Source organism: Kribbella sp. NPDC006257, from assembly GCF_040613535.1.
Taxonomy (GTDB): domain Bacteria; phylum Actinomycetota; class Actinomycetes; order Propionibacteriales; family Kribbellaceae; genus Kribbella.
Map to the genome: position 1 here is coordinate 1 of NZ_JBEXSJ010000001.1, position 112,168 is coordinate 112,168.

Consider the following 112,168-nt stretch of genomic DNA (forward strand, 5'->3'; position numbering starts at 1 on the left):
GTCCAGGGTCACCTCGCGCTGGCGGGGTATGTGCTCAAAGATGTCGTGAAGTGGCTGGCGGATGGAACTCGCGGACCGAGCTCCATCGATGCCGACGCGCCCGAGGCCGAGGACGAGCAGCCGGGCGGGACCCCGTCCAGCCGCCGTCGCCGGAGCCGGCGCAGCCGGGACGCCGAGGAGGTCGCGGCCGACCGCGCCGAGCCGGTGCTCGAAGAAGCCCGCCAGATCGAGGCCGACGACGACACGCTCGAGTCCGACGCCGAGGCGGACGACGAGTCCGAGGACGGTGCCGAGGGCAGCCGCCGCCGTCGCCGCCGCCGCGGTGGCCGTCGTCGCCGCAAGGCCGGCGAGGGTGCCGAGGACAGCGCGGACGAGAACGACGACGAGTCCGAGGACGACGCCGAGGGCCAGTCCGACGTGGACGATACCGACGAGCAGACCGATGCCGAGGACGACGCGGAGGGCGCGGGCAGTTCCTCGCGCCGCCGTCGCCGTCGTCGCCGCCGCAAGGGTGAGGACAGCGGTTCGGCACCGGACGACCCGGAGGAGATCGTCGTACGGGTCCGTGAGCCGCGCAGTACCAAGACCGTCTCGAACGAGATCACCGCGGTCGAGGGCTCGACCCGGCTGGAGGCGAAGAAGCAGCGCCGCCGTGAGGGCCGCGCCGCCGGTCGCCGCCGGGCGCCGATCGTGACCGAGGCCGAGTTCCTGGCCCGCCGCGAGTCGGTCGAGCGGACGATGGTGATCCGGGCCCGCGACGACCTGACCCAGATCGCGGTCTCCGAGGACAACGTGCTCGTCGAGCACTACGTGACGACCGCCGAGCAGAGTTCGCTGATCGGCAACGTGTACCTCGGTCGCGTGCAGAACGTGCTGCCGAGCATGGAAGCCGCGTTCATCGACATCGGCAAGGGCCGCAACGCGGTCCTGTACGCCGGTGAGGTGGACTGGGCGACGCTCGGCGCCGGTAACGGCCCGCGCAAGATCGAGTCGGTGCTCAAGTCCGGTCAGGCGGTCCTGGTCCAGGTGACCAAGGACCCGATCGGCCACAAGGGCGCCCGGCTCACCAACCAGATCAGCCTGCCCGGCCGGTACGTCGTGTACGTCCCGCGCGGCGGCAACGGCGGGATCAGCCGCAAGCTGCCGGACACCGAGCGGAACCGGCTGAAGGGCATCCTCAAGGACATCGTCCCGGACGAGGCGGGCGTGATCGTCCGGACCGCGGCCGAGGGCGCCACCGAGGAGGAGCTGACCTCGGATGTCAGCCGCCTGCAGGCGTTCTGGGAGGAAATCGACAAGAAGTCGAAGTCCGGCCAGGCGCCCGCGCTGCTGCACGGCGAGCCGGATCTGCTGATCCGGGTGGTCCGTGACCTGTTCACCGAGGACTTCACCAAGCTGGTCATCTCCGGCGACGACGCCTTCGACCAGGTCAAGGAGTACGTCGCGTCCGTTGCGCCGCACCTCGCCGAGCGGGTCGAGAAGTGGGCCGGCGACGGCGATGTCTTCTCGAACTTCCGGATCGACGAGCAGATCAAGAAGGCGCTCGACCGCAAGGTCTGGCTGCCCTCGGGCGGTTCGCTGATCATCGACCGCACCGAGGCGATGACGGTGGTCGACGTCAACACCGGCAAGTTCACCGGCTCCGGGGGCAACCTCGAGGAGACGGTCACCAAGAACAACCTGGAAGCGGCCGAGGAGATCGTCCGCCAGCTCCGGCTGCGCGACATCGGCGGCATCATCGTGATCGACTTCATCGACATGGTGCTGGAGCTCAACCGCGATCTCGTACTGCGGCGGTTGGTGGAGTGCCTGGGTCGCGACCGGACCAAGCACCAGGTCGCCGAGGTGACCTCGCTCGGGCTGGTCCAGATGACCCGGAAGCGGATCGGCACCGGTCTGCTCGAGGCATTCAGCGAGAACTGCGACCACTGTGGTGGGCGCGGGCTGATCCTGCACGACGAGCCGAAGGAGTCGCGCCGTCGCGCCGACGACGGCCGCAGCCGCGGCGGTCAGCAGAACGGCCAGCACAACCACGGCCAGCAGAGCCAGCCCGCCCAGAGCGGCGGCCAGAGCAGCACCGGCGGTCAGGGTGGCAACGGCAACGGCGGCGAGCAGAAGAGTGGCGACGGCGAAGCCGCCGCCAAGAAGACCTCCCGCAGCCGGGGACGCGGTCGCGGCCGTGGCCGTGGCGAGGGCACTGAGGAGCACGCCGAGTCGACGGACACCCCGTCGAACCACGACGCCGCTCAGAAGCTCGCCCAGATCGCCGCCGCCACCCTCGCCAGCGGCGAAAAGGCCCACGAAACGTCCGAAGCCCCGGCAGCCGCCGAGGCTCGGGAAACGAACGACGCTCCTGAGCAGTCTGCAGAGGCCGCCCAGGAGACTCCGGAGCAGAGCAGCTCCGGGCGGAACGGCAGTACCCGGAGGCGGCGGAGTAGCCGTAGCCGGAGCAATGCGAGCAGTAATGATGGTGACGCAGGCAACAGTGGAAACGACCAGCAGGTCGGCTCCCAGGAGTTGGCGTCCACCCCAGTTTGACCCGCTCGTGACGCGCGCCGTAAACTCAAGCTTCGGCGCGCGTCTCGCGTGCCTCCTTTGTGTGGGCTGTGTGAATGTGTGAGCAGCTCCGTAAGTCTTCCGAACAATAGAGAGTGAGATCCACGGTGTACGCGATCGTGCGCAGTGGCGGCACCCAGCAGAAGGTCGCCGTCGGCGATGTCATCGAGATCGACAGCCTGACTGATCAGGTCGGCGACACGGTGTCGTTGCCCGCAGTCCTCGTCGTCGATGGCGACACCGTGACGGCCGACGCCGCCGCTTTGTCCAAGGTGGCCGTTTCGGCCGAGGTCCTCGGCCGCACCAAGGGCCCGAAGATCAACATCCTCAAGTACAAGAACAAGACCGGTTACCGCAAGCGCCAGGGGCACCGCCAGCACTACACCCAGGTCAAGGTCACCGCGATCGACGCCAAGAAGAAGTGAGCTGATACAGACATGGCACACAAAAAGGGAGCAGCGTCGACCCGTAACGGTCGCGACTCCAACGCACAGCGTCTCGGCGTGAAGCGCTTCGGCGGCCAGCTGGTCAACGCCGGCGAGATCATCGTCCGCCAGCGTGGCACCCACTTCCACCCGGGCAACCTGGTCGGCCGTGGTGGCGACGACACGCTGTTCGCGCTGGCCGAGGGCCACGTCGAGTTCGGTACCCGTCGTGGGCGCCGCGTCGTCAACATCGTCCCGGCCCCGGCGGAGTAATTTCGCCACCCGGACGAGTAACAAGCCTGAGAAGGGCGGGTCGCGGAATAGCGCGACCCGCCCTTCGGCTATGTAAGAAGGTGCCCCGCCCCGGCGGGGCGTAGTACGGCAGCACGAAGGCGTTCCGCCCCGGCGGGGCGTAGTACGGCAGCAGGAAGGGCGTTTCGCTTCGGCGGGCGCGGTACAGCATTCACCCAGCAGGAAGTTGAACACCGATGGCGATCCCCAGCTTTGTCGACCGTGTCACGGTGCACGTCACCGGTGGCAACGGCGGAAACGGCTGCGCCTCGGTGCACAGCGAGAAGTTCAAGCCGCTCGGTGGCCCGGACGGTGGTAACGGTGGTGACGGCGGCAGTGTCATCCTGCGCGTCGATCTCGACCAGACCACGCTGGTCGACTACCACCGCTCCTCGCACCGGCACGCGACGAACGGGGCGCAGGGCAAGGGCGATCACCAGGCCGGCAGCAAGGGCGGCGACATCATCCTGCCCGTCCCGGACGGCACCGTGGTCAGTACGCCGGAAGGCGAGGTGCTCGCCGACCTGGTCGGCCACGGCTCGGAGTACGTCGCGGCCGCCGGCGGCAAGGGTGGCCTCGGGAACGCGGCGCTGGCCAGCTCCAGCCGCAAGGCTCCCGGCTTCGCCCTGCTCGGTGAGGACGGCGAAGAGCGCACCATCGTGCTCGAGCTCAAGGTCGTCGCCGACATCGGTCTGGTCGGCTTCCCGAGCGCGGGCAAGTCGTCGCTGATCGCCTCGATCAGCCGGGCCCGCCCGAAGATCGCCGACTACCCCTTCACGACGCTGATCCCGAACCTGGGGGTCGTGGTCGCCGGTGAGCACATCTTCACCGTGGCCGACGTACCAGGTCTGATCGAGGGCGCGAGTGAGGGCCGGGGCCTCGGCCACGACTTCCTCCGGCACGTCGAGCGCTGTGCCGCACTGGTGCACGTGATCGACTGCGCGACGTACGAGCCCGGTCGGGACCCGCTGAGCGACCTCGATGTGATCGAGGCCGAGCTCGCGGCGCACGGCGGGCTGGAGGACCGGCCGCGGCTGGTCGCGCTGAACAAGGTGGACGTGCCGGACGCCAAGGAGATCGCCGAGATGGTGCGGGCCGAGCTCGAGGAGCGTGGCCTGCAGGTGTTCCCGATCTCGACCGCGAGCCACGAAGGCCTGGACGCGCTGAAGTTCGCGATGGCGGAGATCGTCGTCAAGCGCCGGTCCGAGGAGGAGAAGCCGGACAACACCCGGATCATCCTCCGTCCGCGGGCGACCGGTGGCCAGGAGTTCAAGGTCAAGCAGACCCCGAGCGGTGCCTGGCTGATCCAGGGCGACAAGCCCGAGCGCTGGGTCCGGCAGACCGACTTCACCAACGCCGAGGCGACCGGATACCTGGCCGACCGGCTGAACCGGCTCGGGGTCGAGCGCCAGCTGCTCGAGCTGGGCGCGGTGGCCGGCGACGAGGTGACGATCGGCGACGGCCCGAACGCGGTCGTCTTCGACTTCGCCCCCGAGGTGCAGGCCGGTGCGGAGCTGCTGGCGCGCCGCGGCGAGGACCAGCGGCTGGACGAGGACCGTCCGGCGGCGCAGCGCCGCAAGGAGAAGGACTACGAGTACCACCTGCGGCGGGAGGGCGAGATCGAGCGCCCGAAGGACCTGTCGGAGTACGGCAAGGGCTGGGTCGAGGACGAGGTCGACCTGACCCCGGCGGAGGCGAAGGCGGCCCAGAAGGCTGCCGAGCGGCTGGCGCGCAAACAGGCGCGCGAGCTGGCCGCCGCCGAGGAGCTGGAGGCCGAGCGCCGGTTCGCCGCCGGTGAGATCATCGATATCGATGCCGAAAGCAACAACCAGAACGCATGACCGGAGGCCGTCGACGACGCCGGTCCCGCTGATGCCGCACTGAGTCAGGACAACTGATGCGGGACGTGGTGCAACGCCCAGAGGTCGTCAAGGCGGCCCGGATCGTGGTGAAGGTCGGCTCGTCGTCGCTGACCCAGCGCGGCCGGATCGACCTGGAGCGGCTCCGATTGCTCGTCGACGCGCTCGCCGCGCGCCGGGTCGAGGGGACCGAGGTCGTGCTGGTCTCGTCCGGTGCGATCGCGGCCGGACTCGCGCCGATGGGACTGCGGTCGCGACCGAAGGATCTGGCCACCCAGCAGGCGGCCGCGTCGGTCGGCCAGGGACTGCTGATGGCTCGCTACAGCGACGCTTTCGCCGCCCACGGGCTGCGCGTCGGTCAGGTTCTGCTGACGGTCGACGACGTCACCCGGCGAAGCCACTATCGCAACGCCTACCGGACGTTCGCGCGGTTGCTGGAGCTCGGCGTCGTCCCGATCGTGAACGAGAACGACACCGTCGCGACCACTGAGATCCGGTTCGGCGACAATGACCGGCTGGCCGCTCTGACGAGCCACCTGGTGCACACGGATCTGCTGGTGCTGCTGTCCGACGTGGACGGCCTGTACGACGGGGATCCGCGCAAACCCGGTACGACGATGATCACCGATGTCCGCGGACCGGCCGACCTCACGCGCTTGAAGATCGGCCGCACCGGGTCGTCCGGCGTCGGTACGGGTGGCATGCAGACCAAGGTCGAAGCGGCCGCAATCGCCACTGAGGCAGGGATTCCGGTGGTCCTCACCTCAGCGGGGCGCGTCGGTGAGGCACTGCGCGGCGAGCAGGTCGGCACGCTCTTCCACCCGACCGGCCGGCGCCAGAAGACCCGGTTGCTGTGGCTTGCCCACGCGACCTCCGGACTCGGGCGGCTGGTGCTCGACGAAGGCGCTGTTCGAGCGGTGACAGAGCGCCGTACGTCGTTGCTTCCGGCGGGCATCAGCGCGGTCGAGGGCTCCTTCTCCGCCGGCGATCCGGTCGATCTCGTGTCACCTGCCGGCCTGGTGATCGCTCGCGGCCTGGTGAACTACGACGCGGCCGAGCTGCCCGGTCTGCTGGGTCGCTCGACCCGGGATCTGGCGCGCGAGCTCGGCGCGGCGTACGAGCGTGAGGTCGTCCACCGCGACGACCTCGTGCTGCTCTGACCGACCGCTTGCGTCCGAAGAAGCGGAGGGACGTCCCGTCCACTTCTTCGGACGCAAGCGTTGGCGAGACGGGTGGGGGCGGGGAGAGGAGCGGGCCTACGATGGGCGGGTGAGCGAGATCATCGAAATCTGCCGGCAGGCCCGCGAGGCGTCGTACGCGCTGGCGGCGGCCTCCCGCGCGACCAAGGACGCCGCGCTGCACGCGATGGCGGCGGCGCTGCGGGAGAACACCGAGGCCATCGTCGCGGCGAACGCGAAGGACGTCGCCGCCGCGGGCGAATCCGGTACGCCGGAGTCGACGGTGGACCGGCTGGCGCTCGACCCGGCGCGGGTGGACGCGATGGCGGCAGGTCTCGAGCAGCTGGCCGGGCTGGTCGATCCGGTCGGCGAGGTCGTCCGCGGCTACACACTGCCGAACGGGCTGGAGCTCCGCCAGGTGCGGGTGCCGTTCGGCGTCGTCGGCATCATCTACGAGGCCCGCCCGAACGTGACCGCCGACGCGGCCGGCATCTGCCTCAAGTCCGGCAACGCGGTGCTCCTGCGCGGCTCGTCCTCGGCGGCGTCGTCGAACGTCGCGATCATCGACGTACTGCGGTCCGCCGCCGCGTCGGCCGGGCTGCCTGCCGACGTGATCCAGGGCGTGCCCGGCGATCGCGCCGCCGTCAAGGAACTGATGCAGGCGCGCGGGCTGGTCGATGTACTGATTCCGCGTGGTGGCGCCGGGTTGATCCAGACGGTGGTGTCGGAGTCGACGGTGCCGGTGATCGAGACCGGGGTCGGCAACTGCCATGTCTATGTGGATGCCGAGGCCGATCTCGACCTCGCGCTGACGATCCTGCTGAACTCGAAGACCCAGCGGCCGAGCGTGTGCAACGCGGCGGAATCCCTGCTGGTGCACGCGGATGTGGCTGACGCGTTCCTGGCTTCGGCCTTGCCGGCATTGGCTGCCGCTGGTGTGACGGTGCACGGTGATCCGACGGTTGTTGCCGCTGGCAAGGATGTGGTGGCGGCAACCGAGGAGGATTACGGCACGGAGTACAGCTCGCTGGATCTGTCAGCTGCCGTGGTGCCGTCGCTGGAGGCTGCGGTCGAGCACATCCGGAAGTACAGCTCGAGTCACACCGACGCGATCATCACCCGGTCGCAGGCGGCCGCGCGGCGGTTCGTCCAGGCGGTGGATTCGGCGGCGGTGGTGGTGAACGCGAGCACGCGGTTCACCGACGGCGGCGAGTACGGCTTCGGGGCGGAGATCGGGATCTCGACCCAGAAGCTGCACGCGCGTGGGCCGATGGGGCTGCCGGAGATGACGTCCACGAAGTACGTGGTGATCGGTGAAGGCCAGGTCCGCGGCTAGCCGGTCTGCTTTCGGCTAGCCGGCTCTGCTTTCGGCTAGCCGGTCTGCTTGAGGAGTGGAGCGGCGTCGATGGAGTTGACGGTGACCGGATCGGGGCTGAGGATCGCGAGCGAGGCGGCGTAGTCCGAACCGATCTCGAGATCGTCGAGTTGCACGCGCCCGTCGTACCCGGGCCATTCCAGTAGCGCGGCGGGTTGGTCCGGCGGGCTGACGACGAGGCGGCGCAGGTCGGTCCGCATTCCGTCACCGGTCGCCTTGACGACGGCCTCCTTGCGCGTCCAGTACGTCGTGAAGGCGCGCGCCCGATCGGCCGGCTCGTACTTCGTCAGCTCCTTGGTCTCCGACTCGGCCAGGCTCACCACAGCCAGCGAGTTCGCGTCGATGCCGAGATCGACCTTCTCCACGTCGAGGCCGACCGGTGCGGTGGGGTGGAAGGCGACCCCGATCAGGTCGCCGGAGTGCGAGACGGACAGCTGCATGCCCTCGACCTTGACCTTCCCGTGCGGCCGGCCGCAATCCTCGCACTTCCGGTCGAGCCGTACGTCGGACGGCGGGATCATCAGGTGGATCCCGAGCACCCGGCGGGTCACCGCACAGCCGAGGAGGAACCGGTCCTTGTCCTCTTGCCGCGCGTACGCGGCCAAGCGACCGCGTTCGGCCTCGTCGAGCTCGGCGATCAATTCCCAGCGGACGTCACCGATCTTCGCCCACCACACTTCCACCGCCGTCACGCGTTCACCTTTGCAGCACCCGGCACTTTGGCAGCCCCCGGCGCCTTGGCAGCATCTGGCGCCTTGGCAGCCTCGGACGCCTTGGCGGCATCCGGGGCGACCCAGGTCAGCGCCCCGCTGCGGAGGTCGTCGAGGACGGCGGTGAGCCAGCGCGACTCGGCCTCGACGACCGCCCGCGCGTACTCGGTCTCCAGCAGCACGACCCGGGGAACCGGCGCACCTTCGTACTGCGAGGTCAGCTCGGCCTCGAGCTCGGCGATCCGCTGGGTGAGGTGGTCGCGACGCTCCTCGAAGAGGCTGATCGCGGTCTGCGGATCCAGCAGCATCAGGAACGAAAGGGCTGCGGGGAACTCTGGGAACTCATTGCGCGGGGTGGCGACGATCTCGGTCAGCCACTGCCGCGAAACTGCCCGGCCGGCGTCGGTCAGGTGGTACGTGGTGCGTTCGGGATAGCGCTCGTCCCGCTCGGTGCCGCCGGCGGTGATCAGGCCGTCCTCCTCCAACCGGGCGATCATCCGGTACAGGCTGGTGCGCTGCCCGACGTTGACCACCTGGTCCTTGCCCCACTGCTTGATCAGGCGCTGGATCCCGTACGGGTGCATCGGACCGTTCTCCAACAGCCCAAGGATCGCGAGCGCCAGGGGTGAACGGCGGAGGGTCTGCTTCACCGGGTCAGCATACGATGCTTGCGAAACTAGTTGCAATGTAACTAGATGCCATGTAACTATCTCTCCATGACAAACCTCGCAGAACTGGTCGCGGGCTCGGTTGAGTCCCGGGACGGAACCTCCATCGGCTACTGGAAGACCGGTCAGGGACCGGCCGTCGTCGTACTGCACGGCAGCATGGAGTCGGCGCGCAGCCACACGCTGCTCGCCCAGGCGCTGGCCGACGACTTCACCGTCTATCTGCCGGATCGCCGCGGCCGAGGCCTGTCCGGTCCGCATCGTCACGACCACTGCGCCCGGACCGAGGTGGAGGACCTTGAGGCCGTCCTGCGCGAAGCCGGGGCGACGTTGGCGTTCGGAGTCAGCGCGAGCGGAGCGATCGTCCTGGAGGCCGCGCGGACGCTGCCGACGTTGCGCAGAGTCGCTGTCTACGAACCGGCGCTGGTCGCGGACGGCACGCCGCACGCCGCCTGGCTGTCCCGCTTCGACCAGGAGATTGCCCAAGGCAACGTTGCGGCCGCGATGATCACCAGCATGTACGGCCTCGAACTGGCGCCGGCGATCTTCAAGGTGCTGCCCCGCCGGCTGCTGGCTGCCATCACCGAGAAGGCGATGCAGAAGGAGGACCGCAAGGCCGGTCCCGACGACATCACGCTGCGAAAGCTCGGGCCGACCGTGCACCACGAAGGCGCGCTCATCGTCGAGCTGGCCGGCCGGGTCGACGAGTTTCGTACCGTGCAGGCCGACGTACTGCTCCTCGGCGGCAGTAAGGGCCTGTCGTTCCTCAAGCCCGGCCGGGACGCCCTGGCCAAGGTCCTCCCACGCAGTCGGGTGATCGAGTTCGACGGTCTCGACCACGGTTCCTCCAGCGATCCCAGCCCGATCAATTCCACCGGCAGCGCCGATGCGGTCAACAGGATCGCCGTCGAGGTTCGCTCGTTCTTCGGCGCAAACCGATGAGCATCCGTACGACGATCGTCGCGGCGGCCCTGATCTCCGGCCTCGCAGCCACCTTTCCCGCCCTGGCGAGCGCCTCTCCGCGCCCCGCGCCATCGTCGTCGTGGTCAGCCAGCTGGATTTCTGCGATGCAACCGCCGGGTAGTGACTCGCCAGGTTTCTACCACCAGACGATCCGGCAGGTAGTGCGCGTCAGCACCGGCGCCAGCCGGCTGCGGATCCGCCTGTCCAACCAGTACGGCGTATCGCCGCTCCGCGTCACTCGCGCCACAGTCGGCCGAACCCGCGACGGCGCCTCGATCCAACCAGGAAGCCTGCGCGAACTGACATTCCGCGGAGTGCGATCGACCATCATCCGGGCCGGCGGACTGGGTGCTTCGGACCCCATCGGGTTGTTCGCCGGCCCCTTGGAGCACCTGACGATCACGCTCTATCTCGCCGGATCGACGGGACCCGCCACCTTGCATGGGGACGGTCTGACCACCACCTATCTCGCCGACGGCGATCACAGCTCCGACGTCGGAGGAACAGCATTCACCGGCGCGACCAGCCATTCCTTCTTCTACTTGGCAGGGGTGGACGTGATCGGCCGCCGAGGAACGGTCGTCGCCTTCGGCGATTCGCTGACCAACGGGCACAACTCCACGGTCGGAGCCGATCGCCGTTACTCCGACGCCCTGGCGGAGCGCCTGGTCAGGACCGGACGCCCGGTGGTGAACGCCGGAATCTCCGGGAACCTGCTGCTGAGTGAGCTGCCGTGCTTCGGCGAGAAAGGGCTCACGCGGTTCCGGCGGGACGCCCTCGACCAGCCCGGAGCAGGAACCGTCATCGTGGCGGAGGGCGTGAACGATATCTGGGACAGCGAGGGTGACTTCGGCTGTGGGACCACTGAACGCATCACGGCGGCGGACCTCATTCGTGGACATCGGAGCCTTATTTGCGCCGGACATGCCCGTGGCGTGCGGCTAGTCGGTGGGACGATGACGCCGTTCAAGGCGGACTACATCCCTGCCGCCGACTTCGAGCGCGCGGAGGCGATCCGCGTACAGGTGAACAACTGGATCCTCACCTCGGGCGAGTACGACGCGGTGGTCGACTTCGCCAAGGCGGTCGCCGATCCGGCCGATCCGCAGGCCTTGAATCCCCTCTACAACTCGGGCGACAGCCTGCACCCCAATGACGCCGGCTACCGCGCGATGGCAGCCGCCGTCGACCTGGCGAGCCTCTGACTGCACCCAGCTCTGTCAGGTCAGCTGGCGGGCGATGTCGAAGGCCCAGTTGACGGCTTCGGGGATGTCGGTGACGGGATAACGGACGGCGGCGATCGTGCGGTCTGGTTTGACGATGAGGACGATGCGCTTGAGGCGCTCGTAACCGCCCGCTCGGAAGGTCGGGAGCCGGAGCGCCGCGGCCAAGGTCAAGTCGGTGTCGGAGAGCAGGGTATGCGGGATGTTCTCCAACTCGGCAAAGGCTCTCTGCTCGTCCGGACGCTGCGTGCTCACACCGTGTACGGCGATCCCGGCTTCAGCGAATTCACCCGCGCGCTCCGCGAACAACTTGTTCTCCAACGTGCACCCCGCAGTACCGGCGATTTCCTCCCACCCAACCGGCAAGGGAGAGGGCCGCCCCGTCGCGGGATACCCAAAGATCACGGTCCCCCTGGCGGCGACATCGACGACGTCGCGAAGCACCCCTCCCGTGCCGACCTCTCCCGCTCCCGCGCCGACCTCTCGGGCTCCCGCGTTGGTTGCTGAAAGCAACAGATCGTGCGGGATCTTGCGGCCGGCCAGTTCGTGGACGCGGTGGGCGGGTGCTTCGTCGGCGGTGTTGGTGCCGGTGAGTTCGCCGTCGCCGAGGAGCCAGCGGTCGCCCCAGTCCTGCAGCGCAACGAGCACCGGAAGGAGCGCTTTCCCGCGCGGCGTCAGCTGGTACGCATACCGAGTGGGCCGTTCCTGGTACGCCGTACGCTCGATGACCCCGCCGTCCAGCAACCCGTTCAAGCGTTCGGTCAGCACCTTCCGGGAGATCTGCAGGGACTCCGCCAGCAGGTCGAACCGATCGACCCCGCGCGCCAGATCCCGGACGATCAACAGCTCCCAGCCGTCGCCGATCACCCCGAGCGACTGCGCAATCGCACAGTCCGGCTCAGGCGAGTAGCTGCTGCGCCGCACAGCCCCACCCCTTCCAAGTTGCCACCACGCTATCCACCCAACTAAGTTCCTAACAGAAACTCACTCTACTACTGGGGGTCCGGAATGCGGGGGTATTGGCGGCGGGTGGGGGAGTTGCCAGGTTGGTTGAAGGCGGTGATGGTGGGGCAGTTGGTGAGTTCGGCGGGATCGTTGGCGTGGATCTACCTGACGCTCTACCTCGTCCAGGATCGCGGGATGTCCGCGCAGCACGCCGGGCTGGCGGCTTCGGCGTACGGCGTGGGGCTGTTGCTGGGGAACCTCAGCGGTGGCTGGTTCGGCGACCGCTTCGGCCTGCGCACTGCCTCGGTAGGTAGTCAGCTCGCCTGGGCGGCAGCGTGCTGTGCAATGCCTGCAGTGCCGACCAGCGGTCTTCCCGTGTTGGCGGCTGTCGCAGGGCTCTGCGGTGGTGCGAGTAGGCCCAACATGAGCGGGCTAGTCGCTACCGCGCTTCCGCCTGAGCGCCGTCGCGAGGGGATCGCCCTGTCGCGGTCCGCCAGCAACGCCGGGTTCACGATCGGCCCACCGCTGGGCGGCCTACTAGCGGCGTACGACTTCTCTCTTGTCTTCGTGATCGACGCAGTCAGCAGCCTGGTGCTAGCGGCGGTCGTCTGGCGGTACGTGCCAGCAGCCGTCCGCACTGCCTCAGCAGCCGCCACTGGGGTTTGGCGAGCGCTCCTGCGCGACCGCTCTGTCCTCGTACTGCTAGGAGCAATCGTCGTAGTCGACACGGTCTACCGGCAGCTCTACGCGACCGTCCCGCTGCTCCTGCACGACACCGGCTCGCCTGCCATCGCGTACGGCGTACTGATCGGCCTCAGCTCAGTAGTCATCGTCGCCCTAGAAGCGCCCCTAGCCGTGAAGCTCCGGCGTCACCACGCGCTCAGAGTGATCGCTGCCGGGATCCTGCTAGTCGGACTCGGGTACGGCGTACTAGGCGCCTGGCCAATGCTCGGAGGCGCTGTAGTAGCTGCCGCCTTCATCACTGCCGGCGAGATGCTCTACAAGCCGACAGCAACCGCCCACGTAGCCGAAGCTGCACCAGAAGGCATGGTCGGCCGCTTCTCCAGCCTGTACGCCGCTGCTTCCATCAGCGGCATGTTCCTCGCTCCCGCGATCGGCGGCACCGTCTACGAGCACACCCCACACCTGCTCTATCCAGCAGCCGCAGTACTCGCCCTAGCCGCCGCTGCAGCTCTACTACTACGTCAGCCGGCAACCGCGACCCAGCAGCCGGAGCTCTCCCGTGGCGACCAGCCCGGAACCCAGGAGGCGTAGCTCTCCCAAGGCGACCAGCCCGGCACCTCGTAGTACCGGGTCTGTCAGTCGGGCAGGGGAGCGGGACGAGCCTCCCAGCGAGTGGAGAGGACAACGGTGGTGCGTGTGCGGACGACGCCGTTGACGCGGCGCAGACTGCCGACTACTGCTTCCAGTTGCGTCACATCCGGCACCCGGACCTTCACCACCAGCTCCTGGTCGCCGGCCACGAACCAGCAGTCCTCGACTGCCGCGATCTCGCGTACTCCGTCGACGATGTCGTCGGTCTCCACGTCGTCGCGCTGGAACAGCCCGATCAGCGCGCTGGTCCCCAGCCCGACCTGCTCCGGCGCGACCACGGCCCGGTAGCCGAGCAGGACGCCGCGGTCCTCGAGCCGTTTCACCCGCTCCTGGACGCTCGGCCCGGACAGCCCGACGACCCGCCCGAGCTCCGCCCAGCTGGACCGCCCGTTGCTCCGCAACGCCTCGACCAGCTGCCGATCGATCGCATCCATCCCGGGCTACTCCTTCGTTTACCGCAGATTCGTAGGGAGATCGGCTGATCTGCCTTTAATTCGTTTGTGTAGAGACTCTTCTTATCGTACAATTTCAAGTGTCGGAGCCAGCCGCTCCGATCACCACCTCAAGCCTTGCGAAGGAATCATGATCACCCCTGAAGTTGCCCGTGCCCACATCGACGAGATGCACCGTGTCGCCGCCATGCACCAGCGTGCGGCCGCCGTGCCGTCCACGTGGCGCCGGCTGCTGACCCGCTACATCCGGCACAGCTGACCCACGTCCCGCGCGACCGGCAGGCCCTACGGCCACCGGTCGCGCTCTTGTCTCCGGGCAGGAGATAGGCTTCGCCTCATGCTTACGTTGCTCCTGCCGCAGCTCGCGGCTGCCGAAGACGCCGCCGGCGAGGCGTCGCACATCTCGCCCTGGTGGTACGGCGGGTTCGCCCTGTTCGTGCTGGTCGCACTGCTGGCCGTCACCGTGATCATGGGCAAGGGCCGGCCGCACAGCTGAGCGGCTGAACACGATGGTGGACTCCGCGGTACGGCCGGGCCGGAGAATCGGCGTGATGGGCGGTACCTTCGACCCCATCCACCACGGCCACCTGGTGGCAGCGAGCGAAGTACAGGCGTACTTCGACCTCGACGAGGTGATCTTCGTCCCGACCGGGCAACCCTGGCAGAAGCTGGACCGTGAGGTCTCGCCCGCCGAGGACCGGTACCTGATGACGGTGATCGCCACCGCCTCCAATCCGCGCTTCTCGGTCAGCCGGGTCGACATCGACCGGCCCGGGCCGACGTACACGATCGACACCCTGCGGGACCTGGCCGGACTCTTCCCCGACGCCGAGCTGTTCTTCATCACCGGTGCCGACGCGCTGGCCCAGATCCTCACCTGGCGCGACGTCGACGAGATGTTCAAGCTCGCCCAGTTCGTCGGCTGCACCCGGCCCGGGACGGAATCGCTCGAGCTCCCGCTCGACCAGTTGCCGCCCGACCGGGTGACCCTGCTCGAAGTACCGGCCCTGGCCATCTCGTCCACCGAGTGCCGCCGGCGGGTCGCGAAAGGCAACCCGACCTGGTACCTGGTGCCGGACGGGATCGTCCAGTACATCGCCAAGCGCGACCTCTACACCAACCATTAGTAAGTAAGGAACACATGCCTGCCACCGAACGCGTCGTCGAGCTGCTCACCGCAGCAGCCGAGGCGGCCCACGACAAGAAGGCCGAGAACGTTCTCGCGTTCGACGTCTCCGAGCAGCTCGCGATCACCGACGCGTTCCTGGTCGCCTCCGCGTCCAACGACCGCCAGGTCCGCGCGATCGTCGACGCGATCGAGGAGAAGCTCCGGGTCGACTTCGACGCCAAGCCGGTACGCCGCGAAGGCGCGCGCGAGGGTCGCTGGGTGCTGCTGGACTACCTGGAGGTCGTGATCCACGTCCAGCACGACGAGGAGCGCAACTTCTACTCCCTCGAGCGGCTCTGGCGCGACTGCCCGCTGATCCCGATCCCGGGCCCCGACGGCAAGATCCCCGAGCCCACCCCGGTCCCGGTCCGCTCCGGCGAGGAGGACCTGCCCTCGCTCGGTTCCGACGAGGCAGCGGTCGCCGAGGACGCTGCGGACGCGGAAGCCACCTCGCGCGAAGCCCAGGTTGCTGCCCCCACGGCTCCGGCCGAATGACCGCGGGCCGGCTGATCGTCTGGCGGCACGGCCGGACCGAGTGGAACCTGCAGGACAAGATCCAGGGCCAGGCCGACATCCCACTGGATGACGTCGGCCTGGCCCAGGCTCGCGCTGCCGCTCTGCGGCTCGCCTCGCTGGCGCCGACCCGGCTCTTCTCCAGCGACCTCAAGCGCGCTGCCGCCACCGCCGGCGAACTCGCCGCGCTGACCGGCCTCAAAGTCGAGTACGACGAAGCTCTCCGCGAGATCAACGTCGACGACTGGGCCGGCATGACGATGGAAGAGCTCGCCGCCATCGAACCCGAAGCGGCCGCCCGCATCCGTTCCGGCGAACCCCAACGCCGCGGCACAGCAGGCGAAACCGTCGAAGAGGTCGCCGCCCGCTTCGCCCCCGCCCTCCAGCGCGCGGTCGAACACGCCGAACCCTCCGACACCGTCGTCGTAGCCACCCACGGCCTGGCCGCCCGGGTAGGCATCTGCCTCTTCCTAGGCATCCCCCAAGCCCACTGGCCCGCCTTCGGAGGCCTCTCCAACTGCAACTGGGTCTCGTTGCTCCCCGGCCGCCTCGGCTGGCGCATCGAAGAATGGAACGCCGGCTCCCTCCCAGAACCAGTAATGAGCGACGACCCCCAACGCTGACCCTTCCTGGCATGGAAGAGGTCAGCTCAGCAGCAACAGATGAGGCCGCCGGATTCCTTTCCCGGCGGCCTTTTCGCACGCCCGACCGCCTCCACCCCAACTGCCCGACGTCCTCCGCCTCCGCCCCTGAACCCGTCCACTGACGTACCACCCCAACCTCGCGCCGACCCTCTCCAACCCGCCGCCTCAACGCATGCTCTTCCTCACTCGGCACCCACCCCCACCCGATTTTTCTTTGCAGCCCCCGATCCGCTAAACTTCCCGAGTCCGCAAGACACCGCGGGGCTTTGGCGCAGTTGGTAGCGCGCTTCCATGGCATGGAAGAGGTCAGGGGTTCGAATCCCCTAAGCTCCACCCGGCAAAGCAGGCCGGTCTTCCTCTCGGAAGACCGGCCTTCTGCTTGTACTGCAGCGCTATGCGCCCGCCGCCGCCCGCTCTTTCGTCGCTCTGGCCGGAGCAGTCCCGACGAACAGATACAACCCGTGAGCCGACGATCGTGGCCAGGTGGTTGTTGTGTTGTATTTCTTCGACGCCAAGCTCAACAACTTCCTGTAAGTGGCGCCCCACCAACATGTCCGCTGGAGCAGGTCCCGGACTTGCCCGTTCGTGGTGCAATGCGGTCCCTGTAGGTCCACCAGAACTGACTTGTTCATACTCGGACTGCACCTTCACCGTCGCTGAACTCTCAGGGCTCGAGGTCGACCACACCTTTGCCGTTGGAGATGTCCAGGGGCACCGAGACCTGGTCGTGGGCGATCAACCAGGCGCCGTCGATCTTTCGCATGCCATAGGTGACCCGGACCCACATGCCGTCCGTAGTCGCGCCGTTGGGCAGAGTGCCGCGCAGGCGAGCGAAGGCATGCCCGAAGGCCACCCCTTCGCCCACGGTGAACGTCAGGTCGCGAATCTCGTAGGTCACGGTCTCGAAGAACAGGAACACCGGCGCCCAGTTCTCGAGTTTCGCCGCGATCCCGGCATGCTGGAGCGGCGGCTCGATATCGAAGGACACGACGTCTGTGGTGTACAGCGCCCGGAGGGCCTCAAGGTCCTTGGCCTGCACTGCTTCGACCACCTTGCCGATCTGCTCGCGAATCTCGATTTCATCGCGGTCGGCCTGTGCTCGAAAGTCGTTGACTGTAGTCATGATGCGTCTCCTTAAGGAATGGGTGAGGTTTCGGCGGTGGTGCGCAGACCGCCTTGTTGGGCCATTCGGCGAACAGATGGCCGAGGCGTTCTTCAGCACTCCGGGCAGGCCGGCTCGTCCAGGTGCGGTACCGGGTGGTCGCGCAGATCGATCAGTTCGAACTCGGCGTCGTCGCGCTGTGAGGCCGTATTCAGGACCACCGGGCGATTGCGCGCCTTTGCGATGGGGCCGGGTGCTGCCGAGGATGACGCCGATTCTGGTCATCCCCGGAGCTCCTGTCTTGTTCTACCGCGTTGCCGGATGGGTGATTTCGGCCCGCATCCGCTCTTCCGGCGTCCCGATGTCCCACACCCGGACGGTGCCCTGCGCATCGCGGTAGGCGCCGGTGCCGCCGGTGATGGCCATGTCGAGCGGGCTCTCGCCGCTGACCCAGAGTGATTGCATGGTCAGCGACCCTTGCTCGAGCTTCGCCGTGAGCAGGCACTGTGTGGTGATCTTGGCGTTGTCGACCTGAATGATCTGGCACGACCCCCCGCCTTGCCCAACCCTGCGGCCGTCCTTCAGCAGCCAGCCGGAATACACGTAGAGATCACCCACGCTGGTGCCGGTCGGCGGCAGGTCGGGGGCCGCGTACTGGTCGTTCTCGACCGCGAGTTCCAGGATCTCGGGATGCGCCGGCGGGTTCGCCGAGCTGGTCTCCGCCCCGTAGGCGCTGGGCCCGCCGACCAGCAGCGCTCCGGCAGCAGCCACGACGACGGTTTTCCTCAGCGTTTTCATCGGATACATGGTTTCTTCCTCATCTTCGGGTTTCGATCGACACCGAAGAAGTTATGACACCAAGAGCATTTTAACTAAGACCAATATCGCTATGGTGTTATAGCGGTGGAGGCATGTGGTCCGCCGGACGTCCAGTCCCAGTCGGTGATCGTGCCGCGCAACTCCCGGGCGGCTGCTGATAGGTGGCTGCCGGCGCCCCAGTACAGGGTCAGTGTTCGGCGGCAGCCCGGGTGGTCGACGGCGATCCAGGCGGCCGAAGCGCTGGGAGCCGAGCGTCTGGCGAGGTCGGGGACGAGACCGATACCGAGGCCCGCCTTGATGAGTTCCGCGATGGCGCTCACCTCCTCGCCCTCGTAGGCGATTCTCGGGGTGAGGCCCCGGGCCGCGAAGAGCCGATCGAGAAGCCGGCGGTGCCAGTGCCCCTCGCTGGCGGCGATGAAGGGTTCGTCGGCGAGTTCGTCGATGGTCACCGAGGTCCGGCCCGCCAGGGGGTGATCGAGCGGAGCGGCCAGCCACACCGCCTCGTCCAGTAGTTCGACGGCTTCCAGGCCGTCGCTGTGGATCGGCTGGGATGCGACGCAAAGGTCGACGTCCTGGGCCAGCAGGCGGCGGGCCATCTCCGCGGCGGGTATCTGGTGAAGTTCGACCTCCACGCCGGGGTGAGCCTGCTTGAACGCCGCGAGTGGCCCGATGAAGGTGAGGAAGGTTTCCGAGGCCAAGCGCACGGTGCCGAAGCCCCCGCTGATGGCATCGGCAACGGCCCGCCGGCCTGCCTCGAGTTCGCCGAGCGCGCGTTCGACGTAGTCGCGGAAGAGCTTTCCGGTGTCGTTCAGCCGGAGCCGCCCGGCCCGGTCGAACAGCGGTGTGCGGAGTTCACTCTCCAGTCGGGCGATGGTGCGGCTCAGTGACGGCTGGGCGACACGAAGTTCGTCGGCCGCGTGGCTGAGGTGTTCGAGTCGCGCCACCACGAGGAACTGTCTGAGCGTATTCAGGTCCATAGCACTCCACACTTTCCCAGCTATAACCAGATAGCAATACTGACGCTAGATCTAATAGCTCCTTTGGCATAACTTTGGCCCGGGAGTAAGTACGGCGGTCGACAGTTAGCCGATGCACGGCGGAGCAGCGCCACCGGTCATTCGGCGACAGCCAACCGGAACCCGCCATCCCTCCAGTCCCGGCGGTCATCGACGCGAGCCTATTCATCAGGGTCCTACGTCGATACGGGTTTCAGGCCGCGGTGTGGATGTGATCAATGAGTAGTTTGCTGATCTGGTTGGTTAGGCCTGGGGGTAGGTGGTGGCCCATGCCGGGGATGACGAGGTGGTCGGCGTGGGGGATGGCGGTGGCTGTGGCTTGGCCGCCGGTGGGGGCGACTATGCGGTCTTGGTCGCCGTTGATGATGAGGGTGGGGGCGGTGATTCGGCGTACGGCGTCGGTTCGGTCGGCTGAGGCGAAGATGGCTTGGACCTGGCGGGCCCAGCCGGTGGCTCCGTTGCCGCCTAGGCGGTCCCAGTGGCGTTCTGCTGCGGTTCTCTCGTCGGTGGGGTCGAAGGGGTAGGCGGTTCCGGCGAGGTGGGCGGTCAGGGCGAGGTGGCGGCGTACGTATTGCTCTCGGGTTTTCGACGGGCGCAGGGTGCGGCCTGCGAGTTTGAGCTTCGTCGAGACAGCTGGTTGGCCTACTGAGGGGTGGCCGGTGGTGGAGTAGATGGACGTCAGGGTGGCTGTGCGGGTGGGGTGGTGGGCGGCGATTGTCTGGGCGATCATTCCGCCCATCGACTGGCCGACGAGGTGGGCGCGGTCGATGCCGAGGTGGTCTAGGAGGCCGACGGCGTCATCGGCCATGTCTTCCAGGCGGTAGGCGTCGCGGCGCGGCTTGGACAGGAGCAGGCGTATGGGTCCCGGCGGTGTCAGGTGGTCGAGGTAGCTGGATCGGCCGATGTCGCGGTTGTCGTAGTGGATGACGTGCAGACCGGAGGCGACGAGGCTGTCGATCAGCGGGTCCGTCCAGGCGGTGAGATCCTGGCCGAGGCCGGCGGTCAGCAGGACGGGTGGCGCGCTGGGTTCACCACGGGTCCGGTAGGCGAGGCTGATACCGGTCGGCAGTTCTGCGACCTGATCGGTGGTCACGTCTGATCCCTCCTCGTACGCCGCGACGGCGGCGGGTCGAATGGTGCCGGTGGCAACGGATCCGAAAGGCGTGCCGGTAGGGAGGATATGACTCGTCGTAGGTCATCAACCACGCTGCATCAGGCGCTCGCCAGTTTCCAAGAAGTGATTGACGGCTGTCCGGATGTCTTCTATCGGTACTACGGAATCTCGCGGGTACTCGACCTCGTTGCCCATGTAGAAGTACACGACCGAGTCGCCAGTGGTGGATGTTCCCTTGGTGAAGTAGGTGCCGTCGTGGGCTGTGTAGCGGAGAGCGCCGGTGGTTTTGTCGGCGTAGTCGACTGCGATCTGGAGTTCGTGGTCTGGTACGCCGGTGTGGGTGGTGCGGCCGTCGATGTAGATGGCGGCGACCGAGTTCTGCCATGACTCGGCTGCCAGGGCGGTGAGTAGATGGTCGATGTCGTCGGGGGTGGTCAGAAGGATGGGATGGGCGCGATGTTCGGGCTTGAAGTAGGCCTTTGCTGTATGCCGCATCGGAGACTTCCCATCGATCGAGCTGTTGGGTTGCCTGTCTAGCAATCGGTTATAGGCGAGGCAGATGGGGGGAGGACGATGACGGTTGACTGGGAAAGGCTGATTGTTCGGGCTGGGGACAAGGTGCAGGCGACGGGGAAGTTCGTCGTACGGGACGATTCGGCGACGATGTGTGCCGAGGTCGCCGTGCCGCTAGCTGGGGATCTGACAGCATGCTCGGCAAACCTGCTGGTTCCTGTCGTGGGGATTGATGCGGAGGGCCTTGTTTACGGGGGTGTTTATCAAGGCAAGCAGTACGGTTGGGCCAAGGTCATCGGGACTTGGGCTGACGGACGGATCCTGGTGGAGCAGCAGTTCGCGCCGGATCCTGGCGAAGACTGGCCCGATCCGCCTGGGCCTGGGCCGGCTCCTGTGGGTGGGTGGCAACCGGGTGCGTTGCCGAGTCTCGATCCGTTGCAGGACTACCTGGTGAGTCACGCAGAGCGGTTCGGGCAGCTCCGGGTCGGGACGGTCGGGGTTGCTACTGGCGAGATCTCGCCGATGGATCTCACGCAGGTAGCGGTGGTGCCCGTCGTGGGGGATCTGGAGTCTGCGCGGGCCGAGCTGGCCGGAGTGTTCAGTGGCAACATCGCTGTGGTGCCGGCCAATCGCAGCATTCTTGAGTGGGCGATGACTCTGAATGCCTTGAAGGATTTGATGCACGACAAGGCCAACGGGATCTCTTCGATCGGTGGGGGAGCTGATCGGCCGATCGAGGTGTCGATGCTGCTGCTGTCCGAGGAGTTGTATCGGAAGCTGGAGGTGATCGGTCTTGAACTCGTCCATCTCCGACCGAGCATCATCCCAGTCCTGGTCGACTAGGGTTTGGCGGGAATGGATGCTGCTGAGTTATATACGGGGATCGTTGTCGACGCGTATGCCAGGTCGAAGTCGGCGAGTTTAATCCGGCGCCGTACGCCGAATTTGTTCGTGCAGCGGGGGAGCCGGGGCTCGAGATCACGCTGCACCATCAGCGGATGGAGGAGATGAAGCTGGAGCGGCGGTATCGCTCGATTTACCTGGCTGGTCCTACCTTCAATCTGCTGGCGGATGACGAGACGGCTCGTCGAGCACTTCATCGCATCAGAGAGCATTTGGCGCCGGATGGTCAGGCGTTGATTCCGCTGTGGGTTCCTGGGCCGACTTCGGGCGAAGAGTTCGGCGTACGGCGGGAAGCAGTCGACGGGGAAGGGGCGACGCTCGTCTACACGCCGTTGTCGGAGACGTACGACGAGGCTCTCAGAACCCGTACTACGTCAGCTCGGTACGAGCGTCTGGGCCCAGATGGAACTTTGGAGCAGGCGGATCGGGACTGGGTTTTGCACTGGCACAGCCAGGCATCGGCTCGCGAAATGTGCGAGCAGGCCGGCCTACGCGTCGTACGGACAGAAGACGACAACGGCAACGAAGCGACCGCCGATGCCGACTACTTCATCCTGATCGTCCAGCCGAGCTGACCCACTGGCACCCTTTGGGTATGGCGAAACACCGGATCTACGGGACCAGCTTTGCGAGTGTTTATCCGCTGTATGTGGCCAAGGCGGAGAAGAAGGGCCGGACGAAGGATGAGGTCGATCAGGTCATTCGCTGGTTGATGGGCTACAGCCAGGAAGGGCTGGAGGCCCAGCTGGCGAAGGGGGTGGATCTGGAGACGTTCATCGCTGAAGCTCCGGCGCCGAATCCCGCGCGCGAGCTTGTGACGGGCGTCGTGTGCGGGGTGCGGGTCGAGGACATCGAGGAGCCGACGATGCGGGAGATCCGGTATCTCGACAAGCTGGTGGATGAATTGGCGCGGGGAAAGGCGATGGCGAAGATCCTGCGGGGCTGACGGCGGGTAGCGCGCCGGGCGGCGTCAGCGAGGCCCGACTCGGCGTTCGGTCGGGGACGGCTTGAGCACCTCTTCAAGGCGCGAGATCGCGGCTCAGAGATGGGTGGTTGGGGTGCCTACCTCGTGGAGGAGCGTCTCTATGAGTTGGGTGGCTAGGGCGTCGGTGTCGGGGTTGTCGTCTGCCGCGGCGTCTTGGCAGACCTCGCTCATCGGGGCGTAGTAGACGCGGCGGGCCCAGATCGGGTCGACGTCGGGGCGGAGTACGCCGGTCTGTTTGAGGTGGCGGAAGAGTTCGTCGCAGCGTTCGACGATGCCGGCGTAGATGCGTTCGCTCTCGGGGTCGGTGAAGGCGCTGTTCATCGCGAAGCCCCAGGAGATCTTCACCCGGAGGACGTTCGCGGTCGCCTGGTAGAGGGCTACGAACGGCGGTGAGGATTCCGGCCGGGCCGCGTCGACCGCGTCCGCGAGCTGCTGCCGCAATGTGCTCCATCGTGGCGGCCGTCGAACTGGAAGACGGCACCCACCTCGGCGAACTGCTGCAGGACGGACGCGGGGTGCTACTCGACTTCCACCGGACTCTCGTTGATGCACCAAGCCAGATCTGGTACGCCGGGGGCCCGGCAACCGACGACCTCGGCCTCGCAGCCGTCCTGGTCCGCCCCGACGGCATCGTCGCCTGGGCAGCCGACCAGGTACCCGGCGAGGCATCCGATCGCGAAGCCTTCGACCAGGCCGTCACAGCTGGTTCTGCTAAGGAGTAGTGACACCCCGCCACGGTCCCAGGACCGTGGCGGGGTCGTGTCAGGGGCGTGTCAAGGGTGGTCGCGAAGCTGAGCGCATGACCAGTACAGAACTGCCGGCGATTCGGCTGCAGAACATCGAGAAGTCCTATCAGGACTTGCACGTACTACGGGGCGTCGACTTCGAGGTGGCACCGGGCTCCATCTTCGCCCTGCTCGGCTCCAACGGCGCCGGGAAGACGACGATCGTGCGGATCCTGTCCACCCTGCTGAAGCCGGATGCCGGGACGGCGACCGTGCACGGCTTCGACGTCGCGACGGATCCGGTCAAGGTCCGCGAGTCGATCAGCCTGACCGGCCAGTTCGCCGCGGTCGACGAGATCCTCACCGGCCGGGAGAACCTGGCGCTGGTGGCCAAGCTGCGGCACCTGAAGAACCACGGCCAGATCGCCGACCAGCTGCTCGAGCGGTTCAGCCTCACCGAAGCGGGCGCGCGGAAGGTCGCGACGTACTCCGGCGGTATGCGTCGCCGGCTCGACATCGCGATGAGCCTGATCGGCGACCCGAAGGTGGTCTTCCTCGACGAACCGACCACCGGGCTCGACCCGGAGGCGCGGCTGGAGGTGTGGCAGGTCGTCAAGGATCTCGCCCACCAAGGCACCACGGTGCTGCTCACCACGCAGTACCTGGACGAGGCCGAGCAGCTCGCCGACGCCATCGCAATCCTGCACCAGGGCCGGATCATCGCCAACGGAACGCTGGCCGATCTGAAGAAACTCCTCCCGCCGGCGAAGGTCGAGTACGTGGAGAAGCAACCGTCCCTGGAAGACATCTTCCTCGCCCTGGTGGGGAACAAGGAGGTCCGAGCATGAGCACCTATTTCTTCGCCGACACCGCCAACCTGACCGGCCGCTCGATGCGGCACATCTTCCGCAGCGTCGACACCATCATCACCACCGCGATCACCCCGATCGCCATGCTGCTGCTGTTCGTCTACGTCTTCGGTGGCGCCATCGACACCGGCGGCGTGAAGTACGTCAACTACCTGCTGCCGGGCATCATGCTGATGGCGATCGCCTCTGGTATCGCCTACACCGCGGTCCGGTTGTTCACCGACCTGAAGAGCGGCATCTTCGAGCGGTTCCACTCGATGCCGATCACCCGCTCGGCCGTGCTGTGGGCGCACGTGCTGACCTCGCTGGTCGCCAACGTCCTCACCGTCGTGATCATCGTGTTGGTCGGTCTGCTGATGGGATTCCGTACGTCGGCAAGCCCGCTGGCCTGGTTGGCGGTGGCCGGCATCCTGGTGCTGTTCACGCTCGCGCTGACCTGGATGGCGGTGCTGGCCGGTCTGTCGGCCAAGTCCATCGACGGCGCCGCCGGATTCTCCTACCCGCTGATCTTCCTGCCGTTCGTCAGCTCCGCCTTCGTCCCGACGAGCACCATGCCGGGTCCGGTGCGCTGGTTCGCCGAGCACCAGCCGGTCACCTCGATCGTCAACACGATCCAGGACCTGTTCGCCCAGCGGCCGGTCAACAGCGACATCTGGGTCGCGCTGGCCTGGTGCGTCGGCATCCTGGTGGTCTTCTACGTGCTGGCGATGAGGGCCTACCGGCGCAAGATCAGCTGACCGCGAGCGTGGTCCCGACCAGCTCGGACCAGTCCGTCTCGCTACCCTCCCGCGTCAGCTCGGCGAAGCGTTCTTCGCCGAGCTGATGCCGCGCTTCCCGTTCGATCCGGACAGCGTCCGGGTGCGAGTGATCCGGCACTCCCCGTACGACGATGCTTGCCGCGAGCAACCGTGTTGCCTGGTCGTAGTCGCCACGCCGAACCGCCAGGTCTGCAACCCCGACGATGATCCGGGCCGTCACGGACGCAGCAGTCAGCTGCTCTGCCGCCTCCACAGCAGCCGCGCGATGACGCCGGGATTCCTCGAGATCGTCGGTCAGGTAGCCACGCAGGTTGTGGAACGACGCCCGCAGGTTCGGCTGCTCGGCGACGTCACCCAGCAAGGTGGTCGCCAGGTCGAGCTGGCGGCGAGCCTCCTCGGCGTCGCCGCCGAAGCGGGCCAGCTCGGCCTTGGCCAGCGCCAGGCTGACCAGGGCGTACGGCCAGGTGACTCCCTCGGCAACCCGCTCGGCCGCGGCGATGGCCGCCGCGCTGGCGTCGCGATCACCGTCGAGCCAGTACAGGACGGCTTGCTGGGTCCGTACTTCGATGACGTCCTCGACCGCTCCGAGTTCGCCGAGGACCGTGGCCGCCTGCTCGAGGTACTCGCACGCGCCGGCGAGATCACCGCGCTGGGCAATGAAGCTGGCCAGTTCGGGCAGCACCACATAGATCCCGAAACGTTCCCCGATGGCCCGGAACTGCGCGAGCGCCTGCTCCAGCTCGGCCCGCAGATCGTCGGCCCGGTCGGCCCGGCCGAAAATGATCCGCATCTTGGCGGTCTGCCACCGGGCGATCGCACGGACCCAGGGGTCGGAGCTGTTGTGCAGCGGCGCGAACGCGGACACCGCCTGGTCCGGTCCCTGCAGCAGGCGTTCCAGTGCGATCGCGAACTCCAGCAGCGGATTGTCGCTTCCACCTGACTCGGCGAGCTGATAGGCCTTGTGGATCCATTCGGCGCCCAGGTTCTCGTCGCCGTGACCGGACGTCACATAGAGCACCACCAGCCCGTACGTCATCGCCCGGACGTGGTCGCTCACCTCGCCGGGGAGTTCGGCGGCCGCGATCAGCAGTTCGAGCCCCTCGGTCCGCCGGCCACCGAGGAACCAGTACCAGCCGGCGGCGGCCGCGAGCCGCATCGCCGGTTCGGTCTCGCCGGCAGCGATCGCACCGCGCAGGGCGGCACTGATGTTGTCGTGGTCCGCCTCGAGCAGGGCGCCCCAATAGAGCTGCTCGGCGCGGCGCAGGTGCGGCTCGGCGGTCTCGGTGAGCTCGATGAAGTAGGCCAGGTGTGCCTGCCGGGTGAGCTCCGACTCGCCCGCTTCGGCGAGCTTGCCGGCGGCGTACTCCTTGATCGTGGTGAGCATCCGGTACCGCGGGGCGCCATCGGCCGATGTGACCAGCAGGGACTTCTCGGCGAGCGAGGTGAGCAGTTCGAGCACTTGATCCTGGTCGACGTCGTCGCCCGAACACACCCGCTCAGCGGCTTCCAGGCTCGCTCCACCGGAAAAGACCGACAGGCGCCGTAGTACGGACTTCTCTGCGTCGGTGAGCAATTCCCAGCTCCAGTCGACGACCGCGCGCAGCGTCTTGTGCCGGGGCAACGCCGTCCGGCTCCCGCTGGTCAGCAGGCGGAACCGGTCGTCGAGCCGGTTGGCGAGTTGCTCGAGCGTCATCGTGCGCAGCCGGGCGGCGGCGAGCTCGATCGCCAGCGGCATCCCGTCCAGCGCACGGCAGATCCGCGCCATCGTCGTCAGCGTGTGTTCGTCGAGGCCGAGATCTTTCCGTACGGCGCTCGCCCGGTCGCGCAGCAGCCGGACCGCGGGGGAGTCGGCGATCTTCTGGGCGTCGTTCGGCACGGTGATCGCGCGGGCGTCGCCCGGCACCTCGATCCTTCGCGTGTCGCCCGGCACCGCGATCCCGAGGGGGTAGCCCGGCACGGCGATCCTGCGGGTCTCGCTCGGCACGGCGAGTGGCTCGAGCTGCCAGAGTGCCTCGCCGGTGATGCCGAGGGGTTCTCTGCTCGTGGCGAGGATGCGTACGCGCCGGCATTCACCGAGTACGCGATCGGCGAACTTCGCTGCTGCCTCGATCACGTGCTCGCAGTTGTCGAGGATCAGCAGGGCTTCGCGGTCGCGGATGGCGGTGATCAATCCGTCGAGCGGGTCGTTGCTGGTCGCAGTACCGAGTAAGGCATCGCGGAGGCCGAGGCCGGTGAGTGCGGCTTGCACTACGTCCTCGTCGGCGCTGCTCGGGGCGAGCTCGACCAGCCAGACGCCGTCGCGCCAGTCGGCGAGCATCGTGCGGGCAGCCTCGGTCGCGAGCCTGGTCTTTCCGGAGCCACCGGGGCCGATCACGGTCGTCAGGCGGTGTTCGGCGACGAGGTTTTTCAAGGTGTTCAGGTCCGCGTCGCGGCCGACGAAGCTGGTCAGTTCGGCGCGGATGTTGCTCTTGTGGTTCTGCGCTATCTCGCCTCGGAGGAGGGCGACGTGGAGGGCCGAGAGTTCGGTGGAGGGGTCGACGCCTAGAGCGTCGGCCAGGGCTTCTCTGGTGCGCTCGTAGACGAGGAGTGCTTCGGAATCGCGGCCGGCGGTCGCCAGAGCACGCATCAGGGCTGCTGCTAGGCGTTCCCGGATGGGGTAGGTGGCGACGAGATCGGTCAGCTCTGGGATCAGTTCGGCGCTGACCTCCGCCTCGTAGCGGTCCTCCAGTGCTGTCAGGCGCAGCCCTTCGAGGCGGGTCACGGCGGCGTCGTACGCCTCGCTGTCCTCCAGCCCGACGTCCTGCATTGCTGCTCCTCGCCACAGTGCGAGGGCCTCGCGCAGCAGACTCAGCTTCTGCGCGGTGTCGACGGCAGCGCGGGCTTCGGTGACCAGGCTCTCGAACCGCAGCGCGTCCACGGCGTCCGGGGAGATCTTCAGCCGGTAGCCGCCGGGCTGCCCTTCGAGCGCGTCGGTCTGCAACGCCTTCCGCAGCCGGGAGGCCAACCGCTGCAGGGCATTCGACGCGTCGGCGGGCGGGTGCTCACCCCAGATCCAGTCGATCAACGCCGCCTTGCTGACTACCCGGCCCGGCTCGAGGGCAAGCGCAATCAGCAACGCACGCAACCGGGCACCCGGCACCTCAGCAAGGACGCCGTCACCCGTGCGAACTTCGAACGGCCCCAGCATCCCGATCAGCACGAGCTTGATTTTGCCACGCCCCCAGTACTACGTACGCCACAGCTCGTCCTCCCTCGACCTCACCTGGCGACGCCGGGTCCCCTCGACCAACTGTCTCCTGCTGCTTCGGCCGCTGCTTCGGCTGGGCTGTCACCAGACCACCAGCAGGCTGCGCCTGACCACGATGACGGTGGCGTTCCCCGTGAGATGAGCAGCGCGGCACCGAAGATGTGCACGATCACCCCACCGCTCGCACGGGCCTGCGAGGTCCGTGAACGGCGCCAACCAGCGTGAAACTCGCCACGGCGGTCGCCCAGGCCGGTGACCCCGCGTCGGTGACCCCACGTCGGTCCCCCCGCGTTGGTGGCCTGCGTCGGCGGCTCGCGTCGGCCGTCGCGTCGTGACCGGGCCACGGCGAGCAGCAGCCTGCGTCGAGCACTCGTCATCGGAGCCTCCGGAGGTTGGGGCTTGTCGGATCCGGCGGGACTCCAGATAGCCGCGACCCTTCGGCCGCTGTTTGGATGCTGAAGGCAACATTCATCGCCCGTCCACAAGCTACGCGATCCTGTGCATAACTTGGCCGAATACTGATGCTCGCTAATCCCTTGTCCACAAGGGGTTCTGGGATTCAGAAACTGTCGGTGGCGGGGTCTAGTGTTGTCGGCATGGACCTCTTGGAGGCGCCGCGTCCGGCGTATATGTTGAGTGGCGAGGAAGCACTCGCCACTCTCGACGCGTTGCACGCCGAGATGTCGGTCCTGCAGACCTACCGCCTGGAAGTCCTTGCCCGTCTGGACGAAACCGGTCAAACCAAGCAAGTCAGCGGCCAATCCACCGCCGGGTTCGTCGCGTCGAGACACCGCCTCAACCCACCCGAAACCCAACGTGACCTCAAACTGGCCTTGGCGCTGCCCAAGTACCCGGCCGTGTCCGCCGCCCTCCCCGACGTCTACGCCCCACCCGGCCCCGACCCAGCGGTCCAGTACGCGGACGTCACCGACGACACCGGCGAACCCCTGCCCGCTGACACCTTGCCGGCTGAAGTCGTGTCTGGTGATGTATTGCCGGTGTTGCTGCACCCGAGTCAGGCCGAAGCGATCGTGGCTGCGTTGGAGGCGGTCCCGGCTGCGGCGATGGTGCCTGTCGAGGACTTGCAGGCCGCCGAGGACCAGATGGTGAAAGCGGCTCGGAACCTGTCCCCGTGGGACCTGAGGAAACTCGGCAAACGAGTCCGTGACGTTCTGGACACCGACGGCTCGGAGCCGGCCGAGGACGCCGCCCGGCAGCGTGAAGCGTTGCGGATCACGAACGCGGATCATGGCGTGAAGTTCTCCGGGTTCTTGGCTGCGGAGAATGCTGCACTGTTCAAGACGTCGATCGAGGCCGCCGCGAAGCCCCGCCCGGCCCTCGACGGTGAACGCGACCCCCGCACCCTCGAGAAGCGCCAAGCCGACGCCCTGTCCGACACCTTGGCGATCGCTGCGGCGGCGGGTGAGCTCCCCGGCCACGGCGGGATCAAGCCCCACATCACCATCACCATCGACTACGACGACCTGAAATCCAAAGGTCGTGACGCCACCGGCGACCTCCATTTCGGTGACCGCCTGTCGGCCGCCGCGGTGCGCCGGCTGGCCTGCGACGCCGAAGTCATCCCGGTCGTCCTCGGGTCCGAATCCGAACCCCTCGACGTCGGCCGCGGTCAGCGGTACGTCACCAAAGCGATGTGGCGTGTCCTGGCCCGCCGCGACAAAGGCTGCGTCGTGTGCGGTATGCCGCCGAGGTATTCCCACGCCCATCATGTGGTGCATTGGATCGACGGCGGCCCGACGTCGGTCGAAAACTTGGTGTTCCTGTGCGGTGTTCATCACACCGCTGTTCACCACGGCCATTACACGATCACCATTACCAAGGGCAAGGTCCACGTCACCAGACCGTCCTGGGCCGACCCACCCCGCAGTACCGGCCGCAGGGCCTGGTTCACCACACCCCGCACCGGCGCAACCACCACCTCCCACACCGGGACCACGCCCAGCACCAGCGGCCCCACCACGCCCAGCACCGGAACCCGCACCACCGGAACCGGCACGACCGGAACCGGCACCGGAACCGGCACCACCGGAACCGGCAGCACCGGAACCGGCACCGGAACCGGCAGCACCGGAACCGGCACCACCGGAACCGGCACCGGAACCGGCAGCACCGGAATCGGCACGGCTGCCAGATCCGGCGCCTCCAGGTCCACCACGTCTGGCACCAGCTCACCTGACAGCTCCCGCGCCGGTGGATCTACTGCGTTCGGCTTCGACCGATCCGCTGATTCCGCCTCCGGCGGATCCACCATCTCCGGGTCTAGTGGTGTCAACACTTCTCGGTCGGGTGGACCCACCACCTCGCAGCCCGCCTGGGCCGCCACGTCCGCGACCAGCGGCGCATCTCCTGTCGCGCCGCGCGCCGGCGGCCGGTCTCCTGCTCTGCGAGGCGAAACCGCGCAGGGACAAGCCAGGCAAGTTGGCTTCGGAGTCGGAAACGCCCCGTACTGGGGCGAAGATCCACCCGACCAAACCCTCCGCCCCATCCGCGCCTTTCCGATGGTCGGCGACCCACCACCACTCGCAACACTCAAGCCTGCCGACTTCGACCCGTGGGCCCCCGAAACCCAAGACACCGGCTAACCACGCCCGGCCCACCCCGGGTCGCGTAGACCGGGCTCGACACAACCACCACGACCGTCGCAGGCGGCCATCCCCAGCCGGGTGTCCCCGGTCGCGCGGCCTGGAAACCCAGCGCGACGAACTGGGCCGCGGTGGGCGGGTCGGTGTGCGCTTCGACTACCTCCACACGCCGGCGCAGGTCGCGTTGACCTGTGACAGCGACAAGGAAGCTCGTTGCCGTTCAGACCCAGCCGGACGGTGAGCGCGGTGCCCCGACGGATCCGCAGCTCGAGGTCCGCGATGACGACGCGCGCCCTGGCGCGGTCCGCGATGACGGCGCGCGCCGTGCCTCGGTGCTGCACCAGCATCGTGATCCACATACACCTGGATTGCCCGATCGCCCGGCGTTGTTCCCTGGTCTGTGGATCGTGCCCCGGTCGGTGGCGGCTGTGCGCTCTGGCGGCTCATGAGTTGAGAGCGTCGGTGGTTTGGGGGACGTTGTGGTGTGCCGGCGGGCTGGGGAGGGTCGGTGGTTTGGGGGGCGTTGTGGTGTGCCGGCGGGCTGGGGAGGGTCGGTGGTTTGGGGGACGTTGTGGTGTGCCGGCGGGCTGGTTCGCCTGGGGTTCATGGTGCAGAAACTGCGTCGTGGTTGCCGGAGTTGCTGTGCGGCATCGGGCTGTGGAGTCAGTCGGGCTGTTGGAGTGTCTAGCTGAGCCAGTTGTGCAGGGCAAGGAAGTCCGGGTCGGTGAGGCCGTGGCGGGGGTCGACGGGATGCAGAAGAGCTTCTCCGGGGTGATGTGTTGCTACCCAGGTGCGGTCGGTTGCGGTGAGTTCGTCGTCGAGCCAGATGAAGGGGCGGCCGGCTGCCCAGTCGACAAGGGGGCGTGTCTTCCAATGCAGGCCGGCGCGCTCGTCCTGCTTATCCGTGGCGGATGGGCCTGGCCAGATCACTACCGGCAAGTCCGGCAGGCCGAGAAGGGGGCAGATGGTGTCGTTCGCGTCCGCCATCCAGCTCGTCGCCCAGATCAGTTCGCAGCCGAGAGCGGCCAAGCGTGCGCCGTACGCCGGGTTGATTCTGCTCAGCAGCGGATTCGAGCCGGTCGGCAGGTGACTTTCGTATGTCGGGTACGGCTGGGACGTCGCGCCGAAGGGGATCAGTGGGCCGTCGACGTCGAGGAACAGGAGCGTGCGGCCGGCCACGCCTGCACGATAGCCGCCCGCTGAACAGCCGATTGCGCCCGCTCCCATCCACCCGGAACTTCTCCTGCGGCTCGTCGACAGGTGGACCCAGTGGGCTGATAGAGAGTGGGGCAGCATCCGATCTGCCAGTGGAGTGCTCATGAGCTATGGTCCGCCGCCCGAACCGAACGTCCACCCGGCGCCGCCGCAGCCTTATCCGCCGCAGCCCTATCCGCCGCAGCCTTATCCGCACCAGCCGTGGACCGATCCGCATGGGCGGGGATGGCCTGGTGGGCCGCCTCCGGTGGAGCCGGCCAAGGGGTTCGCGGTGGCTGCCGCCGCGTTGGTCTTCGGACTTGTCGGGTGCGTGGTTCCGCTGCTGCCGATCAACCTGGACGGCATCCGCCAGTACACATCCTTCCCCTTCGCGCTGCCCGGACTCGCCCTCGCGATCGTCGGTTGCACCGGACGCCGTCGCGGCAAACCGATGGCTGTGGTCGGTGGCGTCCTGGCTGCGATCGCGCTGTTCATCGGCTTGCTCATGGTCGTCATCAGGAACTGAGCCGGCGCGGCTACTCGGGGGCGGGTGGGAGGTTGAGGGTGGCCAGGTGGGCGGGGTCGGTGATGGAGACCATTTCGCTGATTCGGCCGTTGGTGACGGTGCAGGACATGACGCTGAGCGGTTGGCCGGTGGCGGTCCAGGCGGCGATGCCGGGGTTGCCGTTGACGAGGACGCGGCGGGTCTTGAGGTTGGCGTTGGCACCGCGCTGGATCCGGGTCGCCACCTCAGTGGCGCCGAGGCGGACGGTCATGCCACGCGGGGTGTGGGTGCGCTGAACGACGTCCGGGTCGAGCACCTGCAGGAGACCTTCGAAATCACCCTGCCGGGCCGCCGCCAGGAAAGCATCGACGACCGCACGCTGTTGCCGGCGTTCATCGGTCGGGGTCGCCGACCCCTGCACCTTCCGGCGCGCCCGACTGGCGAGCATCTTGGTCGCGTCGGTCGACTTGCCTATGATCTGACCGATCTCGTCGAACGGCACCGCGAACAGGTCGTGCAGCACGAACGCCAGCCGCTCGGACGGCCCGAGCGATTCGAGCACGACGAGCAACGCGAGCCCGACCGAATCGGCGAGCACAGCGTCATTCGCGACGTCGTTGTCCTCGGTCACGACGAACTCGGGCAGCTGATCCTCGTACGACGCTTGTGGCCGGGCTTTGCGCGTCCGTAGTACGTCAAGACACACCCGCCCCACCACGGTCGTCAGCCAGCCCGCGAGATTGTCGATCGTGTCGGCATCCTGCCGGGCAAGACGCAGCCACGCTTCCTGTACGGCGTCCTCCGCGTCCGCCTGCGAGCCGAGCATCCGGTAGGCGACCGCTACCAGGCGTCCACGCTGTTCCTCGAAGGCTGCTGCGACTTCGTCCACGTTGTTACCTCCCACCGGCGAGGCCCGTCATGGGTGATGACGGGCCCGGACGGGCCGAGGTAACAGAGGAGGAGAAACTCATGAATCTCGCGCTGTGGATCATCGCCGGCGTGCTGGCCGCGGTCTTCCTACTGGCCGGAGGCAACAAGCTGTTCATCCCGCGGGAGAAGCTGGCGAAGGCGCCCGGCGGCGGCTGGGTGAACGACTTCAGCCCCCGCTTCATCAAGGTGCTAGGAGCGGTGGAGATCATCGGCGCCATCGGCCTGATCGTACCGGCAGCGCTCGACATCGCGCCGATCCTGGTCCCGCTGGCCGCGATCGGTCTGGCCACCATCATGACCGGCGCCGCGATCGTCACCTCCCGCCGCCACGAGTCGATGCACGCGCTGCTGAACCTGACCTACCTCGCCCTGATCGCCTTCGTCGCCATCGGCCGCTTCGGCCCCCAGGCCTTCAACTGATCACCGTGATCGAGCGACACCCGTTCCTCACCGAGGTCGGGCGAAGCTGTCCGCCGCCTTGGTCAACGCGGCGAGCAGCGCCGCGGTGGCAGGCGGATCCGGCGGTTCGCCGTACGTGGCGGCATAGATGTGGCGATGCGATCCCGGCAGCGGCGTGGCGATGATCCTCTCCGCGCGATGCTCCTGCAGGGCGAGGCCGGGGATGGTCGTGACACCGAGGCCGGCCGCGACCAGCTCCTGCATGACGACCATGTCGTCGGTCGTGTACCGGATGTCGGGGACGAAACCTTCGCCGTCGCACACCGACAGGAGATGGCTGCTGCAGCGTTCGCAGCCGGCGATCCAGGTCGCGTCGCGCAACGACGCAAGGCCTTTCGTACGCCGGGTGGTCAGCAGGTAGATCGGGTCGTCGAGCAGATGATGCAGGCGGACGCCGAGCGGCTCGGGTTCGCTCTCGTCGTACCGGAAGATGATCGCGACCTCGATCTTGCCGGCCCGCAGCAGGTCCAGCGCCTCGATCGGGTGGCTGTCGGTGAGCTCGACCCGGAGGCCCGGTTGATCGGCCGCGAGCGTCGCCACCGCCCGGGTGACGAAGGATCCGATCGCGGTCGAGAACCCTGCCAGGCGTACCCGACCGGCGGTCAGCCCCACATGGGCAGCCAGCTCGGCATCGGCGGCGTCGACCCGGCCGATGATCTCGGCCGCGCGATCGGCGAGCAGCTGCCCGGCCTGGGTCAGCCGTACCCCGCGTCCGACGCGCTGCAGCAACTGCGCGCCGGTCTCGGCCTCGAGCCGCGCAAGGTGATGACTGACCGTCGGCTGCGAGTAATGCAGCTCCTTCGCTGCGGCCGTGACCGATCCGAGCCGGGCGAGGGCCTCGATGACGCGGAGCCTGGTGACGTCGAGCATATATCGATGGTATCTATTGATCAGCATCAAACATGGCATTAGACATATGAATCGCCCGGTCGCACGCTAGCAATATGACGATCTCAGAGCAGCTTCTTCCGACCGGCGAACTCACCGACCTCATCGACGGCGTCCGTACTGCGGTCGCCGTCCCCACCGACTGGTCAGGCACCGCCGACCTCGTCGCCGAGCAACTCCGCCGGCACCTGCCGACGCCCGACGTACTGACTGCCGAACAGCGACTCGGATCGCCCGACAAGTACATGAGCCACACCCTGTACGTCGATCCACACGGCTCCTTCTCGATCATCGCGCTCGTGTGGCGCCCCGGGCAGCTGACCCGAATCCACGACCACGTGACGTGGTGCGTCTTCGGCGTCATCCAGGGCACCGAACACGAGGAGCTGTACGACGCCGACCTCAACCTCCTCGGCCGCAGCGACAACCACACCGGCGACGTCAGCGGCTTCGCCCCACCCGGCGACATCCACCGCGTCCACAACACCGGCGACTCCACCGCCATCTCCATCCACATCTACGGCACCGACGTCACCCGCATCGGCTCCAGCGCCCGCCGCTTCTACAACTGATCCCCGCACTGCGGGAATTCGGTCGCTGGAAGATGGGTGGTAGGTGAGGATCGGGGGGTGACGGACTCTGTGCGGGGCGTGGTGTTGGAGCGGTTCAGATGGGTGGGCGGGCATGCGGATCTGTGGCCTGTGTTTCGGGATGGGCCGACGTTGAAGGCGGTCGTTCGAGGACTGGTGGAGCCGTTCCGGGGGATGGGCGTGACGGCGGTGTGCGGGATCGAGTCTCGGGGATTTCTCCTGGGCGGGGCGGCTGCCGTTGAGTTGGGAGTTGGGTTCGTGCCGGTGCGGAAGGCCGGTGGGATGTTTCCGGGGGAGAAGTTGGTTGGCGAGACGGCGCCGGACTATCGGGGGATCAGGCAGACGTTGCGGATCCAGCGGGCGTCGATCGCGGCGGGCGATCGGGTGTTGCTGGTGGATGACTGGATCGAGACCGGTAGCCAGGCGTCGGCCGTGCAGGCGTTGATCGAGCGAGCAGGCGCGGAGTTGGTCGGATGCGCCGTTGTGGTCGACGAGTTGCCGGATGGATCCAGGGCGGGGTTGGCGAAGGTTCATTCGCTGGTTTCGGGAGAGGAGCTTCCGGATGACTGAGAGTGGGCTGTTGGACGTTGGCGATGGCAATCGGGTGGCTTGGGAGGTGTGGGGGAATCCGGACGGGAAGCCTTCTGTCATCGTGCATGGGGGGCCTGGGGCGGGGCGGCCTTCGGGGACGGTGAAGGCGTTTGATCTGCAGCGGTATCGGGTGGTGTTGTTCGATCAGCGGGGGTGTGGGCTCAGTACGCCGCACGCTAGTGAGCCGGGCGCGGACTTGACGGTTAATACGACCGAGCACCTGGTCGGGGACATGGAGTTGTTGCGGGAGCATCTGGGGATCGAGAAGTGGTTGGTGTTCGGCGGGTCTTGGGGGTCGACGTTGTCGGTCGCGTACGCCGAACGGCATCCTGAGCGGGTTTCCGAGTTGGTGCTGCTTGCGTTCTGGTTGATGGGGCGGCGGGAGATCGACTGGCTGTACCGCGGTGGGGTCGCGCGGATCTTTCCGGCGGAATGGGAGCGGTTCAGCAACGGCGTACCGGATCCTGTTGTGGCGTTCAGAGAGCGCTTGGAGGATGCGGACGCGGAGGTGCGCGCGAAAGCGGCAATCGAGTGGACCAGATGGGAAGACACTGTGCTTTCACTGGAGCCCAACGGAAAACCCGCTCCGTACAGCGATCGGGCCTCGGATGCATTGATCGCATTCGCTCGGATCTGTGCGCATTACGCCGCCAACAACGGCTGGCTGGAAGACGGTGAGTTGCTTCGCAACGCGGATAAGCTCCAAGGAATCCCGGGCGTGATTCTGCAGGGCAAGCATGATTTGAGTTGTCCGCTCGACGGTGCCTGGGAGTTCGCCAAGCGCTGGCGAGACGGTGAGCTGGTTGTGTTCGATGATGCTGGGCACAAGGGGAGTCCGGCGATGAACGACCAGATGCGCGCAGTACTGAAAAGGATGGCGACATGACGGTTGACTTGTTCGCAGGGATTCCGGTGCGTGAGTACAAGGCCGCGGTGGCGTGGTACGAGCGGTTCTTCGGGAAACCGCCGAGCTTCCTGCCCAATGAGATCGAGGCGGTCTGGGAGGTTGCCGAGCATCGGTACGTCTACATCATCGAATCGCCGGAGCGCGCCGGGAACGCCTTGCAGCTGGTGTTCGTGGAGGACCTGAAACCGGTGATCGACGGTATGAGAGAACGCGGGATCGAGCCGGCCAACCGCGAGACCTACGACAACGGCGTCACCAAGATCACCTACCAGGACCCCGACGGCAACGAGTTCGCGTACGGCGGCAACCCCACCGCCTGACGGCGGCTCCCACCGCCCGACGGCGGCTCCCACCGCCTGGCGGCGGCGAATTCCGGCTGCGTCCCGGCCCGGCGGTGTGGCACGATCGGCGGATGCTGAAATTCACCGACTTCATCATCGATTGCCCGGACACGATGGAGCTGGCGGCCTTCTACGCCGCGGTGACCGGCACAGAGGTCGCTGAGCGCAGCAACGAGCACTGGGCGAGCATCAGCTTCGGCGAGATCGACCTGGCCTTCCAGCGGGTGGAGGCGTATCGCCCGCCGACCTGGCCCAGCGACGAGCACCCGAAGCAGTACCACCTCGACTTCGAGGTCGACCAGTTCGAGCCCGAGCAGCAGCGCGTCGTCGAGCTCGGCGCGACACTGCAGAAGAACTTCATCGGCCCCGAGGGCTACGGCTGGCAGGTCTACACCGACCCGGTCGGCCACCCCTTCTGCCTCTGCCGCAACAAGGGCGTCACCTGGCCCTAACCGCCAGAGCCCGTACTCCGAGGTAGGCGCACCATGAACACATCGACCGGATCCTCGTGCTCCAGCACGAACCCGTGCCGCTCGTAGAGCCGTCGCGCAAGGCTGCCCTGCAAGACATTCAGCCGAACCGCCATGTCTTCCGCGTCGCTCTGCGCCAACGTCCGTTCCAGCACAGCCGACCCCAGACCCCGCCCCTGGTGTTCGAGCGCGAGGTAGAAGTGCTCCAGTAACAGCCCGTCATCGGCCGGACGCACAGTGATGCAGCCGGCCAGCTCTCCGTCGATCTCGATGACAGACGTGTACTCCGTGGAAAAGGAATCCCGCAGCCGCTGGCGTACCCGGTGCTCGTCGTACCGGCCGAGTCGCTCGAGATCGGGGCGCATCACCACAGCCCGCAGTTCGGCCAGCTTGTCGACGTCCCCAGCCATGGCAGGACGTAGTACGGAGGTCTCCACAAGCCACACCCCTTCCTTTCCTTGTTCTTGAGCCCGAGTATCTCAGCCTCTCGCTTCGCCCGGCCGCGCGCAGTACCGTCTGAAGTGGGTGGTGACTGACCGTAAGGTCGCCAAGGGGGGTGGGGGAGTCATGCGTAGTCGTGGGGGAGTTGCGGGTGGGCTGAAGGTGCACGCGATCGCGGGTACCTATGTGGTGCTGCTCGGGCTGGACATTCCGAAGGCGAAGACCAAAGGCTTGCTGGGGTTCGCGATCCAGCGGTTCGATCCCGTCGAGAACGAGCGCTACTGGTTGCGCGGGATGAAGGTCTTCCAGGAGACCTCCGCCGGGATCCCGCCGGGGACCTCGGTGAGTCTGCGGGAGCACCCGCTGCAGAGCTTCCTCTGGGGCGACTACACGGCGAAGCCCGGCCGGGAGTACAAGTACCGCGTGGTCGGGCTGTACGGGAAGCCCAAGAATCTCGAAATCCGCCAGGACGTGACCGTGAAGGTGACGACCGAGTCGGTCGACGTCGGCAGGCACGCCATCCACTTCAACCGCGGTGTCGCGGGCAGCCAGGCGTATGCGCAGAAGTTCGGCCGGCCGCCGCGCAAAGGTGACCGCAGCGATCCGGCGTACGACTGGCTGTCCAGAGGTCTCGAAGAAGCGTTGCTTGCCTATATCAACAAGGCGACCGGGCCGGGATTCGCGCTCAGGGGCGCGGTTTACGAGTTCACCTATCCGCCGGTGCTCGAAGCGCTCAAGGAGGCCGCGGAGCGTGGAGTGGACGTGAAGATCGTCTACGACCGGCGCGGCAAGCCCAGCGACGATCCCGATCGCAAGAAGGTCTGGCAGGAGAGCGAACCGGCGATCGAGGCAGCCGGGCTCGAGGACGTGATGATCCCGCGGAAGACCAACAGCGCGATCGCGCACAACAAGTTCTTCGTGCTGCTGCACAACGACGTACCGCAGGAGGTCTGGACCGGGTCGACCAACATCACCTGGGGTGGCGTCTTCGGCCAGTCGAACGTCGGCCATCTGGTCCGCGACGCCGGCATCGCGAGCCAGTACTTCGACTACTGGCAACGGATCGCCGTCGACCCGCAGTACGACCGGCTCCGGCCTGCCGACACCGAGGCGACCCCGACGCCGTCGATCCCGCCACCGGCCGGCGTCGCGCCGATCTTCAGCCCCCGCACGACGCTGGACCTGATCGACTGGTACGCCGGGGAGGCGGCCAAGGCGAAGAAGTCCTTCTTCATGACAGCCGCCTTCGGGGTGCACGACAAGATCGCCGCCGCAGTCGCGCCCGAGTCGGACGTGATGCGGTACTTCGTTCTCGAGAAGCCGCAGGGCGCGGGCGGGGTCCGCTTCGAGACCGATCACGACGTGAAGGTCGCGGTCGGATCCTTCCTCCGGACGGCGATTCTCGACCGCTGGACGAAGGAACAACTGACCGGGCTCAATCCACGGGTGCAGTACACGCACACCAAGTTCATGCTGATCGATCCGCTCGGCCCCCAGCCGCTGGTGATCTCCGGATCGGGCAACTTCAGCGACCCGTCGGTGCACGAGAACGACGAGAACATGCTGATCATCCAGGGTGACAGCCGGGTCGCGGACATTTATCTCGGTGAGTTCATGCGGGTCTTCAACCACTTCTACTTCCGCTACCTGGTGCAGAAGTTCAACGCCGCGGACGCCACCGCCTACCTGAGTCCCGACGACAGCTGGGTCGGCCGCTACTACGACAAGACCACTCCCAGTTACCGCCAACGGCTCCTGTTTCACTAGTTCAGACGGGTACCGTGTGAGCCCTCCAACGGGTGAGGAGTTCGGCGTGCGGTTTCTTGGTGAGCGGATTCAGGATCTGACCTTCAACGACGTCTTCCTGGTACCGAACAGGTCGGCGGTCTCGTCGCGCCTCGACGTGGACCTGTCGACCAACGACGGGACCGGTGCGTCGATCCCGATCGTCGCGGCGAACATGACCGCGGTCTCCGGCCGCCGGATGGCCGAGACGATCGCCCGGTGTGGCGGGCTGGCGGTGATCCCGCAGGACATCCCGGTCGAGGTGGTGACCGAGGTGGTCTCCTGGATCAAGCAGCGGCACACCATCTACGACACCCCGCTGGTCGTGAAGCCGACCGACACCGTCGGGGAGGCGCTGAACCTGCTGCCCAAGCGCGGCCACGGCGCCGTGATCGTGGTCGACAACGGCCGCGCGGTCGGGGTCGTCACCGACGCCGACTGTGAGGGCGTCGACCGCTACACCCAGCTCGGATCGATCATGTCCCGCGAACTCCTGACGCTGCCGGCCGGGATCGCTGCCGAGGACGCCTTCAACCAACTGCACGACGGCCGGCACCGGCTCGCTCCGGTGGTCGACGGCGACGGCAGCATCGTCGGTATCCTGACCCGCCAGCGAGCCCTCCGCGCGACCCTCTACGACCCGGCAGTCGACGCCTCCGGCAACCTTCGGGTCGCGGCCGCGATCGGTATCAACGGCGACGCCGAGCAGAAGGCGAAAGCCTTGCTGGACGCGGGAATCGACGTCCTGGTCATCGACACCGCGCACGGTCATCAAGAGCGGATGATCGACGTACTACGCACCGTCCGCGCGCTCGACCCTCAGGTGCCGGTTGTCGCGGGCAACGTGGTCACCGCTGAGGGCGTCAGCGATCTCGTCGAAGCCGGCGCGGACATTGTCAAGGTCGGAGTCGGACCGGGTGCGATGTGTACGACCCGGATGCAGACCGCCGTCGGTCGCCCGCAGTTCTCCGCTGTCCTCGAGTGTGCAACCAGAGCCCGTGAACTCGGCAAGCACGTCTGGGCCGACGGGGGAGTCCGGCATCCGCGCGACGTCGCGCTCGCCCTGGCCGCCGGTGCGTCGAGCGTGATGATCGGCTCGTGGTTCGCCGGGACGTACGAGTCGCCCGGCGATTCGCACCGCGACAGCGACGGCCGGATCTACAAGGAGAGCTTCGGGATGGCGTCGGCCCGCGCGGTCAAGCTCCGGACGGCGGAGGACACGCCCTTCCAGCGCGCCCGGAAGAGCTTCTTCGGCGAAGGCATCTCGACCGCCCGGATGTACCTCGACCCGGAGCGCCCGAGCGTCGAGGATCTGCTCGACTCGATCGTCTCCGGCGTCCGCAGTTCCTGCACGTACGTCGGCGCGACCACCCTGGAGGAGTTCCACCAGAACGCCGTCGTCGGCATCCAGTCCGCAGCCGGCTACTCCGAAGGCAAGCCGCTCAACACCAGTTGGTGAGCTGAGCCACAGCTGTCACAGCCGCCTCGCTGGATCCGTCGAAGAAGCAGAAGACGGAAACAGCGAGCGACTGGAGTGAACGACATGACCGCAACGATTCTGGTGACCGGTGGGACCGGGACGCTGGGCAAGCTCGTGGTGCCGCAGTTGACGGCCGCCGGGTACGCCGTCCGCGTGCTGACCCGGCGTGGTGGTGCTTCGGGCGAAGGGATCTCGCACGTCCGAGGGGATCTGCTGAAGAACGAGATCGACCTCGACGGTGCCGACATCGTGGTGCACCTGGCCGGTGGGGCGAAGGGCGACGCGCTCGCCGCGAAGAACCTGGCGAACGCGGCGGCCGGCGTACGGCATCTCGTGCACATCTCCGTGATCGGCGCCGACAAGATGCCGATCAGCTACTTCCGGGAGAAGGCCGGCGCCGAGCAGGCCATCCGCGAATCCGGGGTGCCGTGGACGATCCTGCGAGCCGCCCAGTTCAACAGCCTCACCCTCACGGTCGCGCGCAAACTGGCCGGGCTTCCGATCGTGCCGGTGCCGGGCGGGCTGCGCTTCCAGCCGGTCGACGAGCGTGACGTCGCGGATCGCATCGTCGAACTGGCGCTCGGAGACCCGGCCGGCGCCGTACCGGATATCGCCGGCCCGAGCGTGTACGACGTACGCCAGCTGGTCGACAGTCTGCAGGGAAAGCGTCGCCCGAAACTGCCGATTCGCCTGCCGGGCAAGGTCGGGCGGGCGTATCGCAACGGCGACAACCTCACCCTCACCGGCGCCACCATCGGCAACCGCACCTGGGAGGACTACCTCGCTGGCTAGGCCGGGCGGGTCGCGGTGAGGAGGACGGTGTGCTTGCGGATCGGGTAGTTGCCGTTGGCATCTATGACCGGCTGGACGACGGCGCGGGCGGCGGCCTCCTGGTCCGGGGTGAGTGGAGCGCCGACGAGGCTGGCCAGGTAGGCGATGATCGGCTCGGCGGTGGGGACGGCCAGGTCGGACGGGTAGCGCTCGGACTCGACGTCGGTGAAGTAGCGCGCCAGGTAGCCGGGGCCGGCCTCGGCGGTGAAGTCGTTCATGGTCAGGCCACGGGCGAGTTCGGGGTGGCCGATGACCGGGGCGAGCGCGAAGAGTTCGGCCATGTGGGTGCCGCCGTTGACCGCGACGGCCAGCTTCCCGCCAGGGCGTAGTACGCGGGCGAACTCACGCAGGGCGAGCGCGGGGTCGTCCACGTGGTACAGCATGTGGTTCGCGATCAGCGTGTCGAAGCTCGCGTCCTCGAAGGGCAGCTCCAGCGCGCTGGCCTCGTGGACCACGGCGGCTGGGATCTTGCGCAGCTCGGCGCACATCGCGGGCGAGAAGTCGACCAGCGTCAGCCGCAGACCCCGCGCCACATGATCGATCTGCGACCACAACTTCCCGGTCCCCGCCCCGACCTCGAGCACATCACCCCGCAGCGGCAACCGCTCCTCCAGCCACGCGAACCAGTCCTGCGGATTGGTCCCATAGCTGTGCAACGCGATCCGCGCCACCAGATTACCGGTCGTCTCCGCGTACTGACTCACAGCATGCGCCGAAGGTTTCATCTCGCTAACCCTATCCATCGCCCGGCTGCCCCGAAACCACCGCCGGCGCACCCGCCGATCGGTACGCCGGTGACGGACGCCTCCGGATTGCGGAGGCGCCCGCCGCACGGGGTGGTCAGGGGAACTTGAGGCGGACGATGTAGTTGTCGATGGTGTTCGGGGTGCCGCCGTTCATGTCGTTGTTGGTCGAGGTGACCCAGAGGGCGCCGTCGGGGGTCTTGGTGACGCTGCGCAGGCGGCCCCAGCGACCGGAGAAGACGGCCTGCGGGGTGCCGACACCGGTGCCGGCGGCATTGATCTGGGTGACCCACAACTGCTGACCGGTGACGCCGGCGATGTAGATCCAGTCGTTGACGATCTCCACGCCACTCGGTCCGGCCTGTGACGTCGACCAGGTGCGCTTCGGCGCGATGTAGCCGCCGCAGTCGCCGATGGTTCCTTCGCAGGCGGGCCAGCCGTAGTTGCCGCCCTTCTGGATCAGGTTGAGTTCGTCCTGGCTGTTCTCGCCGAACTCGGCCGCCCAGAGCTGACCCCGCGAGTCCCAGGCCAGGCCTTGCGGGTTGCGGTGACCGTAGCTGTAGACGTAGCGGGCGTTTCCGCCCTCGCTGAAGAACGGGTTGTCGCTGGGCGGCGTACCGTCGGCGTTCAACCGCAAGATCTTGCCATTCAGCGAGGCATGGTTCTGCGAGTTGCCGCTGTTCTTCGCGTCGCCGACGGTCGCGTAGAGCTTGCCGTCGGGACCGAACCGCAGCCGCCCGCCGTTGTGGTAGCGGTTCTTCGCCAGCCCGGTCAGCACCGGCTCCGACGTCGAGGCCAGTACGCCGTTCTCGTACTTCATCCGCACGATCCGGTTGTCGTTCGCGGCCGTGTGGTAGAAGTACACCCAGTGGTCGGTGCTGAAATTCGGCGACAGCGCGAGCCCGAGCAGCCCGCCTTCACCAGTCGTCGTAACAGCGCCAGGAACCTTGCCCAGCGTGGTTTTCTGCCCCGCTGCGGTCACCAGCAACACCTCGAACCGGTCCCGTTCGGTGACCAGTGCCGAGCCCGAGCCGTCCGGCAGGAACGCGACGCTCCACCCGAGGTCGACCCGCGCGATGTCCTTCTCGTACTGCGGAATGCCGCCCGTCCCGGTTGTTGCCGTGCGCACCGACACCGCGTTGCTCAGGCCGGACGCATTGCCGTCGGGGTCGCGGGCCTTGACGGTGAACGTGTAGGCGGTGTTCGGCGTCAGGTTCGTGATCGTCGCGGTCAGCGAATTCGTGGTCGAGACCTTCGTAGTGCCCTGATACACGTCGTACCCGGCGATGCTTCCGCTGTTGTCAGTGGACGCGTTCCAGGCCAGCGAGACGCTGTTCGACGTGATGCTCGTACTGCGCAGATTGCCTGGGACCGTCGGCGGTTGGGTGTCACCGCTGGTGGGGGTCGTGAACGTGACCACGTTGCTCTGCTGCGAAGCGTTGCCAGCGGCATCGAACGCGCCGACCGACACGTCGTACGCCGTGTTCGAGGTGAGCGTGTCCACCGTGGCACTCATGTGCTTGCGTCGACCACCTTGAGTACGTTGCCGCCGCGGTTGATCTCGTACCTGACGACGCCGACGTTGTCGGTCGCGGCCGTCCAGCTGAAGGTGGCCGCGTTCGACTTGATGTTGCTGACGGCAAGGTTTCCGGGCGCCGACGGCGGGGTGGTGTCGGTGCTGGTCGGGGTGACGGTCAGCTTGTCCGCGTTCGGGCCGCCGTCGGCGGTGGTCGCGCGGGCACGGATCTTGTTGGTGCCGGCGGCCAGCGTCAACCGGACCGTCTTGGTCTGCCAGTTGGTCCAGTCGCCGGTGCCCGGGAAGGTGATCCCGACCGCGCCGGCCACGCCGTTGACGGTGAAGTCGAGAGGCCGGGCGGCGGTGGTCCCGTTGGCATAGCGAAGCGTCACGTCGGCCGGTCCGGCAGGGGCCGTCACCGTCCACTCGACGTAGCTGCCGACGAGATTGTCGTAGTTGACGAAGCCGGTGCCGGTGTAGCCGGCGTGGTTCGCTTCGACGACGCCTTGCGAGATCGTGGCGTCTTCGGCCTGGTAGTCGGTGGACGCCGCGCTCGCACTCTGCTGGGCAGCAGGTGTGAGCGCGAGGACGACGGCGAGAACTGCCGAGCCGGAGATGACGGCACGCCAGACTGACTGAGGTGACACGGTGCCTCCTGGGATTCCTGGGGCGGACGGAGGTGCAGGGGCTATTTCATTAGGAAAGTTTCCTAACTACTGTGCTCTGCATCACACCACCTGAGGAATTCCACTGTCAATCCCCTCGCGAATGGACGAGCTACTGGCTCACGGTGATGAGGACCTTCCCAGTAGTGCCCGACTCGACGGCCTCGTGAGCGCCCGCGGTCTGGTCGAGGGTGAAGTGGTGCAGCGGGAGACCGGCAGCCTCGCCGACCGGGAGCGCGCCGGCGGTGATGGCGGCATTGATGTCGTCACCCGCGGTCCGCAGCAGCGGCCAGCCCAGCGAGTAGAGCAGCACGTACTGGTAGCGGGTGTTGAGGCCCATGTTGGCGCGGATGTCGACCTCGAACGGCTTGTTGCCGTCGTTGGCGTAGATCGCGATCACGCCGCGCGGCCGCAGTACGGCGAGATCCAGCGCGCTGTTCGCGCCGGCCGCGACCTCCACGATGATGTCCACCCCCTCCGGGGCGTACTTGCGAATCTGGTCGGCCGCGTCCTCATCGCGATAGTTCACGACGTACTCCGCGCCTGCGGCGGTCGTCAGCGCCGCCTTCTCCGGGCCACTGACCGTCGTGATGACCGTCGCGCCGGCCCACTTCGCGAGCTGGATCGCCGCGTGCCCGACCGCGCCGGCGCCACCGGCGACCAGGACGACCTTGCCGTCGAGCGCTCCGGGAGCCAGTCGCGAAGGACCGTCTTCGGCCACCGTCAACGCCCGGTGCGCGGTGATCGCAGGGACTCCGACGCTGGCGCCAAGGTCGAAGTCGGCTCCATCAGGCAGGGCAAAGACGCGGTTCACCGGTACGACGGTGTACTCCTGCGCCGTACCGCTTCCCGGCCGCTCGAAGGCGGCCAGCGACAGCCAGACCCGATCCCCGACCGCCACACCTTCGACATCGGCGCCGATCGCGTCGACGACTCCGGCGCCGTCCTGGTTCGGCACCGACTCGGTTCCGGGCTCGCCGCCGTACAGGCCGGTGCGTGACTTCCAGTCGGTCGGGTTCACTCCGGAGACGATGATCCGCACGCGCACCTCACCGGCGCCGGGCTCGGGAATCTCCCGGTCGACCAGCTGCAGTACGGAGTCGGCGGCGCCGAGCTGGTCATGAACGATTGCCTTCATCAAAGCTCCCAGGATTCGCGGTCACGTACTCCGGCTACAGCCGCCACCTGGTCGTGCTTATTCCTGAGCCGAGCTCAGATCCGCGGATCACGAGGATCGCGGCGGTCCTCGACGACGGTCGTGTGCGAAGTGCGTGAGCGCTGCCCGTTGAGCAGCAGGACCAGCACCAGGCCGAGTGCGCCGGCGCCCATCAGGATGTAGCCGACCGCGGTCAGGTCGACGCCGCTGATCCGGTCCGTGACACCGAAGGCCAGCACGCCGCCGAGCGCGAGCAGGAAGATTCCCGCACCGATTCCCATCACATACCTCCACAGGTTGGTGCGCCGTCAGGCGCCACCCCTTACCGGTACCCGGCGCTCAAACGCGGCTGAGGACTGGCATTGAAGTCTGTATGCGGTATACGATCACGTCCAGAACGCACCGGCGTGTGACCGGGTGCACGGCGGTGAATGCCGGGTACCGGGTAGGGTAGGTGCGTTTGTGGAGGGGAGTATTCCTTCGCGGTAGCGTCGTCATCACGGAAGACCCCAGGTCGACCCGGTGCTGCCGGTCCGAGTCCCGTCGGGCGGAAGAGACCTCCGGACCCGCCGCTGTCGCCCGTCCGGAGGTATGCCCGTGGTATCCCACATGTCCCCGACCGTCTGGATCCTGACGATCGTCGGTCTGCTCGCGATCGTCGCGTTCGACCTGATCGTGATCGCCCGGCGCAAGCACGCCGTGACGATCAAGGACGCCACCCGCTGGGTGCTCTTCTACATCGGCCTGGCCGGGTTGTTCGCGGTCGGCCTGTTCGTCTTCAGCCCCGGCGCGTCCGGTGGTGAGTTCGTGGCCGGCTACATCACGGAGTACAGCCTCAGCGTCGACAACCTGTTCGTCTTCGTCATCATCATGGCGAGGTTCGCGGTGCCGTCGCTGGCCCAGGACAAGGTGCTCTACATCGGCATCGTGGTGTCGATGCTGCTCCGCGCGATCTTCATCCTGGCCGGTGCCGCGGCGATCTCCGCGGCGAGCTGGGTGTTCTACATCTTCGGTGCGTTCCTGGTCTACACCGCGGTCCGGCTGGCGCTGGAGGGTGAGAACGACGACACCGACTTCCAGGAGAACGTCGTGATCCGCGGCATGCGCCGGATCCTGCCGCTGCAGCACGACTACGACGGCGCCAAGCTGCTCACCAAGCCGGAGACCGGCCGCCGGATGCTCACCCCGCTGGTGATCGTGATCGCCGCGATCGGGATGGCGAACGTGATCTTCGCGCTCGACTCGATCCCGGCCATCTTCGGGCTCACCCAGGACGCCTACATCGTGCTGACCGCGAACGCCTTCGCGCTGATGGGCCTGCGCCAGCTGTACTTCCTGATCGGCGGTCTGCTCGAGCGGGTCATCTACCTGAACGTCGGCCTGTCGGTGATCCTCGCCTTCATCGGCGTCAAGCTGATCATCGAGGCGCTGCACGGTTCGCACATCGACGACATCGGTGCGATCCACCTGCCGGAGATCGGCATCGCCACATCGCTCGGCTTCATCGCCGGCACGCTGCTGATCACCACCGTCGCCAGCCTGATCAAGACCGGCCGCGACCGCCGCCGGGTCGAGGTCAAGGCCGACTGACTCCGGTACTACGGGTCGCCGCTTCCCCTGGGAGGACCGGCGACCCGTAGTACGGGCTAAGCCTTGGTTGCCACCGGCTCCTTTGCCGGCCGGAGCCGGAGGTAGAGGGCCGGGATCGGCGTCAGGATCAGGCCGGACACGACCAGCGCGGTACGGATGGACGTGCGGCCGGCGAGGGCGCCGAGCGGTGGTCCGCCGATGATCTGACCGATGGCGTTCGACTGCGACACCATCGAGATCACCGTCGCGCGCGACCGCGACTCCACGTTGCGGTTCAGCCAGGCCGACTCGACCGGATACGCGATGGTTGCGGCCACGCTGCCGACCCACATCGCGGCCAGCCCGAGCCACAGGTGTCCGGCCAGTGCGAACCCGAGCACGCCGCCGACCTGGAACAGGCTGAGCAACGCGAGCAGGCCGTTCGGATGCAGCGCCGACATCCGTACCGGCGACACCTTGTTCACCACCAGCGACGTCGCCAGTGACAGGACGGTGCCGATCAGCGAGAAGACGGTGAACCAGAGCGCCGGATCGGAGGTCCCGAACACTGTCGGCAAGCTGAAGTCGTTGAGGATCTTCACCGACCACAACCGGTCGAACGCCTCGCTGGACAGGCCAGAGATCAGGCTGATCAACGCGAGGTACCGGACCACCGGCCGCCGCCGAGCGGTCGCCAGGCCGTCCTTGAAGGTGTCGGCCATGTTCTTGAACGTCTCCCGCTCGGCCTTCGGCGTCGGGTGGAAGTTCTCCTCCCGCATGAACACAGCCAGCGCGAGCCCGACCAGGATCACGCCGGCCCCGCCCAGCTTCATCGGCAGCGACAGGCTGACCAGTCCGAGCAGACCTGCGCTGACGGCACCGGCGATCTTGCATCCGAGGTTGAATTGCTGGCTCCGGACGAAGATCTTCCCGACCTCTTCCTCACCGACCTCGTCGGTGATCCAGGCCTGATCGGCGCCCGAGGTGAAGGTGTAGCCGACGCCCCACAGCACCTGGGCGGCGAGGACCGCCAGGAAGGCAGGGATCAGGCCCTGGACCAGAACGCCGGCGCCGATCAGCACCAGGCCGATGATGATCGACAACCGGCGGCTGTACAGATCGGCGACGATGCCGGTCGGGATCTCGAACGCGAAGCAGGCGATCTCGAGGGTGGTTCCGACCAGAACCATCTGCAGTGGACTCAGGCCGACGACTTTGACGAAGTAGACCATGTTGAGCGTGAAGGCCAGCGCGAAGAGAAACGCGAACGCGCCCTGAAAGGCGTAGTACGTGCGGGCCGGATCGGCGGCCCGGATGGCAGGCAAAGACATCGTCGGTAGCTCCTGAAAGCATCACGTGTGCGGGCATGACAAAGCCCGACCGGGTCGCTGCCGGATGACTCGACGGCAGCCGACCGGGTCGACCTCAACGTGACGCACGACAGCGCTTCAGCAGACGAAGGCGGCAGTGCGCTTTCAGGAGCAGGTTTGCATGTCGCCGAGGATAAGGCAGCGACGACCTGCCGTGCCTGCTATTTGTTTCACTCGATTCCCGCCCGCTGCATGATGTGTCCAGCGTCAAGTGATCCACTGACCATCAGCATTTGACGAAAGGGAACGGCCGGGCTCTCGGTTCGAAGAGCTACGCGCGGGTACTATTCAGGTAGCCCGGCCCGGCCGTTCCCCCGTGATGGTCGGGTCGGGTCCTGAGCGTCAGACAGCTTTCCGGTAGCGGGGCTGCCGCTCGGTGACGCGATACCCGGCCTGCTCGTAGAGCGCCACGCTCCCGGTCCTGTTCTCGGCCACGGTCCACAGCCCAGTACGCCGTACGCCGTGTCGCCACAGCTCCGCGTGATTCGCCCGCAGCAAGGCGCTCGCCAACCCGCGCCGCCGCCAGTCGGGCACGACTCCGACCCACGGAGTGTCGTCCGGCCCGGAGACCACCCAGCCGACGAGCCGGTCGCCCTCCCAGCCGAGCGTCCACAACGCGTAGTCGGGGAAGTCCTCGGCGACCTCCTGCTCGAACTCCTCGAAGGTGTCCTGCTGGTATCCCGACGAACTCCCCGCGAACGCGGTGGCGTTCCCGTCGAAGACCGCCCGGTGATCGCCCGGTCCGGCAGGCCTCACCTCGACGCCCGCCGGCAGCTCGACCGGTCCGGGCTCGTCGAGCTCCACCGTCATCCGGACCCGGGTGAACGCGATGTCGTAGCCCGCGGCAACGGCCAGCCGGCGTTCGGACTCGTCGTCGACATTCAGGCCGAAGTACGACGTACCGATCGCGTCGCCAAGGGCCTGATTCTCCTGCCAGGCAAGGAGTTCCCGGCCATGACCTTGTCCGCGACACTCGGGTGCGATCCAGCCCAGCAGCAGGTGCAGCCGCGTCCCGTCGGCCTCGTCCCACCAGATGTTCTTCGCGCAACCCACAACCTCACCAGCGGCTTCGGCCACGAACTGCGGTACGAATCCGGCTTCGTCGACGGCGTCGCCGGACCGGGGTACGCGCAGGTGCAAGGTCATGGGCCGAAGTATTGCCCGGCGGGCGGCGCTGCGCCACGCGATAATCGGCGGATGGCTTCGATCACCTCCGGGATGTTGTTCACTGTCGCTCGCAGCCTCGGCCTCCGGATCGAACGGTTCGAGCCGACTCGTGCGGTGGATGCGGATACCGAGTGGCCGGGCAACGCCAACTGGCTCGCGTGGACCTCGGCAGGGGAGTGCCTGGTGCTCCGTCGGTACCACGTCTTGAGTGCCGAGGAAGGCCTTGGCTACGAGTCCGCCGTACTGCGTCATCTCGCGGAGCGGGGATGGTCGGTGCCGAGCCCGGTGACCGAGCTGGTGAGTTTCGAGGGCAGGTTCTGGGCGGCGACTCTGTTCATCCCGGGGGTGCCGCACTCGGAGGAGACGCCGGCGCAACGAGCGGAGCGCGGAGCACTGCTCGCGAGGCTGCATGCGGATCTGCGCGGGCTCGAGCTGGGGCAGCGGACGGAGTTCTTCCAGGCCTGCGATCTCGAGGCGATGGCTGCCTATCAGGATTGGGATCTCGGTCTTGAGGGCCTGCGGAAGCTTCGGCCCGAGCTGGCTGATCGGGCCGCGGCGGCGATGGTGACCGCGAAGGCTCTTGTTGCCGAGGGCAACTTGCTGGAGCTGCCGCAGAGTGTGGTGCACGGTGATTTCGCGTCCTGGAATCTGCATTTCCATCCGGACGGGAGGCCGGCCGGAGTGATCGACTTCGGGCTGACCCATCGCGACAGCCGGTCCTGGGAGTTCGTGATCGCCCGGGTCCATCGCGCGCCTGAGTTACTGGCCGGGTATCAGCAGGAGGCGGCCGAGCTCGGGTACCCGCTGGCCGAAGAAGAGATCGCGGCGATCCCAGCCTTGCAGCGGGTGCTGCGGGTAAACATGGTGATGGCCGAACTCTGGAACGGCGCTCGCAGCGGCAGCTTCGACGTACCGATGATCGAGCGCCAGCTGACATTCACGTCTTGACATAGTCGGCGCCGGGCAGTTGACTGGGATATAGTTCACAAAGGAAATAAATCCGATCCGGTCCGGAAGTGGTCGCTCAGAGCCTCTTTCCCGGGTCGCTGTGAGGTGCCCTGGATCCCATGGTTCGCCATGGGATCTGTCGGCGTTCCTGACCAAATCATTGCCTTCGGCAACCGATGGAATCCCTTTGCTGCAAGGGAAAACCCCTTTCTGAACTCCGATCGGTCAAGGTCTGGTCTCGACCGGCGAGGTTGCTCTTCCGCTCCGAAGTGTTCTGTGTCATTCTCCCGATGGAAGCCGAGATCCTATCGGATATCGGCTTAGCTCCGAGTAGTGACGGCTCGTCACGGCGCGTGCAGGACGAAGGGAAACAGGGTGAGCGGAACGATCGAGGTGAAACCGGCGCCGGCCGTGCCGGTGCCGGCAGCGGTGGTGACACCCCGGGCGGCGATCAAGCGGCCCAGCCGCTGGACCGAGGCCCGGCGCAGCTTCCGGCGGCACTGGCAGCTCTACCTGCTGATCATCGTCCCGCTCGCGTACTTCGTGATCTTCAAGTACATCCCGATCTCGAACGCGGTGATCGCGTTCAAGGACTACAGCCCGATCAAGGGTCCTTGGGGTAGCCCGTGGGTGGGCTTCAAGAACTTCGACTTGTTCTTCCACAACCCGGTCTTCTGGACGCTGCTGAAGAACACCTTCATCCTGGCCGTCTACCTGGTGCTGGCCAGCTTCCCGATCCCGATCATCCTGGCGGTGGCGCTGAACGAGCTGCGCCAGGGGGTGTTCCGCAAGACCGTGCAACTGGTGACCTACGCGCCGTACTTCATCTCCACTGTCGTGGTGGTGTCGATGACGCTGCTGGTGCTGTCACCGCGGATCGGCTTCGTCGACGACGCGATCGGGCTGTTCGGTATCCCGCAGATCGACTTCCTCGGCGACCCGAACTACTTCCGGCACATCTATGTCTGGTCCGACGTCTGGCAGACCACGGGGTACTCCGCGGTGATCTACCTGGCAGCGCTGTCCGGCATCGACCCGGCGTTGCACGAGTCGGCGAAGATCGACGGCGCGAGCCGGCTGCAGCGGATCCGCAACGTCGACCTGCCCGGCATCATGCCGACCGCGGTGATCATCTTGGTCCTCGGCGTCGGCAACATCATGTCGATCGGCTTCGAGAAGGCCTTCCTGCTGCAGAACCAGCTGAACCTGTCGCAGTCGGAGATCATCGCGACCTACGTCTACAAGACCGGGCTGCTGAACGCCGACTTCAGCATGGCCACCGCGGTCGGCCTGTTCAACTCCGTCCTGAACCTCTTCCTGCTGCTCGCGGTGAACTTCGTCGCGAAGCGGATCACCGGGAACGGACTGTGGTCATGACGGCGCCGGCCCAGAAGGAGAACCGATGAGCATCACGATGCGGGCCTTCCGCAACAATTCCGCTCCGCGACCGGTCGACTCCACGATCGCCGAGACCCGCGGTGACCGGATGTTCCTGGTGGGAATCAAGGTCATGCTGTGGATCGCATTGATCGCGGTGGCCGTTCCGCTGATCTACATCGTGGCCAACTCGTTCAGCAGCGCGAGCGCGGTCAGTGCCGGCCGGGTCTTCCTGTGGCCGATCGAGCCGAGCATCCGGGCGTACCAGGAGGCCTTCAGTGATCCGCTGATCATGAAGGGCTATCTGAACTCGTTCATCTACGCGATCGGCGGCACGCTGATCAGTGTTTCGCTGACCATCGCGATCGCCTACCCGCTGTCGCGGCGGACCTTCTTCGGCCGCAACGTGATCATGAGCGGACTGATCTTCACCATGTTGTTCTCCGGCGGCCTGATCCCCACCTACCTGGTGGTGCAGAACCTCGGCCTGCTGAACACCCGCTGGGCGATGGTGATCCCGAGCGCGATCGGGGTCTGGCAGGTGATCATCGCGCGCACGTTCTTCCGGTCCACCATCCCCGACGAGCTGTACGAAGCCGCCACCATCGACGGCGCGAGCGACCTGCGCTTCCTCTGGTCGATCGTGATCCCGCTGTCCAAGCCGGTGATCGCGGTGATCGCGCTGATGTACGCCATCTACCAGTGGAACAGCTACTTCGACGCCCTGGTCTATCTGAAGGACCCCAGCCTGTACCCGCTGCAGATCGTGCTGCGCAACGTGCTGATCCTGAACACCCAGACCGGATCGACCACTACCACCAGCCTGGCCCAGCAGCTCGAACAGCAACAGCTGGCCAATGTCTTGAAGTACGCGCTGATCGTCATCTCGAGTCTGCCCGTACTGATCATCTACCCGTTCGTCGCCCGCCACTTCACCAAGGGCGTGATGGTCGGCGCAGTCAAGGGTTAAGCGACCCCAACGGCAGTTTTGTTCGTACCAGAAGGGAAAGTACCGAAATGCGCTCAACTCTGAGCAAGGTCACCGCACTGGCGGCGGTCCTCGCGCTCGCCGCCACGGCGTGCAGCTCCAACAAGTCAGCCGACGGGGCGGCGAACGAGACGACGGCGGACGGCAAGACGGTGATCACCGTCATGTCGCCGTCCGACCAGACCATGAACCTGGACACCAACCTGGTGACCAAGATCATGAGCGACAAGTTCAAGATCCAGTTCAAGTGGCAGACCACCACGTTCGACGCGGGTCCGGCCAAGGAGAAGCGGTCGATCTCGCTGGCCAGCGGTGACTACCCGGCACTGTTCTTCCTGATCCCGTGGGTGGACGCCTTCACCCAGGCCGAGGTACTCAAGCTCGGTAGCCAGGGTGTCGCGCTGCCGCTGGAGCAGTTGATCAAGGAGAACGCGCCGAACATCCAGAAGGCGCTGGACTCGAACAAGACCTACAAGGAGATGTCGACCGCGCCCGACGGTCACATCTACGCGCTGCCGCAGTGGGCGGACTGCTACCACTGCACCTACCCGGACAAGCTGTGGATGAACAGTGCCTGGCTGAAGAAGCTCGGCCTGCAGCAACCGAAGACGACCGAAGACCTACGGAACGTCCTGCGGGCCTTCAAGACGCAGGATCCGAACGGCAACGGCAAGGCCGACGAGATCCCGATGACCAGCGATCCGCAGGACAGCAGCCTGATCGCCTACCTGATGGGCGCGTTCGCCTACGACCCGGTCGGCGCGAACAACGGCAACCGGTCGCTGCTCACGCTGAACGGTGACAAGGTCACCACCCCGGTCAACACCGATGCCTGGAGGGAGGGCCTGAAGTACATCAACTCCCTGTACAAGGAGGGCCTGATCGACCAGGCCGCGTTCACCCAGAACGCCCAGGCGTTGCAGGCGCAGGGCAACAACCCGAAGGCCGTCACGCTCGGCTCGGTACCGGTGCTGTGGCCAGGCATCTTCGTCCAGCTCGGCTCCAAGGACGGCAGGGACAAGCAGTACGACGCAGTGCCGCCGCTCACCGGACCCGATGGCAAGAGCTACACCGGTCTGAACTACCCGAGCTCCACCGGCTACACCTTCATGCTGACCAACAAGGCCAGCAAGGAGGCGCAAGTGGCCGCGATCAAGATGCTGGACTACATCTACACCGATGAGGGCCAGGAGATCACCAACATGGGTCCGGAAGGTGTCGGCTGGACCAAGCCGGGTCCCGGTGACGTCGCTCTCGACGCCGCCACGAAGCCGCTGTACAAGCCCAAGCAGGGTGACTCCGTCCCGAAGAACATCAGCTGGGGCGCGATGGGGCAGTACAACAACACGCTGGCCTACCGCAACGCGCAGGTGGTGCCGACCGACATCTACTCCGAGGCGGGCCTCGAGCGCCGGCTGTTCCAGGCGACCAAGACGTACGAGGGTCACGAGGACAAGGCCCAGTACTTCCCGCAGACCTCGGTCTGGCCGGACCCCAGCCTGAGCGGCGAACTGGCCACTCTGCAGACGAACCTGAGCAGCTACGTCAACCAGAACCAGCTCGCGTTCATCACCGGGTCGAAGAACATCGACACCGGCTGGGACGCCTACGTCAAGGGTCTCGACAGCACCGGGATGACCCGGTACCTGCAGATCCAGCAGCAGGCCTACGACAAGTACAAGGCCGGCAACAAGTAACAGCCACCTCCCCCTGAGGCTGCGCCGCGGAGCTACCGTTCAAGCTCCGCGGCGCAGCCGCGCACTCCCCGACCCCAGCCCGCGGCGAAGCCGCGGTGTTGTTAAGGATTTCCCTTATGTCTTCCGAGCTTTGGTTCCGTACCCCGGCTGTCGACTGGTTCGAAGCGCTCCCGATCGGCAACGGACATCTTGGTGCGAAGGTGTTCGGTCGCGTCGGCTCCGAGCGGATCGCCCTCAACCTCGACGACCTCTGGTCGGGCGACGGACCTCGTACGCTCGAGGTGACCGACGGCCCCGAAGTACTAGCCGACGTACGACGCCTGTTGCTCGACGAAGGCGATCGGCTGGCGGCGACCGAGCGGACCCGCGCCCTGCAAGGACCGCTGGTGGAGTCCTACCAGCCGCTCGGCGATCTCCTCATCACCGAGCCCGAAGGTGCCGAGGACTACCGCCGCAGGCTCGACCTGCGCACCGGCATCGTCGCGATCGACTACACCCGCGGCGGAGTGCGCTTCCATCGCGAGTCCTACGTCTCCGCACCCGATCAGGTCTTCGTCTGGACGGTCCTCGCGGACACCTCCGGCGCCGTCGACCTCGACATCGCCCTCTCCAGCCAGCACCCCTTCGAGCCGTCGGTGCTGGACGGTACGACGGTCGCCGTGACCGGCCGTGCCCCGTCGGACCTGACGATCGAGTACCGGCGGAGCCCCGACCCGATCCGCTACCGCGACGGCCACGGCATCGGTTTCGGCGCCGTACTGCGGGCACACGCCGCCGGCGGTTCGGTGCAGGCGACCGAAGCCGGGATCGCAGTACGCGGAGCGGACAGCCTCACCCTCGTGTTGTCGGCGGCAAGCACGTTCGCCGGCTGGAACGTCAAGCCCGGTTCAGATCCGGCCGTTGCGTTGCAGGAGGCGACGAGTGTGCTCGACGCCGTCGATCTGGCGAAGGTGCGGCAGCGGCATCTCGACGACCACATCGCGTTGTACGACCGCGCGGAGCTGACGCTCGGCGTACCGGTCGAGCTGCCGACCGATGAGCGGATCGACGCGTTCGCTGCCGGAGGCGAGGATCCTGATCTGGCGGCGCTGACGTTCGCGTTCGGCCGGTACCTGCTGATGGCGTCGTCGCGGCCGGGGACCCAGGCGGCCAACCTGCAGGGGATCTGGAACCAGGACCGCCGTCCGATGTGGGCGAGCGACTGGACGAACAACATCAACACCCAGATGAACTACTGGCTCGCCGACGTCACCGGCTTGAGCGAGTGCTTCGATCCGCTGACGGAGCTGCTCGAAGGTCTTGCCGAGTCGGGCAAGGAGACCGCGCGGATCCTGTACGACGCGCCTGGTTGGGTCTCACACCACAACGCCGACATCTGGCGAGCGACCTGGCCCGTCGGCGAGGGCGGCGACGATCCCGTCTGGGCGATGGCCGCGACCTGTGGAGTCTGGCTCTCCGCGCACCTGATGGAGCACTACCGCTTCGGGCAGGACGTGGAGTTCCTGCGCGACCGGGCGTACCCGGTGCTGGCCGGCGCGACCGAGTTCGTGCTCAGCATGCTGGTGGAGGATCACGACAAGCACCTGCAGTTCATCCCCTCGACGGCACCTGAGCACCATTTCATCCTGCCGACCGGCGAGAAGGCGTCGGTCGACCTCACCACGACGTACGACCTGTGGCTGATCCGCGAACTGATCGGCAACCTGGTCGAGGCGGAACAGGCTCTCGGGCTCGACTCGGAGCTGGCCGCGAGAGGCCGGGCGGCGGTACTGCGGTTGCCGGAGATCCCGATCGCGGCAGACGGCCGGTTGATGGAGTGGCCCACCGATTGGCAGCCGTCCGAACCGGATCATCGGCACCAGTCCCACCTGTATGGACTGTATCCGGGGGCGGCGATCGACCCCCGCAGTACGCCGGAATGGGCCGAGGCGGCGCGCCGGGCACTCGCCGTACGGACTGCTACGGGTGCGCCTGGTGGGTGGACGAGTGCGTGGTTGATCGCCTTGTGGGGAAGGCTTTTCGAGGCGGAGAAGGCGGCCGCCGCGATTCGGTTCTACCTGAGCAAGATGGTCTCGGACAACCTGCTGCATCGCGACGGAGACATCTTCCAGATCGACGCGAACTTCGGGTTGACGGCTGGGATCGCCGAGCTGTTGATCCAGAGCCATACGGACGTGATCCGGTTGCTGCCGGCGCTGCCCGCGGAGTGGCCGGACGGTTCGTTCCGGGGGCTGCGGGCGCGGGGTGGGCTGTCGTTCGACGTGACCTGGACGGGCGGCCGGATCGTCGAGGCGACCGTGCATGCGGACGTGGAGGGGACGTATCGGATCGCGGTCGGTGCGGAGGAGCAGACGGTCACGCTGGCAGCTGGCAGCCTCACCAAGCTAACCCTTAGGGTTGCCTAACCAAAGTCGTTGTAGGCTCAACCACGACTTTGCCCTGAGGAGAGGAACGGCATGAGAAGCCGGATCATGAGCGCCGCGGCCGGCACGGTGGTGCTGGTTCTGGCGCTGGCTGCGTGTGGTGGCAGCGACAAGAAGCAGGCTGACACCGGGGTCGGTGACACCGACGTCGCAACCGGCGGCCGGCTGTTCTCGACCGCCGACGCGGCGACGGCGAAGCTCGGTTCGGATGCGCAGCCCGGAGTGTTCCCGCGGACGGTGAAGCACGCGCTCGGCGAGACGAAGATCGACAAGAGGCCCGAGCGGGTCGTCGTACTGGACAGCGGTGAACTCGACGGCGTGCTGGCGCTCGGGATCACGCCGGTCGGGATGGCGACGAACGCCGGCCAGAACGGCGTACCGGCGTACCTCAAGGACAAAGCCCAGGGGATCGCCACCGTCGGCGGCGTGAGCGAGCTCAAGCTCGAGGCGATCGCGGCGTTGCACCCGGATCTGATCCTCGGCAGCAAGCTGCGTGCGAACGACCTGTACGACAAGCTGAGCGCGATCGCACCGACCGTGATGAGCATCCGGCCGGGCTTCCCCTGGAAGGAAGACTTCCTGCTGCTCGCCGACGCGCTCGGCGAGGAAGCCAAGGCGACCCAGATCCTCAACGGGTACCAGGCCCGCGCGAACGACGTGAAGAAGAAGGTGACCGGATCGCCGACGATCTCGCTGGTGCGGTTCCGGCCGGGCGACATCCGGCTGTACGGCAACCTGTCCTTCATCGGCGTGATCCTGAAGGACATCGGGCTGCCGCGGCCGAAGGTGCAGGACATCCAGGAGCTTGCGCTGGAGGTCTCCCAGGAGAACATCGGCAAGGCCGACGGTGACTGGATCTTCTACTCCAGCTACGGCGACCCGAAGGCGACCGCGGAGAACACGGTCGTCAACGGGACACTGTGGAAGTCGCTGCCGGCGGTGAAGGCGGGCAAGGTGCAGCGCGTCGACGACGAGGTGTGGTTCCTCGGCCTCGGCCCGATCGGTGCGATGGCGACGCTGAACGACCTGGAGAAGTACCTCGGCGGGAAGAGTTAGCTCTCGACCGGCAGCAGGCCGCGCTCGGCGAAGACCTTCTTGGCGACGGCGATCGCGTTGAGGGCCTTCGGGAAGCCGCAGTAGCCGGAGGCATGGATGAACGTCTCGACGATCTCGGTCGGGGTCAGACCGACGTGCAGTGACGTCTTCACGTGCAGCTCGAGCTGCGGCTCACAACCGCCGAGCGCGGTCAGCATGCCCAACGTCACCAGCTGACGCTGCTTGGGATCGAGCCCGGGCCGCGCATAGATGTCGCCGAACCCGTAGGCGATCGTGTGGTGCGCGAGCGCCGGCGCGATGTCCTGCAAACTGGCCATCACCGCCGCACCGTCACTGCCGTTGATCGCCGCGAACACTGCCAGCCCGCGCTCGTACCGGGCCTGGTCTTCGTCGCTGTCGATATTCGGCACGTGGCCGAACTGCTCCGCTCCGGTCATGGCCCGAACCTAAGCGACGGCCGGGTCAGGCCTGGGAACGACGAGCAACGTGCTGCTCGCCGTGGCCACCAGGTCGCCGGCGCTGGTCACGACGTTGCCTTCGGCAAATATCACCCGCTTGCCGCCCTTGATCACCAGACCGGTGGCGGTGAGTTGCCCGGTGTCGGCGAGGACCGGGCGCAGGTAGTTCACCTTGATCTCGATCGACGTGTAGCCGACGCCGGCCGCCAGCGTGGTGTGCGCGGCACAGCCGGTGACCGTGTCGAGCAGGGTGCAGACCAGCCCACCGTGCACCATCCCGATCGGGTTGTAGTGGGCGTGCGACGGCAGGCACCCGAAGACCACCTTGCCGGGGCCGACCTCGAGGACGGACATCTGCATCAGCACCGCGATGGGTGGCGGTGGAATCGCGCCGTCCAGGGCCCGCTGCATGTACTCCAGCCCGCTGAACTTGGCGTTCTCGGCCAGCACCTGCGCCGGGTCGACCCACCGAAACGTCTGTTCATCCATCGGGCGAGCCTATCGCCCGCGCCGGAGGTTCTCCGGCCCTTGGGGGGACGCTTTCGAGCAGGGTTTGTCGTCCGTTCGGACGGATGGTTCGTTCAGATGGATGAAATCGCGGTAAGACCAGGAGGAGAGATTGCTCCTGGGCTTTGGTGTGCGGTCGGTGTCGTGAACAATCGGGGCATGTCCCACCGCCAGACCGCTGTTGCCAACCCGAAGCCGCCGTCGCGTTCGACCGGTCGGCGGGAGCGCCGTGCCCGTTCTGCTGGACAGAGTCGTTCCGGACAGAGCCGTTCTGCCGGGAAGTGGCGCCGCGGCTGGGTGATCGCTGTCCTCGCGGTGCTGTCCGCGCTGCCGATGGCGTTCCACCGGCACGTGCCGAACTCGATCGGCAACCTCGGCAGCCTGCTCGATACCTTCCTGCCCTGGGTCGGCCTCGCCATCCCGGTGCTCGCCGTGGCGGCACTCGTACGCCGGTCCGCGACGGCCGGCGTCGCGCTGCTGGTCCCGGTCGCGGTCTGGGGAATGATGTTCGGGAACGCCATCATCCCGGGCAAGGGCGGGGGGCCGCACGATCTGCGAGTGCTCTCGCACAACGTCGACGCGGCCAATCCGAATCCGACCAAGACAGCCCAGGATCTGCTCGCGGCCGACGCGGACGTGATCGCGCTGGAGGAGCTCACCTCGGCGGACCTGAAAATCTACAAGGCGCAGTTCGCCGCGAAGTACCCGCATGTGGTCGCCCGCGGCACGGTGGCGTTGTGGTCGAAGTACCCGGTCGAGGAGAGCGAGGCGGTCGACGTCGGCTTCGCCTGGACCAGGGCGCTCCGGGCCGAGGTCAGTACGCCGGAGGGCAAGGTGGCGTTCTACGTCGCGCACCTCGCGTCGGTCCGGATCGGCACCAGCGGGTTCACCTCGAACCAGCGCAACGACACGATCAAGCAGCTCGGTCAGCAGATCGCCCAGGAGAAGGACGCGGGCGTGGTGGTGATGGGCGACTTCAACGGTACGGCGAACGATCGCAGCCTCGCACCGATCACCGCCGGACTGCGCTCGGCCCAGGGCGCCGCCGGCTTCGGCTTCGGCTTCACCTGGCCGGCCAAGTTCCCGATGGCGCGGATCGACCACATCCTGGTCCGCGGCGTCGACCCCACCAAAGCCTGGGTCCTCCCCTCCACCGGCAGCGACCACCGCCCGGTAGTCGCCGAAATCCGCATCTGACGCTGCGCCGCGATCCCTCGCCCACCTGTCTCGCCTCGCCGCGTTCCCTCGCTCACCCGCCTCCTTCCCGCTGACTCCGTCCACCTACCTTCTCGACTCGCCGATTTTGTCGCGGAAAACCCGCGAGTCGAGAAGGTGAGTGGACTGCGACCGGCGAGTCGACGGGGTAAGACGCGCGGGGTCGGCGGTCGAGGGGGGACGGGCGGGGTCGGCGGTCGAGGGTGGGACGCGCGGGGTCGGCGGGTCGAGGGGGCAGGCCCGTGCCGGCTGATCGCGCCGCGGTCGGCGATCGCCGAGGTCTGCGGTTAGCTTTCTGCTAGGCCGTTGCGGTAGGCGTAGCGGACTGCTTCGGCGCGGTGGCGGGCGCCGATCTTGGCAAACGTGTTGTTGATGTGGGTCTTCACCGTCGTCTCGCCGATGAACAGCAGTTCGGCGATCTCGGAGTTGCTGAGGCCTTTGGCGATCAGCTTCAGGACTTCGGTCTCCCGGCTCGTCAGTCCGTCGGCCGGCGGGGGAGTCGGTGTCATCGCAGCGACCAGCCGGCGCGACACCTCGGGATCGAAGGTCGCGTGACCGGCCGCGGTCGACTTCAGCGCTGCCCCGATCTCCACCCGGCCCGCGTCCTTGGTGAGATAACCACGAGCACCAGCTCGCAGCGCCGACGTGATCGACTCGTCGTCGGCGTACGTGGTCAGCACCAGCACTGCAACCTCCGGGTACTGCGCGGTGAGCCGAGCAGTCGCCTGTACGCCGTCCAGCACCGGCATCCGCAGATCCATCAACACCACGTCAACGTTGCCCCGCGCAACCAACTCGACTGCCTCAACCCCATTCCCAGCCGCCCCCACCACCTCAACCCCATCGATCAACCCCAGCAGCGCGACCAACCCTTCCCGCACCACCTGCTGATCATCCGCCACCACCACCCGCACCAACTCACTCATCGCACACCTCGCCGAGGATCACTCGCCACCCGCTCACTCATCAGCCACCTCCGCAACCACCAGCCAGTCGTCACCCACCGGCCCAGCCTCGAGCGTCCCCTTCACCAACGCCAACCGCTCTCGCATTCCAGCCAACCCGAAACCCCTCTCGCCGGTTAGCGCGCCAAGGTCGCGAGCGTTCTCGACCTTCAGCAGCAAACCTCTGTCGCCGTTCAGATGGACTGTGATGCGGCGCCCAGGAGCGTGTTTTGCAGCGTTCGTGAGTGCCTCCCTCGCTGCACCCAGCAGAGCGACCACCACGTCGGGGCCCGGTGTGCGGGGATGTTCCACTGTCAGGTCGACCTCGACTCCGTGGTCCTTGCGGTGTTGGTCGACCATGGAAGCGAGCGCCTCTGGGAGGGCAGGGACTTCGTCCGAGCGTAGGGCGGCTACCGCGTTTCGCGCTTCGACCAGCCCCTGGACGGCGAGGCGGCGGGAGCGTTTCACCCGGTTGAGGGCGCCCGGGATGTCGTTGCCTTCGTCAAGCAATGCTTCGGCCAGCTCCAACTGCACACTCAACGCACCGAGCGAATGCGCCAGTACGTCGTGCAGCTCGCGTGCCAACCGGCCGCGCTCGTCGAGAGCAGCTGCTCGCGCGTGTTCCCGCTGCGCCAGCCGGGTCTGTTCGAGCAGTTGCTCCGTCTGCCGCGCCTGGATCTCCGCCTGCCGCCGGTTCAGCCCGAACGCGACCAGGATCGCCGTCCAGAGCAGCTGGGTGAACACCCAGGTAGCCGACTCGTCCCAGAAGATCGCCGACAGGCTGTAGGCGACAGTGCACCCGATGCCGACGGCAATCAACGGCCGGTAGCCCTGCGGCAGAATCATCACGGCGACATCTGCGATCGCCATCAGCACGAGCACCAGCGAGTTGGAGTCGTCCACCGCCGCGATCAGCGCGCTGCTGATCGCGGCATAGGCGAGCAGAGCCAGAGAGAGCATCGGCCGCTTCCGCATCAACGCCGTACCGGTCAGGAAGGTCACCAGTCCGGCTGCCAGCACGAGGTAAACCCAAAGCTGGTCGGGCCGAGCGGTCGCCAGCACCCCGATCGCCACCACCGCAGCCAGCGACCGCCCGATCCACCCGGTCTCCCCGTGCGGACCAGCCTCGAGCGTGCCTTCGTACTCGGTCGGCCGGGCTCTGCCGACCAGCCAGTTCGTCACCTGTCCGCGTACTCCTCGATCTCCGCATGAGCCTTCGCCTGGAGCACCAAGGATTGCACCAGCAGCGTGGCGCCCATGGTCAGCAGGATCGATCCGCCGCCCGAGGTGACGGTCGCACCGAGGAGATGCCCGAGCCCGGCGAGCCCCAATCGCAGTACGAGATAGCCGGCCATGATGCCGAGGCCGGGAGCGCCGAGCCTGTAGAAGACCTTGCCCTGACGCCGCTGCACCTGCGACACCCGGCCGGTCGCCAGGCCGGCCACCAGAGCGAGCCCGACGCCGACGACGAGGAGGGCTACGTCCAGCGCGCCCAGCTGATCGTGCTGGAGCTTGTCGTACATCTGATAGACCCCGACGCCGACCATCACCAGCGGACCACGCCAGACGTCGGTGTCGGAGTTCTCGAGTTCGGACCAGGACAGTCGCCGCACCACGACGGCGATCACGATCGCGACGACCACGGCCGCATTGAGCAAAGTCATACCGCCGACGCTAGGTTCGCGCCGGCGTCGCATGAACATCCCCAGGGTGGAGACCTAGGTGGAGATGCCGGCAGTAACGGAACTGTGCGCGCGGCCCCGCAGGCATGCGGGTGGGCACAGGAGTAACGTTCCTCACCGGTAATACCACAGAGCGTCACGACGATGCGGAGGGCCGATGCTCGCGCTTGATTCCGTCCTACGGCTGGATGCCACGGCGATCGACTACATCATCATTGCTACCTACTTCGCGTTCGTGCTCGGGATCGGCTATCTGGCCAAACGCGCGGTCTCCAACAGCCTCGACTTCTTCCTCTCCGGACGTTCGCTGCCGGCCTGGGTGACCGGCCTGGCGTTCATCTCGGCCAACCTGGGCGCGATCGAGATCATGGGGATGTCGGCCAACGGCGCGCAGTACGGGATGCCGACCGTGCACTACTTCTGGATCGGCGCGATCCCGGCGATGCTGTTCCTCGGCGTCGTGATGATGCCGTTCTACTACGGCTCCAAGGTCCGCAGCGTGCCCGAGTTCATGCTCAGACGGTTCGGGAAGCCCGCGCATCTGGTGAATGCGATCAGCTTCGCGCTGGCCCAGGTGCTGATCGCGGGCGTCAACCTGTTCCTGCTGGCGACCATCGTGAACGTGCTGCTCGGCTGGCCGATCTGGCTGTCGGTGATCCTCGCGGCCGTGATCGTTCTCAGCTACATCACCCTCGGTGGATTGTCGGCGGCGATCTACAACGAGGTGCTGCAGTTCTTCGTGATCGTGGCGGCTTTGTTGCCGTTGACAATCGTCGGGCTGCACAAGGTCGGCGGCTGGCAGGGGTTGACCGACAAGATCACCGACAGCAAAGAACTGCATGCCTGGCCCGGTACCGAGCTGAGCGGCTTCAACAACAGCTTCCTGTCGGTGATCGGCCTGGTCTTCGGTCTCGGCTTCGTGCTGTCGTTCGGCTACTGGACGACGAACTTCGTCGAGGTGCAGCGGGCGCTGGCCAGCAAGAACATGTCGGCCGCCCGGCGTACGCCGATCATCGGCTCGTTCCCGAAGATGTTCGTCCCCTTCATCGTCATCATCCCGGGCATGATCGCGGCGGTCGCCGTACCGGAACTGCAGCAGTTCAAGGCGGGCCAAGGCGGCTCGGTCGACTACAACGACGCGTTGCTGCTGCTGATGCGCGACCTGCTGCCGAACGGCATGCTCGGCCTGGCGATCACTGGCCTGCTGGCCTCGTTCATGGCCGGGATGGCGGCCAACCTCAGCTCGTTCAACACCGTCGTCACCTACGACCTGATCGAGCGGTACATCCTCAAGGACCGCGACGACGCGTTCTACCTGCGGACCGGCCGCTGGCTGACCGTCGGCGGCACGATCGTGGCGATCGGTACGGCGGCGATCGCGTCCGGCTACAGCAACCTGATGGACTACTTGCAACAGCTGTTCTCGTTCTTCAACGCGCCGCTGTTCGCGACGTTCATCCTCGGTATGTTCTGGAAGCGGATGACCGCGGCGGCCGGCTGGATCGGCCTGGTCAGCGGTACGGCGACCGCGATCGTGGTCTTCGTGCTCTCCGAGAACGGCGTGATCAACCTGCCGGGTCAGGGCGCGAGCTTCGTCGGGGCCGGTGCGGCCTTCGTCGTCGACATCCTGCTCAGCGTGGTGGTCAGCCTGGTGACGAGACCGAAGACCGACGAGGAGCTGAAGGGGCTGGTCTACTCGCTCACCCCGAAGGAGGACCGGACCGAGACCGCTCAGGAAGGTGACCACGGCTGGTACCGCAAGCCGACGCTGCTGGCCGGCATCTCGCTGGCTCTCGTCATCGCCCTGAACATCGTCTTCGGCTGACCCGGACAGGAGACCCGACATGGCTGAGCAGACCAAGAAGAAGGCCGGAGCATTCGACATCCGGGTGGTGATCGCCGCGCTGGTCGCGATCTACGGCGTGGTGCTGACGATCCTCGGGATCATCGCGGACCCGAAGGAGGTGGACAAGGCGGCCGGGATCAACATCAACCTCTGGGGCGGCATCGCGATGCTGGTGTTCGCCGCCCTCTTCGTCCTCTGGGCCCGCCTGCGCCCGATCGTCGTACCGGTCGAGAGGCCGCGCGACTGAACCGTGTGACGTACGGCGTGTCCGTTTCACGAACATTGCTGTCCGGCGTGGTCCTGCTGTTCGGGGCTTCGGGTTCCTAGGCTCGAAGTACCCGAACAGGAGGACATCGAGATGACGATCACGCAAGCGCCGGCGGACCTGGCGGCGCAGTACGCGGAGCAGGGCTTCGTGCTGGTGAGAGGCCTGCTCAGCAAGGAGGAAGCGGCGTCGTACCGGGCGACCAGCCATGCGTTGCTGGAGCGGCTGAACCGCGACGACGACCCCACCTGGCAGTCCGCGATGGGGATGTCGGGCGGCAAGACCCGGTTGCAGCATCTGCACGACGCGCAGTTCTACGACGCGGCGTTCTCCCGGCTGCTGGTGGACCCGCGGTTCACCGATGTGGCCGCTGCGGTGATGGGTGTGGAGGACGTGCAGCTGCACCACACCAAGCTCTTCGTGAAGCCGCCGGAGAACGGGTCGCCGTTCCCGCTGCACCAGGACTACCCGTTCTTCCCGCACAAGTACCACCGGGTCGGGGCGGCGATCTTCCACTTCGACGACGCGCCGGAGGAGAAGGGCTGTGTCCGGGTGATCCCCGGCAGCCACCTGGCCGGCCCGCGCGAGCATGACCCCGAGGGTTCCTTCCACCTGCCCGACGTACCGTTCGAGGACGCTGTGCCGCAGCCTGCCGAGGCCGGTGACGTGCTGTTCTTCAGCTACCTGACCGTGCACGGCTCGGGAGTGAACGTCAGCAACGAGGCGCGGACCACCTGGCTGGTGCAGTACCGGGACCCGTCCGACCCGCCCACGGTGAAGACCCATGACCACTCGCTCGGGCAGGGCATGATGCTGAGGGGAGTGGACCCGACCGGTAGGAGTGGCGTTTGAGTCTGGCGGCTGTCGAGGCGGCGGACCGGTTCGTGGACCTCGCGGGACTGCTGGAGTCCTGCGAGGTCGGTGGCTTCCGTGCGGACTTCGTGAGCTGGGGGCACTACCGCCCGGAGTACTGGCGGAACTACTGGCACAGCCACTCGTTCCACGAGGTCTGCTTGGCCTACTCCGGCTCAGGTCGCTTCAACTGTGGTCCTACGGAGTATGAGGTCAGCGAGGGCGACGTGTTCCTGGCTCGGCCCGGGGACGTGCACGAGATCGAGTCGAGCCGCTCGTCGCCGCTAGGGATCGCCTTCTGGGGCTTCGCCTTTCGTCCTTTGGCTAGTAGCTCTGGGACAGGCTGGTGGTCGGGGCTGACCCGGCCGGACGGACCAGTGGTGTCTACAGCTGTGGGCGGTCTTCCGGCGGCAGTTGCTGCCCTTGCCGACGAAGCTGCCAAGCCGCGGTCCGGCTACAACGAGCTGTTGGGTGCATTTGGAGCCGCTCTCGTGCTGGACACTGCCCGAGCCTTTGCGCTGGACCAGGACCTTTCGGTGGAACCCGTCGTACGGGACAGAGGGTCTGTAGTTGTTGAAGCGATGCAGCGGCATCTGCTCGACAACCTGGCTCGCCCGGTGACAGTGCGAGAGGTAGCAGCCGCAGTACACCTCTCGGAGCGGCACGCCGAGCGGCTGTTCAGCTCAGTCACTGGAGCTTCTCTGATGTCCACACTGCGCCGGCTGAGGCTGGAGCTCGCCGCGCAACTGCTGTTCGACCCGGCGCTCACAGTGACCGAGATAGCGCGAGCCTGCGGGTACTCCGACGTACGGCCGTTCTCCACCGCGTTCAAGCGACACTACGGCCGTACGCCGGGCGACTACCGCCGCACGGGTGGTACTTCGTTCGTCTAGAACGAGACCTGCTCGGTGGTGTCGGTACGCAGCACCGACTCCTGCTGGAACTGCTTCTTGTACTTGTCGCGGATCTCTTCGATCTTCTTGCTGTCCTGCTGCTGCTCGTCGAGCGAGTAGATCAGTACGACGACCTTCGACCGCTCCTTGGTGACCGAGCCGTTGTCCTCCTGCCACTGGCCGTTGCCGGACAGCACAGTGAGGCCCAGCGGGAACCGCGGCGTGATGGTCTTGTTGATGAACTGCTGGAACTGCCAGTCGGTCACGTCCGGGCCGGGCTTGTCGGTGCCGAAGAACAGCTCGGTCCTGACCATGGTGTCGCCGTACAGCTTCACCGTGCTGCTGTTGTCATCGGTGTGGTTCAGGGCCACCGCGGTCGGTGTCACCAGCGCGGTCGCGATCAGCGTGGCGGTTGCGGTCTTCTTGGCCAGATTCATCATGCTGTGGTCCCCCAGGAGGTCTTCTGTCTGCCTCACCGAAGCTAGGGGCGGTTCTCCGGGTGCGGGCGCGATCAGGGGGATGTCTGACCCGGCGTACCAGCTCTGCTGCCCGTTCGAGCGGGGCCGGAGTTAACCCGGTCACATCTCGGTGGCGTGATGCGGTAATCTGGGGCTATGCGAGTGACCCTGCTTCTTATCTAGCCGTACTGGCATCGAGGCGCCTTCTGAGCGCCGGCCCGTACGGCGTCCCCTCCTGTGTGAGGGGCTTTTTCATTTCTCAGGCCGTTTCTGGCAGGGTTCCCATGACATCTCTAGAACGCAGGAGTACGACGGTGAGCGAGCAGGGTGAGCACGAGGCGGGCGACGCGATCGACCGCGGCGGCTACGACTTCAATGCCATGCAGGCCAAGTGGCGGCCGGTCTGGGAGAAGCTCGACCCGTTCAAGGCCAAGGACGACGGCTCGGCCGAGCGCCGGTACGCGCTGACGATGTTCTCCTACCCGTCCGGTGACCTGCACATGGGCCACGGCGAGGTGTTCGCGCTGCACGACGTGCTGTCCCGGTTCTGGTTCCAGCAGGGCTACGACGTGATGAACCCGATCGGCTGGGACTCCTTCGGGCTGCCCGCCGAGAACGCGGCGATCAAGCGCAACGAGCACCCGGCGACGTACACGTACGCCAACATCGAGACCCAGGCGGAGTCGATCCGGCGGTACGCGCTGAGCTTCGACTGGTCGCGCCGGCTGCACACGTCCGACCCGGAGTACTACAAGTGGACGCAGTGGCTGTTCCTGCGCTTCTTCGAGCGCGGGCTGGCCTACCGCAAGGCGTCGTACGTGAACTGGTGTCCCAACGACCAGACCGTGCTGGCCAACGAGCAGGTCGTGCAGGGCAAGTGCGAGCGCTGTGGGGCCGAGGTCACCAAGCGTGAGCTGACCCAGTGGTACTTCAAGACCACCGCGTACGCGCAGCGGCTGCTGGACGACATGGACCAGCTGCAGTGGCCCGAAGAGATCCTGCTGATGCAGCGGAACTGGATCGGCCGCTCCGAGGGTGCCTTCACCAACTTCGTGGTCGAGGGCCGCGAGGAGCCGCTGAAGGTCTTCACCACCCGCCCGGACACGCTGTTCGGTGCCACCTTCATGGTGGTCGCGCCGGACTCCAAGCTGGCCGAGGAACTGGTCACGCCGGAGCAGCGCGAGGCGTTCGACACCTACCTGACCGCGGTCAAGGCGTCGACCGAGATCGAGCGGCTGAGCACCGACCGGGAGAAGACCGGTGTCTTCCTGGGCGCCTATGCGACCAACCCGGTGACCGGTGAGCGGATCCCGATCTGGGCCGCCGACTACGTGCTGTCCGACTACGGCACCGGCGCGATCATGGCCGTGCCCGCGCAGGACTCCCGGGACTGGGAGTTCGCGGAGAAGTTCGGTCTGCCGATCGTGCGCACCGTGCAGCCCGACGAGGGCTTCGACGGGAAGGCCTTCACCGGGGACGGGCCGGCGATCAACAGCGCCAACGACGAGATCAGCCTGGACGGCCTGGGGGTGACTGAGGCCAAGGCGAAGATCATCGACTGGCTGGAGGACAAGGGCCTGGGCGAGCGGACCATCAACTACCGGCTGCGCGACTGGCTGCTGAGCCGGCAGCGCTACTGGGGCGCTCCGATCCCGATCATCCACTGCCCGGTCGACGGCGAGGTGCCGGTGCCGGACGACCAGCTGCCGGTGGAGCTGCCCGACCTGCGCGGTGCGGCTCTCGCTCCCCGGGGTGTCTCGCCCCTGGCGTCGGCCCGTGACTGGGTCGAGGTCAGCTGCCCGAAGTGTGGGGGTCCTGCCGAGCGGGACACCGACACGATGGACACGTTCGTCGACTCGTCCTGGTACTTCCTGCGGTACACCTCGCCGGAGTACACCGAGGGGCCCTTCGATCGTGCGGCGGCCGATCGCTGGATGCCGACGTACCAGTACGTCGGTGGCAAGGAGCACGCCGTACTGCACCTGCTGTACTCGCGCTTCTTCGTCAAGGCGCTGCACGACATGGGCATGCTGGACGCGGTCGAGCCGTTCACCCGGCTGCTGAACCAGGGCCAGGTGATCAACCAGGGCAAGGCGATGAGCAAGTCGCTGGGCAACGGGGTCAACCTGGGCGACCAGCTGGACGAGTTCGGTGTCGACGCGATCCGGCTGACGATGGTGTTCGCCGGTCCGCCGGACGACGACATCGACTGGGCCGACCTGTCCCCGGGCGGATCGCTGCGGTTCCTGCAGCGGGCCTGGCGGCTGAGCGGATCGGTCGAGTCTCCGGTCGGGGTGGACTTCTCGGCCGGTGACCTGGCCCTGCGCAAGCTGACCCACCGGACGGTGGCCGACGCGACCGAGCTGATCGAGTCGTACCGGTTCAACGTGATGGTCGCCCGGGTGATGGAGCTGGTGAACGCGACCCGGAAGGCGATCGATTCCGGACCGGGCGCCGCCGACCCCGCAGTACGGGAGGCCGCCGAGACGGTGGCGATCCTGCTGAGCCTGGTCGCGCCGTACACGGCCGAGGACATGTGGGAGAACCTGGGGCACGAGCCGACCGTCGCGAAGGCCGGCTGGCCCGCTGTCGACCCGGAGCTGCTGGTCCAGGACTCGGTCACGGCCGTCGTACAGATCGCCGGCAAGGTCAAGGCCCGGCTGGAGGTGTCCCCGGACATCACCGATGCCGAGCTGGAGAAGCTGGCGCTGGCCGACGACGCGGTGCAGGCCGCGCTGGACGGCCGGGGAATCCGGAAGGTCATCGCCCGCGCGCCGAAACTGGTGAACATCGTCCCGGCCTGAGACGCTGCCGTATGCGTTCCGAGCTGATCGACGTCGGTACCGGTGGACAGCAGGTTGTCTTCGATCTGACGAGTAGGTGTGAGCAGTTCGTCGCCGCTGAGGCCCATCAGGCCCAGGGTGACGGACTGCTGCACGTGTTCGTCCCACATGCCACTGCCGGAGTGGCGATCCTGGAGACGGGAGCGGGAAGCGATACGGACCTGCTCGCCGTACTGGAGCAGCTGCTGCCGCGGGACTTCCAGTGGCAGCACCGCCATGGGTCGCCGGGGCACGGTCGCGATCACGTGCTGCCCGCGCTGATCCCGCCGTACGCGACGGTGCCGGTGATCGGCGGCCGGATGATGCTCGGCACCTGGCAGTCGATCTGCCTGGTCGACACCAACGTGGACAACCCGCGTCGCCAGGTCCGGCTGTCCTGGCTGCCGAGCTGACCTTTTTGTTGGAGAACCACGTGGTCCCGGGGTAATCCGGGAATTTGGTGACTTATTGCGATGTTGCCTGTCACGTTACGTTCGCGAAACACGTGTCCGATTGAATACTCCGCATGGCGACCTTCCGCGATCTCGGCTCCGAATTGCTGGTCCGCGCGACCCGCGGGATCTGCGCAGGAAGCTTGCTGAACGCCGATTCCGGCCGTGCCGTCACCGCCGCCCGGATCGAGGAGTGGGCCGGAGTGCTTTCCCTCTACGAGCCCCAGCTTTCCCTGGTCGAGTCCAGGAATGATTCCGCGCCGGTGCGCGCGACGGCCTGACCGCCGCATTTCTTTGCGGCGTCAGCAATAACCATTTCCGTCCGAATTCAACTATTCTGTCCGGCGGTCGGCGACACGGTGTCCCGCGGTCCGGGCAGCAGGCACGTCCGAAACCTGGGAAGCTGTCACGCTATGTTGTGTGAGGGACGTGTGAGGCTCTGAAGGGGTGACGGGCTTTGTCGGACGCTGATGGCCGGGCTGAGGGACGGCGGGGCTTTGCCGACCTCTTGCTCGACTTGAGGGTCCAGGCGGGGCTCTCCCAGGAGGAGCTGGCCGACCGCGCCGGGCTGAGCGTCCGCACCATCCGTGAGCTCGAGGCGGGCCGGGTCGCGCGCCCCCGGAAGGACTCCGTCCGGCTGCTCGCCGAGGGACTCGGGCTGCGCGACGGCGACGCCGGCAAGTTCCTCGCCGCGGCCGGGCACGCGACGGTCCGGCCGGTGATCGCGATGGCCGCGCCGGCTCCGACCGGACTGCGCTGGCGCGGGACCAGGCCGATCCCCGACGGGCTGGTCGGGCGCGAGGCCGAGCTGCTCGAGCTGGAGGGGCTGCTGAAGCAGAACCGGCTGGTGACGCTGGTCGGTCCCGGTGGTGTGGGGAAGACCGAGTTGGCATTGGCTGCCGCCGACCGCTTCTCCGGAGCCGACACGACGGTGGTTGTCGTCGACCTGACCACGGTGCAGCGCGACGCCGCCGTACCGTCGGCGATCCTCGACGCGTTCGGGACTGCTCCTGGGACGTCGGATCTCGACGACGTGCTGTCCGGCCGCAAGCCCGGTGACCTGGTGATCGTGGAGGACAACGCCGAGCACGTGCTCGACGGGGTCGCGACGGTGGCGAACCGGATGGTCCGCAGCTTCCCGGGCATCGGCGTACTCGTGACGTCGCGGATCCCGCTCGGCCTGCCCGACGAGGTGGTCCGCCGGGTGCAGGTGCTCGGGGTACCGGCCAATGACAAGGACTGGGACGAGATCGCCGCTTCGCCGGCCGTCGAGATGTTTGTACGGCGTGCTGCCCGGGTGCGACCGGATTTCCAGCTCACACCGGAGAACGCGGCGACCGTGGCTCGGCTCTGCCAGCGGTTGGACGGGTTGCCGCTGGCCCTGGAGCTGGCGGCTGCGCGGGCCGGTTCGCTCTCGGTGGAGACGATCCTGGCGGCGCTGGACGACCGGTTCCGGCTGCTGTCGGGGCCGCGACGGTTCGGGGCGCCGCATCAGCGGACGCTGGCCGACACGATCGCGTGGAGCGTGGACGCGCTGTCGGACCCTGCGCGGCAGTTGCTGTACCGCTGCTCGATGCTCGGGTCGCCGTTCACGCTGGATGCCGTGGTCGGGGTCTGTACGGGGTTGCCGATCGACGCTGCCGACGTACCGATGCTGCTGGCCGAGCTGGTGGACAAGTCGCTGCTGCAGCCGGTGCTGGAGTTCGAGGCGCTGTACGGCGCGCGGTACAAGATGCTGGAGACGATCCGCGAGCACGCGTACGGCGGGTTGTCGTCGCAGGGATCTGATCTGACCGAGTTCCGCGATCGGACGGTCGCCTGGTGCTCGACGTACGTGGAAGGCCTCGACGGCGCCTGGTCCGCACCGGATCGCGACCGGCGGTACCGCGCGGCCAATGCGAACTCGGCAACTTTCGAGGTGGCACTGGAACGCGCTGCGGAGCTGGGGGAGTGGGACACGGCTGCGCGGATCGTGCTCGGCTTCCGGGTCGCCTGGCAGTACCAGGCGAGTGTGGCGCAGAGCGGGATCCAGTGGGCGTCGGCGGCCGCCGAGAACGTGGTCGACAAGGAGACGAGTGGACGGCTGCTGGCGATCGCCGGCCGGCTGTCGAACCTGACCGGTGATGTGCGGGCTGCTCGGCGGCACTACGGCGAGGCGCGGACGTTGATGCCGCCCGAGTCGGAGATGGGGCTGGTCGCACGTGGCGGCTGGGTGTCGTCCGGCTCGCTGCTGCTCGACACGGTGAGCTTGGCCGAGATCCCCGCTTTGGTGGAGGACGCACGCGGGCATGGTGATGCTCAGCGGTCTGCGACTGTGCAGGCGATCTGCGGGCTCGCTCTGGCGCGCTGGGGACGGCTGCCGGAAGCCAAGGAGCTGCTGTTGGCCTGGGCGGACGCCCTGTCGAACCCGGGGGTCTACCCGGACGAGATCGCGTACATGGCGCTGTGCCGGGTCGAGCTGGAGCTGGGCAACCTGGACGAGGCGCGCCGCTGGGCGGAGTTGGCCAGGGACAGTCAGGCCTCGGACGACCCGGAGCGGACCAAGGTGGCGGGCTGTCTGGCGATGGTGGAGTTCCAGGCCGGCAAGTACGACGAGGCCCGTGCTCTGCTGGACGAGGCCGACGCGGATATCCGCGGGCACCGGGGTTACTTCGACTACCTGGTGATGCTGTACCGGTCGCGGCTGGCTCGGCAGAACGACGACCCGGAGCAGGCTCGTCTGTCGATCAGGGATGCCGTGAGCCGCCTGCTGGCCGAGGGGCGGGTCGTGTACCTGCTGGACGTGCTGCCGGAGGCTGTGGCGGTGCTGCACGCGCTGGGGCAGCACGAGGAGGGGGACAGGCTCTGCGGGCAACTGCTGGCCTGGCAGAGCACGATGGATCCGCCGATGCTTCCTACTGCCTGGGAAGTCCTGCAGGAGTCCTGCTCCAGGGCTTCCATGGCTTCAGGCTGGCCCGAGCCTGACCCGGCCGAGTCCGTGCAGCGGCTGGCCGACGACGTACTGACCGCGCTTTCCTGACGCGGATCCCGCCAAGCTGCCGGAGAACTGCCGGTTCTTCTGCCTCGTCCTGACATGCGGCCGGACACAAGAATTACAGCCGTAGGACAGGTTCCACGAGACAGAGATCCGAAACCAGGTTCGGGCTCACGGGCAGGGAATGGGGTGGTGGCTGTGACGAGGCAAGCACAGTCCACCGGACTGCTCCGGCTCGGACCTTTGGAGCAGGCGACGCGGAGTACGTCCGACGCGCCGACGGTGGGGGCGCCGTTCGGCTGTCGAGACCTCCGGAGTGCTGCATCGTGCGGGTCTGTCCTACGTCAAACCGGGTGCCGTGCGCCGTCAGGGCACCGGACCCGGGGTGGGGTCCCAGCAGTGGTCAGGCACACGACACAGGGGACGAGTGCTGACCCGGTCGATACGGGAAAGCCGGTGGGTTTGGTCACCCACCGGTGGGTCGGCCGCTGGGACCTCCCGGGAGAAATCGCGGGGAATCGCACAGGGGACGATTCGCCGCACTGCCGGTACCAAGCGTTGGAGAGCTGACACCGAGGGGGAGTCAGCTCTGATCGGTGAGGTGGAGGCCAGCGGAGGGGTTGGCCGCCACCTCACCGCAGCGCTTCTGCGCCGCCCCACCGCCTTTGCTTTGTCTTTCAGCGTTTGTCTTTGAGGGCTTCCGCCTTGTTGTGGGCGTAGCCGACCATCCAGGTGGGTTGGAGTCGGCAGTAGACGATGTCCGGTCCCCAGCTCGACGGTGAGCTGCCGTAGTGCTTCGTCAGATGCGCCTCGATCTCTTCGAAATCCGGGTGCTCAGGGGTGAGGAACTCCACCTGGCCGTGGCTGAAGACACCGATCCGCTCACCGTCGACGTACGAAAGGCTCGCGGCAGGTCTGGCTTTGAGGTGCCGCGCCTTCGCCGCCGTACCGGACGTCGTGAAGACCCAGCGGGCGTGCAGGAAGTGTCCGTCGACCGCGCTGATCCTCGGCTCGTTGCGCGCCGTCACGGTCGCCAGGTTGAGCGTGCACATGCCGGTCAGCACCCCGACCAGCTCCGCCGCGGTCAACCGTCGCGGATCGGTGATGATGTTGCGGAGATGCTCGGTGGACCGCTCGTAGGCCGCGTCCAGTAGCACCTGTAGTTCGGCGATTTCCTCTGCGCTGTCCAACATGCCCCGCAGTCTGACACCAGGCGCCGACGAAAACTGTCCGGTAACCTCGCTGCATGTCAGCCCGCGTGCACGTCGTCACCGACTCCACCGCGGGTCTGTCGGCGCACGAGGTGCTCCGGCTCCCGCTGACCGTCGTACCGCTCCAGGTGGTGATCGGCGGGATCTCGTACGACGACGGTGCCACCAGCGCGGACGCGGTCGCCGAGGCGCTGAAGACCTTCACGCCCGTGTCGACCAGCCGGCCGGCTCCGCAGTCGTTCGCCGACACGTACGCCGAGTGTGCCGCCGCGGGCGCCGAGGCGATCGTCTCGATCCATCTCTCGGGCGACATGTCCGGGACGTTCGAGGCGGCGATGATCGGGGCGAAGGAGTCGCCGATCCCGGTCCGGGTGGTCGACTCGCGATCGCTCGGGATGGGGCTCGGGTTCCCGGTCCTCGCGGCGGCCGCGGCTGCTGCTGACGGTGCCGACCCGGTGGAGGTCGAGGCCGCCGCCCGCGCCCGGATGTCCGCGGTCTCCTCGTACTTCTACGTCGACACCCTCGAATACCTTCGCCGCGGCGGCCGGATCGGCGCCGCCCAGGCCCTCCTCGGTACGGCGCTCGCCGTCAAACCGCTCCTCACCATCAGCGGCGGTCGCATCGTCCCCCTCGAAAAAGTCCGTACGTCGAGCCGCGCGATCGCCCGCCTCGCCGACATCGCCGTCCAGCGCGCCGGCGACGGCCCGGTCCAGCTGGCCGTCCACCACCTGGCCAACCTCGACAAGGCCCAAACCCTCGCCGACGGCCTGGCCACCCGCCTCCCACGAGCAGACGAAATAGTCCTCCGCGAAGTAGGCGCCGTCATAGGCGCCCACGTAGGCCCCGGCATGCTAGCCGTAGTAGTAGCCCCCCACTAACAAGCTCTCCACCCACATCCGCTCCGGCCCCAGCCAACGGCTCCGACCCGCCTCATGCCTCCGGCCCGCGCCACCGCTCCCGCCTCCGGCCCGCCCCGCCTCCGGCCATGCTCACGGTTCTGGCCCACGGCCCGCCGCTCGGGCCCGCCACGGCTCCCGCTCCGCTCACCGCTCCGGTCCACGCCTCCGCTCCGCACACCGCTGCGCGACGAACGGGTGGGTTCACTCCTCCAGTGGTGCTTAGCCCCCTGCTATTGCAGGGGGCTAAGCACTAGACGCGGAGTGAACCCCTCAAGCAGGGGGCGTGCCTGACCGAGCGACCGCGTTGCCGATCACAGGGCGTGCTGGCTTTGGAAAAGCACCCGCCTTCAGGTGCGTTTTCCACAGGGTTGGAAGTTGTGCTCGGGGAGCGGTCGAAGACTCGTACTTTCTCTGGCGTGAAGGTCAGACGCCGCAGCCCAGCGCCCGATCCGGGTGATCGCCTCCGTGCGCTCGCCCGGCTGAAGGCTGCCACGCCGGGAGCGGTCCGCCACGAGGAGCTGGGGAGTGATGAGGAGGTGCGAGGTGGATGGATTCCCGAAGCAGTGGTGCCCGAGCGACTCCGCGGCAGCAGATGGGCGCTGGCCCCGCGGCACGTCGCCGTCGTCGCGTTCATCTTGGTGCTCGGCCTCGCCTGGGCCGGCTGGTCGCTCTTCCACAGCCGCCCTCAGATCGTCCCTGATGCCCAATCACCACCCCCAGCCATCGGCGGCTCACCCGTCAGCCAACCGTCGAGCGGATCGCCCGGCATTCAACCGACGCCGGGCTCATCACCCGGCCTCCCCACGAACACCGGCACATCTCCCTCGACCCAGGAAGTCGTCGTGGACGTGGCCGGCAAGGTCCGCCGCCCAGGCCTCGTGCGAACCACCCCCGGCGCCCGGGTAGCCGACGTACTCGCTCTAGCAGGTGGAGCCCTACCCGGCGTCGACCTGACCGCCCTCAACCTCGCCCGCCAGGTCACCGACGGCGAACAGATTCTAGTCGGCATCCCCGGCGCCCCACCCCCACCCACCCCAGGCACCGCTCACCCGCCCACCCCCGGCGCCCGATCCACCCCGGTCGACCTCAACAAAGCCACCCTCGCCGATCTCGAATCCCTCCCCGGCGTCGGCCCGGTCCTGGCCCAGCGAATTCTCGACTGGCGAACCGAACACGGCCGCTTCACCACAGTCGACGAACTCCAGGAGGTCACCGGCGTAGGCCAAAAGAAGTTCGACTCCCTGAAACCCCATGTCCGCGTCTAACTCCACCCCAGTACCGGGCGAGCCAACCAGCGACGTAATCCAACTGGACCCTGATCAGTCAGATTCAACGGTTGAGGAGCCGTTGGATGTGCGGTTGTTGGGGCCGGCGGCGGGTGGGTGGGGGACTGCGGTGGTGTTGGTCGGTCAGCGGCCCTTGGTCGGGGTGCTGACTGGAGTGGTTGCGCTCGTGCTCGCTTGCGGGCTGTTCGTCGGTTTCCGGCGGCGTGCTGGGCGGTTGAGCGGCAGGGGCAGTCCAACTACCGGCTCGTCTTCGGCCTCCCCGCATTCCCTTGTTCGATCCGTCTGGCGACGGCATCCTCCGCCGCGAGGGTCCATGGTCGCGGGCCGCGATCGCGGGGCGACGGTGGTGACAGTAGGCGGGATGGCAGTTGTCGTCGCCGGGATGGCGTTCGCGTCGGCCATGCAGGTGCAGAGCCTCCGCGCGGGTCCGGTGTGGGAGCTGGCGTCGACCGAAGCCGCGGTGAAGGTGCGGTTGACGATCGACAGCGACCCCGCCGTCCGCAGCAGCCTCGGCAAACGGCGGCCGCCGTACGTCGTGGTTCGCGCGACGATCGAGGAAGTGACCGGCCGCGGGCAGACGACACGAGTCCGTACGCCGGTGCTGGTGATCGGTTCGGCTCAATGGAAGGAGGTCCGCTTCGGGCAGCACCTCGAAGCCGGCGGCCGGCTAGGACCGGCCGAGTCAGGATCCGACGTTGCCGCGATGCTCTCGGCACGCTCCGCTCCGAAGGTCCTCGACCAACCGTCCTGGTGGCTGCGAGCCGCGGAACGAGTACGCCACGGACTTCGTCAAGCCGTCGCCGGCCAACCGGAGGCTGTACGCGGCCTGGTGCCCGCCCTCGTGATGGGCGACGAATCCGGCCTGCCCGCCGAGCTCGCCGAAGACTTCAAGATCACCGGACTGACCCACCTCTCGGCGGTCTCCGGGACAAACCTGACCCTTCTCCTCGCCTTCGTCCTCCCGCTCGCCCGACTGCTCGGCATCCGCGCACGCGGGCTGAACGTGGTCGGTCTCGCGATGGTCGTCGTGTTCGTGGTGCTCGCCCGACCTCAACCGAGCGTCCTCCGCGCCGCCGTCATGGGCCTGGTCGCGCTGGCAGCAATGACCGCCAACGGCGGCAGGCGCCGAGCAGTCCGCACCTTGTCGGTCGCCGTACTCGCCTTGCTACTACTCGACACCTCACTGGCGAGATCGGCCGGCTTCGCCTTGTCGGTGCTCGCCACCGCCGGCATCGTGCTCCTCGGCCCTGGTTGGCGCGAAGCGTTGGCCAGGTGGATGCCAGTACGCCTGGCCGAGGCGATCGCCTGCCCGCTCGCCGCCCAGATCGCCTGTACGCCGGTGGTCGCATGGCTGTCCGGGCAAGTCTCACTCGTTGCTGTCGCCGCGAATCTCCTCGCCGGACCCGCCGTCGGTCCCGCAACGATCATCGGCTTCGGCACAGCCGGAATCGCCTTGCTCAGTGCGGATCTGGCGCGCCTCGCCGGTTGGGTCGCCGGCTGGCCGGCTCGCTGGATCATCGTCGTCGCTCAGCAAGGAGCGGATCTCCCCGGCGCCGCGAGCGCCTGGCCCGCCACGGTGATCGGCGTCGGCGTACTGACCCTGCTCTGCCTCGCCCTGATCATCGGCCTGCACCGCATCCTCGCGAAGCCGATAGCGATGGTTCTCGCCGTCGTACTCGTTGCGGTCGTCGTCCTACGTCCAGTCGGCTCGCTCACCTGGCCGCCGAAGGACTGGCTACTCGTCGCCTGCGATGTGGGCCAAGGCGACGGGCTCGTACTGCGAGTTGGTGCCGGCTCCGCGGTCGTCGTGGACACCGGGCCGGATCCAACCGCGATGGACCACTGCTTGCGAGAACTCCAGATCACCCACGTGCCGGTGCTCGTCTTCACCCATTTCCACGCGGACCACGTCGGAGGACTGGCCGGAGTGCTGCATGGGCGTACGGTCGGTGAGATCGAGGTGACGCCGTATTACTCGCCACCGGCTGAGTACCGCCGAGTCGTCGAGCTGGCGAGCCTGCACCGGATCCCACTCCGAACAGTTGCCTTCCACGAGCGCCGCTCGGTCGGCCCAGTCACCTGGACCACCGTCTGGCCGGCGCGAGTGCCCGCGCTGCCCCAATCAGGCCGTTCCTCGGCGACTCCCACTGACGAAGGATCACCGGAGAACAACGCCAGCATCGCCATGATGGTCGAGGTCTCCGGCCTCCGCCTTTTCCTGACCGGCGACCTCGAACCCGAATCCCAACGTGCAGTTCTAGCCACCGGCGTCGACCTCAGAGCCGACGTCCTGAAGGTCCCCCACCACGGTTCCGCCCAACAGGACCCCACCTTCATCCAATCCACCGGCGCCAAACTCGCCCTCATCTCCGCCGGCCTCGACAACGACTACGGCCACCCGGCACCCCGAACCCTCGACCTCCTCACCCACACCGGCATGACCATCGCCCGCACAGACACCCAAGGCTCCCTAGCAGTCCTCACCAACAACCAAGACCTAGCCCTGACGACCCACCGGCGGAGGTGAGTGGGAGGTTGGGGGTTGTCGGTGGGGCGTGGGATGCTGGCGCGGTTATGGCTGCTCGTAAGAATTCTGCGCCCAAGCTTGGTGACGTCTTGTTGGTGACGGGTGCCGAGGCGTTCCTGGCTGATCGGGCTGTGCGGTCTGCGATCGCGGCGGTGTCGAAGGACAGTGCCGAGGTCGAGGTGACCGATGTCCTGGCGGGTGATCTCGATGTCGGGGTGTTCGCCGAGTTGACCGGGCCTTCGTTGTTCGCGACCGAGCGGGTGCTTGTACTGCGCGCGCTCGAGAACCTGCCGACTGAGATGGTGCCGCACCTGTTGGAGTACGCGGGGTCGCCTGCGGACGACGTACTGGTGGTGTTGGTGCACTCCGGTGGGCAGAAGGGGAAGGCAGTCCTCGACAAGTTGCGGAAGGCCTCGGTGAACGAGGTGGTTGCGACGGCGCCGAAAACTTGGGAGTTGCCGCAGTTCGTGCTCGGTGAGGTTCGCCTGCTGGGCGGGAGTATCGACGAGCGCGGTGCGACAGCGTTGGTGGATGCTGTCGGGCATGACCTGCGGGCGCTTGCCGGTGCGTGTTCGCAGCTGGTGTCGGACGCGGGCGGGCAGCCCGTCACGCAGGACTTGATCAGTCAGTACTTCGGCGGTCGCGCGGAAGTGACCAGCTTCGCCGTTGCCGACGCGGCGATTGCGGGGCGCACGGAGCCGGCGCTCGAGCAGTTGCGCTGGGCGTTGGACTGCGGGGTCGCGGCGGTTCTCGTCACGAGCGCGATGGCGGGTGGGTTGCGCGGGCTGGCGAAGTACACGAGTGCGCCGAGCGGTCTTCGAGAAGCGGATCTGGCGCGCGAGGTCGGCGTACCGCCGTGGAAGTTGAAGACCCTGAAGCAGCAGGCTCGGGGCTGGACCCCCGGCGGTTTGGCGGCCGCGATCAAAGCAGTCGCCCAAGCAGACGCCGACGTCAAAGGCGCCTCAGGCGACGCGGGCTACGCCCTCGAACGCATGGTCATCACCGTAAGCCGAGCCCACGGCCGCCGCTAAACCCAGATCCACCCGGGGCGCAACCACCCCGAGCTGCTGGAGATCAATCCGACGCTGATCCATCGCGTCCCGAGCTGCTCAGTTCGAGCGTTGAACAGCTTTTGGGTACGCGAAAACGATCGGCCCGGTGGTGCGGTGGGCCGATCGTCAGGGCGCGGTTCAGAGAGAAGCGGCCTTCTTGAAGATGGACGACTTCCGGTTGGCGGCCTGGTTGGCGTGGATGACGCCCTTGCTGGCTGCCTTGTCGAGCAGGCGAGCCGCCACGCGGGCGTTCTCCTGCGCCTTCGCGGCGTCGCCGGCGTCGGCGGCCTCACGGAAGCGGCGAACTGCCGTCTTGAGGGTCGACTTCACAGACTTGTTGCGAAGCCGCGCAGCCTCGTTCTGGCGGTTGCGCTTGATCTGGGACTTGATGTTCGCCACTGAGCAGAGCCTCGATCAGAAGTTTGCGGTCAATACAGGAAAGGTGCTGCGTGCACGGGTGAGTACCAACGCACACGCGCGAAGAGACAGACTAGCAAGAAGCCCTGGCCTGCTCCAAACCGGCAATCAGGGCGTGAGCGCCTCGGCGCTGGATTTCAGCGCCTGGAGAGTGTGCCGGATGCCTGCGCGGTTGCGAGCGGTGCGGCTGCCGAAGATCAGCCGGGCGGGGTAGCTGTAGGCCTTGGGGCGGAGGTCGGTCCAGGATTCGGTGACAACACAGCCGGCCGGACTGGCGGCGAGGTCGTAGGACCACAGGGAGATCGGCATCGGCCCGAAGTGGATCCGGAACGAGAAGCGGCTGCCGGGCGAGGCGTCGACGACGACCCCCTGGGTGAACCAGCGGAACACGCCGACCCGGTTGTGACCGATGAAACGGGCACCCGGTACGGCGTACGTCGTACTGGCACCCGGTACGGCGTGCGTCGTACCGGAGCTCCAGGTGACGTGTGTGCACTCCGGGCTCCACTCGCCCATCCGGGGCAGGTCGCTGACCAGGGCGTAGAGCTGCTCGGGTGTGGCGTCGATCTCGACGGATGCCTCGAAGTCCGGCATGTGGTTTCCTCCCGCTAACGGTCATTCCCCGTGACACCTGCTGGACTGAGCGTGACATCGAGGGTAGACGACGGCATACTCGGCGCTCATGTCGTCCACCGCCCGCGTACGCCGTACTGCCGGACTGCTGATCCTCGCACTCCTCGCCGCGTCCGCCACCGCCCTCACCACCAACGGCCGAGCCACGGCAGGGACCCAGGCGACCGACATCTACATGGTGGAGCTAGACGACTCACCTGTTGCCGAGTACGACGGCGACATCGCAGGCCTCCCTGCCACCCGCGCACTCCCCGGCGGCAAGCTCCTGACGCAGGCGACCCCTGTCCTCGACTATGTCGAACACCTGACCCGTGAGCGAGCAGAGATCCTCAGCCAGCTCCCGGACGCCACCAAGCTGTACGACTACAACTACACATACGCCGGCTTCTCCGCCCGAATGTCACGCGACGAGGCGGACCAGCTAGCCGGCACGTCCGGTGTGAAGAGCGTCGAGGTCAGCGGCACCCAGCGCCAAGACACCGTCGACACCCCTCGCTACCTGGGCCTCACCGGCAAGGGCGGTGCCTGGCAGCAAGCAGGCGGTATCGACAAGGCCGGCGACGGCGTCGTCATCGGCATGATCGACTCCGGCTTCGTCCCCGAGCGGGAGAGCTTCGCACCGATGAAGACGACGAAGCAGTCCGACGCCCTGATCGCCCGCAAGTGGAAGGGCACCTGCCAGACCGGCGAGGAGGCACCTGTCGCCTGCAACAACAAGGTGATCGGCGCCCGGTACTTCGATGCAGGCATCGCCAACCGTCCCATCGCCGAGGAGTTCCGTTCGCCGCGCGACTACGGCGGCCACGGTACTCACACAGCCAGTACCGCGGCCGGCAACTACGGCGTCGACATGTCCGTCTCCGGACGTGACTACGGCAAAGGCTCCGGCATCGCACCCCACGCGCGCCTGGCGATCTACAAAGTGCTGTGGGCCGTCGACGCGGCAGGTGGCGGCACTGGCACGGATGCGGACATCGTCGCCGGCATAGACGCCGCAGTCGCAGACGGCGTGGACGTCATCAACTACTCGATCTCCGGTCCGGGCAACACATTCGTCAACCCCGTCGGACTCGCCTTCCTCCGCGCAGCTCGCGCCGGAGTGTTCGTCGCCGCCAGTGCCGGCAACACTGGCCCCGCCACGAGCACAGTCGGCAAGAACTACCCCTGGGTGACAACAGTTGCCAACGGCACCCATGACAGAGACGTCCAGACCACGGTGACGCTGGGCAACAGCACGTCGTACACGGGAGCTGGTATCGGCGCGGGCACCCCCGAAGCTTCCGTAGTACTGGCCAAGGACGCAGGCAAACCAGCTGTGAAGCCCGCCGATCTCCTGCTCTGTATGCCGAACACGCTCGATCCAGCAAAGGTGAAAGGCAAGATCGTCGTCTGCGATCGCGGCGTCAGCCCCAGGGTCGACAAGAGCCTGCAGGTGAAGAAGGCGGGCGGCATCGGCCTGATCCTGCTCAACCCGACCCCGAACACGCTCGACTCCGACCTGCATTCGGTCCCGACCGTGCACCTCAGCGATGTCGCGGGACCCAAGATCAAGCGGTACGTCGAGGGGACCGCGTCGCCGACCGCCCGGATCGCCCCGGCGCAGCCGGTTCGGGTGAACGCACCCAAGGTCGCGAGCTCCTCGAGTCGCGGCCCGGCCGTGGCAGGCAACGGCGATCTGCTCAAGCCGGACGTGATGGCGCCGGGAACGAACGTCCTTGCCGCAACGAGCTCGTTCGCCGCGGCCGGCGGCCAGTACGCCTTCCTGAGCGGTACGTCGATGTCGACACCCCACGTCGCCGGAGCCGCCGCCATCCTGAAGAGCCGCTACCCGACCTGGTCCCCGATGGCGATCAAGTCGGCCCTCGTCACCACGGCCGACGACGAGGACACCAACGGCGACCCGATCAAGAACGACTCGGGATCGCCGGGCACACCCTTCGGGTATGGCGCCGGCATGATCCAGCCGAAGCTCGCCATGGATCCAGGGCTGGTCTACGACTCCTCGTACGACGACTGGACCCGCTTCGTCTGCGGATCCGGCCAGGTCCCAGCCACCCACGACCTGTGCGCCAACGGCCGGATCGACCCCAGCAACCTGAACTACCCCAGCATCGCGATCGGCGACCTGGCAACCAAACAATCGGTCACCCGAACCGTCCGCAATGTCGGCCTGCTCCCCGAGATCTACACCCCGAAGCTCAAGGGCCTGATCGGCCTCAAGGCAACGGTCACCCCCAAACTCCTGGGGGTCCTGCCCGGCGCCACCGCGACCTACCGGGTCACCTTCGAAAACCTCAACGCCCCCGCCGACCAATACGCCTTCGGCACCCTCACCTGGCGCTCCGCCCGCCACACCGTCACCAGCCCCCTAGCCATCCGCACCCACCCAAGCTGAGAAACCGGCTGCGCCCATCCAAGCTGAGAAGCCGGCTGCACACCCCCAAGGTGCAGCCGGCTCCAACCTTGATCAGGGATGACCAAGCGAGATTCGCGTGTTGGCCGGTGGCTTCAGGACCTCGCTGCAGTCACCCGAGGTGACGTCGCACCGGATCACCGGCCGGGTCTCGATGGCTGGGTGACCATCCGGGCCGACCGACGGACGCGTCGGGTTGAGGCTGCTCCCGCCGTCGACGAAGACGAGGTGGGTACTGTCCTCGAAGACCGGTCCGGGGAGGTCCGGCAGCTCCTGGGGCACCCGAAGCTTGGTCACCTTGCCGGTGGCGACGTCGACCGCCACCGGTGGCGCCACGCGCTTCATCGTCCTGGTGTCGGGGGTCTGGAACTGGTCGGGTCGCACCATTGTGCGGCCGTCCGGCGAGACGGTCGGATAGAAGGTGCGGCCGCCCGTTCCGCAGTACTGGCGGTCGACGACGAAGGAAGTTCCCCGGAAAGAGCCCAGCTTCATGCACCAGGACTCGCCCTTGTTCGTCCGGGTGACCACCTGGATCTTGTCCGTCTCGGAAGCACCCTTGAGGCTGAGATCGAAGCCCGGGATCGACAGCTGGACCGGCTGACCATGGCCAGGCTTCCAGAGCAGCGGCTGGGCGCCGAGCTTGTAGTCCTCGCCGAGCCAGATTCCTGCCTGGTTCCAGGCCCAGATCACCGTCAACTCGTACGGCAGGTTGAGCACGGCGACCTCGCGCCCGGAGGCGACGTCGTACACGCCGACCCGTGACTGCTTGTGCGGAAGTTGCTGCGACATGACGACCTGAGACTTGTCCGGCGACAGCAAGTTGAGCTGGGCTCCGGTTGGCCCGATCTGGCGGAAGTGACCGTCCGGGGAGACCACACCATTCTTGAAGGCCCCGGCGACGTCCTTGGGCGCATCGTCCTGCGTTGTCAGCCAGCCGCCGTTCACCCGGCCCAGTGGCATCGTCAGCGAGTCGGGCCAGGCCAGTGTGAGCCTGCCGTCGTGCAGCGTCCTGGTCTTGCCGTCGTCGAGGACATAGGGGACCTTCAGGCCGGTGTCCGGCTTGTTGGCGGGTGGGGCTGTCTTGTCTTTGCCGGACAAGTGGAGTGCTACGGGGATGGCGATGACCAACACGGCGGCTATGGCGGCGGCCGCTACCACTACCGGCCAGTGCCGGTGGGGCCGGGAGGGCAGGACGAGGGGCGGGGGCTCGTCGGGGATGGTGGCGGCCTTGGAACGGAGGTAGTCGCGCAGGCGGGTTTCGGTGTCGGTCATCGGGATTCCTTCAAAGTCTTGGTGAGGGCGGCGAGGGCGCGGGAGGCGGTGGAGCGCGCGGTCGACTCGCTGATGCCCAGCGTCTGGCCGATCTCGGCGTACGGGAGATCGAGGTAGTACCGCAGGACGAGCACCTCGCGGGAGCGGATCGGCAGCGCCTGCAGGGCGCGCTGCACCTCGCGGCGACTCTCGCCGACCTCCGCCGCGCTCTCCGCCGAGTCACCGGACCGGGGAGAGGGTGGGATGTAGAGCCGGGCCACTCTGCGTCTGCGCAGTACAGAGCGGCTTCGGTTCAGTACGGCCGTCCGCAGGTAGCCGAGGACCCGATCGGGGTCGTCGATCGGCCAGTTGCGGTAGAGCTGTGTGAAGACCTCCTGTACGACGTCCTCCGCCGACTCCGCGTCGTCCACGACCAGCACGGCCAGCCGGACCAGGCCGGCCCAGTGCTGGCGGTACAGCTCGGAGATGGCAGCCGGAGGGTCTTCGGACGGTGCCAAGGTCGCGATGTGGTTCGTCACACCCCCTAAGACGCCTCGCGGGGTGAAACGCTGCATGATCAGCTCAGGCGTTCGCGGAGCCAGTCCAGATGGTTCAGAGCTGACTCCCGCTGCCAGGCGCGAACAGTAGGCAGCCCAGGTGGCGAGGGCTGAGCACTGCCCCACCAGAGTCCGCCGGCGATCCCAGCGAGGAACCCGGTGATGCCCTCGTCGCCAGGCAGCTCAGGTAGTTCCACAGAGCCACGCATGTCCGCGTGCAGAATCACCGTGTCGGCCCAGGGCGCAGCTAGCGCCGCATGCGCCCAGTCGATGAACACGACCCGCGTCTCGGTCAACAGGATGTTGTCCGCCCGCAGATCCCAGTGCGCCAGCCCATCACCCTTCGCCAGCGCGCCCAGCCCGGTCCGCGCGAGCTCCGCGAACTCCTGCTCCCGCCCAGCCATCCAGTCCGGTACTGCGAGGTTGTCGGCGATCACGTTCTCCCACCGACTCAGAAATGCCTCGCTCCGTACTGCGGCGACCGGTGCCTCCGGCCACGGGGAGGGCTGCAGTGCCTCGGTGAGCTCCGCCAACCCGTCCAGCACGCGGGCCGCGTCGTGCGGGTGCCACGGATGCGGCGGTAGGTAGCCCTCGATGTCCTCGAGCAACAGCGCCACCCAGTCGCCGTCGTCGTACACGTCGTACAGGAAAGGGGTATGCGGCAACGAGTGGGCGGCGAGGCCCTGCATCGCGGCGATCTCGTTGCGGAACAGCGTCGGGGAGTCCGGGTTGAGCGACGACCCGACCGCCTTGACGAAGGCCCGCCGGCCGGAGGACGTCATCAGCCGCGCCGCCACACCGGGCGAGAAGCCGCCCTGCTGCGTGGCAGCCGACACCACCGACGACCCCAGCGAGCGGTCAACCCACGCCCGCAGCACGGCAGGCAACTGCTCGAACGGCAACCGAACCCCAGCAGCATGCCCCATACCTCAAGAGGGTAGACGGCACCAGCCGCCCCCGCAGGCAATTCCACCGGCCGGACCCGTCGAAGGGCCCGGCCGGTGGAAGCCGTCAGGGGGAGCCGAGGGACGGACCGGCCGGCCCGTTGCGCCGCAATCCGTCGGAGATGCGTTCACAAATACCGCTGATCACGTCACATCGCAGGGTGACGACCCGGTCGTTGCCGATCCCCCCGCGACTGAGGACGTGGGTCTGGTCGTCCCAGAGCATCGAGTAGTCGGCCCCGACCAGCAGCGGCGAGGCATGCAGCCGCGTCCTCGCACCGGTGTCGACCAGATAGGCCTCGGTGGTGTCGCCCTCGGTCAGCAGCACCTTGCCGTCCGGCGACAGGGAGCCCTTGCCGCTTCCACACTTCTGTTGCAGCGTGCGGAGCCGATGCGACTCATCGAGGACGACAACCCGCACGCAGTTGTCGGCGCCGTTGCTCACCTGGTCGCTGAGCAGCATCCGGTCAGTACCCCGGTACGCCGTGAGCCGGTGCTTCAAGGTGTCGATCGGGACGGGATCCGAGCCGGGGTTCCACAGACTCGTCCGGGTGGCTTCTCTGGCCGGCTCGAACCAGATCCCAGCCGGGTTCCAGCCGACCACCTCGGTCTTCGGGTCGGTCGGGTAGGACGCAGCTTCCTTGCCGGTGGCCACTTCCACCACCCGGATCCGGGCGGTGCCGTTCTTGGCCGGACTGACGTAGACCAGTTCGGTGCCGTCCGGTGACAGGAACATCCCGTCGCCGGTCAGTTGCCCGAACGAGGTGAACTCGCCCGAGGTGCTGAGCCGGCCGATCTCCGCTTTCGTGTAGTCGGCCACACCGCCCCGGAGAACGACCCACCCGCAGGCGGTCCGGCCGATGGTGGAATACCGCAAGCCGTTCTCCAACGGCACTCTGACGCCGAGATCTTCCAGGTACCCGCCGCCGGACTTGGCATCCTTGGCCATCGTGAACGGCACCTTGGGGGCCGAGCCGAATGGCATCTCGTTCAGGTTCTCGAAGTCGGGCTTGACGTTCTGCTGCTGAATCTTCAGCAGTTGAACGGCCGGTGGTGCCGGGCAGATGCCGCCGGTGACCTGGCCCTTGTCGTCGTTGTGGCTGATCAGCACCGGCACTGCGACCGCTGCCAGCACGGCAGCAGCGGCCAGGGCGGCGATCAGGAGAGGGCGGCGTCGGGGAGTCGGCGAAAGGACCGGCGGTGGTTCGGCGGTGTCGGGGACGGTTCGGGCTGCGGCGTCCAGGGCTTCGGTGAGCTTCTGTTCCAGGTTCATCGGTCCTCCTCCTGCAGCTTGGTGCCGAGGCTTCGGAGCGCTCGGGAGGCGGTGGAACGTACGGAGACCTCGGAGATGCCGAGGGTCTGGGCGATATCGACGTCGGACAGGTGCAGGTAGAACCGCATCACCAGCACCTCACGCCGCCTGGTCGGGAGGGTGGCGAGCGCGGCCAGGACCGAGCGGCGTTCCTCGCCGAGCAACGCCTGCGATTCGGCCGACCACACCGGTGGGTCGGAAGGCGGGCGATGCAGCAGGGTCAGCTTGCGGCGCCGTAGTACGGATCGACTGGTGTTCAGTACTGCGGAACGCAGGTACGCCTCGATCCGGGTGTGGTCCTTCACCTTGTCCCAGCGCCGGTAGACGGCCGTGAACGCCTCCTGGGTAGCGTCCTCGGCCGACGGCCGGTCGCCCAGCATCAGCAGGGCGAGGCGGACCATCGGTGCCCATTGCTCCTGGTAGAGCCGGGTGATCGCGTCCTCACGGTCCGCGACGGCCGTCGGCGGAGCACCCGACCGGCTCAGGCTCAGCATCATGTTCGTCACACTAGGGAGACAGCGGTCCAGACCATTTGTTGCACGGGAGGAAGCAACGATGCGGAAAGGACTGGCGTGTCATGGGATGATTGACAGGTTGTCCGTGTCACTCCTGAGATGAACTGGATCCCCTCCGTGCCCGTTGGCCCCACGACCGTGCCCCAGCCGGGTCGTACCGACCCGTCGCTGATCCGGAACTTCTGCATCATCGCCCACATCGACCACGGCAAGTCGACGCTGGCCGACCGGATGCTGCAGATCACCGGGGTGGTCGACGGACGCCAGATGCGCGCGCAGTACCTGGACCGGATGGACATCGAGCGTGAGCGCGGCATCACGATCAAGTCGCAGGCGGTCCGGCTGCCGTTCGCGCCGAAGCCGGACACCCCGGGCGGCCTGCTGGCGCCCGACGGTACGACGTACATCCTGAACATGATCGACACCCCCGGCCACGTGGACTTCACCTATGAGGTGTCCCGGTCGCTGGAGGCCTGCGAAGGCGCGGTGCTGCTGGTCGACGCGGCGCAGGGGATCGAGGCGCAGACGCTGGCCAACCTCTACCTGGCGCTGAACGCGGACCTGCACATCATCCCGGTGCTGAACAAGATCGACCTGCCGGGCGCGATGCCGGACAAGTACGCCGCGGAGCTCGCGCACATCATCGGCTGCCGGCCGGACGACGTACTGCGGGTTTCCGCGAAGACCGGCGAGGGTGTCGAGGAGCTGCTGAGCGAGATCGTCGCCCAGATCGGGCCGCCGAAGGGTGTCAAGGACGCCCCGCCGCGCGCGCTGATCTTCGACTCGGTCTACGACACCTACCGCGGCGTGGTCACCTACGTCCGGGTGGTCGACGGCGAGCTGACCCACCGGGACCGGATCAAGATGATGTCCACCGGCGCCGTGCACGAGATGCTCGAGGTCGGCGTCATCTCACCCGAGCCGATGAAGTCCAAGAGCATCGGCGTCGGCGAGGTCGGCTACCTGATCACCGGCGTGAAGGACGTCCGTCAGTCCCGGGTCGGTGACACCGTCACTGCCGCGATCCACGGCGCGACCGAAGCCCTCGGCGGCTACAAGCACCCGCAGCCGATGGTGTACTCGGGCCTGTTCCCGATCGACGGCGACGACTACCCGACGCTGCGCGACGCGCTGGAGAGGCTGCAGCTGAACGACGCGGCCCTGCAGTACGAGCCGGAGAGCTCGGGCGCGCTCGGCTTCGGGTTCCGCTGCGGCTTCCTCGGCCTGCTGCACATGGAGATCGTCCGCGAGCGGCTCGAGCGCGAGTTCGACCTGGACCTGATCTCGACCGCGCCGAACGTGGTCTACCGGGTCGAGATGGAGGACGGCAAGGAGCACGTCGTCACCAACCCGAGCGAGTTCCCCGAGGGCAAGATCGCCGACATCTACGAGCCGGTGGTGCGGGCGACGATCCTCAGCCCGAAGGATTACATCGGCGTCATCATGGAGCTCTGCCAGACCAAGCGGGGCAACCTGAACGGGATGGAGTACCTGTCCGAGGACCGGGTCGAGCTGCGCTACACGCTGCCGCTGGCCGAGATCGTCTTCGACTTCTTCGACCAGCTGAAGTCGAAGACGAAGGGCTACGCCTCGCTCGACTACGAGCCGACCGGCGAACAGTCCGCGGCGCTGGTCAAGGTGGACATCCTGCTGCAGGGCGAGACGGTCGACGCGTTCTCCGCGATCGTGCACCGCGACAACGCCTACTCGTACGGCGTCTCGCTGGCCGGCAAGCTGAAGGAACTGATTCCCCGGCAGCAGTTCGAGGTGCCGATCCAGGCCGCGATCGGGTCCCGGATCATCGCCCGGGAGTCGATCCGGGCGATCCGCAAGGACGTCCTCGCGAAGTGCTACGGCGGTGACATCACCCGTAAGCGCAAGCTGCTGGAGAAGCAGAAAGAGGGCAAGAAGCGGATGAAGATGGTGGGCCGGGTCGAGGTCCCGCAGGAAGCCTTCATCGCCGCGCTGAAGACGAACGAGCCCTCGGAGAAGGCCAAGAAGTAGTGCCGGTCGAGATTCCCGCGGAGTTCCTCGAGGTCGCTTCGCGCGGCCCGGACTGGGCTGCGTGGCTCGACCGGTTGCCGCGGCTGACGCGCGACCTGCTGGACGAGTGGAACCTGCGGGTCGACGGCAGCGCGCAGTACGGGAACTGTGCGTTGGTCGTTCCGGTCCGTACGCCGGACGGCGCGGCCGCGATGCTCAAGGTGCAGTTCCCGCACTGGGAGGCCGAGACCGAGCATCTCGCGCTCCGGATCTGGGACGGCAACGGCGCGATCCGGCTGCTGCGGGCGGATCCGCGCCGGTTCGCCCTGCTGCTCGAGCGTGCGCAGCCACGGGACCTGACCACGGTCGACGAGATCGAGGCCTGCGAGATCGTTGCCGCCAGCTACAAACGGCTGCATGTGCCGGCCGGACCGCAGTTCAAACTGCTCTCCACCGAGGTCGAACGCTGGTCGGACGAGCTGTTGGCACTACCCGCCTCGGCGCCGGTCCCACGCCGGTACGTCGAGCAGGCTGCCGCGCTGGCCCGCGATTTCGCGGCGGACCCGGCCTGTGACGGCACCTTGATCCACACCGACCTGCACTTCGAGAACGTCCTCGCGGCCGAGCGTGAACCCTGGCTCGTCATCGACCCCAAACCGCTGTCCGGCGACCCGCACTACGAGGTCGCCCCGCTGATCTGGAACCGCTGGGACGAACTGGCCGCCGCCCGCGACCTCCGCTTCGCCCTGCGCCGCCGCTTCTACGCGATCATCGACACCGCCGGCCTCGACGAGGACCGCGCCCGCGACTGGATCATCGTCCGCCAGCTCCTCAACGTCCTCTGGACCCTGAAGGACGCCGGCGCCGACGCCACCCTCCCGCAGGACTGGCTCACCCGCAACATCACCATCGCCAAGGCAATCCAGGACTGAAAAACGCGGTGACACCTGACCTGCCGGCGGGAGAGGATGCAGGTATGCGGCTGCTGACGGTGAATGTGGTGGAGGAGTTGATTCCGGGGCCCAAGGACACCGGGTTGACGGCGATCGACAAGCGGCCGCAGGACGGGCGGGTGCCGGTGGGGGAGCTGGGGCTGCGCGGGGACTCGGTCTGCGACACCAAGAACCACGGTGGGCCGGATCAGGCGCTCTACGCGTACGCCGTGGAGGACTCCGCCTGGTGGGCCGGGCAGCTGGGGCGGGAGATTCCGCCGGGGTTGTTCGGGGAGAACCTGGTGACCGAGGGGCTCGACATCACCAATGCGCTGATCGGTGAGGTGTGGCGGCTCGGTGCCGAGGTCGAGGTGATGGTCCGGGCGCCGAGGATCCCGTGCGTGACGTTCCAGCACCGGATGGAGATTCGTGGCTGGATCAAGCGGTTCCACCAGGAGGGGCGTCCGGGGGCTTATCTGAAGGTGCTGAAGACCGGCTCCCTCGGCGCGGGCGACGCGATCGAGATCGTGCACCGGCCGGAGCACGAGGTGACCGTCGGCGTGATGTTCGCCGCCCAGGACTCGGCCAAGATGAAGACGATGCTCGCCGCCGACGTGGACCTCGTCGGCGAACTCCGCGAGCAGGCCGAGCGCATCGCCGCGCGGGCATGAAGGGCCTGATCCCCGAGCCAGGACCGCTGCGCCCGCTGGCTTTGGCGACCCTGCTGAGCCGGGTCGGCAACGGGTTGCTGATGACCGTCAGCGTGCTCTACTTCAATCGGATCGTCGGGCTGTCGATCGCGCAGATCGGGCTCGGGCTGACCGTCGCCGGGCTGTTCGGCCTGCTGGCCGGCGTACCGGTCGGGCATCTTGCCGACCGGCGTGGACCGCGAACGTTGTTCGTGGTCCTGAGCGCCACCGTGGCCGCCTTGTCTCTGCTCTACCTCCTGGTCGACACGTTCTGGCAGTTCCTGCTCGTCGCTACCGTGATCACCATCCTGGACCGCGGTGCGGGAGCGGTCCGTGGTGCGCTGATCGCGGCCGTCACCCAGGGCGCCGGACGGGTCGCCGCCCGCGCCTACCTGCGCGCGGTGACGAACATCGGCATCATGGCCGGCGCCGGAATCGCCACCCTCGCTCTCCACTTCGACACCGCCGCCGCCTATCGGACGATGTTCGTGGTGGACTCCGCGCTGACCATCGGATCGGCCTTCGTCATCCTGGCCGTACCGCGGGTCGCACCCCAGCCGAAGGGTGACGACGGGCCGGTCTGGATCGCGTTGCGGGATCGTGGCTACCTGGCGGTCGCGGCCCTCAATGCGGGGATGTCGATCCACTTCGCGGTGCTGGACGTCGCGATCCCGCTCTGGGTGGTCGACCACACCGAGGCGCCGCGCTGGACGATCGCACTGCTGCTGGTCATCAACACAGCGGTGGTGTCGCTCTTCCAGGTCAGGTCCAGCCGGGGGATCGCCGATCCCGCCAGTGCCGCCCGCGCGACCAGGACGGCCGGATTCCTGCTGTTCGCCGGGATGGCCTTGTTCGCCGCCGCATCCGGTGGCGGCGTGGTGGTGGCAGTTGTCCTGCTGGCACTCGGTGCGTTGGTCCAGGTGATCGGCGAGCTGCTGCAGTCGTCCGGCTCGTTCCTGCTGAGCTTCGACCTTGCCGCCGACCAGGCCCAAGGCCAGTACCAGGGCCTCTGGGGCACCAGCATGTCGATCAGCACGATGGTCGCGCCGACCGTACTCGCGCTGCTGCCCCTCGGTCTCGGTGTGCCGGGCTGGATCATCCTGGGTCTCTGGTTCGCCGTGATCGGCGTACTGACCGTGCCGGTCGTGCGCTGGGCCGCCGCCCGTCGTACCGAGGCGACGGCCCAGCTCGTCTAGCCCACCGTCAACTTGTCGACGTTGGGACCTCCGTCGGCAGACGTCGCGGTCGCCTTGATCTTGTTGCTGCCAGCAACGAGGTTGACGCGCACCGTCTTGGTTTGCCAGGTGTCCCAGTTTCCGGTACCTGGGAAGGTCAAGCCGGAGGACACCACGGTGCCGTTGAGAGCGATGTTCATCGGACGCGAGGTGGTCGTCCCGTTGGCATACCGCAGTACGACGTCCGCGGGGCCGGCGGTTGCCGCGTTGACCGTCCACTCGACGGCTGAGCCGACCGCGTTGTCGTAGTTCACGAATCCGCGTCCGGTGAAGCCCGCGTGGTTGGACTCCACCACTCCAGCGGTGATCGAGGCATCTTCGGCCTCGTACACCGCGGGACCTGGTTGACCACTGTCCGGCACGGTGTTCCAGCCGGACACCCGCACCGAAGGCGTCGCGCCCTGCAGATCGGAGGTCCGGTACGTCGCCCGCAGTACGACGCTCTCACCCGGCCACAAGCTCACCGCGTTGTCGTTCCACTGCACCGGAAGCACCGGCTTGCCGCCCGCGCCGATGATGTGCGCGTCGATGAAGAACGCCGGGATCTTGCTGGTCGTGGTGTTCTTCAACGTGACCGTGGTGGTTGTGTCGGAGCCCGATGTCGTTGAGCTGAACGTGGACGAAACCGGCACCTGCGCCAGTGACGACAACCCCTTCAGATCGGCGTAGCTGGTGGTCGGCGTGTAGTACCAGTCGGTGTTGTTCCAGTCGATGGTGTCCGCCTTGGTGGAGAGCCAGTAGACGTTGCGGCTCACCTCGGCACCGGACGAGTTCGTCAGCACGAGCTTCGCCAGGTACGTCGTCGACAGTCCACTCACCGCAGGGATGGTGAGCGCGGTCGTCTTGCCACCATCGCCCGGCACCGACACCGACGCCGACTCGTTGAACTTCTCCGTGCCATCGGTGTTGTAGAGCTTGACCGAAGCGGTCAGCCCTGACGCCGTCGCATGCGAAGGTTGATCACGGCAACGGACTTGGTGTCGTAGGAGTACTGGATGTGCAGCGGCTCGTTGGCCTTCTTCGCGCCGTAGTACGCGCCGTTCTGGTCCAGGTACGTGTCGAACAGTTGCCAATGCAGTGAGGTCCAGCCGCTGTTCAGCATCCAGTAGATCAGCCCGGTCGACGGATTCGACGAGTCGGTGAAGTTCCGGTTGTGCGACTCGAATTCCGCGCGCACATTCTCGTACTGCGCCAGCTGGGCCTTCTTCACGTAGTCGGTCAGGCCGGTCGGAGCGCCGTACCGGCCGGTCAGCGCGTTCCCGAACAGCTTCAGGTTGCCGAACGTCGACGAGGACGACCGGTGGTACTGGGTGGCGCTCGGGTTCTGCCAGAGCACGTCGAGTTCGGCCGGGGTCAGCATCCGTCGCAGGGTGTCGATCGTCGGGATGTCCGGGCCTGCCGACGTCTCGGAGTTGAAGCCCCACGCGCCGCCGGAGTCGCCGTGCGCCTTGTCGTACCAGTAGTTCGGCGGGATCCAGTCGTACGGCCCGTTCATCTTCATCCCGGAGCTGCCGAGCTGCGGTGACGACTTCGCCGACGCGGCCGGGATGACCGGGGTCTGCCAGTCGGCGGCGGTGAGCGCGTCCAGGTAGTTCTTCTCGATCGTCGCGTTCGGCGCGAAATCACTGCCGATCAGGAAGGTCAGCACGCTCGGGTGGTTGCGTAGCCGTTCGGCCTCGGCGGTCATCGACGACTTGGCGGTGACGTAGTCCTCGGCGCTCCAGGTGTTGCCGTTCTCACCGCCGTTGACCTGGCCCTCCCACTTGTCGCAGCACTCCCAGCCGGGCATGGTCAGGATGCCGAGCTGGTCGGCCAGGTCGAAGAACTCGTCGGGTTCGATGTGCCCTTCGAGCCGGACGGTGTTGAGGCCCAGATCCCTGACGTACTTGAGCTTGTCGGCCGCGTACGTCGCGTTCCACCGCAGGAACAGGTCGGGAGACCAGCCGCCGCCCTTGACCAGGAAGGGCCGCCCGTTGATCGAGTACGCCCGCCCACCACTGCTGTTGAGCGGCGCCTTCACGTCCCGTACGCCGAAGCTCTCGTGCGCGCTGTCGGACGGCGTACCGGCTGTCGTGGCGGTCAGATCGAGTGCGTAGAGCGGCTGCCCGCCCATCCCGGCCGGCCACCAGACGTTCGGGTTTTCCAGCCCGACGACGGGGAACGTGACGGTCTTCTTCTCCTTGGCAGCAAGGGAAACAGTCTGACTGATCGGTACACCGGCGACGCTGCCCGCGACCGTGGTGGTGACGGCGCCGGTGGAGTCGTTGCGGACGTCGACCTTCGCCGTGAGGTTCACGTGGTTGAGCGACGGCAGCGTCAGGTTGGTGACGACATGGGCACCTCGGAGTGCCACCGGACCGCTTCGGCGTACGAGGACGTCGCGGACGATCCCCATGTTCTGGTCCGGCGGGGTCTGGGCCCAGTCGATCCAGCCCATCGTGAGGTCGTCGTTCGGGTTGTTCGGGTAGACCTTGAACGCGATCGCGTTGCTGCCGGCGTGGATCTGCGCGGTGATGTCGAGATCGTGCCGGGTGTACGCGCCGGCGGTCTGGGTCTTGTCGGCCACTCTCGTGCCGTTGACCCAGACGTCGGTGCGGGAGAGCACGCCGCTGAAGTCGAGGTAGGTGCGCTGGGTGGTGTCGGCGATCTGCAGGTCGGAGCGGTACCACCAGGGGACGGTGAACTGGTTCTTGTCGACGTTCTTCATGTTCGTGGAGAAGAACGGGTCGGGGTACTTGTTGTTCTGCAGCAGGCCGGCGAAGACGGTCGACCGGGACGAGACGGGCAGCCAGCCGGTCGTCGGGAAGCCGGGCTGGGTGACGGCCGCGTCGTTGGAGACCTGCGCAGAGGTCTGCAACAGGAAGCCGGGGATCGGGGTCGCCGAGGTGGACGCTGTGGTTGGTGAGGTGGGCTCGCGGGGTGGAGCGCCGCTGGCGGGCGCCGCCGCGCAGAGTGCTGCGGCGACGGCGGTGACGGTGAGCAGACGGACGGTGCGTTGCCGAAGTCTCATCGGCGGGCCTCCTGGGACACGGGGCGGTGGTGGGGCCACTGATGCGGGAAACTCGATGGTTAAGAAAGTTTCCTATTATTCAAAGGTGATGCTAGACCCCAGGAGGCGTGCTGACAACGGATCAGCTGGGTTCGCGGTAGCCGAGGGCGGCGGAGATCTTGCGGGCGGCCTCGATCGCGGCCGGGGCCATCAGGGCGACCTGGGCGATGGACTGCTCGAGCGAGAGCGTGGAGATGCTGACGGCGGCGATCGCGGTGGCGGTGTGGTCGTGGATGACCGCGGCGACGCAGCGGATGCCGGGCTCGTTCTCCTCGTCGTCCAGGGCGTAACCGCGCGACCTGACCTGCGCGAGATCGGCCTTCAGGGACGCGGCGGTCGTATGCGTCAACGGCGTACGGGCTGGTAGTCCTGTTCGCGTGACGAGAGCGTCGAGTGCTTCCTCGTCGCGCTCGGCCAGGAGTGCCTTGCCGATGCCGGTGCAGTGCAGCCAGAAGGCCTTGCCGACGCGCGAGGGCATCCGGTACGGCTTGGGTCCGTCGAGACGCGCGACGTAGATCGCCTCGTCGCCGTTGAGGAGTCCGACGTGCACTGTGCAACGGGTCTGCGCGACGAGGTCGGCGAGCACCGGGCGGGCGACCGTCGCCAGGTCGACGTTGGTCAGCGCGTGCCCGGCAAGCCGCAGGGCCTTCGGACCCGGGTGGTACAGGCCGTCCTCGGATTGCGCGACGAACTCGTGTTCCACCAGCGACGCCATGATCCGGTGCACGGTGGATTTGGCCAGCCCGGTGGCCGTCACCACGTCGGTGAACCGGGAATGCTCGAGGACGGCATCGAGCACCATCAGCGTCTTGTCGATGGCCGAGGGCGAACTCATGTCGCTCATCCTGTCACCTCTTATCTAGCCAGCCAGCCACCGTCGACGGCCAGCACATGCCCGTTGACATAGTCCGCCGACGCCGAGGCCAGGAAGACCGCCGCGCCGACCAGGTCCTCAGGCCGGCCCCAGCGCCCGGCCGGGATGCGGTCGCGGATGGCCGCTTCCCGCTCCGCATCGGCGCGCAGGTCGGTCGTGTTGTCGGTACTGATGTAGCCGGGAGCAATCGCATTCACCTGTACGCCGGACGCTCCCCACTCGTTCGCCAAGGCCTTCGTCAGACCCGCGACCGCGTGCTTGCTCGCCGTGTACGCCGGAACGTTGATGCCGCCCTGGAAGCTCAGCAGTGAGGCGATCGTGATGATCTTGCCGTCGCCGCGGGCCGCCATCGCGGCGCCGACCGGCCGGGTCACCGCCCAGGTCGAGTTCAGGTTCACGTCGATCACGTGCTGCCAATCGGACGCCGCCGTCTCGGCTGCCGGAGCCCGGCGGATCGTGCCGGCGTTGTTGACCAGGATGTCGACCTGACGTTCGCGGACCAGCTCGGTCGCCACTGCTTCGACCTGGCTCGGGTCGGCGAAGTCGGCGGTGATCACGGTCGCCTCGCCTCCGCCGTTGAGCTTGATGGCTTCCAGGGTGTCCTCGAGGGCCGCGTCCCGGGCCAGCAGGATCAGGTCGGCTCCCGCTGCGGCGTACCCGGCGGCGATGGCGGCGCCGATTCCCCGTCTGGCGCCGGTCACCAGAGCGGTTCGTCCTTGCAGGGAAAACGTCACCGAAGGTCCTGCACGGCGACACCGTCCATGTCCGCGAACGCCTGGTTCTCGCCGGCCATCGCCCAGACGAAGCTGTACGCCGAGGTGCCGACGCCCGAGTGGATCGACCAGCTGGGGGAGATCACCGCCTGGCGATCGGCGACCACGAGGTGCCGGGTCTCGTCGGGTTCGCCCAGCAGGTGCACGATCCGGTCGGCCTCCGGCAGGCCGAAGTACAGGTAGCACTCGGTCCGCCGGTCGTGGGTGTGCGCGGGCATGGTGTTCCAGGTGCTGCCGGAGTGCAGCGTGGTGACGCCGAGCACGATCTGGCAGCTCTGTACGCCGTCCGCGTGGATGTACTGGTCGATGGTCCGCCGGTTCGCGGTCTGCTGGTCGCCGAGTTCGAGCCGGTTGCCCTCGCCGGGCTGGATCAGCGTGGTCGGGTAGCTGGTGTGCGCTGCGGCGGAGAACACGTAGAACGCGGCGTCGGTGCCCTCGAAGACGACGTCGCGCGCGCCGCGTCCGGCGTACAGGCAGGCTCCGGTCGTCAGCTCGAACTTGGTGCCGTCGACGGCGACCGTGCCGGGGCCGCCGACGTTGACGATGCCGGCCTCGCGGCGTTCGAGGAAGAACTCGCTGCGCAGCTCAGGCCAGGTCGGCAGGGCGAGTGGGCCGCTGACCGGGCGGGCGCCGGCGAGCACGATCCGGTCGTGGTGGGTAAGCACCGCGGTGACCGAGTCGGGGGTGAACAGGTCGTCGACCAGGTAGGTCTCGCGGAGCGCCGCGGTGTCGAACGTGCGCACCTGGTCGGGGTGGGTGGCGTGCCGGACCTGGAGTGGCTGCTGAGCTTGGTTCACAGAACAAGGTTCTATTTCACGGAACATCCTGTCAAACGTGGACCGTGTCATGGGCTCAGTGATGTCGATTTTGGCTCGGCGGAGTTCCGCCTCTTGACTCGATGTTCTGTTGGGTGGAACCTTCCAGGCACACCCGCCCGCCCCTGGAGGAATCACATGACAGCCCTCGACTGGACGGTCCTGGCCGGCTACTTCGTGCTGATGGTGCTGATCGGAGTCTGGTCCCGCAGCAAGATCAAGAACGTCGTCGACTACTTCACCACCGGCGGCCGGATCCCCTGGTGGTTGTCCGGGATCTCGCACCACATGTCCGGCTACAGCGCGGTCATGTTCGTCGCCTTCGCCGCGGTCGCCTACACCTACGGCATCACGGTGTATGTGTGGTGGGCGATGTCGATCGGCGTGGGGGTCGGGATCGGCGCGTTCGTGTTCGCCGCGAGGTGGAACCGGCTGCGCTCGAAACACGGCGTCGTATCGCCGCTGGAGTATCTGGCTCGCCGGTACAACCTGCCCACACAGCAGGTCCTTGCGTACTCCGGTGCGCTGCTGAAGGTGGTCGACATCGCCGCGAAGTGGGTCGCGATCGCCGTTCTGCTGAACGGTTTCACCGGCGTACCGATGCGGTGGGGGATCCTGCTCACCGGTGTCGTCACGATGCTCTACGCGACGCTGGGTGGACTGTGGGCCGACGTACTGACCGACTTCGGGCAGTTCATCATCCAGGCTGCGGCCGGCATCGCGATGTTCGTGGGTGTGCTCTCGCACCTGGACGGATCCCGACATTGTGGAAGATGTGGGACCAGCTGCCTGCTGGGCATGGGTCCGCGCTGAACGGGCCTTACACACCGATCTTCTTGATCGCGTTCTTGTTCATCAAGACCTTCGAGTACAACGGCGGGATGTGGAACCTGGCGCAGCGCTACATGGCGGCGCCGTCGGGTTCCGAGGCGAAGCGGTCCGCGTTGCTGTCGTCGGCCTTGTGGCTGGTCTGGCCGCTGGTCCTGTTCATCCCGATGTGCGCGGCGCCGTTGCTGGTGCCCGGTTTGGCCAAGCCTGAGCAGTCGTACGTCGCGATGTCGCAACTACTGCTGCCGAGTGGGTTGATCGGGCTCGTGCTCGCCGGGTTCTTCTCGCACACGATGGCGATGGTCGCGTCGGACGCGAATGCGATCTCGTCGGTGATCACTCGCGACCTCGGTCCGGTGCTGGTGCCTAAGCTGCGTTCTTTGAGCGACGCGGGCCTGTTGAAGTTCGCCCGCTACACCACCTTCATCTTCGTCACGGTGAGCATGCTGATCGCGATCATCACCAACGGTCAGGGCGTGGTCCTGAAGATCGTCGTCGACCTGGTGGCCGCGACGATGGGACCGATCGCGATCCCGTTGATGCTCGGGCTGCTGCCGTGGTTCCGGCGGAGCGGGTCGCGGGCCGCGATCGCTTCCTGGGCGATCGGGCTGATCGTCTGGACGGTCGTGAAGTGGGGCATCGGGTCGACCGACACCACGCTGGTCGTCGCGTTGCCGTTGGCAACCTCTCTCGTCGTCTATGTCGGCATGGGGTGGTTGTTGCCGGAGCGCCGGGAGTCGGTGGACGAGCTGCTCGACTCGCTGAACACCGATCCGGTGCCCGCCAGGCGGACCGCCGCTGTCAGCTGATCGAGTTTCTGGAACAATGTTCCGCTAGGTAGAACCTCCGCCCGTTGATCTTTCCCTTCTTTGTTTGAGGAGACTTCAGATATGCCGAACATCACCGTTGAACTGCTCTCCGGCCGCACGCTCGATCAGCGCCGCGAATTCGTTGCCGCGGTCACCGACTCCGCCATCGCCATCCTCGGCGCCAAGCGCGAAGCGGTCCGCATCGTCTTCCAGGAGATCGAGAAGTCCGACGTCGCCAACGGCGGAGTTCTGGTCTCCGACTCCTGACCGAACTCCCGCCCGCGGGCCGTGCCTCTGGCGGCGCGACCCGCGGGCGGGCTCCCGCACCTTGCCGCGGCGGGAAGCGGCGTACGCAGTACGAGCTAGTTGTTGAATGCTGCGGCGACGGACTGTTGTGCGACCGTCGCGAGTTGGTCTTCTCTGAGACCGACCTCCGTGATCGCTGTCCGGTGCTCTTGCGAGAGCCGTACGTTGCTGACTCTGGGGTTGTCGGTGTTGAGCGAGACCGGAACGCCAGCCTTGAGTAGCTGATGGATCTGGTGGTTCGCGTAGCTGGGCGCAGCGCCGGTCTGGGTGTTGCTGGTGAGGGAGACCTCCAGCGTGATGTCGTGCGCGGCCAGGTGCTCCATCAGGCGCGCATCCTCAGCAGCCCGTACGCCGTGGCCGATGCGCTCGGCGCCGAGATGGTTCACGGCATCCCAGACGCTCCCGGGCCCAGCCGCCTCACCCGCATGGATCGTCACGTGCAACCCGGCATCGCGTGCTCTTGCGAATGCTTCTTCGAACAACTGCGCCGGGAAATTGGCCTCGTCGCCGGCCAGATCGACCGCACAGAAGGATTCTTTGCGCGAAAGCAGCGTGCTCATCTGCTGCTCAGCCGACTCGGCCCCGAGGTGCCGCACCACGATCCCGATCAATCCGACCGGCAACTCACGCTTCTTCGAGCGCTCTGCAACCGCATCCGCCACCGCATCGATCACAGCCTCGGCCGCGAGCCCGGTCTCATGCGCGATGATCCCCGGGCAGTACCGCAACTCCAGACAATCGAGCCCGTCGTCGAAGGCATCATCAATCGCCTCCCCAGCCGCCCGATGCCAGTCGTCCAGCTCAGCCAGCACCCCGATCGCGATATCGACCTTGTCGAGATACGGCAACAACCCGGTCTTCTCCTGGGCCGCCACCAACGCAGTACGGGGCGCCGGTCTCTTGGCCAGCTCGTGTCCGGTGCGCTCGGCAATATCGAGCACGGTGCTGGTGCGGATGGATCCTTCGAGGTGGCGGTGCAGATCGACGAGCGGCAGGCGAGCAGTCATGGTGGATTTCCTTCACAGCTGATGACGAACAGAGGACGCCTGAGAAACCCGGGGGTCCTACTGGTACAGATCGCTGCGATACGAGTGGTCACCGAAGATCACCGCACGACGCACGGCGCTCCTCTTCACCTCACTCACCATGCCTGCAGACTACCAACGGCTCCTCCCCGCGCACCGAGGGCTTCCGGCAGTCAGGTCGTGGGTGGCACCGGATGGTGGACTGCGGCTGAGTGGGGTGGCGCGCTCGCCTAGGCTTTGGGGTATGCGAGTAGGAGTGTTCGGGGCTACAGGGCAAGTTGGCGGCGTGATGCGGGACCTGCTGATCGAGCGGAAGTTCCCGGTCGACGAGATCCGGTACTTCGCGTCGGCGCGGTCCGCCGGGAGTCAGTTGCCGTTCGGGGACGTCAAGATCACCGTCGAGGACTCGGCGACGGCGGACTTCTCCGGGCTGGACCTGGCGCTGTTCTCCAACGGGAAGACGGCTTCGAAGGAGTTTGCGCCGAAGGTCGCCGCGGCGGGAGCCGTCGTGGTGGACAACTCGTCCGGCTGGCGGATGGATCCCGACGTGCCGCTGGTCGTTGCCGAGGTCAACCCTGGCGATCTCGACCACCTCCCCAAGGGCATCGTCGCGAACCCGAACTGCACCACGATGGCCGCGATGCCGGTACTCGCCCCGCTGCACCGCGAGGCGCGGCTGACCCGGTTGATCGTCTCCACCTACCAGGCCGTCTCCGGCTCGGGCGGCGTCGGCGTCCGCGAGCTCGAGGACCAAACGAACGCGCTCGCTCAAGGCTCCGGCCGACTCGCTCGGGGCGCGGAGGGCATCGAATTGCCGCAGCCGCAGGTGTACGCCGGACCGATCGCGTTCAACGTGCTCCCGCTGGCCGGCTCGATCGTCGCCGACGGCACCGGTGAGACCGACGAGGAGCAGAAGCTCCGCAACGAGAGCCGCAAGATCCTGCACATCCCGGATCTCCCGGTCGCCGGTACCTGCGTCCGGGTCCCGGTCTTCACCGGCCACTCGTTGAGCATCCACGCCGAGTTCGCCGACCCGATCACCCCTGAGCGCGCCACCGAACTCCTCGCCGCCGCCCCCGGCGTCGAGCTCGCGGACCTCCCGACACCACTCCTCGCCGCCGGCCAGGACCCGTCGTACGTAGGCCGCATCCGCCAGGACCAATCAGTCCCCGACGGCCGCGGCCTGGTCCTCTTCGTCTCCAACGACAACCTCCGCAAAGGCGCCGCCCTCAACGCAGTCCAGATCGCCGAACTCCTCCAGCAACGCTGAACCGCCAACACTCACCAAGCCCCCGCCTCACCCGCCCCCACGCTCAAACCCCGCCAAAGGCCGGCCAGAAACCTCGGAAGGTGAGTGTTGGCAGTCCGCGCAGGGGCTCACGACTTCCGGCGTCCGAACAGGCCGCGGCGTTCCGGCTTGACCTCGACGGCTGAGATCGGGGTGCCGGCGGCGAGGTTGGTGATCTGGGCGTGGATCTGCCCGGCGATGTTCACGCCGACCACGAAGTCCATCACCTGCAGGTTCCCGGGGTCGATCGGCCCTCCCAGCACCGGTGACTGAGTGAAGTCGAGGATCTCGTCAACACCCGGCGCCAGCCCGCGCTGCAGCGCCGCGTCGGCCAGGTCGATCAGCAGCTCCTGCTGAACTGCCGGACTGTCGAGGTCGGCCTGCAGGTGCTCGACATTGTTCCAGCGACGGGTGAGGCTGCCCGCGATCGGGTCGAGCAGCCAGAACCCGTCGTCAGAGCTGAGGAAGACGTGTCCGAAGAGGGTGGCTGTCACCGGCTCCTTGCCGGCCAGGTCCAGCCACCCCCATGATTCGAGCGCGCCCGCGTACTGCTCGGCGCTGAATCCCTTGATGAAGTCCATCCCCGCATACTGACCGGCAGACGGGTCAGCAGCGGTAAGAGTCCTTCACGTAAACGCCGTTGATCGCCGACAGGGTGTGGTCATAGCAGCCGCCGGTGCCAAAAGCGCGGTAGCGGACGGTTTGGTTGCTAGTGGCGTGGCGCTGGTCGCGCGGAACGTTGTAGATCCAGGACGCGCGGCCGCTGTAGGTCTCTTCCGTACTGCGGCCAGCGGTCCGGCTGCGATCGTAGATGTCCAGGTCGGTGATCACGTCGTAGCCGCCAGGGATTGTTGCGTTGGGCAAGAAGCTGAGGTACCCGGACTTGCCGTAGGTCAGGTCGGTGCGTTCGACTCGGGCCCCGCTGGACACGAGCGACAGGTCACGCCAAGAAGCGTCCAGAGTGTCCCGGGTTTCGCCCGCCTCCCACACGTGGTCCGACTTGTTCGACAACTGACGCTGCACCGTGGTGCGAACGCGGCCGGCCGACGTATCGACGTACCCGCTGATCTTCAAAGAACGCGACGCGGTCGTCTTCACCGAACCAGCTTCGCCACTCGACCCGGTGACGACGTCCGACTTGGTCAGCGGCGATACGGCGTACGAGGTCAATGCGCCTCGAGTCTGCTTGAGGAGGGGGTCGGTCCAGACATGCAGGTTGGGGACGGTGAACCAGCCGCTCTGCCCGGCCGCTACGCCGTCGACGTGGATGCGGAACTCGTGCGCCTTGCCGTCGGTGAGCAGTCCGGTGAACGGTGTCAGGTCGTAGTACAAGGGTTTGATGTCGAACGCATGAGGTGCAGGGGAGGGGCGCCAGGAGTACGGGTTCGACCAGCCGCCTGTGTAGATGTACGGGTAGGGCAGGGCGATGCCGGCGAGCTTGCCGTCGATCAGTACGTCGACCTCCCGGTACGGCGAACCGTCGGGGCACGAGTAGCCCGTCGACTCCGGTGCGGAGGTGTCCCAGAACTCCTCACAGCCACCGCCGGACCCAGTCACGTACACCTCGCCGACTAGGCGGGACGTGTTGCGCGGGAGCGTCGCAGTACCGACCAGGTCGGAGTCCTCGCGTCTCTGGTCCTGCAGGGGGAGCACCGCGTTCGCAGTACGGGCTGGTGGTGCGCCGTGCCCGGCCATGTAGAAGTCGAGGGTGACGACGATGTCCAGGACTCCTGTGTACGTGTCGTTCACCACATTGCCGAGCTCCATCACCACGGGCTGCGGTGTGCGCAGCAGGGGGCTGTAGGAGGTGAGGTCCTTCTCCACCTGCCAGCTGATGCCGTCCGTGCTCGGCTCCGGGGTGGACGTGCGGAAGACGCCGACGCCGCCGATCGTGATGTGGCCCAGGCGGTCGTACTGGACGCCCTTGACCGAGCCCTGCATCTTCAAAACGACCTTCGACCACGGGCCTTGGCAGGCGGCGGGAGGGGTGTACGTCGAGGTGTAGGGATCGAAGTTCTTGAAGCCGTTCCGGACGATTTCGACCGAGCAGTGCTTGGTGTCCGGTACCGCGACGGGCGGCGCCGGGGTCCGCGGATCGTCGTAGTCGGAGCCGAACTCCGAGGGTGGCGTCGGGGCCGGCGGCGCGGCGTACGCCGGAGGCAGCCAACCGAGGAGTAGGACGGATAGTGAGACGAGAGCCACAGACCGTGCGCGCATGTTGCGGAAACGTAATCGAGATGGTGCGGACCGGCAAGCGATGACCATGGTCACGGTTGCGCGCGGCCATTACTGTTCGGTTACTTGACCCCCGATGGAGGCCAGCCATGAAGCCCGTTGCCGACGGTCCTCAGCTCGCGTTGCTCAGCTCCCGCAAGGAGCACCTCGCCCAGATGTTCCTCGACCGCGTCGCCGCGCAGCCGAACCGGGAGGCGTTCCGCTATCCGGTCGGCGAGGAGTGGGCATCGGTCAGCTGGCAGCAGACCGACGAGCTCGTACGCCGGCGCGCGGCCGGGCTGATCGCGCTCGGGGTCCAGCCCGAGCAGCGCGTCGCCGTGGCCGGCAGTACCCGGCTCGAATGGGTCCAGTGCTACCTCGCGGCGATCCTGGCGGCCGCCGCGACCACCACGATCTACCCGACGACGATGGCGGCCGACGTCGCGTACATCGTGGCCGACGCCGAGGTCCAGATCGTCTTCGCGGAGGACGCCGGCCAGGTCGACAAGCTGCGCGAGCACAAGTCGGAGCTGCCGTCGCTGCACAAGGTGGTGCTGATCGACGGCTCGCCGGAGGAGCGGGACGGCGACTGGGTGATCAGCCTGGACGCCCTCGACGCCCTCGGCGGGCAGTACCTGGACGAGCACCCGTCAGTGGTCGATGAGCGGATCGCCGCCATCCGGCCGGAGCACCTCTGCACGCTGGTCTACACGTCGGGCACGACCGGGCGGCCGAAGGGTGTGCGGCTGCCGCACTCGGTCTGGACCTACGAAGGTGCCGCGGTGGAAGGGATCCGGGTGCTCAGCCCGGACGATCTCCAGCTGTTGTGGTTGCCCCTGTCCCACGTCTTCGGGCAGGTACTGCTCGCCGTCCAGTTCCAGATCGGTTTCGCGACGGCGATCGACGGCCGGGTGGACAAGATCGTGGCGAACGCTGCTGCAGTCCAGCCGACCTTCATGGCCGCCGCGCCCCGCGTCTTCGAGAAGGCGCACGGCCGGATCGTGACGATGATGGAGTCCGAGGGCGGGGTGAAGGCCAAGCTGTTCCACTGGGCCTTCGGGATCGGCTCGCAGGTATCGGCGTTGCGGCAGCAGGGCAAGGAGCCGTCCGGCGTACTCGCGGCGCAGTTCGCGGTCGCCGACAAGCTGGTCCTGTCGAAGATCCGCGACCGCTTCGGCGGGAAGATCCGGTTCTTCGTGTCGGGCTCTGCTGCGTTGGACAAGAAGCTCGCCGAGTGGTTCCACGCGGCCGGGCTGCTGATCCTGGAGGGCTACGGGCTGTCCGAGACGGCCGCTGGGGCAACCTTGAACCGGCCCGCGCAGTACCGGCTGGGCAGTGTCGGCCCGGTCTTCCCGGCAGCCGAGTTCAAGATCGCCGAGGACGGCGAGATCCTGATCCGCGGCCCGCTGGTGATGAGCGGCTACCACAACCTTCCCGACCAGACCGCCGAGGTGATCGACGCCGACGGCTGGTTCCACACTGGCGACATCGGCCACTTCGAGGACGAGTTCCTCTTCATCACCGACCGCAAGAAGGACCTCTTCAAGACCTCCGGCGGCAAGTACGTCGCCCCGCAGGTGATCGAGGGCCGCTTCAAGATGATCTGCCCCTACGCCAGCCAGTTCCTGGTCCACGGCAACCAGCGCAACTTCGTCTCCGCCCTGGTCACCCTCGACCCCGAAGCCATCGAAGGCTGGGCAGCCCAGAACGGCCTGGCCGGCAAGCCCTACTCGGAGATCGTCACCTCGGACGCCGCCCGCACCATGGTCCAGGGCTACGTCGACGAACTCAACGCCGGCCTCAACCGCTGGGAAACCGTCAAGAAGTTCACCATCCTCGACCGAGACCTCACCGTAGAATCCGGCGAAATGACCCCCAGCCTGAAGCTCAAGCGCAAACACGTAGAGACGACGTACGCCGACCTCCTGGACAAGATGTACGACTAGAACTACGCGCGTCGCGAACTCGTGGAGCTGGACGAGCGCCGGTTCGCGGTCGAGCAGGTGAAGGCTGGCTGCAGCCAGGATGTTGTCGCTGAGGCACTGGGAACATCGCAAGCTCAGATCTCCCGCTGGCTGGCAGAGGCTGTGGCACATCCGCGATCGTTGGCGGTGACCGTTGACGAGTTGATAAGCCGCAAGCTGCTCGATGAGATCTCGGCGCCAGACCTGATTGCTCAACTGGACAAGGCCAAGCTCGCCTACGTGAACCCGGACAAGCGACCGAACTCAGCTTGGGCGAAGGTCCGCGACGCACATCGACGCGGTGTACTGAGCGACGATGACACGCGCCGGATCGCTCGCCGGACGGCTGAACGAATGGTCGGCCGCGTTAACCGACACATGGAGCTTGAAGCGCAACCGGTCAGCGACATAGCTGCTGAGCGCTCCGTGAATGAGGCCACCGAACGCCTGCTTCGAACCCTCTGAAATGCAGCAGGTTCCTGTACCTGCTGCAGCCGGGCCAATGACGATGAAGGTGTGCTTGCCGTGAGCGTGTTCGACCCGCTCAACCAGCCGTACGGAGCCACTCCGGTCGAGGAGGAGGACAAGCAGTACCTCCTGGAGCCTCATCGAGGTATCGAAACGATGGCTGAGCTCAACGATGTCGAAAGCAGCAACATCGCCGATGCCCGGTTCTGGATTCGGGACGAAGCACTTGACGTGCCCGAGTACCTCTTGAGCAGCAACGGGCGGCCTACCTCGATGCATTGCGGCAGCTCGACAAGAATCGCAACGACACCGGCCCACTCATGCAGTTCGCCATGGATCCGGAAGCCGACAACACCTGGCCCTGATCGGGGTGCGCGAGAACCTCATCCAGGGGGATCCGGCGCCTAGACGCCGGATGTGACCACAGGCGAGCACCCGACCTAGGAGCGCGTGGGACGGGTGGGTGGGAGCAGGCAGCGAGGAGCGACGTAGGAGCGGACGTAGCTGTCCGCGTGGGGTCGTAGTTCGAGGCTTGGTGCTAAGCGTTTGTCAGGGCGGCGTGTTTGCCGGTGGTTAGGGTTTGGCTGGTTTTTAGCATTTGTTCGGTGATTCGGTCTATGGCGGCGGAGAAGTCTTCGGTGTCGTCGAGGTCCCAGTCCGTCATGTGGGTGAGGATCCAGACGCGCCAGGCGCCGATGAAGCGTTGGAACATTTCCAGGCCGGTGGTGGTGAAGCGGTAGTGGCCCAGGGTTTCGCTGAGGTAGCCGGCGGCGACGAGTTGGCTGGCGAGGGGTTCGAAGACGCCTGGTGGGACTTTGAGGTCGCCGGTGATTTCGGCGAGGGTGGCTGAGCCGCTGTCGGCGCCGCCGCGGAAGACGCGCATGATGAGCCAGATCTGGGCCATCGAGAGAGGGAGGCCGGACTGGGCCAGTACTTCGGGGCCGGGGTGGCCGCCCTGGTGTTTCTGGACGATCAGCGCGACGACCTTCTGCAGCTCGTGTTCGGAGTCGAACGATGCCGGAGCGGCGAAGCTCTCGCCGACGCCCGCGTTGCCGCCGGCCGACATGCGGGCGGTGTCGCGGAGCGGGATCTCCTTCAGCAGCAGGGCAACGACGAACCCGACCGCCGCAACCGGCACGGCTGCGAGGAAGACGACGTGCAGCGCATCGGCGTACCCGGCGGTGACTGGTTCGCGTACCGCGGCGGGCAGGGAGCGGACTCCGTCGACGGACAGGGCGAGTCGCGGGTCGAAGCCCGGCGGAACGGTTCCGGCGAGTTTCTCCGGGAGTTGGGTGGCGTAGATCGAGCCGAAGACGGCGACGCCGAACGAGCTGCCCATGGTCCGCAGGAAGCTGACCCCGGACGTGGCGACACCCAGGTCCTTGTAGTCGACAGTGCTCTGTACGACGACGGTCGGCACCGGCATGCAGAGACCGATACCGATGCCCAGGACAACCATGTAGCCGGCGGTGTTGAGATAACTCGTGTGGTTGTTCAGCAAGGAGAGCAGATAGAGGCCCAAAGCAATCATCACCGTGCCGGCGACCGGGAACCACTTGTAGCGCCCGGTCTTGCTGATCAGCGTGCCGACCACGATCGACGAGACAAGCAGCCCGACCACCAGCGGCAGCATCTGCAGGCCGGACTCGGTCGCTGAGGCGCCGTGGACGTATTGCAGGTACGTCGGCAGGAAGGTGACCCCGCCGAGCATCGCGAACCCGATGATGAAGCTCAGCAACGCGCAGACCGAGAAGACCCCGGACTTGAACAACCGCATCGGCAGCAACGGTTCCTCGGCCCGCAGCTCCACGACGACGAACAACCCCAGCGCAACCAGGGATCCGATCGTCATCGCGATGATGACACCTGAGGTCCAGTCGTACTCGTTGCCACCCCACGTCGTGACCAAGGTCAGCCCGGTCGCGGCCAGCCCGATCAGCAAGATCCCCAGATAGTCGATCGCCGGTTTCACAGCGGCCTTCACCGAAGGAAGGGTGATCGCGGCAACGATCAGCACGATGACACCCAGCGGCAGGTTCACGTAGAACGCCCACCGCCAGCTCAGCTGGTCGACGAACAGGCCACCGAGCAACGGACCGGCGACCGTCGAGACGCCGAAGACGGAACCGATGAAGCCCTGGTACTTCCCCCGCTCAGCCAGCGGTACGACGTCCGCGATGACGGCCGTCGCGGTCACCATCAGCCCGCCGGCACCGAGACCCTGGACCGCGCGGGAACCGACAAGCCAGAGCATGTCGTTGGCCATTCCGCACAGGGCGGACCCGGCCAGGAACAGCACCACCGAGATCAGGAACATCCGTTTGCGCCCGTAGAGGTCGCCGAACTTGCCGATCAGCGCGGTCATGATCGTCTCGGCGAGCAGGTACGCGGTCACCACCCAGGACAGGTGGTTCGCACCACCCAGGTCGCTGACGATGGTCGGCAGCGCGGTCGCCACGATCGTCTGGTCGAGCGCGGCGAGCAGCATGCCGAGCATGATCGCGACCACGACAGCGTTCTTGGTGGCGTTGCCAACCGGCTGAGCCTCGGTGTCCATGTGCTGAATGTAGTTGTCCCATGACGGAGCGCTACCACGGCAACTTCGCGATCGGGTCTCAAAGTACGATGAATAACGTGCCATCGACATTGCCCGAGGGTGAGGTTGCACCCACGGACGGGTCGCTGCCAGAACATGCACTCCGTGAAGCAACCATCAGACCGTTCGGCTTCTACCTGCACGTCCCGTACTGCGCGGCGCGCTGCGGTTACTGCGACTTCAACACTTACACCGCCAAGGAGCTCGGCGGCGGTGCATCACAGGCCTCGTACGCCGAGACCGCCATCGAGGAAGTCCGGCTCGCCCGAAAGGTGCTCGAGCACCTGGACCGCCCGGTCGAGACGGTGTTTTTCGGCGGAGGCACGCCGACGCTTCTCGAAGCCAAGGATCTCGGCGCGATGCTGGCCGCCATACGGGACGAATTCGGCCTGGCAAAAGACGCGGAGGTGACCACCGAGGCGAATCCGGAGTCGGTGGACCCTCGATATCTCAACGATTTAAGGGAAGCAGGCTTCACCAGAGTCTCGTTCGGGATGCAGAGCGCGAGTCCGCACGTCCTGCAGATCCTCGATCGCCAGCACACTCCCGGTCGCGCGTTGCAGGCGGTGAAGGAGGCGACCGCGGCCGGATTCGAGCACGTCAATCTCGACCTGATCTACGGCACCCCGGGTGAATCCCTCGAGGACTGGCGCGCTTCGCTGGAGTCCGCGCTGTCGGCCGATCCCGATCACGTCAGCGCCTACGCGTTGATCGTCGAGGACGGCACCCAGTTGGCCCGCCGGGTACGCCGCGGCGAGCTGCCGATGCCGGACGACGACGACCTGGCAGACAAATACGTCCTCGCCGACGACCTGCTGACCAGCGCGGGACTCGGCTGGTACGAGGTCTCGAACTGGGCCCGTACGACGGACGCCCGGTGCCGCCACAA

Annotated in this window: 109 protein-coding genes and 1 tRNA gene (1 of these 110 cut by a window edge); 65 read left to right on the forward strand and 45 right to left on the reverse strand. The window is 67.0% G+C overall.

Translation table 11 applies throughout. The features are described from left to right. The 6 genes from ABZ004_RS00005 to ABZ004_RS00030 all read left to right on the forward strand — a co-directional run. Window positions 1-2,538, forward strand: a 2,538-nt coding sequence (locus tag ABZ004_RS00005; RefSeq protein ID WP_355677509.1) for an Rne/Rng family ribonuclease, incomplete at its 5' end; no start/stop codon positions are given. A gap of 125 nt (window positions 2,539-2,663) precedes the next feature. Next, window positions 2,664-2,981, forward strand: a complete 318-nt coding sequence (gene rplU / locus ABZ004_RS00010; protein WP_112245818.1) for a 50S ribosomal protein L21 — start codon at window positions 2,664-2,666, stop codon at window positions 2,979-2,981. A gap of 12 nt (window positions 2,982-2,993) precedes the next feature. Beyond that, the gene (rpmA, locus tag ABZ004_RS00015; protein WP_112245816.1) at window positions 2,994-3,254 is read left to right on the forward strand and encodes a 50S ribosomal protein L27; all 261 of its coding nucleotides are present in this window, start codon (window positions 2,994-2,996) and stop codon (window positions 3,252-3,254) included. Window positions 3,255-3,469: 215 nt separating this feature from the next. Continuing rightward, complete coding sequence (gene obgE, locus ABZ004_RS00020) at window positions 3,470-5,113, forward strand: GTPase ObgE (protein WP_355677510.1); 1,644 nt, start codon at window positions 3,470-3,472, stop codon at window positions 5,111-5,113. Between the two features lie 56 nt (window positions 5,114-5,169). Next, entirely contained in the window at window positions 5,170-6,291 is a 1,122-nt protein-coding gene (gene proB / locus ABZ004_RS00025; protein ID WP_355677511.1) for a glutamate 5-kinase, read from the forward strand. A 109-nt stretch (window positions 6,292-6,400) separates the two neighbouring features. Further along, window positions 6,401-7,645 (forward strand): glutamate-5-semialdehyde dehydrogenase, encoded by a 1,245-nt coding sequence (locus ABZ004_RS00030; RefSeq protein ID WP_355677512.1) that lies wholly within the window; start codon window positions 6,401-6,403, stop codon window positions 7,643-7,645. A gap of 35 nt (window positions 7,646-7,680) precedes the next feature. Here ABZ004_RS00030 and ABZ004_RS00035 read toward each other — a convergent pair whose 3' ends face one another. Together ABZ004_RS00035 and ABZ004_RS00040 are read right to left on the reverse strand one after the other, a co-directional pair. Continuing rightward, entirely contained in the window at window positions 7,681-8,376 is a 696-nt protein-coding gene (locus ABZ004_RS00035) for a 4'-phosphopantetheinyl transferase superfamily protein (RefSeq protein WP_355677513.1), read from the reverse strand. Continuing rightward, the gene (locus ABZ004_RS00040) at window positions 8,373-9,044 is read right to left on the reverse strand and encodes a helix-turn-helix transcriptional regulator (RefSeq protein ID WP_355677514.1); all 672 of its coding nucleotides are present in this window, start codon (window positions 9,042-9,044) and stop codon (window positions 8,373-8,375) included. The genes ABZ004_RS00035 and ABZ004_RS00040 overlap by 4 nt, the downstream gene beginning before the upstream one ends. 66 nt (window positions 9,045-9,110) lie before the next feature. Between ABZ004_RS00040 and ABZ004_RS00045 the strand changes: the two genes are divergently transcribed. Together ABZ004_RS00045 and ABZ004_RS00050 are read left to right on the forward strand one after the other, a co-directional pair. Beyond that, complete coding sequence (locus ABZ004_RS00045) at window positions 9,111-10,004, forward strand: alpha/beta hydrolase (protein ID WP_355677515.1); 894 nt, start codon at window positions 9,111-9,113, stop codon at window positions 10,002-10,004. Beyond that, complete coding sequence (locus tag ABZ004_RS00050; protein WP_355677516.1) at window positions 10,001-11,230, forward strand: SGNH/GDSL hydrolase family protein; 1,230 nt, start codon at window positions 10,001-10,003, stop codon at window positions 11,228-11,230. Before ABZ004_RS00045 ends, ABZ004_RS00050 begins: the two co-directional genes overlap by 4 nt. Before the next feature lie 15 nt (window positions 11,231-11,245). Here the strand turns inward: ABZ004_RS00050 and ABZ004_RS00055 are convergent, their stop codons facing one another. Then, window positions 11,246-12,172, reverse strand: coding sequence for a winged helix-turn-helix transcriptional regulator (locus tag ABZ004_RS00055; protein WP_355677517.1), 927 nt, complete (start codon window positions 12,170-12,172; stop codon window positions 11,246-11,248). A gap of 105 nt (window positions 12,173-12,277) precedes the next feature. Here ABZ004_RS00055 and ABZ004_RS00060 point away from each other — a divergent pair, with 105 nt between their 5' ends. Next, entirely contained in the window at window positions 12,278-13,468 is a 1,191-nt protein-coding gene (locus ABZ004_RS00060) for an MFS transporter (RefSeq protein WP_355677518.1), read from the forward strand. 44 nt (window positions 13,469-13,512) lie between these two features. Here ABZ004_RS00060 and ABZ004_RS00065 read toward each other — a convergent pair whose 3' ends face one another. Next, on the reverse strand, window positions 13,513-13,962 hold the full coding sequence (locus tag ABZ004_RS00065; RefSeq protein ID WP_355677519.1) for an Lrp/AsnC family transcriptional regulator: 450 nt from the start codon (window positions 13,960-13,962) through the stop codon (window positions 13,513-13,515). Window positions 13,963-14,110: 148 nt separating this feature from the next. On the opposite strand from ABZ004_RS00065, the gene ABZ004_RS00070 reads away from it, so the two are divergent. From ABZ004_RS00070 to ABZ004_RS00095, 6 genes are all read left to right on the forward strand, one after another. Then, window positions 14,111-14,239: a hypothetical protein gene (locus ABZ004_RS00070; protein ID WP_355677520.1), complete on the forward strand. Its 129-nt coding sequence runs from the start codon at window positions 14,111-14,113 to the stop codon at window positions 14,237-14,239. A gap of 78 nt (window positions 14,240-14,317) precedes the next feature. Then, the gene (locus ABZ004_RS00075) at window positions 14,318-14,476 is read left to right on the forward strand and encodes a hypothetical protein (RefSeq protein ID WP_355677521.1); all 159 of its coding nucleotides are present in this window, start codon (window positions 14,318-14,320) and stop codon (window positions 14,474-14,476) included. Between the two features lie 13 nt (window positions 14,477-14,489). After that, window positions 14,490-15,107, forward strand: coding sequence for a nicotinate-nucleotide adenylyltransferase (gene nadD / locus ABZ004_RS00080; protein ID WP_355677522.1), 618 nt, complete (start codon window positions 14,490-14,492; stop codon window positions 15,105-15,107). 14 nt (window positions 15,108-15,121) lie between these two features. After that, window positions 15,122-15,643, forward strand: coding sequence for a ribosome silencing factor (rsfS, locus tag ABZ004_RS00085; RefSeq protein ID WP_355677523.1), 522 nt, complete (start codon window positions 15,122-15,124; stop codon window positions 15,641-15,643). Then, window positions 15,640-16,284, forward strand: a complete 645-nt coding sequence (locus ABZ004_RS00090) for a histidine phosphatase family protein (RefSeq protein WP_355677524.1) — start codon at window positions 15,640-15,642, stop codon at window positions 16,282-16,284. The genes rsfS and ABZ004_RS00090 overlap by 4 nt, the downstream gene beginning before the upstream one ends. A gap of 281 nt (window positions 16,285-16,565) precedes the next feature. Beyond that, window positions 16,566-16,638: transfer RNA gene (locus tag ABZ004_RS00095), tRNA-Ala, on the forward strand. A 331-nt stretch (window positions 16,639-16,969) separates the two neighbouring features. On the opposite strand, the gene ABZ004_RS00100 is transcribed toward ABZ004_RS00095, so the two are convergent. The 5 genes from ABZ004_RS00100 to ABZ004_RS00120 all read right to left on the reverse strand — a co-directional run bounded on the left by ABZ004_RS00100 (window position 16,970) and on the right by ABZ004_RS00120 (window position 20,851). Next, a complete protein-coding gene (locus tag ABZ004_RS00100; RefSeq protein ID WP_355677525.1) occupies window positions 16,970-17,428 on the reverse strand; it encodes a nuclear transport factor 2 family protein in 459 nt (152 codons plus the stop codon). Between the two features lie 285 nt (window positions 17,429-17,713). Further along, the gene (locus tag ABZ004_RS00105; RefSeq protein WP_355677526.1) at window positions 17,714-18,205 is read right to left on the reverse strand and encodes a hypothetical protein; all 492 of its coding nucleotides are present in this window, start codon (window positions 18,203-18,205) and stop codon (window positions 17,714-17,716) included. A gap of 89 nt (window positions 18,206-18,294) precedes the next feature. Then, the gene (locus ABZ004_RS00110; RefSeq protein WP_355677527.1) at window positions 18,295-19,203 is read right to left on the reverse strand and encodes a LysR substrate-binding domain-containing protein; all 909 of its coding nucleotides are present in this window, start codon (window positions 19,201-19,203) and stop codon (window positions 18,295-18,297) included. A gap of 232 nt (window positions 19,204-19,435) precedes the next feature. Next, window positions 19,436-20,335, reverse strand: coding sequence for an alpha/beta fold hydrolase (locus ABZ004_RS00115; RefSeq protein WP_355677528.1), 900 nt, complete (start codon window positions 20,333-20,335; stop codon window positions 19,436-19,438). Window positions 20,336-20,440: 105 nt separating this feature from the next. Beyond that, a complete protein-coding gene (locus ABZ004_RS00120) occupies window positions 20,441-20,851 on the reverse strand; it encodes an Imm1 family immunity protein (protein WP_355677529.1) in 411 nt (136 codons plus the stop codon). Between the two features lie 78 nt (window positions 20,852-20,929). Here ABZ004_RS00120 and ABZ004_RS00125 point away from each other — a divergent pair, with 78 nt between their 5' ends. The 3 genes from ABZ004_RS00125 to ABZ004_RS00135 all read left to right on the forward strand — a co-directional run bounded on the left by ABZ004_RS00125 (window position 20,930) and on the right by ABZ004_RS00135 (window position 22,718). Beyond that, a complete protein-coding gene (locus ABZ004_RS00125) occupies window positions 20,930-21,712 on the forward strand; it encodes a hypothetical protein (RefSeq protein ID WP_355677530.1) in 783 nt (260 codons plus the stop codon). Window positions 21,713-21,867: 155 nt separating this feature from the next. Beyond that, the gene (locus ABZ004_RS00130; RefSeq protein ID WP_355677531.1) at window positions 21,868-22,347 is read left to right on the forward strand and encodes a hypothetical protein; all 480 of its coding nucleotides are present in this window, start codon (window positions 21,868-21,870) and stop codon (window positions 22,345-22,347) included. A 20-nt stretch (window positions 22,348-22,367) separates the two neighbouring features. Continuing rightward, window positions 22,368-22,718: a DUF2200 domain-containing protein gene (locus ABZ004_RS00135; RefSeq protein WP_355677532.1), complete on the forward strand. Its 351-nt coding sequence runs from the start codon at window positions 22,368-22,370 to the stop codon at window positions 22,716-22,718. 93 nt (window positions 22,719-22,811) lie between these two features. Here the strand turns inward: ABZ004_RS00135 and ABZ004_RS00140 are convergent, their stop codons facing one another. Next, window positions 22,812-23,198: a hypothetical protein gene (locus ABZ004_RS00140; protein ID WP_355677533.1), complete on the reverse strand. Its 387-nt coding sequence runs from the start codon at window positions 23,196-23,198 to the stop codon at window positions 22,812-22,814. An 11-nt stretch (window positions 23,199-23,209) separates the two neighbouring features. Between ABZ004_RS00140 and ABZ004_RS00145 the strand changes: the two genes are divergently transcribed. The 3 genes from ABZ004_RS00145 to ABZ004_RS00155 all read left to right on the forward strand — a co-directional run bounded on the left by ABZ004_RS00145 (window position 23,210) and on the right by ABZ004_RS00155 (window position 25,088). Continuing rightward, a complete protein-coding gene (locus ABZ004_RS00145; RefSeq protein WP_355677534.1) occupies window positions 23,210-23,479 on the forward strand; it encodes a hypothetical protein in 270 nt (89 codons plus the stop codon). 77 nt (window positions 23,480-23,556) lie between these two features. Further along, window positions 23,557-24,330, forward strand: a complete 774-nt coding sequence (locus ABZ004_RS00150) for an ATP-binding cassette domain-containing protein (protein WP_355677535.1) — start codon at window positions 23,557-23,559, stop codon at window positions 24,328-24,330. After that, a complete protein-coding gene (locus ABZ004_RS00155; protein WP_355677536.1) occupies window positions 24,327-25,088 on the forward strand; it encodes an ABC transporter permease in 762 nt (253 codons plus the stop codon). Before ABZ004_RS00150 ends, ABZ004_RS00155 begins: the two co-directional genes overlap by 4 nt. On the opposite strand, the gene ABZ004_RS00160 is transcribed toward ABZ004_RS00155, so the two are convergent. Further along, a complete protein-coding gene (locus ABZ004_RS00160) occupies window positions 25,081-28,308 on the reverse strand; it encodes a BTAD domain-containing putative transcriptional regulator (RefSeq protein ID WP_355677537.1) in 3,228 nt (1,075 codons plus the stop codon). The genes ABZ004_RS00155 and ABZ004_RS00160 overlap by 8 nt on opposite strands. Window positions 28,309-28,952: 644 nt before the next feature. Between ABZ004_RS00160 and ABZ004_RS00165 the strand changes: the two genes are divergently transcribed. Together ABZ004_RS00165 and ABZ004_RS00170 are read left to right on the forward strand one after the other, a co-directional pair. Then, the gene (locus ABZ004_RS00165; protein WP_355677538.1) at window positions 28,953-30,959 is read left to right on the forward strand and encodes a DUF222 domain-containing protein; all 2,007 of its coding nucleotides are present in this window, start codon (window positions 28,953-28,955) and stop codon (window positions 30,957-30,959) included. A gap of 191 nt (window positions 30,960-31,150) precedes the next feature. Beyond that, window positions 31,151-31,408, forward strand: coding sequence for a hypothetical protein (locus ABZ004_RS00170; RefSeq protein ID WP_355677539.1), 258 nt, complete (start codon window positions 31,151-31,153; stop codon window positions 31,406-31,408). 235 nt (window positions 31,409-31,643) lie between these two features. Here ABZ004_RS00170 and ABZ004_RS00175 read toward each other — a convergent pair whose 3' ends face one another. Continuing rightward, complete coding sequence (locus ABZ004_RS00175; RefSeq protein ID WP_355677540.1) at window positions 31,644-32,138, reverse strand: HAD domain-containing protein; 495 nt, start codon at window positions 32,136-32,138, stop codon at window positions 31,644-31,646. Between the two features lie 139 nt (window positions 32,139-32,277). Between ABZ004_RS00175 and ABZ004_RS00180 the strand changes: the two genes are divergently transcribed. Further along, a complete protein-coding gene (locus ABZ004_RS00180) occupies window positions 32,278-32,679 on the forward strand; it encodes a hypothetical protein (protein ID WP_355677541.1) in 402 nt (133 codons plus the stop codon). Window positions 32,680-32,689: 10 nt separating this feature from the next. Here ABZ004_RS00180 and ABZ004_RS00185 read toward each other — a convergent pair whose 3' ends face one another. Then, entirely contained in the window at window positions 32,690-33,547 is an 858-nt protein-coding gene (locus ABZ004_RS00185; protein WP_355677542.1) for a sigma-70 family RNA polymerase sigma factor, read from the reverse strand. A gap of 80 nt (window positions 33,548-33,627) precedes the next feature. Here ABZ004_RS00185 and ABZ004_RS00190 point away from each other — a divergent pair, with 80 nt between their 5' ends. Beyond that, complete coding sequence (locus tag ABZ004_RS00190) at window positions 33,628-34,008, forward strand: DoxX family protein (RefSeq protein ID WP_355677543.1); 381 nt, start codon at window positions 33,628-33,630, stop codon at window positions 34,006-34,008. Between the two features lie 27 nt (window positions 34,009-34,035). Here ABZ004_RS00190 and ABZ004_RS00195 read toward each other — a convergent pair whose 3' ends face one another. Further along, window positions 34,036-34,917 carry a LysR family transcriptional regulator gene (locus ABZ004_RS00195; protein WP_355677544.1) on the reverse strand — a complete coding sequence of 294 codons (882 nt, stop codon included), beginning with the start codon at window positions 34,915-34,917 and terminating at the stop codon, window positions 34,036-34,038. A 74-nt stretch (window positions 34,918-34,991) separates the two neighbouring features. On the opposite strand from ABZ004_RS00195, the gene ABZ004_RS00200 reads away from it, so the two are divergent. The 5 genes from ABZ004_RS00200 to ABZ004_RS00220 all read left to right on the forward strand — a co-directional run bounded on the left by ABZ004_RS00200 (window position 34,992) and on the right by ABZ004_RS00220 (window position 37,816). Continuing rightward, window positions 34,992-35,507 (forward strand): cysteine dioxygenase family protein, encoded by a 516-nt coding sequence (locus ABZ004_RS00200; protein WP_355677545.1) that lies wholly within the window; start codon window positions 34,992-34,994, stop codon window positions 35,505-35,507. A gap of 57 nt (window positions 35,508-35,564) precedes the next feature. After that, window positions 35,565-36,095 (forward strand): phosphoribosyltransferase family protein, encoded by a 531-nt coding sequence (locus ABZ004_RS00205; protein WP_355677546.1) that lies wholly within the window; start codon window positions 35,565-35,567, stop codon window positions 36,093-36,095. Beyond that, window positions 36,088-37,002 (forward strand): prolyl aminopeptidase, encoded by a 915-nt coding sequence (gene pip / locus ABZ004_RS00210; protein ID WP_355677547.1) that lies wholly within the window; start codon window positions 36,088-36,090, stop codon window positions 37,000-37,002. The genes ABZ004_RS00205 and pip overlap by 8 nt, the downstream gene beginning before the upstream one ends. Then, window positions 36,999-37,343: a VOC family protein gene (locus ABZ004_RS00215; protein WP_355677548.1), complete on the forward strand. Its 345-nt coding sequence runs from the start codon at window positions 36,999-37,001 to the stop codon at window positions 37,341-37,343. Before pip ends, ABZ004_RS00215 begins: the two co-directional genes overlap by 4 nt. Window positions 37,344-37,435: 92 nt before the next feature. Beyond that, entirely contained in the window at window positions 37,436-37,816 is a 381-nt protein-coding gene (locus tag ABZ004_RS00220; RefSeq protein ID WP_355677549.1) for a VOC family protein, read from the forward strand. Here the strand turns inward: ABZ004_RS00220 and ABZ004_RS00225 are convergent. Beyond that, complete coding sequence (locus ABZ004_RS00225; protein ID WP_355677550.1) at window positions 37,813-38,280, reverse strand: GNAT family N-acetyltransferase; 468 nt, start codon at window positions 38,278-38,280, stop codon at window positions 37,813-37,815. The two genes, ABZ004_RS00220 and ABZ004_RS00225, sit on opposite strands and share 4 nt — an antisense overlap. A gap of 121 nt (window positions 38,281-38,401) precedes the next feature. On the opposite strand from ABZ004_RS00225, the gene ABZ004_RS00230 reads away from it, so the two are divergent. The 3 genes from ABZ004_RS00230 to ABZ004_RS00240 all read left to right on the forward strand — a co-directional run bounded on the left by ABZ004_RS00230 (window position 38,402) and on the right by ABZ004_RS00240 (window position 42,332). After that, window positions 38,402-40,042: a phospholipase D-like domain-containing protein gene (locus tag ABZ004_RS00230; RefSeq protein WP_355677551.1), complete on the forward strand. Its 1,641-nt coding sequence runs from the start codon at window positions 38,402-38,404 to the stop codon at window positions 40,040-40,042. Window positions 40,043-40,088: 46 nt separating this feature from the next. Then, on the forward strand, window positions 40,089-41,519 hold the full coding sequence (locus ABZ004_RS00235; RefSeq protein WP_355677552.1) for a GuaB1 family IMP dehydrogenase-related protein: 1,431 nt from the start codon (window positions 40,089-40,091) through the stop codon (window positions 41,517-41,519). Window positions 41,520-41,603: 84 nt separating this feature from the next. Next, window positions 41,604-42,332 carry an SDR family oxidoreductase gene (locus tag ABZ004_RS00240; RefSeq protein ID WP_355677553.1) on the forward strand — a complete coding sequence of 243 codons (729 nt, stop codon included), beginning with the start codon at window positions 41,604-41,606 and terminating at the stop codon, window positions 42,330-42,332. Here ABZ004_RS00240 and ABZ004_RS00245 read toward each other — a convergent pair. The 5 genes from ABZ004_RS00245 to ABZ004_RS00265 all read right to left on the reverse strand — a co-directional run bounded on the left by ABZ004_RS00245 (window position 42,329) and on the right by ABZ004_RS00265 (window position 46,732). After that, a complete protein-coding gene (locus tag ABZ004_RS00245; protein ID WP_355677554.1) occupies window positions 42,329-43,096 on the reverse strand; it encodes a class I SAM-dependent methyltransferase in 768 nt (255 codons plus the stop codon). The genes ABZ004_RS00240 and ABZ004_RS00245 overlap by 4 nt on opposite strands. Before the next feature lie 115 nt (window positions 43,097-43,211). After that, window positions 43,212-44,630: a PQQ-dependent sugar dehydrogenase gene (locus ABZ004_RS00250; protein ID WP_355677555.1), complete on the reverse strand. Its 1,419-nt coding sequence runs from the start codon at window positions 44,628-44,630 to the stop codon at window positions 43,212-43,214. Continuing rightward, window positions 44,627-45,277, reverse strand: coding sequence for a carbohydrate-binding protein (locus ABZ004_RS00255; protein WP_355677556.1), 651 nt, complete (start codon window positions 45,275-45,277; stop codon window positions 44,627-44,629). Before ABZ004_RS00255 ends, ABZ004_RS00250 begins: the two co-directional genes overlap by 4 nt. 130 nt (window positions 45,278-45,407) lie before the next feature. Beyond that, window positions 45,408-46,433: an NADPH:quinone reductase gene (locus ABZ004_RS00260; protein WP_355677557.1), complete on the reverse strand. Its 1,026-nt coding sequence runs from the start codon at window positions 46,431-46,433 to the stop codon at window positions 45,408-45,410. A 74-nt stretch (window positions 46,434-46,507) separates the two neighbouring features. Further along, window positions 46,508-46,732: a DUF6458 family protein gene (locus ABZ004_RS00265; RefSeq protein WP_355677558.1), complete on the reverse strand. Its 225-nt coding sequence runs from the start codon at window positions 46,730-46,732 to the stop codon at window positions 46,508-46,510. A 328-nt stretch (window positions 46,733-47,060) separates the two neighbouring features. Here ABZ004_RS00265 and ABZ004_RS00270 point away from each other — a divergent pair, with 328 nt between their 5' ends. Further along, window positions 47,061-48,041 (forward strand): TerC/Alx family metal homeostasis membrane protein, encoded by a 981-nt coding sequence (locus ABZ004_RS00270; protein ID WP_355677559.1) that lies wholly within the window; start codon window positions 47,061-47,063, stop codon window positions 48,039-48,041. Between the two features lie 56 nt (window positions 48,042-48,097). Here the strand turns inward: ABZ004_RS00270 and ABZ004_RS00275 are convergent, their stop codons facing one another. After that, a complete protein-coding gene (locus tag ABZ004_RS00275) occupies window positions 48,098-49,351 on the reverse strand; it encodes an MFS transporter (RefSeq protein ID WP_355677560.1) in 1,254 nt (417 codons plus the stop codon). 381 nt (window positions 49,352-49,732) lie between these two features. Next, entirely contained in the window at window positions 49,733-50,536 is an 804-nt protein-coding gene (locus ABZ004_RS00280; RefSeq protein WP_355677561.1) for a GNAT family N-acetyltransferase, read from the reverse strand. A 51-nt stretch (window positions 50,537-50,587) separates the two neighbouring features. On the opposite strand from ABZ004_RS00280, the gene ABZ004_RS00285 reads away from it, so the two are divergent. From ABZ004_RS00285 to ABZ004_RS00310, 6 genes are all read left to right on the forward strand, one after another. Continuing rightward, the gene (locus ABZ004_RS00285) at window positions 50,588-51,505 is read left to right on the forward strand and encodes a phosphotransferase (protein ID WP_355677562.1); all 918 of its coding nucleotides are present in this window, start codon (window positions 50,588-50,590) and stop codon (window positions 51,503-51,505) included. A 375-nt stretch (window positions 51,506-51,880) separates the two neighbouring features. After that, window positions 51,881-52,882, forward strand: coding sequence for an ABC transporter permease subunit (locus ABZ004_RS00290; protein WP_355677563.1), 1,002 nt, complete (start codon window positions 51,881-51,883; stop codon window positions 52,880-52,882). A 25-nt stretch (window positions 52,883-52,907) separates the two neighbouring features. Further along, window positions 52,908-53,852, forward strand: coding sequence for a carbohydrate ABC transporter permease (locus tag ABZ004_RS00295; RefSeq protein WP_355677564.1), 945 nt, complete (start codon window positions 52,908-52,910; stop codon window positions 53,850-53,852). 47 nt (window positions 53,853-53,899) lie between these two features. After that, the gene (locus ABZ004_RS00300; RefSeq protein WP_355677565.1) at window positions 53,900-55,567 is read left to right on the forward strand and encodes an ABC transporter substrate-binding protein; all 1,668 of its coding nucleotides are present in this window, start codon (window positions 53,900-53,902) and stop codon (window positions 55,565-55,567) included. A 116-nt stretch (window positions 55,568-55,683) separates the two neighbouring features. After that, window positions 55,684-57,972, forward strand: coding sequence for a glycoside hydrolase family 95 protein (locus tag ABZ004_RS00305; RefSeq protein WP_355677566.1), 2,289 nt, complete (start codon window positions 55,684-55,686; stop codon window positions 57,970-57,972). Window positions 57,973-58,023: 51 nt separating this feature from the next. After that, on the forward strand, window positions 58,024-59,046 hold the full coding sequence (locus ABZ004_RS00310) for an iron-siderophore ABC transporter substrate-binding protein (RefSeq protein WP_355677567.1): 1,023 nt from the start codon (window positions 58,024-58,026) through the stop codon (window positions 59,044-59,046). On the opposite strand, the gene ABZ004_RS00315 is transcribed toward ABZ004_RS00310, so the two are convergent. Continuing rightward, on the reverse strand, window positions 59,043-59,483 hold the full coding sequence (locus tag ABZ004_RS00315) for a carboxymuconolactone decarboxylase family protein (RefSeq protein ID WP_355677568.1): 441 nt from the start codon (window positions 59,481-59,483) through the stop codon (window positions 59,043-59,045). The genes ABZ004_RS00310 and ABZ004_RS00315 overlap by 4 nt on opposite strands. A 9-nt stretch (window positions 59,484-59,492) precedes the next feature. Continuing rightward, the gene (locus tag ABZ004_RS00320; RefSeq protein ID WP_355677569.1) at window positions 59,493-59,993 is read right to left on the reverse strand and encodes a PaaI family thioesterase; all 501 of its coding nucleotides are present in this window, start codon (window positions 59,991-59,993) and stop codon (window positions 59,493-59,495) included. A 177-nt stretch (window positions 59,994-60,170) separates the two neighbouring features. Here ABZ004_RS00320 and ABZ004_RS00325 point away from each other — a divergent pair, with 177 nt between their 5' ends. Then, window positions 60,171-61,208, forward strand: coding sequence for an endonuclease/exonuclease/phosphatase family protein (locus tag ABZ004_RS00325; protein ID WP_355677570.1), 1,038 nt, complete (start codon window positions 60,171-60,173; stop codon window positions 61,206-61,208). 305 nt (window positions 61,209-61,513) lie between these two features. Here the strand turns inward: ABZ004_RS00325 and ABZ004_RS00330 are convergent, their stop codons facing one another. From ABZ004_RS00330 to ABZ004_RS00340, 3 genes are read right to left on the reverse strand one after another with little or no spacing between them, the layout of a single operon-like run. After that, window positions 61,514-62,152 carry a response regulator transcription factor gene (locus tag ABZ004_RS00330; RefSeq protein ID WP_355677571.1) on the reverse strand — a complete coding sequence of 213 codons (639 nt, stop codon included), beginning with the start codon at window positions 62,150-62,152 and terminating at the stop codon, window positions 61,514-61,516. 33 nt (window positions 62,153-62,185) lie between these two features. Beyond that, window positions 62,186-63,352 (reverse strand): histidine kinase, encoded by a 1,167-nt coding sequence (locus ABZ004_RS00335; RefSeq protein WP_355677572.1) that lies wholly within the window; start codon window positions 63,350-63,352, stop codon window positions 62,186-62,188. After that, window positions 63,349-63,834: a hypothetical protein gene (locus tag ABZ004_RS00340; RefSeq protein WP_355677573.1), complete on the reverse strand. Its 486-nt coding sequence runs from the start codon at window positions 63,832-63,834 to the stop codon at window positions 63,349-63,351. Before ABZ004_RS00340 ends, ABZ004_RS00335 begins: the two co-directional genes overlap by 4 nt. Window positions 63,835-64,009: 175 nt before the next feature. Here ABZ004_RS00340 and ABZ004_RS00345 point away from each other — a divergent pair, with 175 nt between their 5' ends. From ABZ004_RS00345 to ABZ004_RS00360, 4 genes are all read left to right on the forward strand, one after another. Then, window positions 64,010-65,677, forward strand: coding sequence for a sodium:solute symporter family protein (locus ABZ004_RS00345; protein WP_355677574.1), 1,668 nt, complete (start codon window positions 64,010-64,012; stop codon window positions 65,675-65,677). A 19-nt stretch (window positions 65,678-65,696) separates the two neighbouring features. Then, window positions 65,697-65,945 carry a hypothetical protein gene (locus tag ABZ004_RS00350; protein WP_355677575.1) on the forward strand — a complete coding sequence of 83 codons (249 nt, stop codon included), beginning with the start codon at window positions 65,697-65,699 and terminating at the stop codon, window positions 65,943-65,945. 111 nt (window positions 65,946-66,056) lie between these two features. Continuing rightward, entirely contained in the window at window positions 66,057-66,815 is a 759-nt protein-coding gene (locus ABZ004_RS00355; RefSeq protein WP_355677576.1) for a phytanoyl-CoA dioxygenase family protein, read from the forward strand. Beyond that, window positions 66,812-67,708: an AraC family transcriptional regulator gene (locus ABZ004_RS00360; protein WP_355677577.1), complete on the forward strand. Its 897-nt coding sequence runs from the start codon at window positions 66,812-66,814 to the stop codon at window positions 67,706-67,708. The genes ABZ004_RS00355 and ABZ004_RS00360 overlap by 4 nt, the downstream gene beginning before the upstream one ends. Here the strand turns inward: ABZ004_RS00360 and ABZ004_RS00365 are convergent. Next, window positions 67,705-68,148, reverse strand: a complete 444-nt coding sequence (locus ABZ004_RS00365; RefSeq protein ID WP_355677578.1) for a DUF3574 domain-containing protein — start codon at window positions 68,146-68,148, stop codon at window positions 67,705-67,707. The genes ABZ004_RS00360 and ABZ004_RS00365 overlap by 4 nt on opposite strands. Before the next feature lie 332 nt (window positions 68,149-68,480). Between ABZ004_RS00365 and leuS the strand changes: the two genes are divergently transcribed. The 4 genes from leuS to ABZ004_RS00385 all read left to right on the forward strand — a co-directional run bounded on the left by leuS (window position 68,481) and on the right by ABZ004_RS00385 (window position 74,459). Next, on the forward strand, window positions 68,481-70,970 hold the full coding sequence (gene leuS / locus ABZ004_RS00370) for a leucine--tRNA ligase (protein WP_355677579.1): 2,490 nt from the start codon (window positions 68,481-68,483) through the stop codon (window positions 70,968-70,970). Window positions 70,971-70,981: 11 nt separating this feature from the next. After that, window positions 70,982-71,401, forward strand: coding sequence for a YjbQ family protein (locus tag ABZ004_RS00375; protein ID WP_355677580.1), 420 nt, complete (start codon window positions 70,982-70,984; stop codon window positions 71,399-71,401). A 113-nt stretch (window positions 71,402-71,514) separates the two neighbouring features. Then, complete coding sequence (locus ABZ004_RS00380) at window positions 71,515-71,721, forward strand: hypothetical protein (protein ID WP_355677581.1); 207 nt, start codon at window positions 71,515-71,517, stop codon at window positions 71,719-71,721. Between the two features lie 176 nt (window positions 71,722-71,897). Further along, window positions 71,898-74,459, forward strand: a complete 2,562-nt coding sequence (locus ABZ004_RS00385) for a helix-turn-helix domain-containing protein (RefSeq protein WP_355677582.1) — start codon at window positions 71,898-71,900, stop codon at window positions 74,457-74,459. 632 nt (window positions 74,460-75,091) lie between these two features. Here the strand turns inward: ABZ004_RS00385 and ABZ004_RS00390 are convergent. Then, entirely contained in the window at window positions 75,092-75,607 is a 516-nt protein-coding gene (locus ABZ004_RS00390) for a pyridoxamine 5'-phosphate oxidase family protein (protein ID WP_355677583.1), read from the reverse strand. Between the two features lie 53 nt (window positions 75,608-75,660). On the opposite strand from ABZ004_RS00390, the gene ABZ004_RS00395 reads away from it, so the two are divergent. From ABZ004_RS00395 to holA, 4 genes are all read left to right on the forward strand, one after another. Beyond that, the gene (locus tag ABZ004_RS00395; RefSeq protein WP_355677584.1) at window positions 75,661-76,503 is read left to right on the forward strand and encodes a DegV family protein; all 843 of its coding nucleotides are present in this window, start codon (window positions 75,661-75,663) and stop codon (window positions 76,501-76,503) included. Window positions 76,504-76,940: 437 nt separating this feature from the next. Further along, window positions 76,941-77,789, forward strand: a complete 849-nt coding sequence (locus ABZ004_RS00400) for a helix-hairpin-helix domain-containing protein (RefSeq protein ID WP_355677585.1) — start codon at window positions 76,941-76,943, stop codon at window positions 77,787-77,789. A 382-nt stretch (window positions 77,790-78,171) separates the two neighbouring features. Then, the gene (locus ABZ004_RS00405) at window positions 78,172-80,337 is read left to right on the forward strand and encodes a ComEC/Rec2 family competence protein (protein WP_355677586.1); all 2,166 of its coding nucleotides are present in this window, start codon (window positions 78,172-78,174) and stop codon (window positions 80,335-80,337) included. 47 nt (window positions 80,338-80,384) lie between these two features. Next, window positions 80,385-81,368, forward strand: a complete 984-nt coding sequence (gene holA, locus ABZ004_RS00410) for a DNA polymerase III subunit delta (protein WP_355677587.1) — start codon at window positions 80,385-80,387, stop codon at window positions 81,366-81,368. 159 nt (window positions 81,369-81,527) lie between these two features. Here holA and rpsT read toward each other — a convergent pair whose 3' ends face one another. Both rpsT and ABZ004_RS00420 read right to left on the reverse strand, forming a co-directional pair. Next, window positions 81,528-81,788: a 30S ribosomal protein S20 gene (gene rpsT, locus ABZ004_RS00415; RefSeq protein ID WP_112245713.1), complete on the reverse strand. Its 261-nt coding sequence runs from the start codon at window positions 81,786-81,788 to the stop codon at window positions 81,528-81,530. 126 nt (window positions 81,789-81,914) lie between these two features. Next, on the reverse strand, window positions 81,915-82,400 hold the full coding sequence (locus ABZ004_RS00420; RefSeq protein WP_355677588.1) for an SRPBCC family protein: 486 nt from the start codon (window positions 82,398-82,400) through the stop codon (window positions 81,915-81,917). Between the two features lie 88 nt (window positions 82,401-82,488). On the opposite strand from ABZ004_RS00420, the gene ABZ004_RS00425 reads away from it, so the two are divergent. Continuing rightward, on the forward strand, window positions 82,489-84,834 hold the full coding sequence (locus ABZ004_RS00425) for a S8 family serine peptidase (RefSeq protein WP_355677589.1): 2,346 nt from the start codon (window positions 82,489-82,491) through the stop codon (window positions 84,832-84,834). Window positions 84,835-84,906: 72 nt separating this feature from the next. Here ABZ004_RS00425 and ABZ004_RS00430 read toward each other — a convergent pair whose 3' ends face one another. The 5 genes from ABZ004_RS00430 to ABZ004_RS00450 all read right to left on the reverse strand — a co-directional run bounded on the left by ABZ004_RS00430 (window position 84,907) and on the right by ABZ004_RS00450 (window position 89,413). Next, a complete protein-coding gene (locus ABZ004_RS00430; protein ID WP_355677590.1) occupies window positions 84,907-86,124 on the reverse strand; it encodes a hypothetical protein in 1,218 nt (405 codons plus the stop codon). Continuing rightward, window positions 86,121-86,642 carry a sigma-70 family RNA polymerase sigma factor gene (locus ABZ004_RS00435; protein WP_355677591.1) on the reverse strand — a complete coding sequence of 174 codons (522 nt, stop codon included), beginning with the start codon at window positions 86,640-86,642 and terminating at the stop codon, window positions 86,121-86,123. Before ABZ004_RS00435 ends, ABZ004_RS00430 begins: the two co-directional genes overlap by 4 nt. Before the next feature lie 38 nt (window positions 86,643-86,680). Further along, the gene (locus tag ABZ004_RS00440; protein WP_355677592.1) at window positions 86,681-87,586 is read right to left on the reverse strand and encodes a hypothetical protein; all 906 of its coding nucleotides are present in this window, start codon (window positions 87,584-87,586) and stop codon (window positions 86,681-86,683) included. A gap of 85 nt (window positions 87,587-87,671) precedes the next feature. Beyond that, window positions 87,672-88,877: a hypothetical protein gene (locus ABZ004_RS00445; RefSeq protein ID WP_355677593.1), complete on the reverse strand. Its 1,206-nt coding sequence runs from the start codon at window positions 88,875-88,877 to the stop codon at window positions 87,672-87,674. Next, window positions 88,874-89,413: a SigE family RNA polymerase sigma factor gene (locus tag ABZ004_RS00450; protein ID WP_355677594.1), complete on the reverse strand. Its 540-nt coding sequence runs from the start codon at window positions 89,411-89,413 to the stop codon at window positions 88,874-88,876. The genes ABZ004_RS00445 and ABZ004_RS00450 overlap by 4 nt, the downstream gene beginning before the upstream one ends. Before the next feature lie 117 nt (window positions 89,414-89,530). Here ABZ004_RS00450 and lepA point away from each other — a divergent pair, with 117 nt between their 5' ends. The 4 genes from lepA to ABZ004_RS00470 are packed head-to-tail and all read left to right on the forward strand — an operon-like array spanning window position 89,531 to window position 94,231. Next, window positions 89,531-91,435: a translation elongation factor 4 gene (gene lepA, locus ABZ004_RS00455; protein ID WP_355677595.1), complete on the forward strand. Its 1,905-nt coding sequence runs from the start codon at window positions 89,531-89,533 to the stop codon at window positions 91,433-91,435. Beyond that, window positions 91,435-92,346, forward strand: a complete 912-nt coding sequence (locus tag ABZ004_RS00460) for an aminoglycoside phosphotransferase family protein (protein WP_355677596.1) — start codon at window positions 91,435-91,437, stop codon at window positions 92,344-92,346. The genes lepA and ABZ004_RS00460 overlap by 1 nt, the downstream gene beginning before the upstream one ends. A 44-nt stretch (window positions 92,347-92,390) precedes the next feature. Continuing rightward, entirely contained in the window at window positions 92,391-93,017 is a 627-nt protein-coding gene (locus ABZ004_RS00465) for an MOSC domain-containing protein (protein ID WP_355677597.1), read from the forward strand. After that, window positions 93,014-94,231, forward strand: coding sequence for an MFS transporter (locus ABZ004_RS00470; RefSeq protein WP_355677598.1), 1,218 nt, complete (start codon window positions 93,014-93,016; stop codon window positions 94,229-94,231). Before ABZ004_RS00465 ends, ABZ004_RS00470 begins: the two co-directional genes overlap by 4 nt. Here the strand turns inward: ABZ004_RS00470 and ABZ004_RS00475 are convergent. The 5 genes from ABZ004_RS00475 to kduI all read right to left on the reverse strand — a co-directional run bounded on the left by ABZ004_RS00475 (window position 94,228) and on the right by kduI (window position 99,763). Next, complete coding sequence (locus ABZ004_RS00475; RefSeq protein ID WP_355677599.1) at window positions 94,228-95,088, reverse strand: carbohydrate-binding protein; 861 nt, start codon at window positions 95,086-95,088, stop codon at window positions 94,228-94,230. The genes ABZ004_RS00470 and ABZ004_RS00475 overlap by 4 nt on opposite strands. Before the next feature lie 110 nt (window positions 95,089-95,198). Further along, window positions 95,199-97,280, reverse strand: a complete 2,082-nt coding sequence (locus tag ABZ004_RS00480) for a sugar-binding domain-containing protein (RefSeq protein WP_355677600.1) — start codon at window positions 97,278-97,280, stop codon at window positions 95,199-95,201. Between the two features lie 121 nt (window positions 97,281-97,401). Beyond that, window positions 97,402-98,154 (reverse strand): IclR family transcriptional regulator, encoded by a 753-nt coding sequence (locus ABZ004_RS00485; RefSeq protein WP_355677601.1) that lies wholly within the window; start codon window positions 98,152-98,154, stop codon window positions 97,402-97,404. Between the two features lie 20 nt (window positions 98,155-98,174). Further along, the gene (locus ABZ004_RS00490) at window positions 98,175-98,927 is read right to left on the reverse strand and encodes an SDR family oxidoreductase (RefSeq protein WP_355677602.1); all 753 of its coding nucleotides are present in this window, start codon (window positions 98,925-98,927) and stop codon (window positions 98,175-98,177) included. Then, window positions 98,924-99,763, reverse strand: a complete 840-nt coding sequence (gene kduI, locus ABZ004_RS00495; protein ID WP_355677603.1) for a 5-dehydro-4-deoxy-D-glucuronate isomerase — start codon at window positions 99,761-99,763, stop codon at window positions 98,924-98,926. The genes ABZ004_RS00490 and kduI overlap by 4 nt, the downstream gene beginning before the upstream one ends. A gap of 156 nt (window positions 99,764-99,919) precedes the next feature. Between kduI and ABZ004_RS00500 the strand changes: the two genes are divergently transcribed. The 3 genes from ABZ004_RS00500 to ABZ004_RS00510 all read left to right on the forward strand — a co-directional run bounded on the left by ABZ004_RS00500 (window position 99,920) and on the right by ABZ004_RS00510 (window position 101,685). Continuing rightward, window positions 99,920-100,594 carry a hypothetical protein gene (locus tag ABZ004_RS00500; RefSeq protein WP_355677604.1) on the forward strand — a complete coding sequence of 225 codons (675 nt, stop codon included), beginning with the start codon at window positions 99,920-99,922 and terminating at the stop codon, window positions 100,592-100,594. Further along, a complete protein-coding gene (locus tag ABZ004_RS00505; RefSeq protein WP_355677605.1) occupies window positions 100,555-101,418 on the forward strand; it encodes a hypothetical protein in 864 nt (287 codons plus the stop codon). The genes ABZ004_RS00500 and ABZ004_RS00505 overlap by 40 nt, the downstream gene beginning before the upstream one ends. Window positions 101,419-101,499: 81 nt before the next feature. Further along, window positions 101,500-101,685: a tautomerase family protein gene (locus ABZ004_RS00510; protein ID WP_132194310.1), complete on the forward strand. Its 186-nt coding sequence runs from the start codon at window positions 101,500-101,502 to the stop codon at window positions 101,683-101,685. Window positions 101,686-101,780: 95 nt separating this feature from the next. Here ABZ004_RS00510 and add read toward each other — a convergent pair whose 3' ends face one another. Next, window positions 101,781-102,731 carry an adenosine deaminase gene (gene add, locus ABZ004_RS00515; protein WP_355677606.1) on the reverse strand — a complete coding sequence of 317 codons (951 nt, stop codon included), beginning with the start codon at window positions 102,729-102,731 and terminating at the stop codon, window positions 101,781-101,783. A gap of 262 nt (window positions 102,732-102,993) precedes the next feature. Between add and ABZ004_RS00520 the strand changes: the two genes are divergently transcribed. Beyond that, on the forward strand, window positions 102,994-104,019 hold the full coding sequence (locus tag ABZ004_RS00520) for an aspartate-semialdehyde dehydrogenase (protein ID WP_355677607.1): 1,026 nt from the start codon (window positions 102,994-102,996) through the stop codon (window positions 104,017-104,019). 107 nt (window positions 104,020-104,126) lie between these two features. On the opposite strand, the gene ABZ004_RS00525 is transcribed toward ABZ004_RS00520, so the two are convergent. After that, window positions 104,127-104,618, reverse strand: a complete 492-nt coding sequence (locus ABZ004_RS00525) for a hypothetical protein (protein WP_355677608.1) — start codon at window positions 104,616-104,618, stop codon at window positions 104,127-104,129. A gap of 25 nt (window positions 104,619-104,643) precedes the next feature. Next, entirely contained in the window at window positions 104,644-106,254 is a 1,611-nt protein-coding gene (locus tag ABZ004_RS00530; protein ID WP_355677609.1) for a peptide-N4-asparagine amidase, read from the reverse strand. Between the two features lie 107 nt (window positions 106,255-106,361). On the opposite strand from ABZ004_RS00530, the gene ABZ004_RS00535 reads away from it, so the two are divergent. Beyond that, window positions 106,362-108,197, forward strand: coding sequence for a long-chain fatty acid--CoA ligase (locus ABZ004_RS00535; protein ID WP_355677610.1), 1,836 nt, complete (start codon window positions 106,362-106,364; stop codon window positions 108,195-108,197). 21 nt (window positions 108,198-108,218) lie between these two features. Beyond that, a complete protein-coding gene (locus ABZ004_RS00540; RefSeq protein ID WP_355677611.1) occupies window positions 108,219-108,680 on the forward strand; it encodes a hypothetical protein in 462 nt (153 codons plus the stop codon). A 541-nt stretch (window positions 108,681-109,221) separates the two neighbouring features. Here the strand turns inward: ABZ004_RS00540 and ABZ004_RS00545 are convergent. Continuing rightward, on the reverse strand, window positions 109,222-111,240 hold the full coding sequence (locus ABZ004_RS00545) for an MDR family MFS transporter (protein ID WP_355677612.1): 2,019 nt from the start codon (window positions 111,238-111,240) through the stop codon (window positions 109,222-109,224). A 77-nt stretch (window positions 111,241-111,317) separates the two neighbouring features. On the opposite strand from ABZ004_RS00545, the gene hemW reads away from it, so the two are divergent. Continuing rightward, window positions 111,318-112,168, forward strand: partial view of a radical SAM family heme chaperone HemW gene (gene hemW / locus ABZ004_RS00550; RefSeq protein WP_355677613.1) — the 5' portion only. Its footprint extends 361 nt past the window's final position; 851 of the gene's 1,212 nt are visible here — the first part of the coding sequence; the start codon lies at window positions 111,318-111,320; the stop codon falls past the right edge of the window.

Bases quoted from the DNA above. Each gene is read 5' to 3' on its own strand.
- ABZ004_RS00380 (WP_355677581.1), top strand. From the start codon at position 71,515: ATGGCGACCTTCCGCGATCTCGGCTCCGAATTGCTGGTCCGCGCGACC.
- ABZ004_RS00340 (WP_355677573.1), bottom strand. From the start codon at position 63,834: ATGACTTTGCTCAATGCGGCCGTGGTCGTCGCGATCGTGATCGCCGTC.
- ABZ004_RS00165 (WP_355677538.1), top strand. From the start codon at position 28,953: ATGGACCTCTTGGAGGCGCCGCGTCCGGCGTATATGTTGAGTGGCGAG.
- ABZ004_RS00430 (WP_355677590.1), bottom strand. From the start codon at position 86,124: ATGACCGACACCGAAACCCGCCTGCGCGACTACCTCCGTTCCAAGGCC.
- obgE (WP_355677510.1), top strand. From the start codon at position 3,470: ATGGCGATCCCCAGCTTTGTCGACCGTGTCACGGTGCACGTCACCGGT.
- ABZ004_RS00545 (WP_355677612.1), bottom strand. From the start codon at position 111,240: ATGGACACCGAGGCTCAGCCGGTTGGCAACGCCACCAAGAACGCTGTC.
- ABZ004_RS00300 (WP_355677565.1), top strand. From the start codon at position 53,900: ATGCGCTCAACTCTGAGCAAGGTCACCGCACTGGCGGCGGTCCTCGCG.
- ABZ004_RS00305 (WP_355677566.1), top strand. From the start codon at position 55,684: ATGTCTTCCGAGCTTTGGTTCCGTACCCCGGCTGTCGACTGGTTCGAA.
- lepA (WP_355677595.1), top strand. From the start codon at position 89,531: ATGAACTGGATCCCCTCCGTGCCCGTTGGCCCCACGACCGTGCCCCAG.
- ABZ004_RS00180 (WP_355677541.1), top strand. From the start codon at position 32,278: ATGAGCTATGGTCCGCCGCCCGAACCGAACGTCCACCCGGCGCCGCCG.
- ABZ004_RS00070 (WP_355677520.1), top strand. From the start codon at position 14,111: ATGATCACCCCTGAAGTTGCCCGTGCCCACATCGACGAGATGCACCGT.
- proB (WP_355677511.1), top strand. From the start codon at position 5,170: ATGCGGGACGTGGTGCAACGCCCAGAGGTCGTCAAGGCGGCCCGGATC.
- ABZ004_RS00090 (WP_355677524.1), top strand. From the start codon at position 15,640: ATGACCGCGGGCCGGCTGATCGTCTGGCGGCACGGCCGGACCGAGTGG.
- ABZ004_RS00500 (WP_355677604.1), top strand. From the start codon at position 99,920: ATGACAGCCCTCGACTGGACGGTCCTGGCCGGCTACTTCGTGCTGATG.
- ABZ004_RS00125 (WP_355677530.1), top strand. From the start codon at position 20,930: ATGACGGTTGACTGGGAAAGGCTGATTGTTCGGGCTGGGGACAAGGTG.
- pip (WP_355677547.1), top strand. From the start codon at position 36,088: ATGACTGAGAGTGGGCTGTTGGACGTTGGCGATGGCAATCGGGTGGCT.
- ABZ004_RS00100 (WP_355677525.1), bottom strand. From the start codon at position 17,428: ATGACTACAGTCAACGACTTTCGAGCACAGGCCGACCGCGATGAAATC.
- add (WP_355677606.1), bottom strand. From the start codon at position 102,731: ATGACTGCTCGCCTGCCGCTCGTCGATCTGCACCGCCACCTCGAAGGA.
- ABZ004_RS00195 (WP_355677544.1), bottom strand. From the start codon at position 34,917: ATGCTCGACGTCACCAGGCTCCGCGTCATCGAGGCCCTCGCCCGGCTC.
- ABZ004_RS00315 (WP_355677568.1), bottom strand. From the start codon at position 59,483: ATGACCGGAGCGGAGCAGTTCGGCCACGTGCCGAATATCGACAGCGAC.
- ABZ004_RS00320 (WP_355677569.1), bottom strand. From the start codon at position 59,993: ATGGATGAACAGACGTTTCGGTGGGTCGACCCGGCGCAGGTGCTGGCC.
- ABZ004_RS00075 (WP_355677521.1), top strand. From the start codon at position 14,318: ATGCTTACGTTGCTCCTGCCGCAGCTCGCGGCTGCCGAAGACGCCGCC.
- ABZ004_RS00425 (WP_355677589.1), top strand. From the start codon at position 82,489: ATGTCGTCCACCGCCCGCGTACGCCGTACTGCCGGACTGCTGATCCTC.
- ABZ004_RS00285 (WP_355677562.1), top strand. From the start codon at position 50,588: ATGGCTTCGATCACCTCCGGGATGTTGTTCACTGTCGCTCGCAGCCTC.
- ABZ004_RS00295 (WP_355677564.1), top strand. From the start codon at position 52,908: ATGAGCATCACGATGCGGGCCTTCCGCAACAATTCCGCTCCGCGACCG.
- ABZ004_RS00440 (WP_355677592.1), bottom strand. From the start codon at position 87,586: ATGGGGCATGCTGCTGGGGTTCGGTTGCCGTTCGAGCAGTTGCCTGCC.
- ABZ004_RS00245 (WP_355677554.1), bottom strand. From the start codon at position 43,096: ATGAAACCTTCGGCGCATGCTGTGAGTCAGTACGCGGAGACGACCGGT.
- ABZ004_RS00450 (WP_355677594.1), bottom strand. From the start codon at position 89,413: ATGATGCTGAGCCTGAGCCGGTCGGGTGCTCCGCCGACGGCCGTCGCG.
- nadD (WP_355677522.1), top strand. From the start codon at position 14,490: ATGGTGGACTCCGCGGTACGGCCGGGCCGGAGAATCGGCGTGATGGGC.
- ABZ004_RS00065 (WP_355677519.1), bottom strand. From the start codon at position 13,962: ATGGATGCGATCGATCGGCAGCTGGTCGAGGCGTTGCGGAGCAACGGG.
- ABZ004_RS00045 (WP_355677515.1), top strand. From the start codon at position 9,111: ATGACAAACCTCGCAGAACTGGTCGCGGGCTCGGTTGAGTCCCGGGAC.
- ABZ004_RS00445 (WP_355677593.1), bottom strand. From the start codon at position 88,877: ATGAACCTGGAACAGAAGCTCACCGAAGCCCTGGACGCCGCAGCCCGA.
- ABZ004_RS00405 (WP_355677586.1), top strand. From the start codon at position 78,172: ATGGCAGTTGTCGTCGCCGGGATGGCGTTCGCGTCGGCCATGCAGGTG.
- ABZ004_RS00505 (WP_355677605.1), top strand. From the start codon at position 100,555: ATGTGGGACCAGCTGCCTGCTGGGCATGGGTCCGCGCTGAACGGGCCT.
- ABZ004_RS00155 (WP_355677536.1), top strand. From the start codon at position 24,327: ATGAGCACCTATTTCTTCGCCGACACCGCCAACCTGACCGGCCGCTCG.
- ABZ004_RS00530 (WP_355677609.1), bottom strand. From the start codon at position 106,254: ATGCGCGCACGGTCTGTGGCTCTCGTCTCACTATCCGTCCTACTCCTC.
- ABZ004_RS00265 (WP_355677558.1), bottom strand. From the start codon at position 46,732: ATGGGAATCGGTGCGGGAATCTTCCTGCTCGCGCTCGGCGGCGTGCTG.
- ABZ004_RS00465 (WP_355677597.1), top strand. From the start codon at position 92,391: ATGCGGCTGCTGACGGTGAATGTGGTGGAGGAGTTGATTCCGGGGCCC.
- ABZ004_RS00105 (WP_355677526.1), bottom strand. From the start codon at position 18,205: ATGAAAACGCTGAGGAAAACCGTCGTCGTGGCTGCTGCCGGAGCGCTG.
- ABZ004_RS00520 (WP_355677607.1), top strand. From the start codon at position 102,994: ATGCGAGTAGGAGTGTTCGGGGCTACAGGGCAAGTTGGCGGCGTGATG.
- rpmA (WP_112245816.1), top strand. From the start codon at position 2,994: ATGGCACACAAAAAGGGAGCAGCGTCGACCCGTAACGGTCGCGACTCC.
- ABZ004_RS00135 (WP_355677532.1), top strand. From the start codon at position 22,368: ATGGCGAAACACCGGATCTACGGGACCAGCTTTGCGAGTGTTTATCCG.
- ABZ004_RS00330 (WP_355677571.1), bottom strand. From the start codon at position 62,152: ATGAGTGAGTTGGTGCGGGTGGTGGTGGCGGATGATCAGCAGGTGGTG.
- rsfS (WP_355677523.1), top strand. From the start codon at position 15,122: ATGCCTGCCACCGAACGCGTCGTCGAGCTGCTCACCGCAGCAGCCGAG.
- ABZ004_RS00470 (WP_355677598.1), top strand. From the start codon at position 93,014: ATGAAGGGCCTGATCCCCGAGCCAGGACCGCTGCGCCCGCTGGCTTTG.
- holA (WP_355677587.1), top strand. From the start codon at position 80,385: ATGGCTGCTCGTAAGAATTCTGCGCCCAAGCTTGGTGACGTCTTGTTG.
- ABZ004_RS00485 (WP_355677601.1), bottom strand. From the start codon at position 98,154: ATGAGTTCGCCCTCGGCCATCGACAAGACGCTGATGGTGCTCGATGCC.
- ABZ004_RS00310 (WP_355677567.1), top strand. From the start codon at position 58,024: ATGAGAAGCCGGATCATGAGCGCCGCGGCCGGCACGGTGGTGCTGGTT.
- ABZ004_RS00260 (WP_355677557.1), bottom strand. From the start codon at position 46,433: ATGAAGGCAATCGTTCATGACCAGCTCGGCGCCGCCGACTCCGTACTG.
- ABZ004_RS00250 (WP_355677555.1), bottom strand. From the start codon at position 44,630: ATGAGTGCCACGGTGGACACGCTCACCTCGAACACGGCGTACGACGTG.
- ABZ004_RS00270 (WP_355677559.1), top strand. From the start codon at position 47,061: ATGTCCCCGACCGTCTGGATCCTGACGATCGTCGGTCTGCTCGCGATC.
- ABZ004_RS00220 (WP_355677549.1), top strand. From the start codon at position 37,436: ATGCTGAAATTCACCGACTTCATCATCGATTGCCCGGACACGATGGAG.
- ABZ004_RS00050 (WP_355677516.1), top strand. From the start codon at position 10,001: ATGAGCATCCGTACGACGATCGTCGCGGCGGCCCTGATCTCCGGCCTC.
- ABZ004_RS00390 (WP_355677583.1), bottom strand. From the start codon at position 75,607: ATGTTGGACAGCGCAGAGGAAATCGCCGAACTACAGGTGCTACTGGAC.
- ABZ004_RS00280 (WP_355677561.1), bottom strand. From the start codon at position 50,536: ATGACCTTGCACCTGCGCGTACCCCGGTCCGGCGACGCCGTCGACGAA.
- ABZ004_RS00480 (WP_355677600.1), bottom strand. From the start codon at position 97,280: ATGAGACTTCGGCAACGCACCGTCCGTCTGCTCACCGTCACCGCCGTC.
- ABZ004_RS00120 (WP_355677529.1), bottom strand. From the start codon at position 20,851: ATGCGGCATACAGCAAAGGCCTACTTCAAGCCCGAACATCGCGCCCAT.
- ABZ004_RS00110 (WP_355677527.1), bottom strand. From the start codon at position 19,203: ATGGACCTGAATACGCTCAGACAGTTCCTCGTGGTGGCGCGACTCGAA.
- ABZ004_RS00150 (WP_355677535.1), top strand. From the start codon at position 23,557: ATGACCAGTACAGAACTGCCGGCGATTCGGCTGCAGAACATCGAGAAG.
- ABZ004_RS00535 (WP_355677610.1), top strand. From the start codon at position 106,362: ATGAAGCCCGTTGCCGACGGTCCTCAGCTCGCGTTGCTCAGCTCCCGC.
- ABZ004_RS00375 (WP_355677580.1), top strand. From the start codon at position 70,982: ATGCGTTCCGAGCTGATCGACGTCGGTACCGGTGGACAGCAGGTTGTC.
- ABZ004_RS00325 (WP_355677570.1), top strand. From the start codon at position 60,171: ATGTCCCACCGCCAGACCGCTGTTGCCAACCCGAAGCCGCCGTCGCGT.
- ABZ004_RS00240 (WP_355677553.1), top strand. From the start codon at position 41,604: ATGACCGCAACGATTCTGGTGACCGGTGGGACCGGGACGCTGGGCAAG.
- ABZ004_RS00355 (WP_355677576.1), top strand. From the start codon at position 66,057: ATGACGATCACGCAAGCGCCGGCGGACCTGGCGGCGCAGTACGCGGAG.
- ABZ004_RS00395 (WP_355677584.1), top strand. From the start codon at position 75,661: ATGTCAGCCCGCGTGCACGTCGTCACCGACTCCACCGCGGGTCTGTCG.
- ABZ004_RS00420 (WP_355677588.1), bottom strand. From the start codon at position 82,400: ATGCCGGACTTCGAGGCATCCGTCGAGATCGACGCCACACCCGAGCAG.
- ABZ004_RS00190 (WP_355677543.1), top strand. From the start codon at position 33,628: ATGAATCTCGCGCTGTGGATCATCGCCGGCGTGCTGGCCGCGGTCTTC.
- ABZ004_RS00230 (WP_355677551.1), top strand. From the start codon at position 38,402: ATGCGTAGTCGTGGGGGAGTTGCGGGTGGGCTGAAGGTGCACGCGATC.
- ABZ004_RS00365 (WP_355677578.1), bottom strand. From the start codon at position 68,148: ATGATGAATCTGGCCAAGAAGACCGCAACCGCCACGCTGATCGCGACC.
- ABZ004_RS00275 (WP_355677560.1), bottom strand. From the start codon at position 49,351: ATGTCTTTGCCTGCCATCCGGGCCGCCGATCCGGCCCGCACGTACTAC.
- ABZ004_RS00510 (WP_132194310.1), top strand. From the start codon at position 101,500: ATGCCGAACATCACCGTTGAACTGCTCTCCGGCCGCACGCTCGATCAG.
- ABZ004_RS00215 (WP_355677548.1), top strand. From the start codon at position 36,999: ATGACGGTTGACTTGTTCGCAGGGATTCCGGTGCGTGAGTACAAGGCC.
- ABZ004_RS00130 (WP_355677531.1), top strand. From the start codon at position 21,868: ATGGAGGAGATGAAGCTGGAGCGGCGGTATCGCTCGATTTACCTGGCT.
- ABZ004_RS00525 (WP_355677608.1), bottom strand. From the start codon at position 104,618: ATGGACTTCATCAAGGGATTCAGCGCCGAGCAGTACGCGGGCGCGCTC.
- ABZ004_RS00350 (WP_355677575.1), top strand. From the start codon at position 65,697: ATGGCTGAGCAGACCAAGAAGAAGGCCGGAGCATTCGACATCCGGGTG.
- ABZ004_RS00345 (WP_355677574.1), top strand. From the start codon at position 64,010: ATGCTCGCGCTTGATTCCGTCCTACGGCTGGATGCCACGGCGATCGAC.
- ABZ004_RS00200 (WP_355677545.1), top strand. From the start codon at position 34,992: ATGACGATCTCAGAGCAGCTTCTTCCGACCGGCGAACTCACCGACCTC.